The sequence below is a fragment of the Leifsonia sp. NPDC058248 genome (assembly GCF_042881905.1).
In the GTDB taxonomy this organism is placed as follows: Bacteria; Actinomycetota; Actinomycetes; order Actinomycetales; family Microbacteriaceae; genus Leifsonia.
Map to the genome: position 1 here is coordinate 4,661 of NZ_JBHVXB010000003.1, position 84,449 is coordinate 89,109.

Sequence of the window (84,449 nt, forward strand, 5' to 3'; positions counted from 1 at the left end):
TTTTGCGTCGTTCGCGTCATTTTTTTTTAACATCCACGCAAGTTTGCTTTTGTTCTTCTCGCCTGGGTGGCCGCCCCGGCCGGGGGCGGGCCCGCCACCTCGGCGTGCCCGACGCGTGACCGGCCTCGCCGCTCCGCGCCGCACCAAGACGGCGTACCTGTTCCTGGCGCCGTTCCTGATCCTCTTCATCGTGTTCGTCGCCGCGCCCGCGGTGTTCGGACTGTGGATCAGCCTCACCAACTGGAGCCCCTTCCGGGCATCGCAGTCGTTCGTCGGCCTGAAGAACTACATCGACCTGTTCACCCCGGGCTCCGCGACCTCGGGCGATTTCTGGCAGTCGATGGGCGCCACCGGCATCTTCACCATAGCCAGCGTGCCGTTCCTGCTGGTCGTCCCGTTGCTCATCGCCGTGCTGCTCAACCGGGCGATCCGCGGCGGCACCGTCTTCCGCGCCGTCTTCTTCGCACCGTACGTGCTCGGCGTCGCCGTCATCGGCGTCATCTGGAAATACCTCCTCGACACCCAGTCGGGCATCGTCAACCACGTGCTCGGGATGCTCGGCCTGCCGTCGGACATCCCGTGGACCGTGAACGTCCCGTGGGTCTGGGTGTCGCTCGTCGGCGTGACCGTGTGGTGGACCCTCGGCTTCAACACGGTGATCATCCTTGCCGGGCTCAAGGGCATCAATACCGACCTCTACGAGGCGGCAGCGCTCGACGGCGCCGGCGCGATACGCCAGTTCTTCAGCGTGACGCTGCCCGGCCTGCGTCAGGTGATGACGTTCGTGGTGACGGTCACGATCCTCGCCTCAGCCAACATGTTCGGCCAGTCGTATCTGCTCACCAAGGGCGGCCCGGGCAATCAGACCCGCACGGCGATCATGTACATCTCCGATCAGGGCCTGTCGCAGAACAACATGGCCGCGGCGTCCGCGATGAGCTATGTACTGTTCGTGTTCCTCGCGATCATCAGCATCGTCAACTTCCGTCTCCAGCGCGAACGGTCGGAAAGGGCATCCCGATGACGATTCTCAACACCTCTCAGGTTCCGGATGCTCCGCGGGTCGACGTGCCCGGTGAGGAGCCCGCCCGCCGAGAGCCCGCCCGCCGTCGTGCACCGCGCCGCACGGCGAACCGCATCCTGCTCTACGTCGTGCTCTCGCTCGTCGCGCTGCTGATCGTTCTCCCTTTGCTTTGGATCGTGCTCACCTCGTTCAAGACCGACGATGACGCCATCCGCAACCCGTTCTCCGTGTTCCCCGACCCCTGGTCGATCGATGCGTACGTCACGCTCGCGAGCGGCCAGCAGCCGATCTTCCGCTGGTTCCTCAACAGCCTGCTCGCGGCGACGCTGCAGACGGCGATCATCCTGGTGACCGCGTCCGGAGCCGCCTACGCGCTAGCCCGGCTCGAGTTCTGGGGCAAGAGGATCGTGTTCGGCGCGATCATCGCGACCCTCCTCGTACCGCCGGTGATCTTCCTGATCCCGAACTACTTGATCGTGCAGAACCTCGGCTGGCTCGACACTATCTGGGCCATCTCGATCCCTGGGGCCGCAAGTGCGTTCGGAGTGTTCTTCCTACGACAGTTCTTCATCGGTCTCCCCGTGGAGATCGAGGAGGCCGCGCGAATCGACGGCGCCGGCGACCTGCGGATCTTCCTGCAGATCGTCATCCCGCTCGCGCGGCCGGCGCTCGCGACCCTCGCCGTGCTGAGCTTCCTGGCGAACTGGAACGACTTCCTCTGGCCGGTCTACGTGCTGCTCAGCCCGGAGAACCTGACGCTCCAGCCCGGGCTCGCTCAGCTGCAGGGCGCCTACTCGACGCACTTCGCGATCGTCATGGCCGGCGCGGTCATCGCTTCGATCCCGGTGCTGATCCTGTTCTCGATCGCGCAGCGGCACATCGTCGACAGCGTGGCGAGCTCCGGAGTCAAGGGATGAGACGGGGGCGGCTCGCCGGGGCTGTCGCTCTCGCAGCCGCCCTCGGTGTCGTCGTCGCGGGGCTCATCGGATGCTCGGGCCGCAGCGGTGGCAGCGCCGGCTCGTCCGTGTCCTCTGCGCTCGGCCCCGGCTTCGCGATCGACCAGGACTTCGCCGACCCGAGCGTTCTCGTCGACGGGGGGACGGCCTACGCCTTCGCCACGAACACGCCCGGTTTCACGGTGCGTGCAGCGACCTCCCGCGATCTGAAGACGTGGAAGGTCGGCGACACGGACGCGCTGCCCGAGCTCCCCGGCTGGGCTGTTGCCGGCCGGACGTGGGCCCCCGAGGTCGCACGTATGGGTGCGGGCCGTTACATCATGTACGTGACGGCGACGGATGCCCGGAGCGGACGCCAGTGCATCGGAACCGCCTCCAGCGCAACGCCCGCCGGCCCGTTCGCACCTGTCGGCTCGGAGCCGCTGGTCTGCCCGCGCTCGGAGGGCGGCGCCATCGATGCGAGCACCTTCCGCGACGACGACGGCAGGTTCTACCTGCTCTGGAAGACCGACGGGAACTGCTGCGGACTCGACACGTGGATCGAGCTCGCCCCGCTCAGCGCCGACGGGCTGGCGCTCGCCGGACCCTCGAAACGGCTCCTGAAGCAAAGTGAGCCGTGGCAGGGCGCTCTCGTCGAGGCGCCCGATCTGGTGAAGCGCGGACGGCGGTACGTCCTCTTCTATTCGGCGAACGACTATTCGACCGACGCCTACGCAGTGGGGGTGGCCGAGTCGCCAGCCCTGATCGGCCCGTATACGGCATCCGGAAGCCCGTTCCTCTCGACGGCCTCGGGCGCTGGCAGGTATCTCGGACCCGGGGGCGAGGACGTCGTGACGTTCGGCGGTCGCGACTGGCTTGTGTTCCACAGTTGGGACGATTCGTACGCCTACCGTGGCATGGTCGTGCGGCCGCTCGGGTGGACGGGCGCCATTCCGACGCTCGGGTGAGCGCTGAGGCGCTCGGATGCGTTCGGGAGCATTCGGGTGCGCTGACCGGGTGGTCACCGGTTCTCCACACTCCGAGTTGTCCCCAGATGCCGGGCGATCGGACGGCGTTGCCGGTGGTCTCTGAAACGATGGCTCCATGAGCACCACCAGAGAGCAGGCCCTCGACACTCTTCGCGCGCTGGTCGGCCGCGATGACGCCGACTTCCACGACGGGCAGTTCGAGGCCATCTCCGCCCTCGTCGACGATCACCGCCGCGCACTGGTGGTGCAGCGCACCGGCTGGGGCAAATCGGCCGTCTACTTCGTGGCGACGATGCTGCTGCGGGCGCGCGGGTCCGGCCCGACCATTCTCGTCTCACCGCTGCTGGCGCTCATGCGCGACCAGGTGGCCGCAGCCGAACGGGCGGGCGTGCGGGCGGTCACGCTCAACTCGTCCAACCGTCACGAGTGGGACGACGTGATGCAGCGCCTCCGCGACGACTCGGTGGATGCGCTCCTCGTCTCGCCGGAGCGGCTCAACAACCCCGAGTTCCGCGACCAGTACCTTCCGTCGCTCATCGAGCGCAGCGGGCTGCTCGTGATCGACGAGGCCCACTGCATCTCCGACTGGGGGCACGACTTCCGTCCCGACTACCGGCGGCTGCGCGACCTCATCGCGACCATGCCCGACGGCGTCCCCGTGCTCGCCACCACCGCCACCGCCAACGAACGCGTCGTGGCCGACGTCGCCGAACAGATGGGGGCGGGGTCGGGTCACGCCGACGTGCTCACCATCCGCGGGCCTCTCGCGCGCAAGTCCCTGCGGCTCGGGGTTCTGACGCTTCCGGATGCCGGCGCCCGCCTCGCCTGGCTGGTCAGCAACCTCGCCGCCCTGCCCGGCAGCGGAATCGTCTACGCCCTCACGGTGTCGGCCGCCGAAGACACGGCGCGGCTGCTCCGCGAGGCAGGACACGAGACCTACGCCTACACCGGGCAGACCGACACAGCCGAACGCGAAGACCTCGAGGGCCGGCTGAAGCGCAACGAGGTCAAGGCCCTCGTCGCCACCAGCGCGCTCGGCATGGGCTTCGACAAGCCCGACCTGGGCTTCGTCGTGCATCTGGGGGCGCCCTCGTCTCCGGTCGCCTACTACCAGCAGGTCGGCCGTGCCGGGCGGGCCACTGAGAATGCCGATGTGCTGCTGCTCCCCGGCCCAGAAGACCGCGCGATCTGGGAGTACTTCGCGACCGCCTCCATGCCGTCCCAGCCCAAGGCGGCCGCCGTGCTCTCCGCCCTCGGCGCGGAGCCGCAGTCCACCCGCGTGCTCGAGAGCCAGGTCGACCTCAAGCCGTCCACGCTGGAGCTGCTGCTCAAAGTGCTCGACGTCGACGGGGCGGTCCGCCGGGTTCCCAAGGGCTGGGTATCCACCGGCGAGCCCTGGGTCTACGACGAGGATCGGTACACCCGCATCGCTGCAGCGCGCACGGCCGAGCAGCAGTCGATGCTCGACTACGAGACCACCACCGAGTGCCGCATGACCTTCCTGCAGAGCGCGCTCGACGACCCCACCGCCGAACCCTGCGGGCGCTGCGACCGCTGCGCCGGCGCGTGGTACCCGAGCGAGGTGGCATCGGGTGTGGCCGCCTCTGTCGCCACCGCACTCGACCGGGTCGGGGTGGAGCTCGAGCCCCGCAAGCTCTGGCCCACGGGCGCCGACCGGCTCGGCGTGCCGGTGCGCGGCAAGATCGCGCCGGAGGAACTGCTCTCACCCGGGCGTGCGCTCGCCCGCCTCACCGACCTCGGCTGGGGAGGGCCGCTCCGCGAACTGCTGGCGGCCGATGCGCCCGACCAGGCGTGCCCGCCTGCGGTGCTGACCGCGTGCATCCGGGTGCTGGCCGATTGGAGTTGGGCCGAGCGGCCCGTCGCGGTCGTCGCGATGCCGTCGCGACGTCGGCCGGTGTTCGTCGAGTCGCTCGCGCGCGGCTTCGCAGAGGTGGGGCGGCTGCCGTTCCTCGGGTCGCTCGAACTCGTCGGCGGCGGGCCGACGGGGGAGCCCGGCGGCAACAGCGCGTTCCGGCTGGCGTCGGTCTGGGAGAAGTTCGGTGTCGGGTCGATCGATGTGCCGGCCGGGCAGCCGGTACTCCTCGTCGACGACCTCGTCGACAGCCGCTGGAGCATCACGGTCGCCGGGCGAACGCTGCGGCAGGCCGGCGCCTCGGCGGTGCTCCCGTTCGCGGCCGCGCTTCGCAGCTGAGGGGACGGCCCGGGTCGGTGTCCGCTACGGCGGTCCCGTCTCGGCGCCCCCGGCCTCCGCCGCCGACCGTGGCGACCCGCCCTCAGCGGTCCTTGCGGATCCAGCGGAACGTGAGCCGGCACGCGACGATGCCGACGACCAGCCAGAGCGACAGCACGAGCGCCATCAGTCCGTACTGCCAGCTCCCGCTCGGCTCGATGGCCTCGAAGCTCGCGGGAAGGAACACGCTCCGCATCCCTTGGGCGATCCACTTCAGCGGAAAGATGCTCGCGATGTTCTGCAGCCAGGTCGGCAGGAGGTTGAACGCCAGGTATACGCCCGAGATGAACTGCAGTACGAGCACGATCGGGATGATCACGGCCGTCGCGCTCTTGCCGCTGCGCGGGACGGACGACAATGCGATGCCCAGCACAGCCGAGGTCACGATCCCCAGCGCGTAGATCCACGCGAACCGCAGCCACGCATCCGGCTCGGTGGGCAGCGCGACACCGAACACGAACCGGGCCACCGCCAGCAGCAGGGCGATCTGCAGAATGCTCGTGACGATGACCTGCCCCATCTTGCCGATGAAGTAGGAGACCACCGGGAGTGGAGTGCCGCCGAGGCGCTTCAGAGTTCCGTCGCTCTTCTCGCCGGCGATGTCGATCGCGAGGTTCTGCACGCCGCTCAGCAGGATGCCCGCGGCGATCATCGCCGGCAGATAGTAGGCGGCCTGCGTGATGCCGCCGGACCCGTCCGGTGCGGTGCCCACATTGCCCAGACCCTGGAACGCGACGGAGAAGATCCCGAGCATGACCACGGGGAACAGGAACGTGAAGAAGATCGTGTCGGACTGCCGGAAGTACATCAGCACCTCGTAGCGGGTCCGCACCAGGCCCAGCGTGAGCGTCCTCATGCGCGGCCCTCCTCGGCGACCGCGTCCGCCTCGGCCTCCCGCACCAGGCCGAGATAGATGTCCTCGAGACTGGGCCGGATCACCTCCAGGTCACGCGGCTCGCCGCCGGTCTGCTCGGTGAGGCGCGCGACCAGCGCGGCCGGCGCATCCGACCGCTCCGAGTGCGGCTGACCGGACTCGTCGCGCCAGCGGACGATCGGCACGCGGGCACTCGCGTCGCCGATGGAGTCGACCGCGCCCATGTCGACGAGACCGCCCCGGGCGATCACCGCCACCCGGTCGCTCAACTGGGCGGCCTCGTCCAGATAGTGCGTGGTCAGCAGGATCGTGGTGCCTTCGCGCTTGAGGCCCCGGATGAGCTCCCAGAAGTCGCGGCGCGCCTCCGGGTCGAACCCCGTCGTCGGCTCGTCGAGGAACAGCAGTTCGGGCCGGCCGACCACGCCGAGCGCGACATCCAGCCGTCGGCGCTGGCCGCCCGACAGGTTCCGGATGCGCGTCTTGGCCTTGTCGGTGAGCCCGACCGCCGCGATGATCTCGTCCACGTCGTGCGGCCGCGGATAGAGCCGGGCGAAATGCGAGACCTGCTCCTTCACCGTTACGTCGGCCGCTTCGGCGCCCGACTGCAGCACGATGCCGAGTCGTGCCTTCCAGTGGACGCCGCCGCGATGCGGGTCGATCCCCAGCACACTCGCGGAGCCCCCGCTGCGGTCGCGGTAGCCCTCGAGGATCTCGATCGTGGTGCTCTTGCCCGCGCCGTTCGGGCCCAGCAGGGCGAACGTCTCGCCGGACGCGATGTCGAAGGTCACCCCTCGCAGCGCCTCGAACGCGCCGTACGACTTGCGCAGCTCACGGACCGAGACGGCCGCGTCCGTCGGAGCGTGCCGCGGCGGATGCGAGGTCATCCACCCATCATGCCCGTCGCCTGCGCTGAGCGCTCCGCACCACAGCAAGCAGAGCCAGAATCAGGATGATCGTCCCGGCCGCGACCAACGCGAGCGTCCACGCACTGGACGGTGACAGCGTGCGCAGCCACACCTCTGCGGCGAGCACCCGCGAGCGCGCCGAGACCACCCACAGCATCGTCGCCGCGAACACCACGAGGATCGCCCCCCACACCACACCACCCCATCGGATGCTCGGACGCGGCGCCCGCTCGGCTGCGTACGCATCCGGGCGATAGGCGCTCGGCCACGCAGCGGCGGGCGTGGCTGGTGCGGCGGGTGCGGTGGGCATGGCGGCCGTGGCGGCCGTTGCGGCCGTTGCGGGCTCGGCCGCCGCGGGCTCTGCTGCCGGCTCGGCCGCCGCAGGCTCGTCGAGAATCGGTTTCGTCGTGGCCTGCTCCTCGTTGCTCGGCTCGGCCGCCGTCTGGTCGATGATCGGCTCTGTCGCGTCGTCTTTCTCGTCTGCGCTCATCGTCAGCCCTTCTGGTTCTGGTCTTGCTGGATACTCAGCTCGCCGGTCTGGTGCACGCGCACGACGGCATCCGGTGCACTGCCCGGCCCGACGGTCACGTCGAGGGTGCAATCGCCGCCGGTGTCCGCGGCGCAGTGGTGGGACTTCGTGTTCCCGTCGGTGCCGAGGACGAAGATGCTTCCGCCGCGGAGGGTGCCGACGACACGCACGGTCAGGTCTTCGGGGAGCTCGACCGTCGTCGTTCCCGTCCCCTTGTCGAGAACGACCATCGGGGTCCCCGGAGTCGATGCGACGTCGCCGCCGAGGTAGATCGTGGTCGAGCCGTACGGCTGGGCGTAGTTCGTGTCCGCGACCGGCGTCAGGTAGGCGCCATCGAGCACGAGCTGGCGGTCGCGCGGCACGAACGCGGACGCGAGGGTGATGACGGCCAGCAGAAGCCCGAGGAACGTCAGGAACCCGCTGCGCCGTTTCGAGAGCCCCGCGATCAGGGAGGTGAGCCCGAACACCAGGGTGGCGACCGCGAACGCCGCGGTGAGCTCGTAACCGGGCAAGCCGGTCAGGGGTGTCCAGAGCGCGGAGGTGAGCGCAGCACCGATGAGCGCGACGCCGATGGCGAGCCACCCGATGGCGGCTCCGACCCGAGGATTGGCGGCGCGATACGCGCGGCGCCTGGCTGTCGCCTCCGCCTGCATCGCCGCGCTCTGCACACGCAGTTCCGCCGAGCGTTGAGCCTTGACCGCGCGCATGTCCGCGTTCAGCCGTTGCTTCCACTGGGCGTGCTCGGCGCGCCAGGCGGCTTGCCGTGCCTGCCAGTCGGCGACGTCCTGGGACGATGCGCCCTGCGTCGGCGCGGGCGGCTCGGTCGGCTCAGCCGACGTGTCGAGTACCGGGGCCTCGGGCGAGGGCGATACCAGGACCGTGCCGGTCGAAGCGGCTCCGGATGCCGGCCCGCCGTCGTCCGGTGCGGCCCCGGCCGTGTCGTCTGCCGCATCCTCGACCACGGTGCCGCTCGGGGCTGCGGCACCGGTGGGAGCGCCCGAAGCCGAGGGAGCAGAGGAGGCGGCGGCCGTGAAGGCGGCGGTCGCGCCGGGCGAGGCGTTGGGGGAGCCGGCCGCCGCGGAGGCCGGGTTGCCCCAGTTGTTGCGCGCAGCGAGCACGATCAAGCCGACGACGAGCGCGACGACGATCAGCGTCCAGATCACGCGGCCGACGACATCCCCCCACGACGGGTCGCCCCACGGGTGGACGCCGAACCACCACACGCCTTGCGGCAGGGGGAGCAGCGACAGCAGGGCCAGCACGCCGATGCCGACGATGGCCGGCTCGAAGTCCCCGTCGAACAGGCGCTGCAGGTGGATGCGGTTCTCGCGGTCGGGGAGCAGAGCCCACGCCGCCGCGTACAGCAGTAGAACGGGGGCGCCGAGGATGGCTGCGACCACAACGATCCCGCGAACGATCAGCGGGTCTATCCCGAGACGGTTGGCGAGTCCGGCGCAGACGCCGCCCAGCCAGCCGTCGGTGCGAACGATGCCGAGGCTTCGCATCCAGTCGAAGAAGCGGGTGCCGCGGCCGGCGAACCCGGACTGCGGGCCGCCGTAGGGCGATGACGGCGTGCCCGCGCCGGAGCGAGGTGGCGGTGGTGGCGGTGGTGGCGTCGATTCGTGCTGTGACATGGTTCGATCGTGGCGCACCTGGATGCCCGCTTCCATCGGGTATCCCCCTGAGCCGTCCCTGATTCCTGCGGGGTCAGGGTGTCGGGGACCGTCCCGGTCTGCTTGGATGCTCACGTGACCAGGACCGCCGCACAGCACCCGCCGAGGGCCTCGCGCCCTCAGCGCGTTCCGCTCGCGCGCCCGCGGGTCTGCGTGCTGGGCGGCGTGAGCGTCGCCGTCGCCGACCACCTGAGCTGGCCCGTGGTCGCGGTCCGGTGGCTGTTCGTGGCGCTGTCGCTTGCGGGCGGCGCGGGGGTGCTGCTCTATCTCTGGCTGTGGGCGCTCACACCGCTGCGAGAGCCCGCGGCCGACAGCCCTGCCGAGGATGTTCAGCGCCGGGTCCCTGTCTCCTGGCTGCTGGCCGCGCTCGCGGCGGCAGCGGGGGTCGGCTCGATCGTGCTGGTGGTCGGGAGCGCGTCGCCGTTCTCGGTCCTGTCTGCGGTCGCGCTGATGATCGCGCTCGCCGTCGGTGCTGTGGCCTGGGACCAGTTCGTCGACATCGGAGACTCGGCCCGAGGTCCCGCCTCCTCGACCGCACTGCGGATCGCGACCGGAGCTTTCCTGCTGTTCATGGCCGCCGCGCTCGCGTGGAGTTCGAACCGCGTCGAATCCGGATGGCTGTGGCTGTGCGTCGTCGCTGTCACGTTCGCGGGTGCCGCAGTGCTGCTGGCGCCGTGGGCACTCCGGCTCTGGCGGGAGCTCATCGCCGAGCGCACTGCGCGTATCAAAGAGGAGCAGCGGGCGGAGATCGCGGCCCACCTGCACGATTCGGTGCTGCAGACCCTCGCCCTCATCCAGAACCGAGCCGGGGCGTCCAGCGAGGTCGCCCGCATCGCCCGCGCTCAGGAGCGCGAGCTGCGGGAGTGGCTCTACGCGGGCTCCGAAGCGCCGGCGAGCGACCTGGCCACCGACCTGCGCGACTTCGCGGCGGCACTCGAGGTCGACCATCCGGTGCACATCGACGTGGTCGCCGTGGGCGAGCCGGTTCAGCGCGGGACGGCCGAGCTGGCCGCTGCCGCCCGGGAGGCGATGCTGAACGCGGCACGCCATGCCGGCGGAGAGATCTCGGTGTACGTGGAGAGCCGTGCGGGGGCCGTCGACGTGTTCGTGCGCGACCGCGGACCCGGATTCGACGTCGACGCCCTCCCCGAGGGCCGCTTCGGTGTGCGAGAGTCGATCATCGGCCGGATGAAGCGGGCCGGCGGTCATGCAGCCGTCACCCCGCGCGACACCGGCACCGAGATCCACCTGAGCATCGAGTTCGCGAGCGAGACACCATGACCGACACCCCCAGCACCCCGGGCGCCCCCAGCACCCCGACCAACCCCACCGGAGCCATCAGCGTGGTCATCGTCGACGATCACTCGATCTTCCGGTCGGGACTCCGCGCCGACCTCGACGAACGGTTGACCGTGGTCGCCGAGGCCGCAGACGTGGACGGTGCCGTCGCGGCCATCCTCGCCTCCCGCCCGGGCGTCGTGCTCCTCGACGTGCACCTGCCGGGCGGAGCCGGTGGTGGGGGCGCGGAGGTGGTGCGCCGCACGGCGCCGGAGTGCCCGGACACCCGTTTCCTCGCCCTGAGCGTGTCGGACGCCGCCGAGGATGTCGTCGGGGTCATCCGGGCCGGCGCGCGCGGCTACCTGACGAAGGGCAGCTCGGGCAGCCAGGTGAGCGATGCGGTGGTGGCCGTGGCCGGCGGCGACGCCGTCTTCTCGCCCCGCCTGGCCGGCTTCGTGCTTGACGCTTTCGGCGCGGCCGCCGGCGAGCAGGCGGAGACCACCGACGAACTCGACCGCCTCTCCGCCCGCGAGCGCGAGGTCATGCGCCTGATCGCCCGCGGATTCTCCTACAAAGAGGTCGCCGCGGACCTCTTCATCTCGATCAAGACCGTCGAGACCCACGTCTCGGCCGTGCTGCGCAAGCTCCAGCTCTCCTCCCGCCACGAGCTCACAGCCTGGGCGCTCGAACGCAAGCTCCTCTAGCCCGATCCCGCTCACCTCGTCCAACGTCCCCTCACCCGATCGCGCTCGCGGCCCGCGAGCTCCTCTCGCCCGATCGGGTCCGCGGCGACCGGGCGGGGTGCAGTGCCAGAATGGCGCGCACCCGGGTCGTGAGCCCCTCGGCCCGGATGTCGTCGGGTCCCAGGTAGGCCACCGTCCAGCCGTCCGCCTGGAGATCGAGAAGTCTGGTCACGTCGGCGCGATATTGGGGCAGTTCGCGGTGGTGGTCGCCCTGATACTCGAGGATCACGCGGTGCTCCGGGAAGGCGAGGTCGGCCCGGTAAACCGGACCCGTCGTCGTGGGGATCCGCAGGTTCACCGTCAGGCCGGTTATCCCGGCTCGGATCAATCGCACCCGGAGCCGCGACTCCTGAGGCGACTCGGCTCGCTCGTCGATGAGTTCGAGCGCCTCGGCCAGGCGGCGTCTCCCTCGTCGCCCGGGGTAGGAGCCGACGGCGGCCCGGAGGTGCTCGGCTGTGGCACCGGATGCTCGTCGATGAGCGATCGCGTCCGCGACGACCACGAGTTCCTCGACCGAGAGGAGCGTGGCGAGCTCGCACCAGGCGCGCGCGGGGGAGCTTGTGGGAAGACCGGCGAGGGTCACGACGTCGCCGAGCTGCAGCCGGACCGAGTGCCCGATGACGCCTCGTCCGCGTGGTGCCTCCACGGGAGCGGGCACCGACACATGTAACGGTGCATCCTCGCGTTCGTGGCGCGACGGGAGGGGCAGCCCGTGCAGCAGCGCAGCGGTCGGACCGCTGAAGAACCCTCCCCGAGGAAGTCGCTGCGCGTAGGCGCGGCAGCGCTCGGCGAAGGTCAGCGGGCGTGCCGCGACGACGCCGTGGAAGGGCCGGTGCAGGTCGGTGCTCCGAAGCCTTCTCGCAGTGAGACCCAGGTCTCTCGCGTCGCCGACGGCGAGCGGTTGCCGCAGAGCGCGGGGCAGTGGGTGTGACGTTCGCATGGCATCCAGCCTGACCCGGATGCGCGCGGTTCGGGAGTTTTCCACAGGCCCGGGGCCCGCGACAGCCGTGAATGGTTCCAAAGTGTCGTTATGAGCCCCGAAACGGCCCGCATAACGACAATTTGCCACAACTCAGCGCCCGGGCGGGTGGGGAGGTGGGCGCGGGAGGGGTGGCGCGGGGGCGCGCAGCGCAAGGGCGCGCAGCGCAAGGGCGCGCAGCGCGGGGCGCGCAGCGCAAGGGCGCGCAGCGCGGGGCGCGCAGCGCAAGGCCGCGCAGCGCCCTACGCGAACAGGCGCTGCAGGCGCCGCACGCCCTCGAGCAGCTCGTCGTCGCCGAGGGCGTACGAGAGCCGCAGGTAGCCCGACGGCCCGAACGCCTCGCCCGGCACGGTCGCCACCTCGGCCTGGTCGAGCATCAGGTCGGCGAGCTCCAGGGAGGTCGTCGGCGTCACTCCGCCCCATGTGCGCCCGAGCAGCCCCGAGACGTCGGGGTACACGTAGAACGCCCCGAGCGGCGTCGGGGTCCGGATGCCTGGGATCGCGTTCAGCTCGGCGACGATCGTGCGCCGGCGGCGGTCGAACGCCAGGCGCATCTGCTCCTCGGGCTCCTGCGGGCCGGTGAGGGCTTCGAGCGCAGCCCGCTGCGAGATGTTGGACACATTCGACGAGAGGTGGGACTGCAGGTTGGCCGCAGCGGCCATCGCGTCGGCCGGGCCGGTCATCCAGCCCACCCGCCAGCCGGTCATCGCGTAGGTCTTGGCCACGCCGTTGACCAGGATGGTGCGGTCGGTCAGCGAGGGCACCGCATCCACGATCGACACGGCCTTCACATCGTCGTAGGTGAGGTTCTGGTAGATCTCGTCGGCGATCACCCAGAGGCCGTGCTCGTCGGCCCAGCGGCCGATCTCCTCGACCTGCGCGGGGGAGTAGACGGCGCCGGTCGGGTTCGACGGCGAGACGAAGAGGAGCACCTTGGTGCGCTCGGTGCGGGCCGCCTCGAGCTGGTCGACCGTGACGACGTAGTCCTGGTCGGCGCCGGCGAAGACGTCCACCTGGACACCGCCGGCGAGCTTGATCACCTCGGGATAGGTGGTCCAGTACGGGGTGGGCACCAGAACCTCGTCGCCCGGGTCGAGCAGCGTGGCGAAGGCCTGGTAGACGGCCTGCTTGCCGCCGTTGGTCACCACGACCTGCGAGGGGGCGACCTCAAGACCGGAGTCGCGGAGCGTCTTGGCGGCGACCGCCTCCCGGAGCTCGGGCAGACCGGCCGCTGGGGTGTACCGGTAGTTGCGCGGATCGCGAACAGCCTGCAGGGCGGCTTCGACGATGTTGTCAGGGGTGACGAAGTCGGGCTCGCCCGCGGCATAGCTGATCACCGGCCGGCCCTGGGCTTTGAGGGCCTTGGCCTTGGCGTCGACCTTGAGGGTCGCGGACTCGGCGATGGACGCGATTCTGCGGGAGATACGCTGCTGTGCGGTCACGTTGGTCAACTTTACAGTCCGTCATCCGTCCCATACACTTGTTCGCGGTAGTTGAAATCTGCCATGCTTTTTTGCGCCCATTTTTCTGGCAGACTCACTGCCGGCAGAGTGACTGCCCTGGCCCGTGAGCAATCTCGGAGTCTGATCGGTTAGCCTTGAGGAGAACGTGCGCGATCCAGCATCGCGATCTCACTTTCCTAGGGCGGTGGCTCAATTGGTAGAGCAGCGGTCTCCAAAACCGCAGGTTGCAGGTTCGAGTCCTGTCCGCCCTGCAAGTCGGCACCCTGGTGCCGACCCACGAAAGGTGTAACGAGGTGGCCCGAAAAGTTATCGACGAGCCGAGCGAAGAAGTCGTCGCCAACGCGAAGAAAGAGCGCGCGGCAAAGCGTGGACCCTTCGCACGGATCGCGTTGTTCATCCGCCAGGTCATCGGCGAACTCAAGAAGGTCGTCACACCGACCCGTAAAGAACTGCTGAGCTATACCGGCGTCGTGCTCGTCTTCGTGGTGATCATGATGGCGCTGGTGTCCCTGCTCGACTGGATCTTCGGGTTGACCGTCTTCTGGGTGTTCGGCAATCCGGCCTGACGACCGGCGCACCGACCAACAAGGCGCACCGACCAACAACAGGAATGGAATGAATTCAGTGTCTGACACAAATCGCGACGACGTGGACTGGGCGACCGCAGCCGAGCAGTCCTCCGAAGACGATGAGGCGCAGACCGGTAACGTTCTGGCCGCCGACGAAGACTCCGTCGACGCCGCTGAGCACGAGGCCCTGCACGTCGTCGCCGAAGATGGAACCGAGATCGATCTCGACGCCGTGCTCGACGCGATGGCCGAGGCCGTCGACCCCGAGGCCGACCGCGCCGTCGACGAGGCCCTCGAGGTCGACGACGACAACGAGGCCGAGGCGGCCATCGAAGCCGTCGAAGACGAAGACGAGACGGCCACCGACCCCTACGAGGAGTTCCGCGCCGAGCTCCGCAGCAAGATCGGCAAGTGGTACGTCATCCACTCCTACGCCGGATTCGAGCGCCGGGTGAAGTCGAACATCGAGAACCGCATGGTCTCGATGTCGATGGAAGACTTCATCTTCGAGGTTCAGGTCCCGATGGAGGATGTCGTCGAGATCAAGAACGGCCAGCGCAAGATGGTCAACCGCGTGCGCATCCCGGGCTATGTGCTCGTGCGCATGGACCTCAACGAGGACAGCTGGTCGGTCGTGCGTCACACCCCCGGCGTGACCGGCTTCGTCGGCAACGCGCACAACCCCACTCCGCTTCGATTCGAAGAGGCCTTCTCGATGCTCAAGAGCCTCGTGCAGATCCAGGAGGCTCCCGCCAAGGGCGGCGCCGCCAAGGGCTCGAAGACCACGGCTCGCGTCATTCCGGCCGAGGTCGACTTCGAGATCGGCGAGACGATCACCATCAAGGAAGGCTCGTTCGCGGGCCTGCCGGGTTCGATCAGCGAGATCAAGCCGGAGAGCGGCAAGCTCACCGTGCTCGTCTCCCTCTTCGAGCGTGAGACCCCGGTCGAGCTCAGCTTCGACCAGGTCACCAAGCTCTAGAGCCCCACCACCCCCAGATTTTCCAGAACACCGGGTCTCGGAAAGGCCGAGACACCGGGAGAGCCGTTCGGGTTGCATCCCGAACGTTCGAATACACAAAGAAGGAAGAAACATGGCACCGAAGAAAAAGGTCACAGGTCTGATCAAGCTTCAGATCAAGGCCGGCGCCGCCAACCCCGCCCCGCCCATCGGCCCGGCGCTCGGTCAGCACGGCGTCAACATCATGGAGTTCTGCAAGGCGTACAACGCGGCTACCGAAGCGCAGCGCGGCAACGTCATCCCGGTGGAGATCACCGTCTACGAGGACCGTTCGTTCACGTTCATCCTCAAGACCCCGCCGGCCGCCGAGCTCATCAAGAAGGCCGCAGGCGTCCCCAAGGGCTCCGGCGTCCCCCACACCACCAAGGTCGGCAAGCTGACCCAGGCACAGGTTCGCGAGATCGCCGAGCAGAAGATGGTCGACCTCAACGCGAACGACCTCGACGCCGCGTCGAAGATCATCGCCGGCACCGCCCGCTCCATGGGCATCACGGTCGAGGCCTAAGCAGTCCGACCACCCCCGCACGTAGCCGAACAGGCATTCGTGGCAGAGCCGGCCAGGCTCGCACCACATTCTCGATAGGAGAAACAAATGGCACAGAAATCAAAGGCCTACCGGGCCGCGGCCGAGAAGATCGAGGCCGGAAAGTTCTACACCCCCGACGAGGCTGTCGCCCTCGCCAAGCAGACCGGCTCCGCCAAGTTCGACTCGACCGTCGAGGTCGCGCTGAAGCTCGGCGTCGACCCGCGCAAGGCGGACCAGATGGTCCGCGGTACCGTCATCCTTCCTCACGGTACCGGCAAGACCGCGCGTGTCATCGTGTTCGCGACCGGTCCGGCCGCCGAGGCGGCCATCGCTGCCGGCGCTGACGAGGTCGGCGGCGCCGAGCTCATCGAGAAGGTCTCCGGCGGATACACCGCGTTCGACGCGGCCGTCTCCACCCCGGAGCTCATGGGCCAGGTCGGCCGTCTCGGCAAGGTGCTCGGCCCGCGTGGCCTCATGCCCAACCCGAAGACCGGCACCGTGACGCCGGACGTCGCCAAGGCCGTGTCCGACATCAAGGGCGGAAAGATCGAGTTCCGCGTCGACAAGCACTCCAACGTGCACTTCGTCGTGGGCAAGGCCGGTTTCACCACCGAGCAGCTCGAGGACAACATCCGGACCGCTCTCGAAGAGGTCGTTCGTCTCAAGCCGTCCGCCTCGAAGGGCCGCTACATCCAGAAGGGCGCCGTGTCGACCACGTTCGGCCCGGGCATCCCGCTGGACGTCAACGCCATCTAGTCTCGCGAGTTCGACAGAGCCCGCTCCCACTCCGGTGGGGGCGGGCTTTTTCGCGCCCAGAACAAGTGAGGATAGTTCACTGACGTCAAATAGTGCGACAGAACCGTCTACCCCCTCTTGTGGTGGTAGAAGGACCGGGTCTACTGTCGCGATTGGCGCGCGCCGCTCGCCACTCACAGTCGAGTAAGGATGACATTCATGAGAACTCGCATCACCGACCGTGCCCTCCACAAGAGGGCCGCAGGAATCTTAGCCACCACCGCTGCCGTGGTGGCTTTGTCGATGACAGGTGTCGGAGCAGCCAACGCGGCCGATCGCGTCACATACACCGACTCGGTGCCCACGTGGGCGTCCTCCGCCAACGATGCCGGAGCCGCCCCGTCGGACGAGACCTTCGAGGGTGAGATCTACCTCCCGCTGCGCAACGCCGCCGGCGCCGAGGCCCTCGCGAAGGCCGTGTCGACACCGACGAACCACGGCTACCGCAAGGCGATGAGCCCGAACCAGTGGATCAAGAGCTTCGCACCGACCAAGGCCGACTCGGACGCTGTCGTCCGGTTCCTCACGACGGCCGGTCTCACCATCAGCGCCGTGCCCGACAGCCGCCAGTACGTCGTGTTCCGCGGAACCGCCGAGCAGCTCGGCTCGGTCTTCGGCACGTCGCTCCACTCGTACGACTACGCGGGTCGCCAGCTCGTCGCACCCTCGTCGGCGCCGTCGCTGCCCACCGCGGTCGGCTCCAAGGTGTCCGGCGTCAGCATCGAGCAGTCCCGGATGCTCACCCAGCCCGACTCCATCCAGCAAGGTGACCTCGGTGCATCCGGAACGCCCCAGCTGAGCCGCAAGCTCGCGGCGGCGGCACCGGTGGTCGACACCCCCTGCTCGCACTACATCGGCGAGCACGTCGTGACCGTTCCGCCCAGCTACAACGGCCAGACGCAGTACAGCACCTACAACTGCGGGTACACGCCCGCGCAGCTGCGCTCGGCGTACGGCCTCAGCGACCTGAGCAAGAAGGGACTGAACGGCAGCGGACAAACGGTGGCGATCATCGACGCCTACGCCTCGCCGAGCATCCTCAAAGACGCCAACACCTACTCGGCTGCGAACGGCGAGCCCGGCCTGACCAACTCCAGCTACCAGCAGCTGGTCCCGAAGCCGAGTGAGTTCGTGGACCAGGCGGCGTGCCAGTTCCCCAGCGGATGGCAGGGCGAGCAGACCCTCGACGTCGAGTCGGTGCACGGCATCGCACCCGGGGCGCGCATCCTGTACGTCGGCGGTTTCAACTGCGGCGGCGGTCTGGATGTGGCCATGTCGAAGATCCTCGACAACAAGCTGGCGAACATCGTGAGCAACAGCTACGGCAACGTGGGTGAAGCGGTCCCGGCCGACGTCATCCAGGGTGAGGTCAACCTGCAGCTCCAGGCAGCCGGCGAAGGCATCGGGCTCTACTTCTCGAGCGGCGACAACGGTGACGAGGCCGCGCGCCTCGGTGTCCCGTCGCCGGACTTCCCGGCGTCCTCGCCGTGGGTCACCTCGGTCGGCGGTACCAGCATGGGCATCGACAAGAACGGCAAGATGTCGTTCGAGACCGGCTGGGGCAACAAGGTCGACCAGATCGCGAAGGACGCCTCCGGCAACCTCTCGTACCTGGAGCCGCTGCCCGGCACCCGTTTCGTCGGCGGCGCCGGCGGTGGCACGAGTGCCGTCTTCTCGGAGCCGGACTACCAGAAGGGCGCGGTCCCGGCCTCGCTGTCGAACGGGTTCCGCGTGTCGCCTGACGTCGCCGCCCTGGCCGACCCGTACACCGGGTTCCAGATCGGCATCCGTCCGATCATCGACGACGACACCCTCGAGACGGGCGCCTTCGTGAACGAGACGTACGGCGGCACGTCGCTCGCCTCGCCGATCGTCGCGGCCCAGATCGCGATCGTGCAGCAGGCGACGCACACCTCGATCGGATTCGCGAACCCGACCCTGTACGGCGTGCAGAAGGCCGTCCCGGCCAGTTTCCGCGACGTGCTCCCGCAGAACCCGACCCAGGCGGTGGCCTACACGAGCAAGACGAGCGGCAACAGCTATCTCGTCTCGTTCGACCAGGACACCTCGCTCAAGACGGCGAAGGGGTATGACGCCGTGACCGGCCTCGGAGGAGTCTCGTTCACCCTCCTGTCGCTCGTGGCGGCGGGCCGGCACTAGCCGGGCACTGTCGAACGGCCGGCCGTCCCGCGCGGGGCGGCCGGCCGTTCTGCGCCCGGCGCCCGCTCGGTACAGTGGAGCGATGACCGTTCGGATCCGCCCGGCCGACGCCGGGGACGCCCAGCCGCTCGCCGCCGTCGCAGCCGCGACCTTCGCCCTGGCCTGTCCGCCGCACACCACCGAGGAGGCCAAAGACCGGTTCATCGCCGAGGTGCTGTCGGTGGAGCGCTTCGGCGAATACCTGGCCGACGACGACCGCGTCGTGCTGATCGCCGAAGACGGCGACGGCGACGCGCTCGGCTACACGATGGTCAACTTCGGGGAGCCGGCCGACGACGACGTGCGGGCGGCCATCCGCATCCACCCCACGAGCGAGTTGAGCAAGTGCTACGTGCTCCCCGGTCTCCACGGCGCGGGGGTCGCGGGCGGCCTGATGGCGGCCAGCCTCGACGCGGCGATCGCGCGCGGTTCGGCCGGGATGTGGCTCGGAGTCAACGAGGAGAACGCGCGAGCGCAGCGCTTCTACGGAAAGCACGGCTTCGAGCGCGTCGGCTCCAAGCGGTTCCTCGTGGGCGACCGTCTCGAGGACGACTGGGTGATGGAGCGCGCGCTTCCCTGACGTCGGCACCGGATGCGGAGCGCAGGATGCGTGACGTCAGGCACCCGATGCGGGGCGCCGGTGCTGCTCAGCCCTCCGCGACCTTGAGCACGATCTTGCCGCGGGAGTGCCCGCTCTCCATGGCGCGGTGCGCCGCCGCGACCTGCTCCAGGGCGAAGATCTGGTCGACGTGCACGCGGACGTTGCCGGACTCGAGGAGCCGGGCGATCACGGCCAGCGTGTTGCCGTCCGGGGCGACTTTGAAGTCGGTGCCGCGGACACCCGCCTGAGCGGCCTCCTCCTGGAAGCCGGGCCAGCTGCCGGTCGGGGCGTTCACGATGAGACCGCCGCGGCGCAGAACCGTGAGCGACCTCGAGCCGGTGTCGTCGTGCACGTTGCCGACGAGGTCGATCACCACATCGACATCGCCGACGACATCTTCGAATCGCGTGGTGGTGTAGTCGACGACCTCGGCCGCGCCGAGGGAACGCAACCACGAGACGTTCGCTCCGGAGGCGGTGGCGATCACGTGGGCGCCGAAGTAGGAGGCGAACTGCACGGCGAAATGGCCGACGCCTCCGCTGCCGGCGTGGATGAGCATCCGCTGCCCCTCGTGCGCCTTCGCCACTTCGACCACGATGCCCCACGCGGTGAGCGCCGCCAGCGGGGCCCCGGCCGCCTCGATGTGCGACAGCGTGCTCGGCTTGCGCACGACGCTCAGGCTCGGGACCGACACGTACTCGGCGTAGCTTCCGCTGAAGCGGGGCACCATGACCATGCCGAAGACCTCGTCGCCCGGCTTGATCGGATGCGCGTGGAACGGCGACTGCACGACCACTCCGCTGAAGTCGTGGCCCAGCACGGCGGGGAAGCGGTGGATCGCGCCGAACACTCCGCGGCCGGCCCGGGTCTTCGCGTCGACGGGGTTCACTCCGGCGGCGACGACCTTGATCAGGAACTCCGCGTTGACCCGGTCGGGCACCTCGGTCTCGCCGACGACGAGCTGATCGGCGTCCCCCTGCTCGTGAAGAAGTGCGGCCCGCATCGTCTTCTGCATTCGTCGTCCCCTCGTCGGTCGCGCGGTCGTGGCAGCGGTTCGGGCCGTGCCGGCCTGGTGGAACCAGTCAATCCCGCCAATGATTCGCCGGTGTTTCGGGGGCGTCACCGCTTGTGAACAATCCGTTTCGGATACCCCCAGGCCGTTCTCGGGCTGGGCTGGTTAGGATGCTTGTCGGCGCCACGGCCATCGCGGCGACCCACCCCACCCCGACCGACCCGAACGTGAGGAGCGCAGGTGACCCGACTGTCCGGCCCCCGTGCGCCGCGCCTGCTGCGGATCGTGCGGCAGCCGTTCGCGGCTCCACTGCTCGTCGGCGGTTGGCAGCGTGCCGTGCCCGTTCTGCTCGGGATCGGCACTGCCGCGGTGCTCGGCGGTCTCACGATCATCTGGGCGGCCAGGCTCACGGTGCCGTATCCGGTGTACGTCAGCGAGCTCGGCGCGAAGGGCGCGCCGACAGCTGCACCGTTCACGATCGCCCTGCTCTGCATCGCGCTGGGCGGGTTCGCCATCGCTCTGGCTTCTGGGCACATCCGGTCGTCGGCCCCGGTGCTCAACCGCTGGACGCCCGCGTTGACGCTCGGGTTCGCCGGGCTGTGCTTCGTGGCCGCCTCGCAGATCACCTGCACCGCATACTGTCCCGTGCCGCTCGTCGACCCGCGCTCGACCGTCCAGGACCTGGTGCACACGCTGAGCGCCGTCCTGGGCTTCGGGGCGGCCTGCTACGCGATGCTGCAGGTGGCGTTCGCGACGACTGTGCCGCGGGTGGCGCGCTTCTCCATGATCAGCAGTGTGGCGGTGGCGGCGATCACGATCGTCGGCGGTCTGCTCGCGATCGTGCACGTGGCGACGGATGTGGGGTCGTGGCTCGAGCTCGTCGGCACGACGGTGGCGATCGCGTGGCTGGCGGCTTACGGTCTCTCACTCACGCGCACGCCTGCCCGCTGAGCCGCGCATCCGGAGCGGTCAGGAGGCGGCGGCAGCGGCGGCGCGGCTACGGCGCTGCAGCACCGCGATGAGGTCTCCGGCGAGGGCGACGAGCTTCGCGATCTCCGCGTCGTCGCGGTCGACCCAGAGGCATTCCGGCTCCTCGTACACGGGCACGAAGTTCACGTGCTGCTCCCAGACGAAGAGGGTGCGCTCGGCCCCGAGCACGTACTGCTGCCACCAGATCTGCCGGAGGTAGTTGCGGGGGACGCTGCGAAGCGCCTTGTTCGTGGTCTTGATCTCGGCCAGCTCGATCACGCCGGTCGCCCGCACCGACAGCCCGTCGGGCGTCGCCAGGTGCCGGCGGTCGGCCTCCGCGTGGTAGAGGGCGTCGCTCGGGTGGATGCCGTGGGTCGCCGCCACCCACGACGCGATCTCGGGCTCGCGGGTGCGGCCATGCTGCGTGAACACGTTGCCGCCGAACCCGCTGCCGTGGAGCTTGTCGTATGCGGCGGACTCGACCGATCGCGGTGTGGACAGTTTCGCGACGTCGGTGGCCGTGATGCCGCGGCTGCGCGCACGTAGCCAGGCGACGCGGTCGCTGGACCGGGCGACCAGGCGCACCAGGTGCGGACCCTCCTGAGCCGGGTCGGCGCGGAGTGGACGCGAGGCGCCGAACTGCGAGGCGCCGAGCTCCGGAGCCAGCTCCGCCAGGGGGAGTGGGCGGGTCAGCGCTGGGTCGAGCATTACTCCATTGTGCCCCGTGTCACCGACCTTCGCTCGACCCCACGCCCAGGTCGGCGACCCCGACCTGGCGGCGCGCCTCGTCGAGGGTGGCGAGGGTGGCGATCGCCTCGTCGAGCGGCTGCAGAGGTGAGTCGGTGAGGCCCTCGGTCACGTAGCGGGCGAGAGCGGCCGCCTCGTACGACATCCCCTCGCGGTGGGGGCGTCCGTACGGGTCGACCCAGTGCGCGGCCAGGCGGCCGTCTCCGTCGTAGAACCGCACACCGCTCGCCGACCAGAACGGGCTGTCGGTCTCGACGCGTCCCGTGGACCCGCTGATGGTGGCGAGGGACGGCGTGCCCGCGCGCAGTCCCGTGCTGAGCAGTGCTTGCGCGCCGGTGGCGGACGACAGGATGAGTGCCACCTGCTCGTCGACGCCGGTGGGGGCGAGCGAGCCCGTGGCGATCACGCTCGCGGGGGAGCCGAGGGCGAAGGACGCCCACGACACGACGTATACGCCGAGGTCCAGCAGGGCGCCTCCGGCCAGCGCCGGGTCGAACAGTCGGCTGGCGGGGTCGAAGCGGGCCGAGCCACCGAAGTCGGCCGTCACGACGCGCACGTCGCCGAAGGCGCCGTCGTCGAGCAGCTGCCGCACGATGTCGGTCTGCGGGAGGTAGCGGGTCCACATCGCCTCCATGGCGAAGACGCCTGCCGCCCGCGCCGCGTCGGCGATGAGCTGCGCATCGGCGGCGGTGACCGCCATCGGCTTCTCGATCAGGACGTGTTTGCCCGCGGCGATGGCCAGCAGCGCGTGCTCGGTGTGCTGCGTGTGGGGTGAGGCGACGTAGACGACGTCCACGTCTGCGTCGGAGACGAGTTGCTCGTACGAGCCGTACGACCGGTCGACCCCGTGAGCTGCGGCGAAGGCGGCGGCGCGCTCGGCGGTGCGGGAGCCGGCGGCGACGACCCGCTGACGGGTGTGCTTGTGGAGAGCATCGGTGAAGTCGGCCGCGATCCCGCCGGGGGCGATCACGCCCCATCGCAGCGCCGGGGCGTCGGAGGGGTCGGGGTACCGGGGTTCGGGGAGGCTCGTGAAGGCGCTGGTCATGATCTCAGTCTGCCGCACCCGGCGGCGCCGCGGTACGATCACAACGGGACTTGACCATTCGACGTAAAAAATATAAGGTGTTAAAACCTGAGGTGTTAAAACCTCAGGAGAGGCGCGTGGTCACCCCCCGCATGGACCGCGCGCCTCGACCCGACTCTTCCGCTACCGCGGCCACGTCCCCGCTGCGGGGTTCGACACCTCGGGCGCCGTGCGCGGCCCGGGCACCGGAGCGGCCCAGCGCACCCCGTTGGCGAGCACGCGTCGCACCTGGGGGTGGAAGTACACGGGATACTCCTGGTCGCCCGGGCTGAAGTAGAAGATCTTGCCGCGACCGCGCGTGAACGTCACGCCCGACCGGAACACCTCGCCGCCGGTGAACGAACTGATGAACACCAGGTCGTCGGGGGTCGGGATGTCGAAGAACTCGCCGTACATCTCCTGCGCCTCGATCACGATCGGCTGCTCGACGCCCTCGGCGATCGGATGCGTCGGGTTGACGTTCCAGACCAGCTCGCGCTCGCCGCCTTCCGGGTTGCGCCAGGCGAGTGAGCAGGTGGTCCCGAGCATCCGGATGAAGATCTTGGAGAAGTGCCCCGAGTGCAGGACGATGAGCCCCATGCCGGCGAGGACGTGCGCCCGCACGCGTTCGACGACCTCGTCGGAGACCTGGTCGTGGGCGATGTGCCCCCACCAGAGCAGCACATCGGTCTCGGCGAGCACCTCCTCGCTGAGGCCGTGCTCGGGGTCGGCGAGCGTGGCGGTCCGGATGCTCGCATCCGGGCCGAGCAACTCGGTGAGGCCCTCGGCGATCGCGCCGTGGATCCCGTTCGGGTAGACCGCGGCGATGTTCGGCTGGGTCGTCTCATGGACCCCTTCGTTCCAGACGGTGACGCGCAGTGCGGACATGGTTCAGACTCCCTTCGAAGCGGCGGCGATGGTCGCCGCGGCGGCGGTGCTGTCGGCGCCCTCCGGCGCCGGCTGGGCGGCGGCGGACGCGGCAGAAGCGGCTGCCGCGGGCGCGCCGGGCTCGAGGACGACCTCTGCCCCACGCGCGGCCGACTCGTAGGCCGCGTCGATGATGCGGGCGCGGTCGAGTGCGAGGGAGCCGTCGTAGCGCGTCCAGTTCGCCGGGTCGGCGACATGCTCGAGGAATGTCTCGACGACCGCGGTGTGACCACGTCCGGGGTCGGCCTCGACGCTGATGTCGGCCGTCGCTTCGCCGTCGCCCGTGAAGATCGTCAGCTCGCCCGCCGGCGCGTAGTCGACGACGCGCAGGTCGGCGCCGCCTTCGGTGCCGTAGATCGTGATGCCGAACTCGTCGCCGGCGGGGCGGTAGGCGGCCCAGCTGGTCTCGAGCACGAGCGAGCCGCCGCCCTCCAGGCGCAGCAGCAGACTCGCGAGGTCTTCGACCTCGTACGCTGAGCCGACATCCTGCTTGTTGGCGACCGCCCCGCCGCGTCCGCGGCTGCCGAGCTCGGAGTGGGTGACGGCGGACACGGCGGTGACGCGCGGCTCGCCGAACAGGAACAGCGCGTAGTCGAGGACGTGCACGCCGATGTCGATGAGCGGGCCCCCGCCTGCCATCTCGCGGTTCGTGAACCAGCTGCCGAGCGCCGGGATGCCCGCACGGCGCAGCCAGGTGGCACGCCCGTGGTACGGGCGGCCGATCCGGCCCTCGTCGATGGCGGCCTTCAGAGCCTCGATGTCGCCTCGGCGTCGGTGGTTGAACGCCACTTCGAGGACGCGTCCGCTGGCGTGCGCGGCGTCGACCATGGCCTGCGCCTCGGCGGCGGTGCGCGCGATCGGCTTCTCGCTGAGCACGTGGATGCCCGCCTCCAGCGCGCCGACCGTGATCGGAGCGTGCAGGAAGGTCGGGACGGCGACGCTGACCACGTCGAGGTCGCCGTCGGCCACGAGCTCCTTCCAATCGCGGTAGAGGCGGGTGAGACCGTACTTCTCGCCGAGGGCTGCGCGCGGCCCGTCCTCCATCCCGGCGATCGCCACCAGCTCGACGCCGGGGAGGGTGGAGTACGCCTCCATGTGCTGCTGTCCGGCCCAGCCGAGCCCGATGACGCCCGCGCGGAGCGTCTTGCCTGTGTCAGTCGCGGTGGTGTTCACGACGGTCCTTCCGGTTCTGGTGTTGTGGGTGGGTGTTGGGCGCCCGGTCGAATCGATTCGATTATCGTCGGATGCGCCCGGTTCGGGAAGTGGCGGGCTCAGCGGCCCAGGGATCTGGATGGTGCGCGGGAGTGCCGGTCGGCGTCGGGATCGAGGGCGTGCTGGATGACCATGATCGCCGCCCCGAGCACACCGCCGGTCTCACCGGCCCGCGAGTGGGTGATGGTGAGGTATTGCGTGGCGAGCGGCGTGGAGCGCTGGTAGACCACTTCGCGCACGCCGGCCAGGAGCTGCTCGCCCACGCGTGACAGGCTGCCGCCCACCACGACGACCGACGGGTTGAGCAGGTTGACGCAGGTTGCGACCACCTCGCCGAGATCGCGGCCCGCCTGCCGGATGGCGCGCAGCACCACCGGGTTGCCGGTTCGGGCGAGGGCGACGACGTCGTCGCTCGTCGCAGCGGGGATGCCCTCGGCGGTGAGCGCCCTGGCGATGGCGGGCCCGCTCGCGAGGGCCTCCAAGTCGGCATCCTGAGCGCCATGGCTGGGCGTCTCGGCGCCGAACGGGACGCGTACGTGGCCGAGATCGCCGGCCGAGCCCTGGGCTCCCCGCTGCAGTCTCCCGCCGTTGATGATGCCGGCGCCGATTCCGGTCGCGACCTTCACGAAGAGCAGATCGGACTGGTCGGGCCAGCTGGTCGCGTGCTCGCCGAGGGCCAGAAGGTTGACGTCGTTGTCGACCAGCACGGGCACGTCGAAGGTGCGGTGCACGTAGGCGGGGATGTCGAAGCGGTCCCAGCCGGGCATGATGGGCGGGTTGACCGGCGTTCCCGTGGAGTGCTCGACCGGGCCGGGCACCCCGATCCCAATGCCGATCAGGTCGGCATCCGGTCGCCCCGACTCGGCGAAGAGCGCGGCCGCCGTGGTGAGCACCCAGTCGAGCACCGCCTCGGGCCCGTCGGAGATGAGGACGCGGCGGGACTCGCTGTGCAGGATGTTGCCGGCCAGGTCGGCGACGGCCACCACGCCGTGGGTGGCGCCCAGGTCGACCGCGATGACGACCCGCGAACTCGGGTTGAAGGCGATGCGGGCGGGCGGCCGTCCTCCGCTGGAGACGTCGTCGCCGGCGGGTGCGACGAGCCCGGTGGCGGTGAGGCTGTCGATGCGCACCGCGATGGTGGAGCGCGCGAGGCCGGTCAGTTCGGCCAGCTGGGAACGGGTGCGCGGGATGCCGTCGCGCAGGATCGTCAGCAGGGGGGCCGCTTCGGGCGCGACAAGTGTCGGCTCGTGCGCGCTCTCGGTCATGAGGACATTGAAGCACACGGCTGCGCGGCACTTCAAAGTATGACTGTCTTTCGGCAGCTTTTGTTTGACAACCGACATAAGTCTGGTTGAATGGACGAGCGCCAGGTGCGCCATCCCACATGCAAACTCGACGAGGAGAACCAGTGTCGACGTCCAAAACCTCCGTGCAGCTCTACACCGTTCGTGAGCTCCTTACCGAAGACACGGTAGGCACGCTCAAGCGCATCGCCGATCTGGGGTTCACCCAGGTCGAGCCGTTCGCCTTCCTGTCCTTCGGCGACGACCTCCGTCGTGGTCTCAGCGAGGCCGGCCTCACGGCGCCGACCACCCACCAGAGCTTCATCGGGGGCGACCTGGAGCCGGTCTTCGAGGCGGCCAAGGAGCTCGGCATCGGCACCGTGATCGACCCGTTCGTCGCGCCAGACCGCTGGCAGACGGCGGAGAGCGTCGGCGAGATCGCGGCGCAGCTGAACGCCGCCGCCGAGGTCGCCGCCCGCTACGGCGTGCGTGTCGGCTACCACAACCACGCCCACGAGATCGAGAGCACCATCGACGGCGTCACCGCCCTGGAGTACTTCGCGGGCAAGCTCGCCCCCGAGGTCGTTCTCGAGGTCGACACCTACTGGGTCGCCGTCGGCGGTCAGGACCCGGCCGCGCTCGTCACGAAGCTCGGCGACCGCGTCGTCGCCCTGCACATCAAAGACGGCCCCGCCACCGCCGAGACGAAAGACCAGGTCGCCGTCGGCCAGGGTTCGCTGCCGGTCGAGGAGATCATCGCGGCGGCGCCGAACGCGCTGCGCGTCATCGAGCTCGACGACTCGCGCGGCGACCGGTTCCAGGCCGTCGCCGACAGCCTCGCCTTCCTCACCTCCAAGGGTCTCGCATGAGCGGCGGAACGGGACGCGTCGGCGTCGGTGTGATCGGCGCCGGCGTCATCAGCAAGGAGTACCTGTCCAACCTCACGTCCTTCCCCGACCTCGACGTGCGGTTCGTGGCCGACATCGACCTCGACCGCGCCAAGGCTCAGGCCGAGGCGTTCGGAGTGCCCGGCTACGGAACGGTCGACGAGCTCCTCGCCGACGACGAGATCGAGATCGTGGTGAACCTCACCCTTCCCAAGGTGCACGTCGAGGTCGCGCTCCAGGTGCTCGCCGCCGGCAAGAACGTGTGGAGCGAGAAGCCGTTCTCGCTCGACCGCGCCAGCGGCCGCAAGCTGCTCGACGTCGCCCACGAGAAGGGGCTGCGCGTCGCCACGGCGCCCGACACGTTCCTCGGCGCGGGCATCCAGTCGGCTCGCCGTCTCGTGGAGCAGGGAACGATCGGTGCGCCGCTGACCGCCCTGACCCTGATGCAGTCGCCCGGCCCCGAGTCGTGGCACCCCAACCCCGACTTCCTGTTCCAGGAAGGAGCGGGTCCGCTGTTTGACATCGGACCGTACTACCTCACCGCGCTGGTGCAGCTGTTCGGACCGGTCGCCCGCGTGAGTGCGGTCGCTTCGAAGGCCAGGGAGTCCCGCGTGATCGGGTCGGGTCCGCGCGCCGGCGAAGAGTTCGCCGTCACGGTGCCGACCCACGTGAGCGCCCTCTACCAGTTCGAGAACGGGCAGACCGCGCAGAGCGTCTTCAGCTTCGACTCGAAGCTCGGCCGCACGCAGTTCGAAGTGACCGGCTCCGACGCGACTCTCGTCGTGCCCGACCCGAACACCTTCCAGGGCGAGCTCCTCCTGCACGGCTCCGACGGCATCCAGACCATCGCGGCCACCGGCTCCACGACCAGTCGCGGAACGGGTGTCGTCGAGCTGGCCCGCGCCATCCGGGCCGGTGTGGCGGAACGCGCCTCCGGCGAGCAGGCCTACCACGTGGTCGACATCATGGTGTCGACCATCGAGGCCGGACTGTCGGGTCAGCCCGTCGAGGTGGAGAGCACCGTCACGGTCGCGCCGGCCCTCCCCGAGGACTGGGATCCGCGGGCCGCGACCATCGGGGCGTGACGATGAGCGCAGAGAACGGCGGCCGCGTGAGAGCCGCGATCGTCGGCGGCGGCTTCATGGCCGAAGTGCACTCGCGCGCGGCCCGTTCCGCACGTGCGGAGCTGGCCGGCGTGGTCTCCTCCACACCCGAGAAGTCGGCGCGCGTCGCCGACGCCCTCGGGTTCGAGAAGGCGTACGGCTCGCTCGACGAGCTGCTGGCCGACGACAGCGTGGATGTCGTGCACGTGTGCACCCCGAACGCTCAGCACGCCGAGCAGGCCGCTGCGGTCCTCGCGGCCGGCAAGCACGTGGTGTGCGAGAAGCCGCTGACGACCACAGTCGCCGACGGCGAAGCGCTCGTCGCGGCGGTCGGCACGCTCACCGCCACGGTGCCGTTCGCGTACCGCTTCCACCCGATGGTGAGAGAGGCTCGCGCCCGGTTCCGTTCGGGCGAGGCCGGACACGTGCTCACCGTCAACGCCTCCTACTTGCAAGACTGGCTGCTCGGCGTCGACGACGACAACTGGCGCGTCGACTCCGCCCTGGGCGGTCGCTCGCGGGCGTTCGCCGACATCGGATCGCACCTCGTCGACCTGGTCGAGTTCGTCAGCGGCGACAGGGTCTCCCGGGTCGCCGCCACGAAGAAGACGGTGTTCACCGAGCGGGCGTCCCACAGCGGCATCAGCACCGAGGATGCCGTGGCCGTCGTCATCGAGACGCGCTCCGGCGCGCTCGGCACACTGCTGGTCTCGCAGGTCGCGCCCGGGCGCAAGAACCGGCTCCTGCTGGAGATCGCGGGCAGCGCCGAGAGCGTCGTCTTCGATCAGGAGCAGCCCGAGACCCTCTGGGTCGGCAAGCGCAAGGGCAGCCTGCTGATCCCGCGCGACGCCGACCAGCTCGACGCGGACGCCGCCCGGCTGTGCGTCGTTCCGTCCGGGCATCCCCAGGGATATCAAGACGCGTTCAACGCGTTCGTCGCCGACACCTACGCGGCGGTCGGCGGGGCGGAGCCCGAGGGGCTGCCTCGGTTCGCCGACGGTCTGCGGGCCGTCCGGGTGACGGAAGCCGTGCTCGACTCCGCGGAGGCGGGCACCTGGATCGAGATGGGAACACACGATGACTGACACCGCGAACGGCTCGGGCGCAGAGCTCGCCAGCACGCATCCGGTCACGCTCTTCACGGGGCAGTGGGCCGACCTGACGCTCGAAGAGGTCGCTCGGCATGCGAGCGAATGGGGCTACGACGGTCTCGAGATCGCCTGCTCGGGGGAGCACCTCGACGTGTGGCGGGCCGCCGAAGACGACGCCTACCTTCAAGGCCGGCTCGACATCCTGAACAAGTACGGCCTCAAGGTGTGGGCGATCTCCAACCACCTCAAAGGCCAGGCGGTCTGCGACGATCCGATCGACTTCCGTCACCAGGCGATCGTCGGCTCGAAGGTGTGGGGCGACGGGGAGCCGGAAGGCGTGCGGCAACGTGCGGCCGAGGAGCTGAAGCTCACAGCCAAGGTCGCCCGGCGTCTCGGCGTCGACACCGTCGTCGGCTTCACCGGGTCGAAGATCTGGCCGTACGTGGCGCAGTTCCCGCCGGTTCCCGCCGATGTGATCGATGCCGGCTACCAGGACTTCGCCGACCGCTGGAACCCCATCCTCGATGTGTTCGACGGCGAGGGCGTGCGATTCGCCCACGAAGTGCACCCGTCGGAGATCGCCTACGACTACTGGTCGAGCATCCGGTCGCTGGAGGCCATCGACCACCGCGAGGCGTTCGGCTTCAACTGGGACCCGAGCCACATGATGTGGCAGGACATCGACCCGGTCGGGTTCATCGTCGACTTCAAAGACCGCATCTACCACGTGGACTGCAAGGACACGCGGCTGCGTCCGAAGAACGGCCGGGCGGGCGTGCTCGGATCGCACCTGCCGTGGGGCGACCCGCGTCGCGGCTGGGACTTCGTCTCCACCGGACACGGCGACGTGCCGTGGGAGGACTCCTTCCGCGCCCTCACGTCCATCGGCTACGACGGACCGATCTCCATCGAGTGGGAGGATGCGGGGATGGACCGGCTGCACGGCGCCAAGGAGGCGATCGGGTACATCCGGTCGCTGCTGTGGAAGCTGCCGACCGCGTCGTTCGACGCGGCGTTCAGCAACCAGGACTGACGCAACCAGGGCTGACGCAACCAGGACTGACGCAACCAGGACTGACGCAACCGGGTGCCGGGGCTCTGTCCCGGCTGCGGTCCCGGTCGTCGGCGGGCGGTGCTTGGATGGGTCCATGGCCGATAGACGACACGGCGCCCAGGCGCCCGCGACGGAGACGACGATCCGCGGCGAAGACTGGTACGGTCGCGACCTCGACGCAGCGGAGTACACGAAGGTCGAGTTCATCGACGTCGACATGACCGAGCTCTCCAGCCGGGCGGCCGTGTTCACGGAGTGCACCTTCCGCAACGTGAAGTTCAATGTGAGCGTCCACACCGACAGCGCGTTCGTGAACTGCACCTTCACCCGCTGCAACTTCTTCGACGCGACCTTCGAGCGATGCAAGCTCACCGGCAGCATGTTCGACGGCTGCTCGTTCGGGCTGCTCACGGTCAAGGGCGGCAACTGGTCGTTCGTCGGGCTGCCGGGCGCCGACCTGGGCGGAGCGGACTTCGACGGGGTACGGCTGCGCGAAGCCGACCTGACCTACGCGCGGTGCCAGGGCGCGACGATCGTGGGCTGCGACCTCTCGGCGTCGTGGTTCCAGGGCGCCGATTTCAGCAAGGCGAATCTGCAGGGCAGCGACCTGGCCGGGATCGACCCGCAGACGGTCGTCCTGACCGGCGCGATGATCGACGAGCGCCAGGCGGTCACGATCGTCGAGGCGCTGGGAGTCATCGTCGTCGCGTGACCGCGGGTGTCGGCAACTCCGGAGTTCTCGGGCGACACGCCGGCCCGACGAGCGCAACTCCGGAGCATCGGGCCGATGTGGGCAGGAAGCTCCGGAGTTGCGAACGGGTCAGCGGTCAGCCGGGTCAGCGGGTCAGCGGGTCGCCGGGTCAGGCGACCTCTTTCACCTGGCCGTGCTTGATGTGCAGGCGCCGCTGGGCGCGCTTGGCCACGGCGGAGTCGTGCGTGACGATCACCAGGGTGAGGCCGCGGTCGCGCCAGAGTCCCTCGAGGAGGTCCATGATCTCGTCGCGGGTCTCCTCGTCGAGGTTTCCCGTCGGCTCGTCGGCGAGGAGCACATCCGGGTTCTTCACCAGCGCGCGAGCGATGGCCACGCGCTGCTGCTGACCGCCCGACAGCTCCGAGGGCAGGTGATTGCCGCGGTCGGCCAGGCCGACGGATGCGAGAGCCTCCGCGGCCCGGCGCTTGCGGTCGTCGCTGCTCACCTTCAGCGGGGCGAGTGCCGTCTCCACGTTCTCCTGCGCGGTGAGGGTCGGGATCAGGTTGAAGCCCTGGAAGACGAACCCGATCTCGTTGGCGCGGATCGTCGTCAGCTTGCCGTCGCCGAGGCCGGAGAGGCTCGCGTTCTCGAGCACGACAGAACCCGAGGTGGGCCGGTCGAGCGCGCCGAGCATCTGCAGCAGTGTCGACTTACCACCGCCGGTGGGCCCCTGGATGGCGACCAGCTGGCCGTCGGGGATCTCCAGGCTCACGTCGTTGAGCGCGGTGATGTTGCGCTTCGATTGGACGTACTTCTTGGTGACATTCGTGAGGGTGTACACGTTTCTTCTCCTTGCGAGGGTGTCGGCTAGGCGACGGAGCGGAGGGCGGCGGCCGGGCGGAGACGGGATGCCCGCCACCCGCCGATCGCTCCGGCGAGCAGCCCGCCGAGAACGGCCAGACCGACGGCGATGACGATGACCCAGACGGTCACCGGGGCGTGGAGCGCGATATCGGTCGTCGCCGTGGATGCGGCGCTCCGGATGCCTTGGAATCCGCCGCCGAAGCCGCCCCCGGCACCGCCGGTCGCCGCTCCGGTCCCACCGCTGACGGCGCGACCCGCTCCGCCGGCGGCAGTCGCGACGCCGCTGCCGACGCTGCCGGAGAGGGTCGGCGCGACCATGTTGAGGATCATCACGCCGATGAGGCCGACGGCGACCCCGATCACGCCGCCGATGGCGCCCTGCACCACGGACTCGCCGGCCACCTGCCCGACGATACGGCCGTTGCTCCAGCCGATCGCCTTGAGGGTGCCGAACTCACGCGTGCGCCGGGTGACACCGGAGATGGTGAAGAGTATGGCGATCAGGAACGCCGCGGCGAGCACGATGATCGAGAGCCAGGTCCCCAGGTTGGAGATGAGGGTTCCCGCGGTGCCGAGCGATCCGGAGACGCTGGAGGCCAGGTCGGCCTGTGTGCTCACGGTGGCGGTGGGGAGTGCCTTGGTCAGGTCGGACTTGATCTGGTCGATGTCGCTCGCCGAGGCGGCTGTGACGTAGACCGAGCTGATCTTGGCGGTCTGACCCGAGAGCTTCTGGGCGACATCCAGCGGGATGTACGCGTTGGCCGCGGTCGTCGAGTCGCTTCCGGTGGCCGCGACGATGCCGATGACCTTGAACGCGGTGCCGCCGATCGTGACGGTGTCGCCGACGGCTTTACTGCCGGTCCTGGCATAGGCGGCATCGAGCACGACGACATCCGCGCCCGCGTCGGCCTTGTCGAAGCTGCGGCCGCTGGTCAGGGTGACCGAGGCGAGCGGGCCGACGGACTTGCCGGCCGGGTCGAGACCCAGCACCGAGAACGAGTCGACGTTGAACGAGCTGCCGCCTGCCCCGTCGGAGCCTCCGGTCGGGGGAGCGGTGGGCTGTGTCGCCGTGCCGCCGGCCGCACCGTTCTGGCGCTCCTGGCGCAGCTGCTGGAAGTTCGGCAGCGTGCCGCTGAAGCTGGTGTTGGTGAGGGAGAGCACGGACGCAGCCGCGGAGACGTTGCCGACCTTCTGCACGGTGGTGAGCGTGGAGTCGGCCATCACCGTCGCGCCCCGTGTCGGCTCCAGTCGCGACGTGTTCACCTGACGGCCCGTCCCGGTGTCCGTGCCGGCGTTCGCGCCGAAGTCGAACCGCGGGCCTCCGCCCTGGCCCTGCTGCGCCGTGGCCGTCTGCGCGGTGGCCGGCTCGCTGACGGTGATGTCGGTGCCCACCCCGTAGACGGACTGGAGCACGCTGGCCTGGGCCTGTTTCACCCCGGCCGAGACCGAGTTGACGATGATGACGAGGGCGATCGCGAGGGCCATCCCCACCGCGATGATGATCGTCTGTTTGCGGCGATTGACGAGCTCGCGCCGCAGGTAAGTCCCGAACATATGGCTTCCGTTTTCTCTCGGGTTTCAAGTCGAACGGGTTGACGCTATTCACGACCGTTATGGGGGCACTGTGCCGAGGCTATGGATCCGCTGATGGCACAGGCATCAAGTTCACAGAGTTCACATAGGTTGCTCATGGTGCGCGCGGAGGCGCCTCGCGATAATGAGAAAGGTGACCATGAATTCCCGTGCTACCCCCAGCACCCCCACCCAGCCCCGCTCCGTCTTGCGCCGAGCGGACGGAAGCTCCATCCGCGTGCTCGTCGTCGACGACGAATCCACGCTCACCGATCTGCTCTCAATGGCCCTCCACTACGAGGACTGGGACGTGAAGACCGCGTCCAACGGTCAGCAGGCCCTCGCCATCTCCCGCGAGTTCAAGCCGGACGTCGTGGTGCTCGACATCATGCTCCCCGACATCGACGGCCTGCAGGTGCTGTCCCGGATGCGCGCCGACGGCAACGAGGCGCCCGTCCTCTTCCTCACCGCCAAGGACTCGCTCGACGACCGCATCGCCGGTCTGACCGCCGGCGGCGACGACTACGTCACCAAGCCGTTCAGCCTCGAGGAGCTTGTCGCCCGACTGCGCGGCCTGCTGCGCCGCTCGCGGGCCGCCGTCGCCGACCACAGCGACCCCGTGCTCATCGTGGGCGACCTGGAGCTCGACGAGGACAGCTACGAGGTGCACCGGGACGGCGACCCGATCCAGCTCACGGCGACCGAGTTCGAACTGCTGCGCTTCCTGATGCGCAACCCGAGGCGCGTGCTCAGCAAGACCCAGATCCTCGACCGGGTGTGGAGCTACGACTTCGGCGGCTCCTCCAGTGTCGTCGAGCTGTACATCTCCTACCTGCGCAAGAAGATCGACTCCGGTCGCACCCCGATGATCCACACCGTTCGCGGAGCCGGCTACATGGTCAAGGCGGCGACGTGACCACAGCCCGTGCGACGGGCGACCGTACGACCACCGGGCCGGCGCGTGAACGCCGGTTGCGCATCCGTCCCCTGCGCTCCTGGACGCTGCGCAGCCGGGTGGTGCTCGTCGTGGTGGCGATGCTCGCCGTGCTCGGAGCCGTGATCGGGACGATCAGCGTGTTCGCACTCCAGGGCTTCCTGGTGCAGCGCCTCGACAGCCAGCTCACCAGTGCGGTCGAGCGCGGTCAGCGCGCGGCCAACCAGATCTACGGCACGACCCCGACGGGCTCGGATGTCACGCGCATCGTCGCGACCCCGGGCCAGCCGGTGGGCACGTTCGGCATCGTCCGAAGCGGGACGACCCTGCTCTACCCGGTCATCCTGCCGCCGCGTCCGGACGCCACGTCGCCCAACGGGCCGGTGGCGCCGAAACAGGTGACGATCCAGACCGAGGCGCTCTACACGCTCCCCGCCGACGGCAAGCCGCGCACGGTGAACCTCGGCCCGTCCCTGGGCGACTACCGGGTGGCCGCCGCGGAGCTGGCCAACGGCGACAGCGTGATCATCGGCCTGCCGCTCGCCGAGGTGAACGCCACCGTCAACCAGTTGACTCTCGTGGTCGCCCTGGTGACCCTCGCCGGCCTCGTCTTCGCCTTCCTCATCGCGAGTTTCGTCGTGCGGCTCGCGATGCGTCCGCTCGAACGCGTCGCCGGCACGGCCCAGGAGGTGGCCGAGATGCCGCTCGACCGCGGAGACGTTGCGCTCTCGGTGCGCGTCCCGGAGGAGGACACCGACCCGCACACCGAGGTCGGCAAGGTGGGCGCGGCGCTCAACCGGATGCTCGGACACGTGGCGTCCGCGCTGACCGCCCGGCAGGCGAGCGAGCAGAAGGTGCGCCAGTTCGTCGCCGACGCGAGTCACGAGCTGCGAACGCCGCTCGCCTCGATCCGGGGCTACGCCGAGCTCACCAGACGATCGCCGCACGATCTTCCGCGCGACGTCACGCACTCGCTGCACCGGATCGAGTCGGAGGCGACCCGGATGACCTCCCTGGTCGAAGACCTCCTGCTGCTCGCCCGGCTCGACGAGGGCCGTGAGCTCGACCGCGACCCGGTCGACCTCTCGATGATGCTGGTGGATGCGATGAGTGACGCCCACGCGGCCGGCCGCGATCACGTCTGGTCGATGGTGCTGCCCGACGAGCCGGTGGAGGTCGTGGGGGACCGGGCCCGGCTGCAGCAGGTGGTGGTGAACCTGCTCGCCAATGCGCGTGTCCATACGCCGGACGGCACGAAAGTGGTCGCCGCGCTGGCCGAGGACCGGGAGGCGGGACGCGCGACGATCACCGTCACGGACAACGGCCCGGGTATCCCTCCGGAGCTGCAGTCGACGCTGTTCGAGCGGTTCGCCCGCGGAGACGGTTCGCGCGCCCGCACCACAGGCTCGACCGGGCTCGGGTTGGCGATCGTGCACGCCGTCGTCGAGGCGCACGGCGGTGAGGTGACCGTGACGAGCGAGCCGGGGGAGACCGTGTTCGCGGTGTCGCTCCCGCTGGGGCCCGTCGCCCCCGAAGCCGAGCCGGCGGAGAGCACAGCAGAGATCGGCGACCGCACTGCGTGATCACGGCGGCCGATTTGCGTCGGCGGCCGTGCATCCCGTAGCCTGTACGAAGCCAAAGACCGCCGGTCGTCGTGCGCGCAAGTGCACAACCGAAGTCTCACCCAGGTGAGGGCCCGCGCAGGTGTATGAAGTAAGTCTCGCAGGCTCTGTCTGCGTCGCCCGCTCCGTGCCTCTGCGCCGGAGCTTTTTTCTTGCCCGGTGGTCGAGGCGCACATCGCCTCCGCGGTGTGCGACGCAAACATAGAGGAGTAGGCCATGGCGAACAAGGAAGCCACGGTTGCCGAGCTTGAGGAACTTTTCAAGAGCTCGACTGCCGTTCTGCTGACCGAGTACCGCGGTCTCACTGTCGCTCAGCTCAAGCAGCTGCGCACATCCATCAGTGAGCACGCGACCTACGCCGTGGTGAAGAACACGCTGACCAAGATCGCGGCCAACAAGGCCGGCATCTCGTCGTTCGATGAGGAGCTCGTCGGTCCGTCGGCCATCGCATTCGTGAGCGGCGACCCCGTCGCCGTCGCGAAGGCACTGCGTGACTTCACCAAGGCAAACCCTCTCCTGGTGGTCAAGGGCGGTTACTTCGACGGTAACCCGCTGACCGCAGAAGAGGTAGGCAAGCTCGCCGACCTCGAGTCCCGTGAGGTTCTGCTGGCCAAGCTGGCCGGCGCCTTCAAGGCCTCGCTGTTCGGAGCCGCATATCTGTTCAACGCACCGCTGTCGAAGGCCGTTCGCACGGTCGACGCGCTGCGTGAGAAGCAGGAGTCCGCTGCGTAGTCCATCCCCCGGGATGCCTGCCAAGCGGTTGAGTACACGAAAACACTAAGGAGAAAATCATGGCAAAGCTGTCGACTGACGAGCTGCTCGAAGCGTTCAAGGAGCTCACGCTCATCGAACTGAGCGAGTTCGTGAAGAAGTTCGAGGAGACCTTCGAGGTCACCGCCGCCGCCCCCGTCGCCGTTGCTGCGGCCGGCGCCGGCGCTGCCGCCCCGGTTGAAGAGGTCGAGGAGAAGGATTCCTTCGACGTCGTCCTCGAGGCCGCCGGTGAGAAGAAGATCCAGGTCATCAAGGAGGTGCGCGCCCTCACCAGCCTCGGCCTCGGTGAGGCGAAGGCTCTCGTTGACGGCGCTCCGAGCACCGTGCTCGAAGGCGCCAACAAGGAGACCGCCGACAAGGCGAAGGCTCAGCTCGAAGAGGCTGGCGCCAGCGTCACCCTCAAGTAGTCAGTGCCCCATCGGGGCTCTTTCTGCCGCAGGTGACATCGCCTGACGCTTAGCGCGACGCGGACTCCTTCTTTACCGAAGCATCCGTGTTGTGAGGGCGTCGCCCCCGCAACGGGGCGACGCCCTCTGTGCGTTAACGAGAGGCGTGCCACCAGAGGCGTCGCACGACGCGGATGCCCGGTCCCTCCGTCCACCGACCGGTGGGCGGACACCCAGCGTCCGATCGCGCCTGCTTGCGTGCATCCGGTGTGCAAGGACGCACATCTCAGAGAGAATCACGATGAATACGAACACCTGGCGCAACCGCGCCGCATACTGGCGACAGCTCGCTGTCGCCGTCTTCACCGGTGAGTGCAGAGAACGCGCGGCCCACCCACCGGATCTGTGCCGCAGCGCAGTCCACTTCGGACTGTACCTGCGGTAGCCTCCATCCCTTCGACAGTGCCCCCGGTCGGTGACCGGGGGCACCTGCGCGTCCGGGGCGTGTCGGAGGGGGTCCGTACAGTCGTCGTCATGACCGAACGAGCCGATGTCGCCGCCACCCGCCTCGCCTACGACACGGTGGCCGGCGACTACGCCGAACTGCTGGCCGACGAGCTGGCGACGAAGCCGCTCGACCGGGCGATACTCGCGGCGTTCGCCGAGGAGGTGACTGCTGCCGGCGGGGGAGCGGTGGCCGACCTCGGGTGCGGTCCGGGAAGGGTCACGCAGCATCTGGCCGGCGTCGGGCTGCGCGCATTCGGTGTCGATCTGTCTCCAGGAATGGTGGAGGTCGCCCGCAGACGGCATCCGACGCTGCGCTTCGAGGTGGGCACGATGGCCGCGCTCGACATCGCCGACGCCTCGCTGGCGGGCGCTGTGGCCTGGTACTCGATCATCCACACGCCGATCGAACGGCAGAACGAACTCTTCGCGGAGTTCGCGCGGGTGGTGCGGCCGGGAGGATGGCTGCTGCTGGCGTTCCAGGTGGGCGATGAGGTCGTGAAGCTGCGGCACGCCTACGGTCACGACATCGAGCTGGACGCGTACCGGCAGTCGCCTGAGCGCATCCGGGGGCTGCTGCAGGGTGCGGGCTTCGCCGAGTTCGCGCGCCTCGAGCGCGAGCCGGTCGTGCCGGAGAAGTCGCGGCAGGCCTACGTCCTGGCGGTGCGATCGCAGTAGGCCGACGCGCCGGTGAGCGCGGCCACTTGATTTATATAGTTCAGCTATATATAATAGTCGTATGCCTGAAACGGACGACACCGACCTCCGCCACACGCTCGGCGACCTCGTGGTCGCGAGCAACCGCCTCGGCCGGCTCGCCGCCCGCGTCACGGGCAACACCGAGTCGCCCGCCTCCTGGCGCACACTCAGTGTGCTGCAGGGCGCCGGCGCCATGCGCCTGGGCGAGCTCGCTGCGAACAGCCGGGTGTCGCAGCCGACCATGACCAAGATCGTGCGCAACCTCGTCGAGTCGGAATGGGTCAAGCGCATCGCAGACACCGACGACGCCCGCGCGTGGCAGATCGCGATCACGCCCAAGGGCGCCGCGGCACTCCTGGCCTGGCGCGATGAGCTCAGCGCAGCCCTCGTGCCCATGTTCGCCGACCTCACCGACGACGAGATCGAGGCCCTTCGCAAGACGGTGACCATCATCGGGTCGCGGGTCGACCTCTCGGCGGCCACGTCCGAAGCACTGGCCGGCGCCCGCTAGCAGCACGCGTGCGCACGCCCCACGCGTCCGCCTGACCGCGCAGCCCGCATCCGCGCTCTGCGCCCCCACCATCACTCGTCGATCGGAGCCGTTCCACCTCTATGAGCCACGACAAGCCCAACAACATCCTCAAGCAGCCGACCGCCGTCTGGGCGGTCGCTTTCGCATCCGTCATCGCCTTCATGGGCATCGGGCTCGTCGACCCGATCCTCCCGGCCATCGCCCACAGTCTCAAGGCCACACCGACCCAGACGGAGATGCTCTTCACGAGCTACCTGCTCATCACCGGTGTCGCGATGTTCTTCAGCAGCTGGATCTCCAGCCGCATCGGCGCCAAGAAGACCCTCCTCATCGGCCTCGCCCTGATCGTCGTCTTCGCGCTCGCCGCGGGGCTCTCGCAGAACGTCGAATCGATCATCGGCTTCCGCGCCGGCTGGGGCCTCGGCAACGCGCTCTTCATCTCCACGGCGCTCGCGACCATCGTGGGTGCCGCATCCGGTGGCACGTCGTCGGCCATCATCCTGTACGAGGCCGCCCTGGGCCTCGGGATCGCGATCGGCCCGCTTCTCGGCGGCCTGCTCGGCAGCTGGAGCTGGCGCGGACCGTTCTTCGGAACCGCCACTCTGATGGCCATCGGCTTCGTCGCCATCGCTACGATGCTCAAGACCAGTCCCGAGCGGCCGACTCCGACTCCGCTGTCCGCACCGTTCCGCGCGCTCGCCCGACCGGCGCTCGGCTTCCTCGCTGCGGCCGCTCTGTTCTACAACATCGGGTTCTTCGTCCTCCTCGCCTACACGCCGTTCGCCCTGGTGCCCCTCGGGATGGGCGATGCGATCACGCTCGGGCTGATCTTCTTCGGTTGGGGCCTCGCCGTAGCGGTCTCATCGGTCTGGGGCGCACCACTGCTCACCAACCGGCTCCCGCGCACCCGTGTGCTCTGGATCGTGATGCCGCTGCTCGCGCTCGACCTGGTGGCTGCCGGGATCTTCATCGGCTCCATCGTCGGACTCATCGTCTTCGTCGTCGTCGGCGGCCTGCTGCTGGGCATCCTGAACACCGTGCTCACCGAATGCGTGATGGAGGCCACCGACCTTCCCCGGTCCGTCGCCTCGAGCGCGTACTCCGGCGTCCGGTTCCTCGGTGGCGCGATCGCACCGCCCGCGGCCACACTGCTCGCGGCCACGTTCACACCCGCCACGCCGTTCTACGCCGGGGCGATCTCGGTGCTCGTCGCCACCGCGCTGATCATCATCGGCAACCGGCACCTCAAGCGTGTCGACGGCGTCGAGGAGTCGACGGTCGAAGAGGCCGAGGCGATCGCGGTCGGCGACTCGAACTAGCATCCGCCGTTCGGGGACGTTCCCGGAGAGGACGAGAGGCCGCCCCTACCCTAATGGGGGCGGCCCCTCCCGTACGGGCCAGAGGCCGCTACGGGCAGACGCGCCGTGGGCCGGCGACGATCTTTCGATCGACCGCTCGCAACCCAGTGGAAAGGGATCGTGACTACCCGAAAGTCGCGATCCCGCATCGCCTGCACATCCATCCTCTCAGGCGAACGGCCCAACCGGTCGTCGACGGGCCGGTCGGCAGGCACGAACGCTCGGATGCGCGTTCAGCGGACGGTCGCGGGCGCGGCGGTCGACGAGCGCACGATGAGCGTGGCGGCTGTGCGCACCGAGCGCGACCGGGGGTCGGCGCCCGCCAACTCGTCGAGCAGGATGCGCGTGGCGATCGCCCCCTGATCGAACGGGTCCTGGGCCATCGTCGTCAGCCCGAAGGACTCGGAGAAGTCGTGATCGTCGATACCGATCACCGAGAGGTCGCGCGGCACGCTGAGGCCGTGGTCCTGGGCCGCGAGCATGGCGCCCATCGCCATCTCGTCCGACCCGGCGAAGATCGCCGTCGGGCGAGGGCCGGGGCGATCGAGCAGGGCGTTCATCGACGCCCGGCTCTGCGGGAGCGAGAAGCCGCCCGGGATGATCCACTCCGGTCGCACGGGGAGACCAGCGTCGCGCATCGCCTTCTGAAAGCCGTGCAGTCGCCCGATCGGCACCTGCTTGTTGAGGCCCTCTTCGTCTTCGCCCCCCAGGTGGGCGATGTCGGTGTGCCCGAGGGAGATCAGATGGTTCGTGGCGGTGCCGGCGGTGCTCTTCTCGTCGATGCCGACGCTGCGGAGCCCCTTGACCGGTCCGCCGATCACGATCGTCGGGTGGCCGAGCGACGCGAGCTGATGGCGTTCGTCGGGCGTGAAGTCGAGGCAGAGGGCGAGCAGGGCATCCGTTCTCTTCCTCAGGATGGAGCGGTGGAAAACCCGCTCACGATCGCCGCGGTGACCGCCCAGATTGAACAGGATCATGTCGTAGCTCGCGGAGCGCAGTTCGGCGTCGACGCCCTCGAGCACGCTCGTGTAGAACCAGCGGCTCACCGACGGGACGACGACTCCCATGGCCAGGGTGCGGCCGCTCGCGAGACCGGACGCGCTCGACGACGCCACGTAGCCCAGCTCGTCGGCCGCCCTCCGCACCGCGGCACGAGTCTTGTCCGACACGTTCGGCAGCCCGCGCAGCGCTCGGGAGACCGTAGCGGTCGAGACGCCCGTCGCACGCGCGACCTCGTCGATCCCTGTCATGCTCGTCATTCCGCGTTCAGGAGCCCTGGCGCGGGGGGTGCGCATCCGTCTCCTCCGCCGGCCGGCGCGACGCCACGATACGGCGGCGCGCCTGCCAGAGGAGCACGAGGATGAGCACCAGGGCGAGCAGAGTCAGCGCCCAGCCGATGGCGTCGGCGCCCATGACCTCTGTCACGATCGTGACGATCAGGAACGCGAACGCGAAGAAGCCGACGATGCCGATGCCGACGTCGACGATCTCGAGCGAATCGTTCCAGCGCACGATCAGCCCTTCACGCCACCGGCGGTGAGCCCGGCGACGATCCGGCGCTGGAAGATCAGCACCAGGATCACCAGCGGAACCGTCACGATCGTGCCCGCCGCCATGACCGCGGTGTACGGCTCCTGGTGCGGCTGGCTGCCGGCGAAGGAGGCGATGGCCACGGTGACCGGCTGCGTCGCGTCGCTCGACAGCTGGCTGGAGATCAGATACTCGTTCCACGAGGAGATGAACGCCAGGATCGCGGTGGTGAACACGGCGGGCGCGGCCAGGGGCAGGATGATCCTCCGGAACGCCTGCGCACGGGTGCAGCCGTCGATGCGGGCCGCCTCTTCGAGGTCCCACGGCATCTCGCGGAAGAACGACGTGAGCGTGTACACCGCGAGCGGCAGCACGAACGAGATCTCCGGGATGATCAGCGCCTGGTACGTGCCCATCCACCCGATGTTCGTGAACAGCTGGAACAGCGGGGTGATGAGGGCGACGCCCGGGAACATCGAGGCCCCGAGGATGATGCCGAGCACGATGGCCTTGAACTTGAAGTCGAGGCGGGCGAGCGCGTACGAGGCGAACGTGCCGACCGCGAGGGCGATGATCGTGACGCAGACGCCGATGAACAGCGAGTTCAGCAGTGCCTGGGCGAGGTGATTGCCCAGCTCGGTCGAGAACGCGGTGATGTAGTTGTCCCAGGTGAAGTGCGTGGGCACCGCCGTCGTCTCGAAGGTGTACCCGACGTCGCGGAACGACGTGACCACCATCCAGTAGAACGGGAGAAGGCACCAGACGACGATCACCAGAGCGCTGACGCCGGTGCGGATCGCCTGGTTGCGGTTGCGGCTCTTTGTCCGGGTCCGGGTCTTCGTGCGGGGGAGGGCGTTGGCCTCAGTGGTTGCGGAGGCGGGGCCGGCTACGGTGGTCATCACTTCGCTCCCTTCTGCTGTGCTTCCTGCGTTCGCACCACGTTCGTCCCGAGGAACCGGACGAAGATCAGTGCGACCAGGAAGATGATGATGAAGGTGATCGTCGACAGGGCGGAGGCGCTGTTGAAGCCTTGCCTGATCTGATCGACCACCAGGATCGAGAGCGTGGTCGTGGCATTACCGGTGCCACCACCTCCGCCGGTGAGGATCTGAGGCAGGTCGTAGATGCGCAGCGCGTCGAGCACGCGGAACAGAACCGCGACGAGCAGGGCCGGCTTCAGCAGGGGCAGGGTGACCCGCCAGAATCGCTGCCAGGTGGTGGCGCCGTCGACCTTGGCGGCCTCGTACACCTCTTCGGGGATGATCTGGAGGCCGGCCAGGATGAGGAGCGCCATGAACGGCGTCGTCTTCCAGGTGTCCGCGATGATCACGGCGAACCGGGATGCCCACTCGTCGCTGGTCCACAGGATGTGCGCACCCAGGACGGCGTTGGCGACACCCGCGACCGAGAAGATGAAGAACCAGAGCTTCGCGGTGACGGCGGTGGGGATGGCCCACGGCACCAGGATCGCGGCGCGGACGAAGCCGCGGCCGCGGAACGCGCGGTTCATGATGAGCGCGAACCAGAGACCGAGGAGGGTCTCGAACACGACGGTCGTCACGGTGAAGAAGAACGTGACGAAGACGGCGTTCCAGAACTGCGACCCCAGGTTGCCGGGCGGGCAGGAGATGGTCTCGCCGTTCGGTCCGGAGCACTGCTGGAACAGCCAGTGCGCGTAGTTCTGGAAGCCGGCGAACCCGCCCTGCGCGAACAGGCCGGTCGCGGGATCGAGTCCGGCGTCCTTCTGGAAGGACATGATGATCGCGCTGACCACCGGATAGCCGATGACGATGGCCAGAAGAATGATTGTCGGGATGATGAGGTAGAAGGCCCAGCGACTCTCCTGCTGGCGGTTCTTCTTGACCCCGGCGCGCTTCTCGGGCGACTTGGGGTTGCTGGTTCCTGGTGGGGCGACGACGTTCGACGTTGACATGTGAGGCCTCCGAGAAGTTCTGTTTCGGGTAGAAGGGGACCGGGCGGCGGGATGGTTCCCGCCGCCCGGTGGCCGCATCTCTGGTTAGCCGGCGCTCGCCGTCTTGATGGCCGCAGCCATGTCTTTGAGCGACTGGTCAACCGTCTTGTCGCCCTTCAGGGCGGCGTAGGCGTTGTCCTGAACGGCCTTCGTGATGGCCGGGTAGAACGGCGAGACGGGACGCGGGACCGCGTTCTCGATCGACGTCTTCAGGGTGGACAGGTACGGCAGCTGAGTGTTCAGGCTGGCGTCGTCGTACAGGGACGAGAGCACCGGCGCGAGCGAGCCCTGGGTCACGAAGAACTTCTGAGTCTCTTCGCTCTGCAGGAACTTCAGGAACGCGAAGGCGGTCGCCTTGTGCTTGGAGTAGACACTGATCGCGGCGTTGTGGCCGCCCAGGCTGGAGACACCCGGCTTGCTGGGGTCGACGCCCGGGAGCGGAGCGACACCGAAGGTGTTCTTGACGACCGAGCTTCCGTCGGTCTTGGCCAGGTTGTAGACGTACGGCCAGTTGCGCAGGAACATCAACTTGCCGGCCTCGAACGCGGTACGGCCCTGCTCCTCCTGGTAGGTGATGGCTTCAGCCGGGATCTGCCCGTTCTTGAAGCCGTCGACCAGACGGGTCAGGCCCTTGTTCGCCTCGGCGCTGTCGACCGTGACGGTCTTGCCGTCGTCGCCGACGATGGTGCCTCCGTCGGTGTTGATGGCCTCAGCCACGTTCACCGTCAGACCTTCGTACTTGGCGAACTGGCCGGCGTAGCATCCGATGCCCTTGGCCTTTGCGATGTCGCAGTCCTTGAGCATCTCGTCCCACGTCTTCGGCGGGGTCGGGACCAGGTCCTTGCGGTAGTACAGGATGCCGCCGTCGGACGTCTGCGGCGCCGCGTACTGCGTGCCGTTGTACGTGCCCGACTTGACCGTCGGAGCCAGGAGCGCCGAGTTGTCCATCTTCAGGTCGCCGGTGAGCGGCTGAAGCCAGCCCTTCGCGGCGAACTCGCCGGTCCACACGACGTCGACGTCGACGACGTCGTAGTTCGCGTCCTTCGCCTGGAAGTGCTGGACGAGGTCGTCATGCTGTTGATCGGCCTGGTCGGACTGTTCCTTGAAGGTGACCTTCTCGTCCGGGTGCGCCGCGTTCCACTTGTCGAGGAGCGGGCGGACGACGTTGGAGTTGTCCTTGCCCTGAACATAGGTGATGGGGCCTTTGCCCGTGAGGTTCGCGCCGGCGTCTCCGCCTGAGCTGCCTCCGGATCCTGAACCGCCGCCGGTACATCCTGCCAGGGCGATGCCGATGACGGCGACTCCGGCAATCACGGAGAGACGTGCTGCTTTCATTTCACTCCTCGTTGAGCGTGAGCTTCTTGGTGCAGGCGCGCGGTCGGCGCCCGACTGGGACGCTACCCTCCCACAGGGGGCAATGCAAGCGTTTGCGTCAAGCGCTTGCATCACAGTTGGGTCACGCACGGACGCTCCCCGGCTGAGTCGATCGCGTCACCGCCCGGGGCTACCCTGAACACATGAGCGGGATGCGTGGAGGAGGCGGCGGTCGCGGCCGCGTCAGCGGAGGAGACGTCGCGGCGCAGAAGGCGCTGAACGCGACGGCGCCCAAGATCCCGCATCTGCTACGGCGGATCGGGGGCCTTTTCGCCCCGCACAAGACGGCGATCATCATGACGATGGTCCTGGTGCTCATCGGGGCGGCGCTGTCGGTCGTGCCGCCGCTGCTCACCCAGCGGGCGTTCGACGAGGGGCTCTTCCCCCCGAGCGGCGAGCCCGACATGCCGGTGCTGATCACGATCGTCGTGGTCATGATCGTCGTGTACGTGGGGTCGGCGCTGCTCGGCGTGTGGCAGACGTATCTGACCGCATCCGTCGGCAACAAGGTGATGGGCGCGCTGCGCGTGCGGCTGTTCTCCCACCTGCAGTCGATGGAGCTGAGCTTCTTCACCAAGACGAAGACGGGCATCATCCAGTCGCGCCTGCAGAACGATGTGGGCGGCGTGGCCAACGTGCTGACCAACACCATCTCCAGCATCCTCGGCAACACGGTGACGGTGATCGCCGCGTTCGTGGCGATGCTGCTGCTCAACTGGCAGCTGACGATCGTGGCCGTCGTGCTGATGCCGATCCTGGTCATCGCGCAACGCCGGGTCGGCCAGGTGCGCGCCCGCATCGCGACCAAGACGCAGGAGTCGCTGTCGGACATGACCGCGATCACCCAGGAGACCCTGAGCGTCTCGGGCATCCTGCTGTCGAAGAGCTTCAACCGCCAGGCCACGGAGGTCGGCCGTTACTCCGACGAGAATCAGAACCAGATCCGGCTGCAGGTGTCGCAGTCGATGAGCGGCCAGTGGTTCTTCGCGATGGTCAACATCTTCCTCTCGTCGATCCCGGCGATCGTGTATCTGGTCTCGGGGTGGCTGGTGCTCGGCGGCGCGGCAGACATCACCGCAGGAACGATCGTGGCGTTCACCACCGTGCAGGCCCGCCTGCTCTTCCCGCTGCTCGGGCTCATGCGGGTGGCCCTCGACCTGCAGACCTCCGGCGCGCTGTTCGCCCGCATCTTCGAGTACCTCGACTTGAAGCCCGCCATCGCCGATCGGCCGGACGCGGTTCCGGTCGACCCGAGCCGCGAGCTCGGCCGAATCGAGTTCGATCACGTCGTGTTCCGCTATCCGGATGCTCGCGCAGGGGAGCGCAACACGCTCGACGACGTGTCGTTCGTGATCGAGCCCGGTGAGTTCGCCGCGTTCGTCGGGCCGTCGGGAGCCGGCAAGACGACGGTCTCGTACCTCATCCCGCGGTTCTACGACGCGACGAGCGGGCGCATCCTGTTCGGAGAGAACGAGCTCCGCGACCTGCAGCAGGAGTCGCTGGTGTCGCACATCGGCGTCGTCAGCCAGGAGACGTACCTCTTCCACGCGAGCATCGGCGAGAACCTCCGGTACGCGAGACCGGATGCGACGCAGGAGGAGATCGAGACGGCCGCCCGGCTCGCGAACATCCACGAGACCATCGCCGGCTTCCCCGACGGCTACGAGACGATCGTGGGCGAGCGCGGCTACCGGCTCTCCGGCGGCGAGAAGCAGCGCATCGCCATCGCGCGTGTCCTGCTGAAGGACCCCGAGGTGCTGATCCTCGACGAGGCGACCAGCGCGCTCGACTCGATCTCGGAGCGTGTGGTGCAGCAGGCGCTGGACACCGCGTCCCGCGGACGCACCACGATCGCGATCGCGCACCGGCTCTCGACCATCATCTCCGCCGACGTGATCTTCGTGATCGACCACGGCCAGGTCGTCGAGCGGGGAACCCATCGCGACCTGCTCGCCCTCGACGGCGTCTATTCACGCCTCTACCGCGAGCAGACTCAGGGCGCGGAGCCGGCGCTCGACAACTGAGCGCGCATCCGCCCCGCACGCGATCCCGTGGAATGTTAGGCTAGTCTAACTTCTGAGTTAGAGGGTCTGATGGCGGTCGCGGTCGAGCACCACAAAGCGGGCACCCGTGCTCGCCTGCTCTTGCTCCTCGGCCCCGCCTTCGTCGCTGCGATCGCGTACGTCGATCCCGGAAACGTCGCCGCCAACCTGACTGCCGGCGCACGGTACGGGTACCTCCTCGTATGGGTGCTCGTCGCCGCCAACGCCATCGCCGTCTTCATCCAGTACCAGTCCGCGAAGCTCGGCATCGTGACCGGATCCAGCCTTCCGGAACTGCTCGGCTCGCGACTCGGCACGGGAACGCGCCGCGCGTTCTGGGTGCAGGCGGAGCTGGTCGCCGCCGCCACCGATCTCGCCGAAGTCATCGGCGGGGCGATCGCGCTCAACCTCCTCTTCGGTCTGCCCCTCCCGGTCGGCGGCCTCATCGTCGGACTGGTGGCCATCGGCATCCTCGCCATCCAGTCGCGCCGCGGCCAGCGGCCCTTCGAGATGGTGATCCTCGGACTCCTCGGCGTCATCTCGATCGGCTTCCTCGCCGGCCTCTTCGTGAGCCCGGTCGACTGGCGCGCGGCGGTCGGTGGTCTGGTGCCGCGGTTCGACGGCGCCCCGACTGTGCTGCTCGCGGCCAGCATGCTCGGCGCCACCGTGATGCCGCACGCCATCTACCTGCACTCGGCGCTCTCCCGGGACCGCCACGGCAAGGCGGCGACGACCCCGACCGGGATCAACCGCCTCCTCCGGGCCACGAAGATCGACGTGCTGGCGGCGCTCGCCCTCGCCGGAGCGGTCAACATCGCGATGCTGCTGCTGGCGGCGGCCTCGCTCGGCGGAGCATCCGGAACCGACACCATCGCCGGGGCGCACGCGGCGATCAGCGAGGCACTCGGCCCTGTCATCGGGGTCGTGTTCGCCGTGGGGCTGCTCGCATCGGGGCTGGCGTCGACCTCGGTCGGCAGCTACGCCGGGGCGACGATCATGGCAGGGCTGCTGAAGATGCGCATCCCGCTGCTCACCCGCCGTGTCGTGACGCTGATCCCGGCGCTCGTGATCCTCGCCGTCGGCGTCGAGCCCACCTGGGCGCTCGTCATCAGCCAGGTGTTCCTCAGCCTGGGCATCCCGTTCGCGATGATCCCGCTGCTGCGGCTCACCGGTTCGCGCGCGGTCATGGGGGACAGGGTGGACGGGCGATGGATGCGCGTGCTCGGCTTCGTGATCGCGACTCTCGTCGTCGTGCTGAACGTGGCGCTCGTGGTGCTCACCGTCTCCGGCTGGGCCGGAGGGTAGCTGCGCCGGCGGCTCGCACGGCCGTGCCGGCCCTCAGGCGCCGGTGACCCACACCGCAGCGGCCGCGGTGGCGCCCAGCACGATCTCGCCGTCGCCGACACGCACGGTCACGTCGCCGGCGAACTCCCGATGCTCGTCGACACTCAGCGTGGTGTCGAGCCGGATGCCCCGCTCGGCGAGGTAGCGGAGCACGGCGGGGTCGGCATCCGAGATGCGCGAGACGAGCAGCGGGACGCCCGTGTCGGCCTCGACCAGCCGGGTCGCGTCCGGCCGGTGCGGAGTGCCGTCGGCGCTGGGAATGGGGTCGCCGTGAGGGTCGCGCGACGGAAAGCCCAGCCGGCGGTCGATCCGCTCGATCATCCTGTCGGAGACGGCGTGCTCGAGCACCTCCGCCTCGTCGTGCACCTCGTCCCAGCCGTAGCCGAGCTCCTCGACCAGGAAGGTCTCGAGCAGGCGGTGGCGGCGCACCATCGCGACGGCGTGCAGCCGGCCGGTCTCGGTCAGCTCGATGCCGCCGTACGGCTCGTGCACGAGCATGCCCTGGTCGGCGAGGCGCCGGATGCCGTCGGAGACCGTCGCCGCGCGCACGCCGAGACGCTCGGCCAGCTGCTTCACCGTGACGGGGGCCTCCGACCATTCGGTGGCCGACCAGATGACCTTCAGGTAGTCCTGGGCGACAGTCGAGAGCTCGGACACCGGCATGAGCAGATTCTACGGGCACGCATTCCAGGCGCCGTCGGAGGTCTCTGTAACGGACTGAGAGAATCGCGGGAGCGCTGTTACGGTTGGTCGCGTGGAATACGCAGAGACCATCATCGATTTGGTCGGCAACACTCCCCTCGTCAAGCTCAACAAGGTTGTCGACGGGATCGCGGCGACGGTGCTCGTCAAGCTCGAGTACCTGAACCCCGGAGGTTCATCGAAAGACCGGATCGCGACCCGCATCATCGATGCGGCCGAACGCGACGGTCTGCTGAAGCCCGGTGGGACGATCGTCGAGCCGACGAGCGGGAACACCGGAGTCGGACTGGCGCTCGTCGCACAGCAGCGTGGCTACCGCTGTGTCTTCGTCCTGCCCGACAAGGTCGGCGAGGACAAGCGCAACGTTCTCACGGCGTATGGCGCCGAGATCGTGGTGACCCCCACATCCGTGGCGCCCGACCACCCCGACTCCTACTACAGCGTGTCCGACCGGCTGGTGACGGAGATCCCGGGCGCCTTCAAGCCCAACCAGTACTTCAACCCGAACGGGCCGCTCAGCCACTACGAGACCACCGGTCCCGAGATCTGGCGCGACACCGACCAGCGGGTCACCCACGTGGTCATCGGCGTCGGCACCGGCGGCACCATCAGCGGAACCGGGCGTTTCCTGAAGGAGGCGTCGGAGGGGCGCGTCCGCGTGATCGGCGCCGACCCCGAGGGCTCCGTCTACTCGGGCGGAACCGGTCGCCCGTACCTGGTCGAAGGCGTCGGCGAGGACTTCTGGCCGGGGGCGTACGACCCGAGCGTCGTCGACGAGGTGATCGCCGTCTCCGACGCCGACTCCTTCGCGATGACCCGCCGGCTGGCCCGCGAGGAGGGCATCCTCGTCGGCGGGTCGAGCGGAATGGCCGTCGTCGCGGCCCTGCGCGCGGCGCAGGAACTCACGGCCGACGACATCGTCGTCGTCATCCTCCCCGACGGTGGGCGCGGCTACCTGAGCAAGATCTTCAACGACAAGTGGATGCGCTCCTACGGTTTCAGCGATGTGCCCGACGAGTCGACGGTGCACGACATCGTGCGCACCAAGCGCGGCGACCTGCCCGACCTGGTGCACGCGCATCCGTCGGACACCGTGCGGGACGCGATCCAGATCATGAACAAATACGGAGTCTCCCAGCTGCCCGTGCTCACGGCCGAACCACCTGTCGTGATGGGCGAGGTCGCCGGAGCGCTCGACGAGACCTCGCTGGTCGACGCCGTCTTCAGCGGCCGGGCCCAGATGACGGACAACGTGGGGGCGTTCCTCGGGGAGCCGCTCGAACTGATCGGCACGAACGAGCCGGTGAGCGCGGCCCGAGCGGCCCTCGCCACCGCGAACGCCCTGCTGGTGACCGAAGACGGCAAACCCGTCGCCGTGCTCACCCGCCAGGACCTCCTCAACTTCCTCAGCGAATGACGCTCGACGCCGCGGGCGCAGGCGCAGGCGCAGCGGTGACGCAACCAGAAAGCAGACGATGAACGACAGCACGCACGGCTTCTCGACCAGGGCGATCCATGTCGGGCAGGAATTCGACCCGACCACGGGCGCGATCATCCCGCCGATCTACCAGAGCTCGACGTTCGTGCAAGACGGCGTCGGCGGCCTACGCGGCGGCTACGAGTACGGGCGTTCCGGCAACCCGACGCGCACGTCGCTCGAGAAGCAACTCGCCGCTCTCGAAGGCGGCAACCGCGCGCTGTCGTTCGCGTCGGGACTGGCGGCCGAAGATGCTCTGCTGCGTGCCGTGCTCCAGCCGGGCGACCACGTCGTGCTCGGCAACGATGTTTACGGCGGAACGCACCGCCTGATCAGCCGGATCCACGGCGCGTGGGGCATCCGGAACACCGCCGTCGACCTGACCGATCTCGACGCCGTGCGCGCTGCGCTCACCACGGAGCGCACGCGCATCCTGTGGATCGAGACACCCAGCAACCCGCTCATGAAGATCAGCGACGTCACGGCGCTGGCCGCACTCGGACACGAGGCCGGCGCGCTCGTCGTCGTCGACAACACGTTCGCGTCGCCCGCCCTGCAGCAGCCGCTGTCGCTGGGCGCCGACGTCGTCGTGCACTCGACGACGAAATACCTCGGCGGCCACTCCGACGTGATCGGCGGCGCGCTCGTGATCGAGGACGACGAGCTCGCCGACAAGGCGCAGTTCATCCAGTTCGCGGCGGGCGCGGTGTCGTCCCCGATGGATGCGTGGCTCACGACCCGGGGAATCAAGACGCTGGCGGTCCGGATGCAACGGCACACCGAGAACGCGCAGGCCATCGCAGAGAGCCTGGTCGGGCATCCGGGAATCGACGCGGTGTACTACCCCGGACTGCCCACGCACCCGGGGCACGAGCTGGCCGCACGCCAGATGAGCGGGTTCGGCGGGATGCTCTCGGTGGCGCTCGCCGGGGGTGCGGCGGCCGCACGGAGGTTCGCCGAGTCGACGGAGGTGTTCCAGCTGGCCGAGTCGCTCGGCGGCGTCGAGTCGCTGATCGGCTACCCCTCGGAGATGACGCATGCGTCGGTGCGCGGGACCGAGCTGGAGGTGCCGGACAACGTGATCCGCCTGTCCGTCGGACTCGAGGACGTGGCCGACCTGCTCGCCGATGTCGAGCAGGCGCTCGGGCGCTGATTCCGGTTCGCATGTATTGCGCTGTAGGTGATTTGTCTTAATATTTCTGACTCGTTAGAGTAGAAAGCGCGCGCCGGGGGGCGCTTCGCTTTCGCTAGGGGGAGTCAGTATGTGCATCGCCGTCGTCGGTCTGTTGGCGCGGGTGTTCTGATGGGTGAGATCGTGGCCGATCCGGGGGTCGGTGAGCCGGCGGGGATTCGTGCGCTGGCGCGGGAGCGGTCGGCGAAGGCGGTCGAGCTGCGTGCAGTGCATGCGGATGTGGTCGCGGCTGAGAAGACGGTGACGGGGTCGGCGTGGACGGGGAAGGCGCAGGCCGCCTTTACGACGGCGATGGACGCGGTCGCCCCCGATCTGCTCCTGTTGTCTCGTGGCCTGGAGGCGCAGGCGAGCGCGTTGCACGACTATGCCGGTCAGGTCCAGCAGATCAAAGACCAGCAGAAGGCCCTGGAGGCCCGGCGCCGGTCGGCGACCGACGCGCTGACCAGCGCACGGGCCTTGCTGGCGGCGTCGCATCGGGCCGACGATCGGGTCCTCGCCCAGGAGCGGGCTCTCGACCGGGACGTGCGCACCAGCAGCATCCTGGCCAGCCGCGCCGGCTACACCGAGACCATCGCCGAGAACACGTCGCTGCTGACCCAGGTCGACACCCAGTGGGAGCACCTGGTCACCTGGCGCCGGCACGCCGACCAAGCGTGCATGTCCGGCCTGTCCGGTCCGGAGGTGCTCGGCAGAACGGCACCCTTCACCCCGGCGGTGATCCGCACTAGCGCACCGGATGCCCTGCTCCGGATGCTCACCGGCCTGTCCGCCACCGACCTCATCGTCCTCCTCCAGACCCACCCCGACCTCGCCGACAAACTCACCACCGCCGACCCGCCCGCCGTCGCCGCCTGGTGGACCGCCATGAACGGACCCACCCCCGGCACCCCATCCGCCGAACAACTCGCCCTGATCACCGCAATCCCCACCATCATCGGCAACCTCAACGGTTTGCCTGCCCTTGTTCGTGTCGCTGCGAACAAGTTGAATGCCGAAGGACGAATCGCGCACAATGAGGCGCTGATCGCGCGACTGCGCGCCGCAGGAAATCAGTTGTCGCTCGCGGCAGGAGCGCACGTGGATGGGTACGCGGGGACCGTCGAACAACTCGAAAAGGAACTCAAATATCTGCGCGACGCGGTGGGTGACAATCCCACGGTCCAGCTCTATCTGTTCCAACCCGAGAAATCACGCATCATCGAGATGCTCGGCACACCGTCGGCCGACACGGCGCGCGCGATTACCTATGTTCCGGGCACCTTCACCAACCTCAATGCGTTCTATTCCAAGAGAGTGCAACAATTTGCCGCCTATCTTGTCGCAGCCCACCCGAGAGAGGCGGTGGCATTCGTCTACAAAGACGGTGTATTTCCCGGCGCTTCCGATGCATCTAGCGCTGCCGACTTTTCTCGAATCGGGGAGGCTAACGACCTGCGCCGAACGGCCGCAGCTGGTGCACAACTTGCAGATTTCAGCCACGGGATCAGCCTGGATCCCCTGCTGACAGCGTCTCGAACCACCGCAATCGGCCACAGTTGGGGTCTCGCCAATATCGCGGCATCCGAAGTAGCTGGTTCAGGGTACAGCCAGGTCGTTTCACTGTCTGGCGCTGGAATGCCTGCTCGGTGGCGGCCATCTCCGACGACAAGGTACACAGACCACTCCTATTACGACCTGTTGCAGGAGGCGCAACAAACTGGCGTCGTCTGGGCAGGAAATACCCCGAATGCGAATTCAGCGTTTGAGAAGTTCCACTACGAGGGACCGGTCGACCCGGTGGTCTCCGGACCGTTCGGTCTCCCCGTTTGGGTTGACCAAGGCGCCTTGCTGGCTAACCACAACCTGGTTGCGACGGACAGTAAGGCCAATCGACAAGTTCAGGCGGACGTGGAAGCGAGCATTTTCGGTTGATCCTACTTAGGAGGCCAGCGGCTACGGCTTTGGCCATTGTCATTCTGATAAGCCTCGGAGGCTGTTCCATGGAACATGGTGTGAGTCGACTCACGGTTGGCGATGCCAAGCGTGTGGCGCTATCCATCGAGGACCAAATCTCCGCACTCGTACCGCTCGAGTTCGTTGCGTCAATCCAACAAGCAGAAACTGGCATTCTGCTCTCGTGCACGACGGACTCTTATCAGTGGACCGGACACACACGCGTGGCTTTGAAAGGCGCTCCAGATGCTTCGCGTCTATTGAACTTAGTGGCGGTTCACTGGAAGGACAGCCCTGAATTCATTGTTGCGGAACGGACGACCGCGAACGGGCAGCCAGAGCTGAGTCTCGAGGGATCTGACGGAGCCCTCTATCTAATTGGGCCGCGGTCCTCAAACACGCGACTCGAAATTGCATCCTTCTCACCCTGTTTCCGGCTGCCGGCCGATGCGGACCCCGGGGCCAACTATTGAGCGAGTGCACACAGGAAAAGGCGGCACCGACCATACGCAAGCCAACGTCAACGATCGAGTGCTCGACATTGTCGGGACGAGCCCAATGAATGTCAGACCAGGACTTGGAGTTGTCGTTCTCGGCCTCATCTCGGTGTCGCTGACAGGGTGCATTCGCATTCAGCCCGTCGATCCGGACCTGACCGTGGAGAAGGCCAAGGCCGAGGTGCTCGCCGAGGGAAAGCGAATGGTCTCACTGATCTCGGAAGGGCTGGTCGAGGAGTATCAGCAGCTTGACACTACGCATTTGTTGTCGTGTACGAGCGACAGTGACGCTGATCTCCGAGGACTACCGCAGTAGATCTGGCTTCTCCGTCAAGAACATAAAGAGGTGGGATGGCGGCGACAGGGTCGTCATTTCAAGCGACGATGGTGCCAACTACTACTTGACAGTTTGGTCCGACGGTGTGCTCCACGTCGACTCGTTCTCGGCGTGCTTCACGCTGGATGAAGATCAGTGGCCCGGCGATGCATATTGAAGGGCGCGAAGGGCCGAGGAGCACTTGTCCGGTGGTGGCGTCTCACGTGATGAACGACTCATCGAACGGTCGCCGGCGGAAGATTCGCAGATCAGGACTTGGCATTGCCTGTCTCGGTCTCATCGGCGTGCTACTCGCAGGGTGCATGCGCGTTCAGCGTGTGGATCCGGATCTGACCGTAGATAGGGCCAAGACCGACGTGCTTGCGGAGGGGAAGCGCGTGGTGTCGGTGATACCGGAGAAGTATGTCGAGGAGTACCGACAGCTCGACACCGCATATCTGCTCGCATGCACCAGCGACAGCTATTCGTGGCCCGATCAGGGCGAGGTCACGTTCAAGGGTGATCCGGACATCCGCGGATTGATGACGGAAATTGCAGAACACTACCGGAACAAACCGGGCTTCGACGTCCGGATCGAGAAGGCGTGGGATGGCGATGACATGGTCGTCCTCAAAGCGGACGACGGTGCTAACTACTACTTGACGGTCTGGTCCGACGGTGTGCTCCACGTCGACTCGTTTTCCGCGTGCTTCACCCTGGACGAGGATCAGTGGCCGGGCGACGCTTACTGAGGTGAGGCGAACTGAGGTGAGGCGCTCGGCGTAGCCGAGTGTCGCCGGCGGGCAGTATCGTCGCGGCATGGAACAGCGGATCACACTCATCACGCTCGGCGTCGCAGACCTCGCGCGAGCGCGGGACTTCTACGAGAACGGCCTCGGCTGGACGCCGGCCAGCGCGCCCGAAGGCGTCTGCTTCTACCAGTTGCCCGGCATGGGGCTCGCGCTGTTCGGCCGAGACGACCTCGCCGACGATGCGCGGCACCCGATCGACGGCACCTTCAGCGGGGTCACGATCGCCATCAACGAACGGTCCGTCGAAGACGTCGACGCCGTCTTCGCGCAAGCCGAAGCGGCAGGCGCCCGCATCCTGAAACCCGCCGAACACGTGTTCTGGGGCGGGTACTCGGGCTACTTCGCCGACCTCGACGGACACGTGTGGGAGGTCGCCTACAACCCGAGCTGGGCCATCGCCGACGACGGCACCGTCACCATCTCATGACCCACCTGATGCTGCCCGGCGCGGGAGGAGCAGGCTGGATCTGGCATCTCGTCGTGAACGAGCTCCAACAGCGCGGTCACGAGGCGATCGCCGTCGACTTCGAAGTCGGTGGAGACAACGGGCTCACCGAATACACAGAAGCCGTGATCGCCGCGGCAGGAGACCGCAGCGACATCGTGCTCGTCGCACAATCGATGGGCGCATTCACGGTGGCGCTCGCCGCCCCACGGCTACCCGTCACAGGACTCGTGTTCCTGAACGCGATGATCCCCGAACCCGGCGAAACCGCAGGCGAGTGGTGGGAAGCGACCGGGCACGCAGACGCCATCCGCGAAAGCGACCACGCCGCAGGGCGCGACCCCGACGCCGAGTTCGACCTCGACACCTACTTCACCCACGACCTGACGCCGGAGATCCGCGAAGGACTCCTGCACGTCGGAGGCTCCGAGTCGGAAGCCGCCTTCGCGACGCCGTGCGCCTTCGACGCGTGGCCGGACGTGCCGACGCGGGTGATCGCGGGGCGCGACGACCGGTTCTTCCCGCTCGGCTTCCAGCGACGCGTGGCCGCAGAGCGGCTGGGGCTGCCGGTCGACGAGGTCGACGGCGGCCATCTCGCGGCGCTCTCGCATCCGGAGCAGGTGGCCGAGCTCGTGCTCGCCCCCGGACGGCGAAGGGATCCCGCGCAGGCCATACTCGAACGGTGACCGAACTCGCCCCCGTCGACGTCCCAGCCGCCCACGAGATCTGGAATGAGTACGCCGCGGCTCACCCGCGCGCGACCGCAGGGGAAGGGCCGCCCAGCGTCGAACGGTTCGGCGACAACCCTGCGCTGTGCGAGCAACTCCTCGGCCTGGTGCTCGACGGCACGAAGACGGCGACTTCGTCCCTGGTCGCGGAGTACGAGCACGAAGGTGCCCCGCTGCCGCGCATCGGGAGCCACTGGATCGCCTGCGACTCGCGCGGTCGGCCACGGGCGATCTTGCGGAGCACCGAACTCCGGCTCGGAACGATCGACAGCGTGGACGCGGACTTCGCCTCCGACGAGGGCGAAGACGACCGCAGCCGCGACTCGTGGCTGGTCGAGCACGAGAAGTTCTGGCGTCGCTCGTGCGCGGCCATCGGCATCGCCTGGGAGCGCGAACTGCCCATCGTCTTCGAGCGGTTCGACGTCGTCTGGACGGCACCCGCCGACGAGCATCCGGAGACCGACTAAGAGCATTCTCACCGGCGAGGCGGGCCCAGCGGGCACGATGCCGTCGATAATGAGCAGATGTCCGACTCGACGCCCGAGCCCGCAGAGGTGCGCTCGGGCGGCGCGCGCCCGCGAAGCCGCGTGCGCCCGGTTCGGCTGTCGGTGCGCGTGCGCATCCTCGCCACCCTCCTCCTCGTCGCCGGACTCGGGATGGTCGTCGCCGGCACGACCGCGTACCTGGTTCAGCGCGAGCGTGTGCTGATGACGGTGGACGATCGTCTCTCCTCCCTCGTCAGCGACGCGAAACTCGTGGCGACGGACTCCGGCGCGACCACCCTGGACGACGTCATGACCGCGATCATCCAGCGCCTGCGCCCCGGGGCGAACGAGTCCAGTCTGGCGATCATCGGGGGCGCGGCCGCACTCTCGCCCGGCGGCAGTGTCGACTTCCGGATCGACGCCGACCGGGCACTGGTGACGAGGGTCGCCGCCGAGACGGCAGCGGGCGACGTCGTCCGGGGAACGATCACGACCCCCGGCGACCGCACGCTCCGCTACATCGCGACACCGGTGAAGGTGACGACGGATGCCCGCACGGGCATATTCGTGGCGGCGGTCGACCTGCGGGCCGAACTGCGGCCGCTCACCGAGGCGTTCCGCACCTACGCGATCGTCGCCGCGATCGCCCTCGTGGTGGTGGGGATCGTGGGCTGGTTCGTCGCAGGACGACTGCTGCGGCCCATCCGGGCCCTGACCGAAGCCACGAACCGGATCAACGCCTCCGATCTGACCGAGCGCATCCCGGTGGTCGGCGACGACGACATCTCGCAGCTGACCACCACCGTCAACGGGATGCTCGACCGCCTCGAAGGCGCTCTCACCGCACAGCGGCAGCTCCTCGACGACGTCGGGCACGAGCTGAAGACCCCGCTGACGATCGTACGAGGCCACCTCGAGCTCGTCGACGTCGACGACCCTTCCGACGTCGCGGCGTCACGGGATCTCGCCATCGACGAGCTCGACCGGATGAGCGGCCTGGTCGCCGACATCACCCGACTTGCCGGCGCCGGGCGTGCGGGAGACCTCAGGATCGAGACCGTCGACGTCGCCGACCTGACCGAGCGCATCCGGGCGAAAGCGGCGGCGATCGCCGATCGCGAGTGGGTGGTCACCCAGCACGCTGACGGCACCGCCGAGCTGGACGCCGACCGGATCACCCAAGCCATGCTGCAGCTCGCAGCGAACGCCGTGGCGCACGGTCAGGCGGGCGGCGGGCGGATCGAGCTCGGCAGCATGCGAAGCGGAACGGACCGCCTCCGGTTCTGGGTGCGCGACTTCGGGCCGGGCATCCCGGTCGACGCCCAAGCGCGCATCTTCGAACGCTTCCAGCGGGGCTCGTCGGAGCATGGTCGCGGCCCCGGGGGCTCCGGTCTCGGGCTGGCCATCGTCGCGAGCATCGCCGCCGCGCACGGAGGTTTCGTCACCGTCGACTCGGAGCCCGGCCAGGGTGCGACCTTCACCATCGAGCTCCCCTTCGCGCACCCGGCGGCGCGCCCCTTGGCGGGCCCAGCGAAAGGCACCACATGACCGGCATTCTCATCGCCGAAGACGAGGACCGCATCGCCTCCTTCATCGAGAAAGGGCTCAAGGCTGCCGGTTTCCAGGCGACGGTGGTGCGCACGGGTCCGGATGCTCTGAGCAGCGCGTCCACCGGAGACTTCGACCTGCTCGTGCTCGACATCGGCCTCCCGGGGCTCGACGGCCACGAGGTGATGCGGAGACTGCGTGCGGCGGGGTCGAGACTGCCGGTGATCGTACTCACGGCGCGCTCGTCGACGGAGGACGTGCTCGCGAGCCTGGAAGGCGGCGCCAACGACTACATGCCCAAACCGTTCCGGTTCGACGAACTGCTGGCGCGCATCCGGTTGCGGCTGAGTGACGCGTCGAAGGCGGTGGAGACGGTGCTCGAAGCCGACGGTCTGCAGCTCGACACACGGACCAGGCGTGCGACGGCCAAGGGACGGCAGGTCGACCTGTCGGCGCGGGAGTTCGCGCTCGCGGAGGAGTTCCTGCGGCATCCCGGTCAGGTGCTGAGCCGTGAGCAGCTTCTGAGCCGGGTGTGGGGGTTCGACTTCGATCCGGGCTCGAACGTCGTGGATGTCTACGTGGGGTACCTGCGACAGAAGTTCGGTGCCGAGCGGATCGAGACGGTACGCGGAATGGGCTACCGGCTCGTGTGAGCCGATAGCCCACCCGGGCCGGCGCTGTTACTGGTGGTTCGGGCCGTCGTCGTGACCGCCGTGGCCGCTGCTGCCGGAGTCGCCGCTGCCGCCGGAGTCGTCGCTGCCGGGACCGCTGTTGTCGTGGCTGCCCGTGTCGTCGCCACGGTCGCCGCCGTGATCGTCCCCGGGCTCGACCTCGCCGCCGTGATCGTCGCCGGGCTCGATCTCGCCGCGCACGTCGCCCCCGGTGTGCGGGTTGTCGTCCGGGTGCGGGTTGTCGTCGACCCGCGGTGAGGGAGCGGGGGAGGGGACGGCCGGCACGATCGGCGCCGGCACGACCGGCGGAATCGGGCGCGGAGTCGGGGTTGTGGTCGGAGCCGGGATCGAGGTGGGCGCCGACGTCGGGTCGTCGCTGGCGGTGCGGTTGCCGCCGTGGTCGTCGACGACCGTCGGCTGGGTCGCAGTGGCGGCGACGGCGACTCCGGCGCCCCCGGCCGTGAGCGCTGCCGCGACGATCGCGGAGGCGATGAGCTTCGAACGCTTGCTGGTGAGAACGGACATCGTTCGTCCTTTCGTCTGCGCCGCGTCGGCGGCGGGTGGTGACTGGCGGATTGCCATATCCCCACCTTCGCGGCCGACTCTAAGGTGACGGAAAGCTGGCGATGAGAGGTCTCTTAGCCGCGGCACAGGATGCGGCGCGCGAGCTTCGACTCAGCCGTCGTCGCTGCCGTGACCGCCGCTGCCGCCTTTGCCGCTGTTCCCGTTGTCTCCGCCGTGGTCGTCCGCGGGGACGGGCGTCGGATCCGGCACGGTGACCGCACCGGTCGGGGCAGGTGTCGGCGTCACAGCGGGTGTCCCACTCGGCGTGGGCGTCGGAGTCGCGCCGGTCACGTTCCCCACGGTCACCCCGCTGACTCCGACGGATTCGCCGGGCTGATCGGGCAGGCCCGTGGAGACGGCGACGAACACAGCGGCGGCTGCGAGAAGGATCACGGACGCGGCGGCACCGAGCGCGAACGCCCAGCGGCGCGGTCGCCTCTGCTGCTCCATCGTGTCTTCCGATCCCGCCCGAGTCCGATCCCGCCGGGTCCGGTCCCGCCGATTCCGTGCCCGTCTGTGGCTGTCCCGTCCATTGTCCCCTTCGGAGCGCCGGCGATCACCGCCCGGGGATGAGAATGTTCTTATCGCCCAGCCGAACAGACGCCCATCGCCGACGCCACGAGAGGACGACCATGACCGAAGCCGTGACCGACCGGACCACGAGCATCCGCCGCGCAACCCCCGCCGACGCCGAGGCGGTCCTCCAGCTCTTCGACGACGCCATCGCCTGGTTCGTCCGGATCGGCAACGACGGCCAGTGGGGGCGGGAGCCCTTCTCGTCGCAGCAACGGCAGGTCGACCGGGTGACCGGATGGTGCGGCGAGCCGGGCGCGTGGGTAGCTGAGCATCCGGAAGCCGGGGTGTGCGGTGCCCTGGTGCTCGGGGAGGCCACCGACTATGTTCCGCCGGCGACGGAGCCCGAGCTCTACGTGAAGGTGCTCATCGGGTCGCGCGACCCTCGTGCGAAGGGGACCGGCCGCGGACTGCTGGCGTTCGCGGATGATCAGGCGCTGGCCGCGGGCGTCGACCTGCTTCGGGTGGACTGCTACGCCGGCGGCACCGGCGACCTGGTGCGGTTCTACGAGGCGTGCGGCTACACGCGCACCGACAGCTTCACGGTCGGGGCGTGGCCGGGCCAGGTGCTGGCGCGCCGGCTGGATCGCTGAGGCGCCAGCATCCGGATGCTCAGCCGCGCAGCTCGGCGACCCGCGCGTTCGCCCAGCGGAGCTTGCGCTCCTCCTGCAGGGCGAGGCCGCCCTCGTGCCCGTTGAACGGGTACACGACGATCTCCTTCGCGGCCGGATAGGCGTTGTAGGCGGCGAACACCGTCGACGGCGGCACGATCTGGTCCATCAGCGCCACCGAGAACAGGGCGGGCGCGTCGGCCGATTCGACCAGATTGACGCCGTCGAAGTTGGAGAGCGTGTCGAGCACCGTCTCGACGGCGTCTCGATGCACCCGCAGGTAGCTCGCGATCTCGGCGAACGGGTTGTCGTCCGTGATGGTGATGGCCCGCTCGAAGTGGCACAGGAACGGCACGTCGGCCATCACTCCGGCCAGTCCCGGCACGAGACCCGCGACGGCCAGGCCGATCCCGCCGCCCTGGCTGCCTCCGGTGGCGAACACCAGACCGGGGTCGACGAGGTCGAGTCCGCGCACCGCCTCGATCGCGCGCACCGCATCCGTGAAGAGGCGCCGGTAGTAGTAGGTGTCACGATGGCGGATGCCGCGGGTCATGAACCCCGGATGCTCGGGCTCGGCCGCGCCGTGCAGCGCGTCCGCGGTGTCCCCGGCACTCCAGCCCGAACCCTGACCGCGGGTGTCCATCACGAAGTGCGCGTAGCCGGCCTGCGCCCAGCCGGACGGCTCGCCGGCGAGTCCGCGTCCGCCGCCGTAGCCCACGAACTGCACCACGGCCGGCAGGGTGCCCGGCTCGCTCCCGCGCGGCACGCGCAGCCAGCCCCGGATGCGGTCGCCGGCGAATCCGCTGAACTCGACGTCGAACGTGTCGACGAGCACGTACCCGGTGTCCACAGGCGTCAGGCGCACGTCGAGCGGATGCGCGGCGGCCTCGTCGAGGGTGCCGCGCCAGAACGCGTCGAGATCGGACGCACGCCGGACGGCCGGCGAGTAGGTGCGGAGTTGTTCCAGGGGCAGGTCGTAGAAGGCCAAGGCGGTATCCCATCGCGGTGGTCGGGGACGCGGTCGAGGACGCGGTCGTGAACGGAGGAGTCTGCGCCGAGCCTAGCCGCGCGGAGCCCAGCCGCGCCGCAGCATGCCGTCGAGGTGTCGGTCGTCGGAGAACTCCTCGACGCGCCACGGTCCGTTGGAGTCCTGCGACACCCGGGTCACCGACGCGTTTCCCACCACCCGCGTCACGAGGAACTCGTGCAGCTCCACCTCCGTGAAGCCCAGGAGAATGTAGAGGAAGAGGCTGACGACGGCGTCGTGCGTGAAGACGACGATCGGGCGTTCGTCGTCCCAGTCGACGTCGCTCATGAACGAGCGCAGACGCAGCGCCACATCCGTCCACGCCTCCCCGCCCGGCGGACGGTAGTAGAACTTGCCGAGCCGCCGGCGCCGTGCCGCCTCCTCCGGCAGCCGGACGTCGACGCCGAGGACGGTGAGAGTGTCGAGTATGCCGATCTCGCGGTCGCGCAGGCGTTCGTCGATCGTGAACGGAGCCGTGTCTCCGAGGGCGAGGCGCGCCGTGTCCTGCGCTCTCCGATACGGCGAGCTCCAGACCCGTGCATCCGCGGGCCGTCCGTCCAGCTCGGCGCTCAGCCGTTCGCCCAGCGCCGTCGCCTGCCGCTCGCCCAGCGCCGACAGAGGCACGTCGGCGTCGCGGGTCCCGACCGCGATGACCTCGAGGCCTGCCGCCTCCGCAGCAGTCGCCGCCACGTTGGCGGTGCTCTCTCCATGCCGGACCAGGATCACCGTTCGCGCCGTCATGCGCCGGAGTGTACGCCGAGAAGAGTTGAGGAACTCTTGGTCTTTTTCGCCGGGGTCGTCATACTGCGCTTATGAGGACTTTCGGGGTGGAAGAGGAACTCCTCCTGGTCGATGTGCACACCGGCCTGCCGCTCGCTCTCGCGCCGCAGGCGCTCGCGAACGCGCAGGAGTCCGGAGACGGTCCCGAGCTCGACTCGGAGATCCACCAGGAGATGATCGAGGCGCAGAGCCGGCCGCAGCTGACGACCACGGCCATCCTCTCCGACGTGGTCACCGGACGGACGCGCGCCGACTCGCTCGTAAGGCCGTTCGGGGCACGGGCGGCGGCCCTCGCGATGTCGCCGATGCATGTGCGCCCCCATCCGACCGTCAACAGCCGCTACGGCACGATGCTGGAGCATTACGGGATCACCGCACGGGGGACCCTCGTCTGCGGCTGTCACGTGCACGTGTCGATCGAATCGCGCGAAGAAGGCGTCGCGATCCTCGACCGCATCCGCAACTGGCTGCATGTGCTCCTCGCGCTCAGCGCCAACTCGCCGTTCGCCAACGGTGTGGACACCGGCTACGCGAGTTTCCGTTTCGCTGCCTGGCACCAGTGGCAGGTGGCCGGCCCCACGGACGTCTTCGGCTCGGTCGACGCATACGACACCTACGAGCAGGTGCTGGTCGACACAGAAGTCATCCTCGACCCCGGGATGCTCTACCTCGACGCCCGGCTCTCGCGCAAGCAGCCGACCGTGGAGGTGCGGGTCGCCGACGTCTGCCTCGACGCCCGCGACACCGCGATCCTCGCCGCCCTCGTGCGAGCCCTCGTCGACACGGCCGCCGAGGAGTGGCGTGCCGGGATCCCTCCGGTCTCCATCCCGTCAGCGGCTCTGCGCCTGGCCGGCTGGCAGGCGGCGCTCACCGGCGTGGCCGGCCGGCTGCCGCATCCGGAGCATGGACGCGGGGGTGACGCGCGGGAGGCCGTGGCGGCCCTGGTCGCCCACGTCGACCGCGCGCTGGTCGCGAACGGCGATGAGGTCGAAGTCCGCGAAGGACTGAAGCGGATGCTCACGACCGGCGGCGGAGCGGGCCGGCAGCGCGAGGCGTTCGGGCGTCGCGGGCACCTGCGCGACGTCGTCGAAGAGGCGGTGGCGGTGACGCACGCCTCGGGCGGTGCGGCGGCCGGGGCCGGATTGTCGGTGGCCTGAGGCGTCGCCGCTGGTCGTCGGGCGTCATTCTGCGTCCCGAGCCTTCCTGCACGCCCGGAACACGCCTATCCTTACGGCCATGTCGGGGAAGGAATTGGCGCATCAGCATGCGGTGTACAGCTACGGCGCACTGCCTCTGACGCTCATGTACAGTCCCACCGCCGCGGCCGCCTGGGAGGTCTACTACGGCGGCGAATATCTCGGGCTGGTCGAAGAGGTGCGCGTGCCCGGCGAGTTGTGGCCGACCTTCCGCGCCCAGCTGCCCGGCGAGGAGGAGCTCGGCGACGGCTCCACTGTGCGCGACTGGCGGATCGCCGTGGAGATGCTGGCTGCTCAGGCGGGGTTGTGATCGGCGCGAGCGCTGTGTCGGTCAGTTGGTCGGCGCGACGAGAGTCGAGCGGAGTTTCGCGATCGTCTCGGCGTCGATGCCGAGCCCGTCGGTGAAATAGGTCTCGACGTCGCCGTAGGTGCGTCTCATCTCGTCCATGGCGGCTTCGAGGTACTCGCGCTGCACACCGAGAACCGGCATCAGCAGTGCGGGGTCCCCGCCTGCCGCGGCGAATCGATCGAGGATGGTCTGCAAAGACGGCAGCAACTGCTCGTTCGTCAGCAGGTAGTCCTCCATGACGTCGTCGTACCCGACGCCGAGGAGAAGGAGAAGGGCGGCCGCGCCCCAGCCTGTGCGGTCCTTGCCGGTGGTGCAGTGGAAGACGGCCGGCACCATCGACGGGTCCGCCAGGTCGGTGAAGAACTCGCGATAGCCGTTCACGGCGCTCGGCAATGCGATGAGCTCGCGGTACGCCCCTTCGAACAGGGCGACTGCCTTACCGCCGCCGAGGAGCGCCTCGGCAGCGGCCGGGTCGCCCAGCACGGCGAGGAGTTGCGCGGGGGCGGCGCCGGTCCGGTCGGCGAAGATGTCGACGATGACGTAGCCCGTGCCCTCGGGCACCGTGTTCGGCTGCTGGTCGCGTTCGTCCTCGGTGCGCATGTCGAAGACCGTGCGGATCCCGAGGTCGGCGAACGCTTTCGCATCCGGCCCCTCGAGATCGGAGAACTCCGCCGACCGATACACCTGACCGCGACGCACTGTTCCGTTCGACGTGCTCCAGCCGCCGAGGTCTCGCAGATTGGGCACCGTGGCGATCGCAATGCTCGCGCCGGCCGCCGGTGTCGTGTTCCCGGATGACTCATTCGTCATGATCCCGCCTTCTTCTCTGTCACCGGTGTCCCGGCGCGGGGCCGAGAGGCACGAGCGCGACGCTAATTCGGCCGCCGCGCGTTCACATCACCCCTTTCGGATGAAGAACGCGCCCGCAGCGAAGACCGCGGGACGTGTGACGTTCTCCCCGGTCGCGGGATGACCCGGCATCCGGTGGCCGCTCGTTGGCAGGATGTCGGTGGCACGTTGTCGGTGGCCCGACCCATCATGGACACATGACGAAGACCGGGCCATCGATGCGGCATGCCCAGGGGAGGGCCGGCAGCGCCGCCGTCGCGGCGCTCGTCCCGTCCTCGTCGCCGGCGCCCGCAGCGCAACCGGCAGTCGCGCACGGCCACCTCGGCCTGGCCGGCGGCACCGCACTGTACGTCGCTGCGGTCCTCGGCACCGGGGTCCTGGTGCTGCCGGCGCTCGCCGCTGCCGCGGCCGGTCCCGGCGCCATCCTCGCCGTCGCCGCACTCGCCATCATCTCCATCCCGCTGGCGTCCACGTTCGCCGCGCTGTCGAGACGGCATCCGGATGCCGGCGGCGTCGCTACGTTCGCGCGACGCGCCTTCGGTCCGACCTCCGCGCGGGTGATCAGCTACTGGTTCTTCTTCGGAACACCGATCGGGGCGCCGATCGCCGCGCTCATGACGGCGCGCTACGTCGTCGCGGTGGTCGGCGGCGACGCTCTCACCACGACGCTCATCGCGATCGGACTGATGGTCATCCCCGTGATCGTGACGGCCTTCGGCGTTCGATTCGCGGGCTGGCTGCAGCTGGTGCTGTCGGCCGCCCTCGTGGCGGTGCTGGTGTTCGTGCTCGCCGCCGCCGTCCCGCACGGGGAGCCGGCCAACCTGCAGCCGCTGCTCCCGCACGGCTGGGAGGGCGTCGGCCTCGCGATGAGCCTCTACATCTGGGCGTTCGCGGGCTGGGAGGCAGTGGCGGGCATCGGCGGCGAGTTCCGCAACCCCCACCGCGACATCCCGCGGGCGACCGCCCTGGCGCTGGTCATCGTGTCGGTCGCGTACCTCGCGATCCAGACCGTGACGGTGCTCGTGCTCGGCGCAAGCGCCTCGACGAGTCAGGTGCCACTGCTCGACCTCGTGGTCGTGTCCACCGGCCGCGGCGGCGGCATCATCGTCGCGGTCATCGCCGCCATCGTGGTGACCGGCGTCTTCAACGCATACCTGGCTGCGTTCAGCAAGCTCGGCGCCGCGATGGGACGCGACGGCGACCTGCCCCGCTGGTTCGGCCGGGGCGCGGAGAACGGGGGAGTGGCCCGCCGCGGCCTGCTGCTCTCCGCCCTGGTCATGGCCGCGTACTCGGTGGTCGTGCTGGCCAGTGGCGATCTCCAGCCGTTCATCCTCGTCCACACGAGCATCGCTGCTGCGGTGTACGCGGTCGGCGTCGCGTCGGCGCTCGTGCTGCTGCCCCGCTGGTCGTTCGGCTGGTGGATGGCCCTGCTGTCCTGCGTGTTCGCCGCCGGGCTCCTGGTCCTCGCCGGCTGGCATCTGGTGTTCCCGGTGGGCCTCGCGGCGATCGCCGTGCTGGTCGGACTGGTCATGCGCTCGCGGCGCCGCCCGGTGGTCGGCTCGGAAGCGTCTGCCGTGGTCTCCGCCGGAACTCCCTGACGACGCACTGCCGCCGCGCGGGCCGTCCCCCTGCATCATGGCGTCCCCATGCATAATGGGGGAATCAACCGCCGCTGGGGAGCGTGCGACCGATCGAACGGGTTTTCGTGACACACGAACAGCCGCAGGGCAGAGCAGCGAGCATGCGGGATGTCGCGCGCCTCGCCGGGGTGTCGCACCAGACCGTCTCCCGGGTGATCAACGGTCATGCGAGCATCCGGGACTCGACGCGTGACCGCGTGCTTCACGCCATGGACGAGCTGCGCTACCGGCCGAACCGTGCCGCCCGCGCCCTCGTCACGGCGCGGTCGAACACGATCGGCGTGCTCGCCTCGTCCGCCGCCTCGCTCTACGGGCCGGTGTCGAGCATGGGGGCGATCCAGGATGCGGGGCGCGAAGCCGGCTACAACGTGACCGTCGCGCACCTCGGCGACCTGACACGCGAAGGCATCGCCGCCGGGCTCGAACACCTGATCGCGCAGGCCGTCGAGGGCATCATCGTCATCGCGCCGCAAGACCGCGTGCTCGACGAGATCGGCGCGATCGACGTCGGCGTGCCGTACGTGACATTGCAGGCCGGGCACGAGTATGCGGACAGCGAGCTCTCCGTCGACCAGACGGCCGGCGCCCGAGCGGCCACGCGGCACCTCATCGACCTCGGCCACGAGCGCATCGTCCACCTGACCGGGCCGATCGAATGGATCGAGGCGCTGGCCCGGCTGCGCGGCTACGAGCAGGAGATGGCCGCGGCCGGCCTCACGGTGCCGCCGCCCGTCACAGGCGATTGGACGAGCGAGCGCGGTTACACGGCCGGCCTCGAACTGCTCGCCGACCGGGCGGTCACGGCGGTCTTCGCCTCCAACGACCAGATGGCGCTCGGCCTCTACCATGCGGCGCACGAGCTGGGACGGGATGTTCCGGGAGACGTCAGCGTGGTCGGGTTCGACGACATCCCGGAGGCGGCCCACTTCTGGCCGCCCCTCACGACGGTGCGGCAGGACTTCACCGAGCTCGGGCGGCGCTGCGTCGCCCGCCTGCTGGCCGAGATCGAGGGGCACGCCGAGCCGACGCCGGGGAACATCCAGCCGGAGCTGATCGTGCGGTCGTCGACGCGAGCGCTGTAGGGGTCAGGCGTCGGGCGGTCGGCGGTCAGGCGTCGGGCGGTCGGCGGTCGGGCGTCGCGGTCGGCGGTCAGGCGTCGGGCGGTGGGGCTGCGAGCGGTGGCCGGTGCGCTGCGGCTGCGTCGGCGTCCGCATCGATCCAGCGCCGCGGGCCGGGCCCTTCGGCACCCAACTCATCCGACGGATTCTGCAGCGCGCAGGTGCGCAGACTGAGGCAGCCGCATCCGATGCAGCCGGTCAGGTCGTTGCGCAGGTGCTCCAGACTCCGGATGCGCTCGTCGAGTTCATCGCGCCACAGCCGCGACAGCCGCGCCCAGTCCTTCTTGGTGGGGGTGCGTCCTTCTGGCAGCGAGTCCAGGGCCGTGCGGATGTCGGCCAGCGGCACCCCGACACGCTGTGAGACCCGGATGAACGCGACCCGCCGAAGCACGTCGCGCCGGTAGCGGCGCTGGTTTCCTGCGGTGCGTTCGCTCCCGATCAGCCCCTGCCGCTCGTAGAAGTGCAAAGCTGAGACGGCGACGCCGCTCCGGGCGGAGAGGTCGCCGACGCTGAGAACCGGTTCCTTCGTCGTCATTGACCTCAACCATAGTTGAGGTTCTAAGCTCGCACCATGAGCACGGAGAATGTCGATATGACCACATCCCCCAAGCAGAGCGGCCCGGCATCCGCCGACCTCCCGCCGCCCGGCGGCGTGCTCAGCGCCCCCTACCGCTGGGTGAGCATCGGGATGTGCGCCCTCATCATGCTCTCGGCCTTCGAAGCGCTGGCCGTCACGACGATCATGCCGACGATCAGCCGCGAACTCGACGGCGCCGGACTCTACGCGTTCGCGTTCGCCGGTCCTCTCGCCGTGAGCGTGGTCGGCATGGTGCTCGCGGGGGCGTGGTCCGACCGGGGCAGCCCGCGCAACGCGCTCTTCGCATCCGTCGGCCTGTTCGTCGTCGGGCTGGTGATCGCCGGAACGGCCACGAGCATGGGCGTCTTCGTCGCAGGTCGCCTCGTCCACGGGCTCGGGGGCGGCGCGCTGACCGTGGCGCTCTACGTGATCGTGGCGCGCGTCTACCCTCCCGTGCTGCATCCGCGGATCTTCGCAGGATTCGCAGCCGCCTGGGTCATCCCGTCGCTGATCGGTCCGGTGATCGCCGGCCTGCTGGCCGACACTGTCGGCTGGCGGTGGGTGTTCCTGGGCGTGGTGGCCCTGGTGGCGCTCGCCATGCTGATGGTCGTCCCTGCGATGCGCGGGGTGCACGCACCGGATGCCAGCCAGGAGCGCGCCCCGTGGAACGTCCGCCGCATCGGCTGGGCCCTCCTCGTCGCCGGATCGGTGCTCGTGCTGAACCTCGCCGCCGAGGCCCGCGGTCCCGTGCAATGGATCGCGCCGTTCGTCGGGGTGCTGGTCGCATTGTTCGCATTGCGGCCCCTGATGCCTGCCGGGATGCTCCGCGCCGGTCGTGGCCTGCCGAGCGTCATCCTGTTGCGCGCGATCGTCGCGGGAACCTTTTTCGCGTCCGAGGTCTATGTGCCGTACCTGCTGGTCAGTCAGCACGGACTGTCGCCGACGATCGCCGGTCTGGCGCTGACGGCCGCCGGGCTGAGCTGGGCCGCCGCGTCGTGGGTGCAGGGACGGTTCCCGGCTATCACGCATCGCACGGCGGCGTACCTCGGTGCGGTCGGGCTGTCCCTCGCGGTCGCGTCACTCCTCGTGACGGCGGTCTTCGGGCTGTCTCCGGCGGTCGTCATCGTCGGCTGGGCGTTCGCGGGCGCGGGCATGGGACTGCTCTACCCGAGGCTCGGCGTGCTCACCCTCGAGTACTCGACGATCGAGAACCAGGGCTTCAACAGTTCGGCGCTGTCGATCGCGGACTCGATCGGGTCGGCGATCGCCCTCGCCGTGACCGCGATCGTCTTCTCGGCGCTCGCACCGCTCGGCGGCGGCTGGCCGTTCGCCGGGGCGTTCGCCTGCACGGCGCTGCTGTGCGTCGCCGCCTTCGCCGCCGGGCCGCGCATCCTGCGCCGCTGAGCGGCTGCGCCGGCGCCAGCCCAACCGGGCCGTCGTTTGGCACCAGATGTCGTCGACGCGCCCGGGATGACGACATCTACTGGCAAACGACGGCCGACCGCGGGTGATCGCCGGCCCCCAGACTCCCCGCGCCGGCGCAGGACGGCTCCCGATTCCCGGGATCCGAGCGACAGCCGGCCACCGGCGCGGGGACACCGCGGAATACGACTCCGGATGCTCGTGCACGAAGCCCCTCGTCTTCGGCGCCCGACTCCGCTGGATGCTCGCGATCCGACCGCCGTGCGTCACGTCGGGACACGGTGGGCATCCGCATTCCCAGGGCTGCGGGGGTTCGGTAGGCTGGGGCGGTGAGCGATACTCAGAGCGACGCAGGGCCGCGTCGGCCCGTCACGCTCGACGACGTCGCCCGCCACGCCGGGGTGTCGCAGCCCACGGCGTCGCGCGTCCTGAACGGCAGCGACCGCAAGGTCGCCGAGAGCTACCGCAAACGTGTGACCGACGCCGCCCGCGAGCTCGGCTACACGCCCAACCTCGCCGCGCAGGTCATCGCGCGCGGCAGCTCCCGCACCGTCGCTCTCATCATCAGCGGGATCTCCGACCCCTACTTCTCTGCGATGGCCGCCGCCATCATGCGGCAGGCCGAAGCATCCGACCTGCGGGTCTCCATCGCCGTCACCGACCGGAGGGTCGACCGCGAACTCGACCTCGTCCGCGAACTGCGCGGCCAGCAGCCGCAGGCCATCATTCTGGCCGGAACAGGCTATGTGGACCCGCCCTCCGGCGACCAGCTCGTCGCCGAGCTGCACCGCTTCGAGGAGACCGGCGGCCGGGTCGTGCTCATCAGCCGCAGCGACCTGCCATTCGAGACCGTCGCCTTCGACAACCACGAGGGGGCGCGTCAGCTCGCCGCCGAGCTCGCGACGCTCGGCTACCGGCGCACCCTGGTGCTGGGCAGTGCGACGCCCCTGCTGTCGATGCAGCAGCGCGTCGAAGGCTTCGTCGCCGGCATGGCGGAGTCGGGCGCCGACGGGATCGACACCGTCGTGCGGCATCCGGAGTTCAGCTGGGAGGGCGCGCGCGACCACATCCTCGGCATGGACGACGACGAGCTCCAGCGCCTGCAGCTCGTCTTCGCGATCACGGACGACATGGCGCTCGGAGCGATCGCCGGGCTGCGCGCCCGCGGGCGACGCATCCCCGACGACATCGCGGTGGCCGGCTTCGACGACATCACGACGCTACGGGATGTGGTCCCGCCGCTGACCACCGTGCACGTCGCCCTCGACGCGGTCGCCAAGGAGGCGATCAAGCGGGCGCTCACACCCGACGGCCACGTGAGCACGGTCCCCGCCTACCCGATCATCCGCGCCAGCACCCCCGCCGTCAGCACGCGCCAGGTCGTCGGGTGACCGAGGGCGCCCCCACGCTGTCGCAGGTCGCCGCGCACGCCGGCGTCTCGCTCGCCACCGCATCCCGAGCCCTCAACGGCAGCGCGCGCACGGTGAACGCCGACCTCCAGGCTCGGGTGCTCGCCTCCGCGGCGGCACTCGGCTACAGCGCCAACGTGCAGGCCCAGGCGATGGCGCGCGGCACCAGCAACACCGTGGCCGTCGTGGTCGGCGACATCGCCGACCCCTACTTCTCGTCGATCGCGTCGGGCGTGATCCGGGTGGCGGATGCCCGCGGACTGATCGTCACCCTCACGGCCACCGGGGCGGACGCCTCCCGCGAAGCGGCGATCCTGGGCGCGCTGAAAGGGCAGCGGCCGCGGGCGGTCATCCTGGCGGGCAGCCGGATGCTCGACGCCGACACCGCCGAGCTGGACGCGGTCGAGCGCGGCGGAGCACGGGTTGCATTGATCGGCTCGGAGCTGCCGGGAGTGCGCTCGGTGGGCATCCGGAATCGCGAGGGCGCCGCCGACCTCGCCCGCGCGCTGGTCGGCCGCGGCTACACGGACTTCGCGGTGCTCGCCGGCCCGCAGAACCTGCTGACGGCGCGGGACCGCACGGCCGGCTTCCTCGACGTGGTTCCGGATGCGCGGGTGGTGACGGGCTCGTTCTCGCGCGACGGCGGCTACCGGACGATGGCCGCGCTGCTCGCCGACGGCGTCCGACCCGGATGCGTGTTCGCTGTCACCGACGTGATGGCGGTCGGTGCGATGGCCGCGCTCCGCGATGCCGGCCTCGCCCCCGGAGCGGACGTCGCGGTGGCCGGCTTCGATGACATCCCGCTGGTGCAGGATGTGACGCCGTCGCTCAGCACCGTCGCGCTGCCGCTCGCCGAGATCGGCGCCCGTGCTCTCGAGCTCGCCCTCGCCGACGAGCCGGATGCAGCGCTCGCCGCACCGTTCGCCGGCACGGTCGTCCTGCGCGCATCCACGCCGGAGTGCGTGCGCGGCTGACTCCGGAGATCTGAGCGGATCGGCTGCTCGCCGGACTGCTGCTCCGGACATCCGGAAGCTTTCCGCATCCCGGTTCCGGAGTTGCCGACGCCAGTCTCTGCCCTGGCGGGCGGCGCGAGCAATTCCGGAGGACCCAGCCGAAATGGTCCCTCAACTCCGGATGAACGCTCCGACACGCCACCGACCGCGCGAATCCTCCGGAGTTGCCGACCTGAATTCAGGAGCCGCCGGCCTAGATCTTGACGCCGCCCGAGATCAGGTCGATCTTCCAGTAGCGCTGCAGCGAGAGGAACAGGATCGCCAGCGGCACGATCGACACCAGGACGCCCGCGATCACGATCGAATACTGCGCCGCCTGCCCACCGGTGATGATCATCAGTCCGTACAGGCCGAGCGTCAGCGGGTAGAGCTGGTCGTTGTTGATCATCACGAACGGCAGCAGGAAGTTGTTCCAGATGCCGATGAACTGCAGCAGGAACACCGTCACCAGTGCCGGCATCATCAGCCGCGATCCGACCGACCAGAAGATCCGCCACTCGCTGCCGCCGTCGATGCGCGCCGCCTCCATGATCTCGTCCGGCACCGAGGCCTCCGCGTAGATCTTGCAGAGGTAGATCGCGAACGGCGAGACCAGCTGGGGCAGGATGACCGACGCATAGTTGTTGGTCATCCCGAACTTCGCGAGCAGCAGGAACTGCGGGATCGCCAGCATGATCTGCGGCAGCAGCACGGCCGCCACGATCAGCCGGAACGTCCACCGGGACCCGCGGAACGTGTACTTGCCGAGCGCGTAACCGGCCGCCCCGGCGATCACCGTCGACAGCACCCCTCCGCCGACGGCGTAGATCACCGAGTTGAGCGCCCAGCGGCCGAAGATTCCGTTGTTATAGGTGAACAGCGCCTGCATGTTGGTCCAGAAGCCGCCGTTGAACACGGGCAGGAAGGCCGGCGTCGAGAACAGCTCGTCGTTGGTCTTGGTCGACGCGATGACGATCCAGAGCACCGGGAGGACGCAGTACAGGGCACCGATGATCAGGATGACCGTCGGGATGATGTGCAGCCCGGTGCGGGTGCGGAGCGGGCGGGCATCCGGAGCCGTCGTGCGGCCGCCGGCCGTGGTGGTGAGCGTGGTCATTTGGTCTCCCTCCGCGAGAAGCGCCGTCCGACGACGTTCACGAGCACCGTCGCGGTGACGGTCATGATGATGAGGATGAACGACGTCGCCGCACCCTCGTAGATGCTGTTGTTGACGAACGCGTCGGTGTACACGCGCATCAGCGGCACCCAGGTGGACGAGATCGCGTTGGCGAGCGGCTTCAGGGTGGTCGGCTCGTTGAACAGCTGCAGCGCGCCGATCACTGAGAACAGGGCGACCATCGTGATGGCCGGGGCGATGAGGGGGAGCTTCACACGCAAGGCGATCTGCAACTCGGATGCCCCGTCGAGCTCCGCCGCCTCGAACAGGTCCTTCGGCAGGCTGCGCACGGCGGTGTACAGGATCACCATGTTGAACCCGACGACACCCCAGACGGCCACGTTGGCCACGGAGAAGTAGATGCCGGTCGTGCCGAAGTAGTCGATGATCTGGCCGCCGATCGGGCTGGTGGCCGGCAGGTACATGAAGCCCCAGAGCAGCGAGGCGACGACTCCGGGAACCGCGTACGGCAGGAAGATCGCGAGCCGGGAGAAGCCGACCAGCCGCGTCCGCTTGGCGTCCAGGCACAGCGCGAAGAGGGTGGCGAAGAAGATGGTGAGCGGCACGCCGATGACGGCCACGATGAGCATCCGGCCGAGGCTCGCCCAGAACTCCGGGTCGGCGAGCGTGGTGATGTAGTTGGCGAAGCCGGCGAACACCTCGGTGGTCCCGCCGGCGCCGAGCAGGCCGCCTCCGACCTTGACCTGCAGGAAGCTGAGGACGATCGCGTAGACGGCCGGTGCGATCGTGAACAGCACCAGCAGGATCACGGCCGGGGCCACGAGCACGATCGGCAGGATGCTCTTGCGGCGGCGCGGGCGCGGCTGCCCGCCCGTGTCGCGCGCGCCGGATGCGGTGTCACGGGATCGTGGGCGGGATGCGCCCGCGCGCGGCGGCCCCGACGCGGTGCTGTCTCCGATGACGGCCATTCTGTTTCTCCTCAGGGGTGGGAGGTGGAGCGTGGTGCGACGCCGGCGGCCGAGTCGTGCTCTGGCCGCCGGCGCCGGTTCGTGGCGATCGGTCGGGTCGGCGGGGTCAGCCCGTGACCTTGAATCCGATCTTCTTCATGTCGGTCACCGTGTCGGTCTGCATCTTGTCGAGCGCGGCGGAGAGCTGCGTCTTATTCTGCAGGGCGGCGGCGAACGAGTTCGAGTACGAGTCGAACGTCACGTTCGCGTTCGGTCCCCAGATGTCGAAGGTGCGGACACCCTTGGCCGCGGTGGCCATCAGCGCGTTGTAGTCGGGCTGGTTGGACATGAACGGCGGCGGGGTCTGCAGCTGCGGCAGCGACTGGTTCGGGATGCTCGCGGGGAAGACCTGCACGTTCGTGATCAGCGAGCTGACGCCGTCCTTGGACGAGTTCATCCACTTCACGAACTTGGCCGCTTCGGCGGGGTGCTTCGAGTTGGTGGTCACCGACTCGGTCTCGCCGCCCCAGATGCCGACCGTGTCGTCACCTGCGGTCCAGGCGGGAAGCGCGGCGGCCACCCACTTTCCGGCGGTGTCCTTCGCGATCGACGGGAGCTGGTTGGGTCCCCACTGCGCGCCCACCCAGCCGACGAGCGTGCCGTTGTTCATGTCGGTGTTCCACTGCGCCGACCAGTTCGGCTCGGGGCTGACGACTCCCTTGCTGATCAGTCCGCCCCAGAAGTCGGCGACCTTCTTGCTCGGGGCGTCGTTGATCGCGACGGTCCACTTGTCGCTGCCCGAGGTCGTCCACCAGTTGGCCCCCGCCTGCTGCGCGAGACCGGCGAACCAGCCCGGGTCGGCCGCGGTGAAGTTGCCGATGTACTTCTTCGGGTCGGCCGCGTGGATCTTCGCGGCGTCGGCGGCGTACTCGTCCCAGGTGGTGGGCGCCTTCAGGCCGAGGGAGTCCCAGATGTCCTTGCGGTAGAAGAACACCATTGGGCAGACGTTCTGCGGGACGCCGTACGTCTTGCCCTCGAACTGCACCTGCGAGAGGTCCGACTTCGAGAAGTCGCCGGACAGGTCGCCGACGTACTTGTCGATCGGGATGACGACGTTGTTCGCGATCAGGGCGGGGAGCGCCTGGTACTCGACCTCGGTCACATCCGGGTTCGTGCCGGCCTTGTTGTTGGTGATGAGCTTGTTGTAGAGCGTGTAGCCGGTTCCGGACGGCTTGGTCAGCTTCACCTGGATGTTCGGGTTCGCCTTGTTCCACTCGTCGACGACGGCCTGCATGCCGCCGTCCCAGTTGACGAAGCTCAGGGTGACCTTGCCGCCGGAGCCGGCACTGGCGTTGTCGCCGGAGCCCGTGCTCGAGCATCCGGTCAGGACCGTCGCCGCGGCGGCGAGGACGCCGACCGTTGCGCCGAGAGTCCTCAGCGTTGACTTTCTCACTGTGTACATCTCCTTTGATGGGGTTGTGCGTGCGTGGTGCGGGACAGGATCGGTGGTCGTCAGCGCGACTCGGCCCAGGCCGGGTAGCTCGTCGGTGTGGTCTGGAGGCCGATCCATTGCCGATGGGTGAATCCGGCGAGCTGTCCCTCGCCACCGTGCCGGGCGTAGCCGTCGTTCACGTGCACCTCGTTGCTCTTGACCTGTTCGGCGAACGCGAGACCCCGCATCGGGTCTCCCGTGAACACCGAGTTCATGAGCGTGCGGTGCCGGTTGACGAGGGCGAGCGCCTCGGCTTCGGAGTCGACCACGGTGATCGGCATCACCGGGCCGAAGATCTCTTCGGTGAAGACCGGCATCTCGGGGGTGACCCCGGTGAGCACGGTCGGCTGGTAGAAGAGGCCGTCGTGGCCGCCGCCGACGGCCACTGCGGCCCCGGCGGAGATCGAGGGCCGGACGAGTCCGTCGTGGAACCGGCGCAGCTGCGTCTCGCTGATGATCGGGCCGAGGTCGACGTCGTCATCGAGGGGGTTGCCGACGCGCAGCTTCCTGACGCGTTCGACGACTGCCTCGGTGAAGGCGTCGGCGGCCTCCCGCATCACGATGTGGCGTCCGGCGGTGATGCAGGTCTGGCCCTGATACCAGAGCGCGGACCACACCGCGCAGCTGGCGGCCTGGTCGATGTCTGCGTCGTCGAGCACGACGAAGGCGTTGTCGCCGCCGAGTTCGGTGGCGACCGGCTTGAACGAGCGGGCGGCGAAGTTCGCGATCTGGTGTCCGACCTCGAACGATCCGGTGAAGTGCACCAGGTCGAGCTCCGGATGCTCGGAGAGCGTGCGACCGGTCGTGGGCCCGTCGCCGGGCACGACGTTGAACACGCCGTCCGGCACTCCGGCGGCCTGCGCCGCCTCCGCCAGGATCTGCCCTCCCGCGATCGGCGTGAGCTCGGCCGGTTTGAGCACGACGGCGTTGCCGTAGGCGAGGCCGGGCGCGAGGGCGCGCATCGCGAGGCTCATCGGGTAGTTCCACGGCACGATCAGGCCGATCACGCCGAGCGGCACGGCCCGGGAGAGCGAGATCTTGCCGTCTTTGTACGGCGGCAGGATCGATCCGGCGTTCTCGGTGAGCTGCGTCGCCGAGTTGAGCAGCTGGGTGATCGCCTGGCCGAGTTCCTCCTCGGCCTTCTCGGCGGTGCCGCCGGTCTCGCGGATGATCAGCGTGATGAGCTCGTCGTGTCGCGACTGGAGCTGGTGGGCGAACTCCCGGATGATCTCGCTGCGGCTGTTCGCGTTGACCGCGCCCCAGCCGGGTTGAGCCGCCTTGGCCACCCGGACCGCGCGGTCGACCTGCGCCTGCGAGGCGTTGCCGTAGGTGCCGAGCGGCGTGCCCGACGCTTTGTCGAGCACGGGGAGGCCGTCGCCGGCCTCAGGGCGCTCCCAGCGGCCGTCGATGAAGACCTGGGCGTGGTATTCGCGGATTTCGTGCATTCGTGCCTCCGGGCGCGTAGGAAGTGTGGCTGTCTCATCGAGAATCTCAGGCAACGGCGATCAGAGCTTCTTTCGTCACAGGATGTTCGGCGGGTTCCCCGGCCACGAACAGCTCCACCTCATGCCGGGCGCATTCGCCCAGGCGGCGGAGCTCGGTGCCGAGCGCCCCGGCCACATGTGGGGTGAGGATCACGCCGTCGAGGCGGCGAAGGGGATGGTCGGCGGGGAGGGGCTCGGGGTCGGTGACGTCGAGGACGGCGCGCAGGCCGCGCTCGCGGACGGCGGACTCCAGGGCATCCTGGTCGACGATCGGCGCCCGCGCGGTGTTGATCACGGTGGCGCCGTCGGGCAGCAGGGCGAGCTGGTCGCGTCCGACCATCCCGACCGTCTCGGGCAGCAGGGGAGCGTGGACGCTGACGATCGTGGACTGGGCGAAGAGCTCGTCGAGGCCCACGCGGCGCGACTGGGCGAGCACGGGATCGCCGTCGGCGAGGTACGGATCGTAGAGCAGCACTTCGAGGTCGAACGGCTGGAGGAGTTCGATCACCCGGCGGCCCACGCGGGAGGCGCCGACGATGCCGACGGTGCGGTTGTAGTTGCCGACAGCCGGGTCGGCCGCCGCGTCGTAGACGGCGGGATCGGCGGCGTAGCCGCGGATGGAGTCGGGGACGCGCTTGCCGGCGAGGAGGATCATCGCGAGCGTGTACTCGGCGACGGGGTAGGCGTTGGCGCTGGCGGCGCTGGTGACCCGGATGCCGCGGTCCCAGGCCAGGTCGTCGAGGTGGCCCTTGACCGTTCCGGCCGCGTGGACGACCGCAGTCAGCCGGGGCATCGCCGCGAGTTCGGCCGGCCCGATCTGCGGGCTGCCCCAGCCGGTGATGAGCACGTCGATCTCCGCCAGGCGTTCGGCCGGGACGGCGGTGAAGTCGTCGAGGGTGTGCGCGGTGTCGAGGTCGAGGAGGCCGGCGAGGGCGACGAGGTCGTCGTCGGAGAAGAGGAGCGCGGGCAGGTCGGCGCGCATGGCGAAGGCGGCGACGGGCTTGCGTCGTTCTGTCATCGTCGACTCCTCAGGGGCTGCCACCGGGGGAGTTCCGGTGACGGGATTGCGCATTCCCAGAATGCGCATTCCCCATCTTGAGTCCTCGCCGGGCATTCGTCAAGCCTGACTTTCTGAGAGTCGCGCGACGCCCTCTGAGAGTCCCGGAAGCTGCGGGGCGGGGCGGCCGCCGCGCCGGCCGGTCAGCGAGCGGGGCGACCGGCGGTCAGCCAGCGGGCGGCACGCTCGACGATGGCGCGATGAGACGCCGAATGGTACGAAGCGCTGTCGTGCCCGAGCGCGTCGTAGACCACACGGGCGTCGCCGTAGGTGCGCGCCCAGAGCAGCGGATGCTCGGCGCCGTCGTGCTCGTGCGTCGCCAGCGGCACCAGGTCGGGCTGCGTGCGCAGATACGTGTAGCGCTCGTCCTGGAGCTCGAAGTCGTCGAGTCCGGCGACGATCGGGTGGGCATCCGGATGCACGTGGATGCGCGCCGTGCCGTAGTCCGGGTGCATGCTCGTGCCGCGCACCCACACGCCGCCCAGGATTCCCTCCCACTCCGGGACCCCGTGCAGGGACGTCGATGTCACGTGCATCGCCAGCAGCGGCCGGCCGTTCGCGAGGTACGCGAGCAGGCCGTCGCGACCCTTCCGCTCAGCGACCGGCTCCGGATGCTCGGGAGCGGTGTTTTCGGGGTCGCCGATGTTGAGCACCAGGAGGTCGGGCGCATCCGGGCCGCCCAGTGCGGCCATCCGGGCGTCGACCTCGTCGGAGACTTCGACGTCGAAGCCCGCGTCGCGGAGGATCCCCGCGAGCTGTGCCGAGGTGTCGGCGAACGGATGCCAGGGGTCGGCGTATCGTCCGGCGCCGCTGAGGATGAGGGCTCGCTGGGTCATGGACCGATGGTAAGCGCTTTCTCGCCAGCCGTGTCCGCGAGAGATGGGAGACGTGCCGCTCGCGGCGGGAACGGGGGCCGTTCGGCACCTCTCATTGACGCGCCGAAGAGCGCGCGCTACTCTCGGGTGGGCGCTCGGTAAGCGCTTTCCATCAGCGGATAGGAAGGAGTTCCAGTGTCAGAGTCGACCATCGGCATCATCATGAACGGCGTCTCGGGGCGCATGGGGTACCGCCAGCACCTGCTGCGCTCGATCCTCGCGATCCGAGAGCAGGGCGGGGTCGTCAGTGCCGACGGAAGCCGGGTGCAGGTCGAGCCGATCCTCGTCGGGCGCAGCGAGGCCAAACTCGCCGAACTCGCCGCCCGGCACGGCGTCGAGCACTACACGACCGACCTGGATGCTGCGCTCGCCGACGACCGCTGGCAGATCTACGCCGACTTCCTGGTGACGACGGCCCGAGCATCCGCGATCAAAAAGGCGATCGCCGCGGGCAAGGCGGTCTACACCGAGAAGCCCACCGCCGCGAGCTTCGAGGAAGCGCTCGAGCTGGCGCGCCTCGCCAGGGACGCCGGAATCAAGAACGGCGTCGTCCACGACAAGCTCTACCTGCCCGGCTTCCGCACCCTCAAGCGGCTCATCGACTCCGGATTCTTCGGCCGGATCCTGTCGGTGCGGGGCGAGTTCGGCTACTGGGTGTTCGAGGGCGACTGGCAGGCCGCCCAGCGACCCAGCTGGAACTACCGCGCCGAGGACGGCGGAGGCATCGTCGTCGACATGTTCCCGCACTGGAGCTACGTGCTCGAGAACCTGTTCGGCCGCGTCGAGTCGGTCTACGCCAGAGCAGTGACCGAGATCCCCGAGCGTGTCGACGAGAGCGGCGCGAGCTATGAAGCCACGGCGGATGACGCCGCGTACGCGATCTTCGAACTGGAGGGCGGGATCACGGCGCAGCTCAACTCCAGCTGGACCACCCGCGTCAACCGGGACGAGCTCGTCGAGTTCCAGGTCGACGGCACCCACGGCAGCGCTGTGGTCGGGCTTTTCGGCTGCAAGATCCAGCCCCGGAACGCCACGCCCAAACCGGTGTGGAACCCCGACATCGCCGACGGGCACGACTACGACGCCGACTGGATCGAGTCGCCGGCGAACGAGACGTTCGAGAACGGGTTCAAGACGCAGTGGGAGGAGTTCATCCGCCACGTCGTCGACGACGGACCCAACCCGTACGACTTCCTCGCGGGCGCGCGGGGCGTGCTGCTCGCCGAACAGAGCCTGATCTCCTCGCGCGAAGGCCGCCGCATCGACCTCCCCGAGGTGACCCTATGAGCGACCTGACCCTGCTGAACGGGGACGGCGGCACCGCATCCGTCGCCCTCGCGGACGCCCCCGCGTTCACGAAGCCGGCCGCTTCGCTCACCTCGCGCACCGCGTACGCCGCCGCCCACGTGGTTCCGAAGCCGTGGGCCGAGAACGTGCCGGGCGCCCCCGCCGACATCGACTGGGATGCGACGCTCGCGTTCCGGCGCCATGTCTGGTCGTGGGGGCTGGGCGTGGCCGACGCGATGGACACCGCACAACGCAACATGGGGTTGGATGCCCGCGCGACGCGCGAGCTCATCACCCGCAGCGCCGCCGAGGCCCGCTCCGTGGGAGGCGCCCTCGTGGTCGGCGTCAACACCGACCACGTCGACGACGAGGTCATCTCGCTCGACGCCGTGATCGACGCCTACACCGAGCAGCTGCAGTTCACCGAGGACGCGGGCGCCGGAGTCGTCCTGATGGCCAGTCGCCACCTCGCCCGCGTCGCCACCTCGGCCGCCGACTACGAACGGGTGTACCGGGCGGTGCTGCAGGCAGCCTCGACCCCGGTCATCCTGCACTGGCTTGGGGTCGCGTTCGATCCGGCGCTCGCCGGATATTTCGGGTCGCCGGATCCGACGGTGGCGAGCGAGACGGTTCTGCGCATCATCGGCGACAACGCCGACCGGGTGAGCGGCATCAAGCTGAGCCTGCTCGATGCGGACGCCGAGATCGCCCTGCGCTCCCGCCTCCCCGAGACGGCCGCGATGTTCACCGGCGACGACTTCAACTACGTGCGGCTGATCGAAGGCGACGAGTCGACGCGCTCGGATGCTCTGCTCGGCGCCTTCGCGGCCCTCGCCCCCAGCGCATCCGCGGCCATTCAGGCGCTCGACGCCGGCGATCGCGCCCGGTATCGCGCGGTGCTCGCCCCGACCGAGGCGCTCTCGCGGCAGGTCTTCGCCGCGCCGACGTTCTATTACAAAACGGGTGTCGCCTTCGTGTCCTGGCTGAACGGGCACCAGGAGTCGTTCACGATGATCGGCGGCCTGCACGCGGCCCGGAGCCTGCCGCACCTCTCCGAGATCGTGCGCCTCGCGAACGGATGCGGCGCCCTCGAGCATCCGGAGCTCGCCGCCGACCGCTGGCATAGCCTCCTGCGCCTGAACGGGCTCCCCGCATGACCGCCGCCGCACCCGGAGCCGACCCGCAATCGAGTCCTGACTTGATGGGTCGAACGGGCGCCGCAAAGGCCAGCAAGTCCGGACTCGACGAGGTGGGCGGCGCGGAGGTGGGCGCGCGCAGTGCGGCGCATCGGCGGTTGTCGATCAACCAGGCAACGATCAAGTACGCGTCGCTGGAGGACGCGCTGCGGGTCACCGCGGCGGCCGGCGTGCAGAGCATCGGCTTGTGGCGCGAGTCGGTCGCAGAGGTCGGCCTCTCGGAGGCCGTCGCCCGCGTGTCCGACTCGGGGCTGCGCGTTTCGAGCCTCTGCCGCGGCGGCTTCTTCACCGCGGTCGAAGGCGCCGCCCGCCGGGCCTCCATCGACGAGAACCGCCGCGCCATCGACGAGACCGCGACGCTTGCGGCCGCCGGTGCTGACGGCTCCGCCGCCGTCCTCGTCCTGGTTGCAGGCGGACTGCCCGCCGGATCGACCGACCTGCCGGGCGCCCGTCAGCGGGTCCGCGACGCGGTCGCCGAGCTCGAACCCGAGGCACGGGCATCCGGTGTCACCCTCGCCCTCGAGCCACTGCACCCGATGTACGCCGCCGACCGCGCCGTGCTCTCGACGCTTGGTCAGGCCCTCGACGTCGCCGCAGAGTTCCCGGCGGAGTCGGTGGGCGTCGTGGTCGACACGTTTCATGTCTGGTGGGATCCGCAGGTGATCGAGCAGATCGCCCGGGCCGGGGCAGAGGGACGGATCGCGAGCTTCCAGGTGTGCGACTGGGTCACGCCGCTCCCTCAGGATGTGCTGCTGGCGCGCGGGATGATGGGAGACGGCCACATCGATTTCGGCCCGCTCAGCCGGGCCGTCACGGCCGCCGGATACATCGGCGACATCGAGGTCGAGATCTTCAATCAGGCGATCTGGGACGCCGATCCGGCCGCCGTCGTCGCGCGAACTGTTCGAGCCTTCGCCGAATCCGTGACACTGTAGAGGAATGCCATACACCGTCGTCATCGCGCCCGACTCGTTCAAGGGTTCGGCGTCGGCCCCTGCAATTGCTTCGGCACTGGGGGAGGGATGGTCCTCGGTCCGCCCCGACGACCGTGTCGTGCTCGCTCCCATGGCCGACGGAGGCGAGGGCACGCTCGACGCGTTCGAGCAAGCGGTGCCCGGATCCCAGCGACGGCGACTGACCGTGCTCGGCCCGACCGGGGTCGACGTCGAGGCGTCGTGGCTCATGCTCCCCGACCGCACAGCCGTGGTCGAGCTCGCCGAGACGAGCGGCCTTGCGCATCTGAGCGAGTTCGCCCCGCTCGACGCCCACACATTCGGCTTCGGCCAGGCGATCGCCGCAGCCCTCGACGCGGGGGCGATGGGACTGCTGCTCGCCCTGGGCGGGAGCTCGTCCACCGACGGCGGGGTGGGAGCCCTCGTGGCGCTCGGCGCGCGGTTCTCCGACGATGACGGGCAGCCCATCCGGCTCGGCAATCGCGGTCTCGGCACCCTCGCCCACGCCGACCTCTCGGGTCTGCCTGCGCTGCCGCCTGGCGGGGTGCGCATCCTCAGCGATGTCACCAACCCGCTGCTCGGATCGCTCGGCGCCGCGGCGGTGTTCGGTCCGCAGAAGGGGGCGACCCCCGAACAGATCGTCGAGATGGAGGCGGGACTCGAGCGTTTGGCGCGACTGCTCGGCCGTCGTCCGCACGAAGCGGGAACCGGGGCGGCCGGCGGCACCGGCTACGGACTGCTCGCCTGGGGCGCGACGCTCGCTCCCGGGGCAGCCGCGGTCGGGGAGGCGCTCGGCCTTCCGGAGCTGGTGAGGTCGGCGGATGCGGTGATCACCGGTGAGGGACGCTTCGACTCGCAGTCGCTCGCGGGAAAGGTGCCGGCGTACGTCGCCCGGCTCGCGAAGACGTCCGGCGTTCCGGTGCTGCTCGCCGCCGGTGCGATCGAGGCGCCGACGACCGCCTTCGCGGCCTCCGCCTCGCTCAGCGAGCTCGCCGGCGACCCGGCTTCTGCCCTCTCGGACGCACCGCACTGGGCCCACGCGGCGGGCGCCGCCCTCGCCCGGGCCTGATCACGCCGCGGCGCTGGCGCTGCCGTCACCGCTCCGTCATCCCACACCCACCCCACCGCTGAGTTGTTCCAAAGTGTAGGTGTTTTGGGGCGGTGAGTGGGACGATGAAGAAGATAGTGAAACAAAAACCCCACCCGTAGCCCCG

The 84,449-nt window shown here is 69.1% G+C and carries 82 protein-coding genes and 1 tRNA gene; 51 read left to right on the forward strand and 32 right to left on the reverse strand.

Features of this window, described 5'->3' with window-relative positions:
- Positions 1-115 precede the first annotated feature (115 nt).
- The 4 genes from ACFVV5_RS05430 (at position 116) to ACFVV5_RS05445 (ending at position 5,160) form a co-directional block, all read left to right on the forward strand.
- Positions 116-1,024, forward strand: a complete 909-nt coding sequence (locus ACFVV5_RS05430) for a carbohydrate ABC transporter permease (RefSeq protein ID WP_387240144.1) — start codon at positions 116-118, stop codon at positions 1,022-1,024.
- Positions 1,021-1,941: a carbohydrate ABC transporter permease gene (locus ACFVV5_RS05435; RefSeq protein WP_387240147.1), complete on the forward strand. Its 921-nt coding sequence runs from the start codon at positions 1,021-1,023 to the stop codon at positions 1,939-1,941. The genes ACFVV5_RS05430 and ACFVV5_RS05435 overlap by 4 nt, the downstream gene beginning before the upstream one ends.
- Entirely contained in the window at positions 1,938-2,927 is a 990-nt protein-coding gene (locus ACFVV5_RS05440; RefSeq protein ID WP_387240150.1) for a glycoside hydrolase family 43 protein, read from the forward strand. The genes ACFVV5_RS05435 and ACFVV5_RS05440 overlap by 4 nt, the downstream gene beginning before the upstream one ends.
- Before the next feature lie 136 nt (positions 2,928-3,063).
- Positions 3,064-5,160 (forward strand): RecQ family ATP-dependent DNA helicase, encoded by a 2,097-nt coding sequence (locus ACFVV5_RS05445; RefSeq protein WP_387240153.1) that lies wholly within the window; start codon positions 3,064-3,066, stop codon positions 5,158-5,160.
- Between the two features lie 82 nt (positions 5,161-5,242).
- Here ACFVV5_RS05445 and ACFVV5_RS05450 read toward each other — a convergent pair whose 3' ends face one another.
- Genes ACFVV5_RS05450 through ACFVV5_RS05465 form a run of 4 tightly spaced genes read right to left on the reverse strand, consistent with a single transcriptional unit; the run spans position 5,243 to position 9,141 of the window.
- Entirely contained in the window at positions 5,243-6,055 is an 813-nt protein-coding gene (locus tag ACFVV5_RS05450; protein WP_387240156.1) for an ABC transporter permease, read from the reverse strand.
- On the reverse strand, positions 6,052-6,957 hold the full coding sequence (locus ACFVV5_RS05455; RefSeq protein ID WP_387240159.1) for an ABC transporter ATP-binding protein: 906 nt from the start codon (positions 6,955-6,957) through the stop codon (positions 6,052-6,054). Before ACFVV5_RS05455 ends, ACFVV5_RS05450 begins: the two co-directional genes overlap by 4 nt.
- A gap of 7 nt (positions 6,958-6,964) precedes the next feature.
- Positions 6,965-7,468, reverse strand: coding sequence for a hypothetical protein (locus ACFVV5_RS05460; protein ID WP_387240162.1), 504 nt, complete (start codon positions 7,466-7,468; stop codon positions 6,965-6,967).
- A 2-nt stretch (positions 7,469-7,470) separates the two neighbouring features.
- Positions 7,471-9,141 carry a PspC domain-containing protein gene (locus tag ACFVV5_RS05465; protein ID WP_387240165.1) on the reverse strand — a complete coding sequence of 557 codons (1,671 nt, stop codon included), beginning with the start codon at positions 9,139-9,141 and terminating at the stop codon, positions 7,471-7,473.
- Positions 9,142-9,255: 114 nt separating this feature from the next.
- Here ACFVV5_RS05465 and ACFVV5_RS05470 point away from each other — a divergent pair, with 114 nt between their 5' ends.
- Together ACFVV5_RS05470 and ACFVV5_RS05475 are read left to right on the forward strand one after the other, a co-directional pair.
- Positions 9,256-10,461, forward strand: coding sequence for a PspC domain-containing protein (locus ACFVV5_RS05470; protein ID WP_387240168.1), 1,206 nt, complete (start codon positions 9,256-9,258; stop codon positions 10,459-10,461).
- Entirely contained in the window at positions 10,458-11,162 is a 705-nt protein-coding gene (locus tag ACFVV5_RS05475; protein WP_387240171.1) for a LuxR C-terminal-related transcriptional regulator, read from the forward strand. The genes ACFVV5_RS05470 and ACFVV5_RS05475 overlap by 4 nt, the downstream gene beginning before the upstream one ends.
- 31 nt (positions 11,163-11,193) lie before the next feature.
- On the opposite strand, the gene ACFVV5_RS05480 is transcribed toward ACFVV5_RS05475, so the two are convergent.
- Positions 11,194-12,141 (reverse strand): hypothetical protein, encoded by a 948-nt coding sequence (locus ACFVV5_RS05480; protein WP_387240174.1) that lies wholly within the window; start codon positions 12,139-12,141, stop codon positions 11,194-11,196.
- A 281-nt stretch (positions 12,142-12,422) separates the two neighbouring features.
- Complete coding sequence (locus ACFVV5_RS05485; RefSeq protein WP_387240177.1) at positions 12,423-13,622, reverse strand: pyridoxal phosphate-dependent aminotransferase; 1,200 nt, start codon at positions 13,620-13,622, stop codon at positions 12,423-12,425.
- 199 nt (positions 13,623-13,821) lie between these two features.
- On the opposite strand from ACFVV5_RS05485, the gene ACFVV5_RS05490 reads away from it, so the two are divergent.
- The 7 genes from ACFVV5_RS05490 (at position 13,822) to ACFVV5_RS05520 (ending at position 19,330) form a co-directional block, all read left to right on the forward strand.
- Positions 13,822-13,894, forward strand: a tRNA-Trp gene (locus ACFVV5_RS05490).
- Positions 13,895-13,936: 42 nt separating this feature from the next.
- Complete coding sequence (gene secE / locus ACFVV5_RS05495; protein ID WP_387240180.1) at positions 13,937-14,209, forward strand: preprotein translocase subunit SecE; 273 nt, start codon at positions 13,937-13,939, stop codon at positions 14,207-14,209.
- Positions 14,210-14,267: 58 nt separating this feature from the next.
- Complete coding sequence (gene nusG / locus ACFVV5_RS05500; protein WP_387240183.1) at positions 14,268-15,191, forward strand: transcription termination/antitermination protein NusG; 924 nt, start codon at positions 14,268-14,270, stop codon at positions 15,189-15,191.
- Between the two features lie 112 nt (positions 15,192-15,303).
- Entirely contained in the window at positions 15,304-15,735 is a 432-nt protein-coding gene (rplK, locus tag ACFVV5_RS05505; protein ID WP_370056278.1) for a 50S ribosomal protein L11, read from the forward strand.
- Between the two features lie 87 nt (positions 15,736-15,822).
- Positions 15,823-16,512 carry a 50S ribosomal protein L1 gene (rplA, locus tag ACFVV5_RS05510; RefSeq protein ID WP_387240187.1) on the forward strand — a complete coding sequence of 230 codons (690 nt, stop codon included), beginning with the start codon at positions 15,823-15,825 and terminating at the stop codon, positions 16,510-16,512.
- A gap of 198 nt (positions 16,513-16,710) precedes the next feature.
- Positions 16,711-18,711 carry a protease pro-enzyme activation domain-containing protein gene (locus ACFVV5_RS05515; protein ID WP_387240190.1) on the forward strand — a complete coding sequence of 667 codons (2,001 nt, stop codon included), beginning with the start codon at positions 16,711-16,713 and terminating at the stop codon, positions 18,709-18,711.
- An 82-nt stretch (positions 18,712-18,793) separates the two neighbouring features.
- Positions 18,794-19,330, forward strand: coding sequence for a GNAT family N-acetyltransferase (locus ACFVV5_RS05520; protein ID WP_387240193.1), 537 nt, complete (start codon positions 18,794-18,796; stop codon positions 19,328-19,330).
- Between the two features lie 67 nt (positions 19,331-19,397).
- Here ACFVV5_RS05520 and ACFVV5_RS05525 read toward each other — a convergent pair whose 3' ends face one another.
- Complete coding sequence (locus tag ACFVV5_RS05525; RefSeq protein ID WP_387240196.1) at positions 19,398-20,366, reverse strand: NADP-dependent oxidoreductase; 969 nt, start codon at positions 20,364-20,366, stop codon at positions 19,398-19,400.
- A gap of 237 nt (positions 20,367-20,603) precedes the next feature.
- Between ACFVV5_RS05525 and ACFVV5_RS05530 the strand changes: the two genes are divergently transcribed.
- Positions 20,604-21,314: a DUF998 domain-containing protein gene (locus tag ACFVV5_RS05530; protein ID WP_387240199.1), complete on the forward strand. Its 711-nt coding sequence runs from the start codon at positions 20,604-20,606 to the stop codon at positions 21,312-21,314.
- Between the two features lie 18 nt (positions 21,315-21,332).
- Here the strand turns inward: ACFVV5_RS05530 and ACFVV5_RS05535 are convergent, their stop codons facing one another.
- The 5 genes from ACFVV5_RS05535 to ACFVV5_RS05555 all read right to left on the reverse strand — a co-directional run bounded on the left by ACFVV5_RS05535 (position 21,333) and on the right by ACFVV5_RS05555 (position 26,546).
- Entirely contained in the window at positions 21,333-22,040 is a 708-nt protein-coding gene (locus ACFVV5_RS05535; RefSeq protein WP_387240202.1) for a YqaJ viral recombinase family protein, read from the reverse strand.
- Between the two features lie 19 nt (positions 22,041-22,059).
- Positions 22,060-23,124, reverse strand: a complete 1,065-nt coding sequence (locus tag ACFVV5_RS05540) for a Gfo/Idh/MocA family protein (RefSeq protein ID WP_387240205.1) — start codon at positions 23,122-23,124, stop codon at positions 22,060-22,062.
- 162 nt (positions 23,125-23,286) lie between these two features.
- Positions 23,287-24,030 (reverse strand): ThuA domain-containing protein, encoded by a 744-nt coding sequence (locus ACFVV5_RS05545; RefSeq protein WP_387240208.1) that lies wholly within the window; start codon positions 24,028-24,030, stop codon positions 23,287-23,289.
- Between the two features lie 3 nt (positions 24,031-24,033).
- Positions 24,034-25,242, reverse strand: coding sequence for a Gfo/Idh/MocA family protein (locus ACFVV5_RS05550; RefSeq protein WP_387240211.1), 1,209 nt, complete (start codon positions 25,240-25,242; stop codon positions 24,034-24,036).
- Positions 25,243-25,340: 98 nt separating this feature from the next.
- On the reverse strand, positions 25,341-26,546 hold the full coding sequence (locus ACFVV5_RS05555) for an ROK family protein (RefSeq protein ID WP_387240214.1): 1,206 nt from the start codon (positions 26,544-26,546) through the stop codon (positions 25,341-25,343).
- 119 nt (positions 26,547-26,665) lie between these two features.
- Here ACFVV5_RS05555 and ACFVV5_RS05560 point away from each other — a divergent pair, with 119 nt between their 5' ends.
- The 5 genes from ACFVV5_RS05560 to ACFVV5_RS05580 all read left to right on the forward strand — a co-directional run bounded on the left by ACFVV5_RS05560 (position 26,666) and on the right by ACFVV5_RS05580 (position 31,411).
- Positions 26,666-27,433, forward strand: coding sequence for a sugar phosphate isomerase/epimerase family protein (locus ACFVV5_RS05560; protein WP_387240217.1), 768 nt, complete (start codon positions 26,666-26,668; stop codon positions 27,431-27,433).
- Positions 27,430-28,536: a Gfo/Idh/MocA family protein gene (locus tag ACFVV5_RS05565; protein WP_387240219.1), complete on the forward strand. Its 1,107-nt coding sequence runs from the start codon at positions 27,430-27,432 to the stop codon at positions 28,534-28,536. The genes ACFVV5_RS05560 and ACFVV5_RS05565 overlap by 4 nt, the downstream gene beginning before the upstream one ends.
- A gap of 2 nt (positions 28,537-28,538) precedes the next feature.
- Positions 28,539-29,639: a Gfo/Idh/MocA family protein gene (locus ACFVV5_RS05570; protein ID WP_387241293.1), complete on the forward strand. Its 1,101-nt coding sequence runs from the start codon at positions 28,539-28,541 to the stop codon at positions 29,637-29,639.
- Positions 29,632-30,678: a sugar phosphate isomerase/epimerase family protein gene (locus ACFVV5_RS05575; RefSeq protein ID WP_387240222.1), complete on the forward strand. Its 1,047-nt coding sequence runs from the start codon at positions 29,632-29,634 to the stop codon at positions 30,676-30,678. The genes ACFVV5_RS05570 and ACFVV5_RS05575 overlap by 8 nt, the downstream gene beginning before the upstream one ends.
- Positions 30,679-30,793: 115 nt before the next feature.
- On the forward strand, positions 30,794-31,411 hold the full coding sequence (locus ACFVV5_RS05580) for a pentapeptide repeat-containing protein (RefSeq protein WP_387240225.1): 618 nt from the start codon (positions 30,794-30,796) through the stop codon (positions 31,409-31,411).
- Positions 31,412-31,559: 148 nt separating this feature from the next.
- On the opposite strand, the gene ACFVV5_RS05585 is transcribed toward ACFVV5_RS05580, so the two are convergent.
- Together ACFVV5_RS05585 and ACFVV5_RS05590 are read right to left on the reverse strand one after the other, a co-directional pair.
- The gene (locus tag ACFVV5_RS05585) at positions 31,560-32,231 is read right to left on the reverse strand and encodes an ABC transporter ATP-binding protein (protein WP_387240228.1); all 672 of its coding nucleotides are present in this window, start codon (positions 32,229-32,231) and stop codon (positions 31,560-31,562) included.
- A gap of 26 nt (positions 32,232-32,257) precedes the next feature.
- Positions 32,258-33,808 carry an ABC transporter permease gene (locus tag ACFVV5_RS05590; RefSeq protein ID WP_387240231.1) on the reverse strand — a complete coding sequence of 517 codons (1,551 nt, stop codon included), beginning with the start codon at positions 33,806-33,808 and terminating at the stop codon, positions 32,258-32,260.
- A 178-nt stretch (positions 33,809-33,986) separates the two neighbouring features.
- Between ACFVV5_RS05590 and ACFVV5_RS05595 the strand changes: the two genes are divergently transcribed.
- The 7 genes from ACFVV5_RS05595 (at position 33,987) to ACFVV5_RS05625 (ending at position 40,593) form a co-directional block, all read left to right on the forward strand.
- On the forward strand, positions 33,987-34,742 hold the full coding sequence (locus ACFVV5_RS05595; protein ID WP_387241296.1) for a response regulator transcription factor: 756 nt from the start codon (positions 33,987-33,989) through the stop codon (positions 34,740-34,742).
- The gene (locus tag ACFVV5_RS05600; RefSeq protein WP_387240234.1) at positions 34,739-36,343 is read left to right on the forward strand and encodes a sensor histidine kinase; all 1,605 of its coding nucleotides are present in this window, start codon (positions 34,739-34,741) and stop codon (positions 36,341-36,343) included. The genes ACFVV5_RS05595 and ACFVV5_RS05600 overlap by 4 nt, the downstream gene beginning before the upstream one ends.
- A gap of 255 nt (positions 36,344-36,598) precedes the next feature.
- Positions 36,599-37,114, forward strand: a complete 516-nt coding sequence (gene rplJ, locus ACFVV5_RS05605; RefSeq protein ID WP_387240237.1) for a 50S ribosomal protein L10 — start codon at positions 36,599-36,601, stop codon at positions 37,112-37,114.
- Positions 37,115-37,173: 59 nt separating this feature from the next.
- Entirely contained in the window at positions 37,174-37,560 is a 387-nt protein-coding gene (gene rplL / locus ACFVV5_RS05610) for a 50S ribosomal protein L7/L12 (protein ID WP_387240241.1), read from the forward strand.
- 513 nt (positions 37,561-38,073) lie between these two features.
- Positions 38,074-38,721, forward strand: coding sequence for a class I SAM-dependent DNA methyltransferase (locus tag ACFVV5_RS05615; protein ID WP_387240244.1), 648 nt, complete (start codon positions 38,074-38,076; stop codon positions 38,719-38,721).
- Between the two features lie 61 nt (positions 38,722-38,782).
- Positions 38,783-39,253: a MarR family winged helix-turn-helix transcriptional regulator gene (locus ACFVV5_RS05620; protein WP_387240248.1), complete on the forward strand. Its 471-nt coding sequence runs from the start codon at positions 38,783-38,785 to the stop codon at positions 39,251-39,253.
- A gap of 101 nt (positions 39,254-39,354) precedes the next feature.
- The gene (locus ACFVV5_RS05625) at positions 39,355-40,593 is read left to right on the forward strand and encodes an MFS transporter (protein WP_387240251.1); all 1,239 of its coding nucleotides are present in this window, start codon (positions 39,355-39,357) and stop codon (positions 40,591-40,593) included.
- A gap of 272 nt (positions 40,594-40,865) precedes the next feature.
- On the opposite strand, the gene ACFVV5_RS05630 is transcribed toward ACFVV5_RS05625, so the two are convergent.
- From ACFVV5_RS05630 to ACFVV5_RS05650, 5 genes are all read right to left on the reverse strand, one after another.
- Entirely contained in the window at positions 40,866-41,882 is a 1,017-nt protein-coding gene (locus ACFVV5_RS05630; protein WP_387240254.1) for a LacI family DNA-binding transcriptional regulator, read from the reverse strand.
- 16 nt (positions 41,883-41,898) lie between these two features.
- Positions 41,899-42,144, reverse strand: coding sequence for a hypothetical protein (locus tag ACFVV5_RS05635; RefSeq protein WP_387240257.1), 246 nt, complete (start codon positions 42,142-42,144; stop codon positions 41,899-41,901).
- 2 nt (positions 42,145-42,146) lie between these two features.
- The gene (locus ACFVV5_RS05640; protein ID WP_387240261.1) at positions 42,147-43,061 is read right to left on the reverse strand and encodes a carbohydrate ABC transporter permease; all 915 of its coding nucleotides are present in this window, start codon (positions 43,059-43,061) and stop codon (positions 42,147-42,149) included.
- Positions 43,061-44,095, reverse strand: a complete 1,035-nt coding sequence (locus ACFVV5_RS05645) for a carbohydrate ABC transporter permease (protein ID WP_387240264.1) — start codon at positions 44,093-44,095, stop codon at positions 43,061-43,063. The genes ACFVV5_RS05640 and ACFVV5_RS05645 overlap by 1 nt, the downstream gene beginning before the upstream one ends.
- A gap of 84 nt (positions 44,096-44,179) precedes the next feature.
- Positions 44,180-45,469: an ABC transporter substrate-binding protein gene (locus tag ACFVV5_RS05650; RefSeq protein ID WP_387240267.1), complete on the reverse strand. Its 1,290-nt coding sequence runs from the start codon at positions 45,467-45,469 to the stop codon at positions 44,180-44,182.
- 182 nt (positions 45,470-45,651) lie between these two features.
- Between ACFVV5_RS05650 and ACFVV5_RS05655 the strand changes: the two genes are divergently transcribed.
- Together ACFVV5_RS05655 and ACFVV5_RS05660 are read left to right on the forward strand one after the other, a co-directional pair.
- The gene (locus tag ACFVV5_RS05655) at positions 45,652-47,532 is read left to right on the forward strand and encodes an ABC transporter ATP-binding protein (RefSeq protein WP_387240270.1); all 1,881 of its coding nucleotides are present in this window, start codon (positions 45,652-45,654) and stop codon (positions 47,530-47,532) included.
- 69 nt (positions 47,533-47,601) lie between these two features.
- On the forward strand, positions 47,602-48,855 hold the full coding sequence (locus ACFVV5_RS05660; RefSeq protein WP_387240273.1) for an Nramp family divalent metal transporter: 1,254 nt from the start codon (positions 47,602-47,604) through the stop codon (positions 48,853-48,855).
- A gap of 33 nt (positions 48,856-48,888) precedes the next feature.
- Here ACFVV5_RS05660 and ACFVV5_RS05665 read toward each other — a convergent pair whose 3' ends face one another.
- The gene (locus tag ACFVV5_RS05665; protein WP_387240276.1) at positions 48,889-49,557 is read right to left on the reverse strand and encodes a metal-dependent transcriptional regulator; all 669 of its coding nucleotides are present in this window, start codon (positions 49,555-49,557) and stop codon (positions 48,889-48,891) included.
- 91 nt (positions 49,558-49,648) lie between these two features.
- Between ACFVV5_RS05665 and ACFVV5_RS05670 the strand changes: the two genes are divergently transcribed.
- The 11 genes from ACFVV5_RS05670 to ACFVV5_RS05720 all read left to right on the forward strand — a co-directional run bounded on the left by ACFVV5_RS05670 (position 49,649) and on the right by ACFVV5_RS05720 (position 59,681).
- The gene (locus tag ACFVV5_RS05670) at positions 49,649-51,013 is read left to right on the forward strand and encodes a cystathionine beta-synthase (RefSeq protein WP_387240279.1); all 1,365 of its coding nucleotides are present in this window, start codon (positions 49,649-49,651) and stop codon (positions 51,011-51,013) included.
- Between the two features lie 58 nt (positions 51,014-51,071).
- The gene (locus tag ACFVV5_RS05675; protein WP_387240282.1) at positions 51,072-52,226 is read left to right on the forward strand and encodes a cystathionine gamma-synthase; all 1,155 of its coding nucleotides are present in this window, start codon (positions 51,072-51,074) and stop codon (positions 52,224-52,226) included.
- A gap of 150 nt (positions 52,227-52,376) precedes the next feature.
- Complete coding sequence (locus tag ACFVV5_RS05680; RefSeq protein WP_387240285.1) at positions 52,377-54,176, forward strand: WXG100 family type VII secretion target; 1,800 nt, start codon at positions 52,377-52,379, stop codon at positions 54,174-54,176.
- Between the two features lie 498 nt (positions 54,177-54,674).
- Positions 54,675-55,010 (forward strand): hypothetical protein, encoded by a 336-nt coding sequence (locus ACFVV5_RS05685; RefSeq protein WP_387240288.1) that lies wholly within the window; start codon positions 54,675-54,677, stop codon positions 55,008-55,010.
- Positions 54,979-55,188 carry a hypothetical protein gene (locus ACFVV5_RS05690; protein ID WP_387240290.1) on the forward strand — a complete coding sequence of 70 codons (210 nt, stop codon included), beginning with the start codon at positions 54,979-54,981 and terminating at the stop codon, positions 55,186-55,188. The genes ACFVV5_RS05685 and ACFVV5_RS05690 overlap by 32 nt, the downstream gene beginning before the upstream one ends.
- A 46-nt stretch (positions 55,189-55,234) precedes the next feature.
- On the forward strand, positions 55,235-55,762 hold the full coding sequence (locus tag ACFVV5_RS05695) for a hypothetical protein (RefSeq protein ID WP_387240292.1): 528 nt from the start codon (positions 55,235-55,237) through the stop codon (positions 55,760-55,762).
- A 67-nt stretch (positions 55,763-55,829) separates the two neighbouring features.
- The gene (locus ACFVV5_RS05700) at positions 55,830-56,249 is read left to right on the forward strand and encodes a VOC family protein (RefSeq protein WP_387240295.1); all 420 of its coding nucleotides are present in this window, start codon (positions 55,830-55,832) and stop codon (positions 56,247-56,249) included.
- A complete protein-coding gene (locus ACFVV5_RS05705; protein WP_387240297.1) occupies positions 56,246-56,953 on the forward strand; it encodes an alpha/beta fold hydrolase in 708 nt (235 codons plus the stop codon). The genes ACFVV5_RS05700 and ACFVV5_RS05705 overlap by 4 nt, the downstream gene beginning before the upstream one ends.
- Positions 56,950-57,462 (forward strand): ASCH domain-containing protein, encoded by a 513-nt coding sequence (locus ACFVV5_RS05710; RefSeq protein WP_387240300.1) that lies wholly within the window; start codon positions 56,950-56,952, stop codon positions 57,460-57,462. Before ACFVV5_RS05705 ends, ACFVV5_RS05710 begins: the two co-directional genes overlap by 4 nt.
- Positions 57,463-57,519: 57 nt before the next feature.
- Positions 57,520-59,028: an ATP-binding protein gene (locus ACFVV5_RS05715; RefSeq protein ID WP_387240303.1), complete on the forward strand. Its 1,509-nt coding sequence runs from the start codon at positions 57,520-57,522 to the stop codon at positions 59,026-59,028.
- Positions 59,025-59,681, forward strand: coding sequence for a response regulator transcription factor (locus ACFVV5_RS05720; protein WP_387240306.1), 657 nt, complete (start codon positions 59,025-59,027; stop codon positions 59,679-59,681). Before ACFVV5_RS05715 ends, ACFVV5_RS05720 begins: the two co-directional genes overlap by 4 nt.
- Before the next feature lie 27 nt (positions 59,682-59,708).
- On the opposite strand, the gene ACFVV5_RS05725 is transcribed toward ACFVV5_RS05720, so the two are convergent.
- Together ACFVV5_RS05725 and ACFVV5_RS05730 are read right to left on the reverse strand one after the other, a co-directional pair.
- Positions 59,709-60,224 (reverse strand): hypothetical protein, encoded by a 516-nt coding sequence (locus ACFVV5_RS05725; RefSeq protein ID WP_387240309.1) that lies wholly within the window; start codon positions 60,222-60,224, stop codon positions 59,709-59,711.
- 150 nt (positions 60,225-60,374) lie between these two features.
- Complete coding sequence (locus ACFVV5_RS05730; RefSeq protein ID WP_387240312.1) at positions 60,375-60,713, reverse strand: hypothetical protein; 339 nt, start codon at positions 60,711-60,713, stop codon at positions 60,375-60,377.
- 182 nt (positions 60,714-60,895) lie between these two features.
- Here ACFVV5_RS05730 and ACFVV5_RS05735 point away from each other — a divergent pair, with 182 nt between their 5' ends.
- The gene (locus ACFVV5_RS05735; protein WP_387240315.1) at positions 60,896-61,429 is read left to right on the forward strand and encodes a GNAT family N-acetyltransferase; all 534 of its coding nucleotides are present in this window, start codon (positions 60,896-60,898) and stop codon (positions 61,427-61,429) included.
- Positions 61,430-61,448: 19 nt separating this feature from the next.
- On the opposite strand, the gene ACFVV5_RS05740 is transcribed toward ACFVV5_RS05735, so the two are convergent.
- Together ACFVV5_RS05740 and ACFVV5_RS05745 are read right to left on the reverse strand one after the other, a co-directional pair.
- Complete coding sequence (locus tag ACFVV5_RS05740) at positions 61,449-62,435, reverse strand: acetylxylan esterase (RefSeq protein ID WP_387240318.1); 987 nt, start codon at positions 62,433-62,435, stop codon at positions 61,449-61,451.
- A 72-nt stretch (positions 62,436-62,507) separates the two neighbouring features.
- The gene (locus ACFVV5_RS05745) at positions 62,508-63,215 is read right to left on the reverse strand and encodes a histidine phosphatase family protein (RefSeq protein WP_387240320.1); all 708 of its coding nucleotides are present in this window, start codon (positions 63,213-63,215) and stop codon (positions 62,508-62,510) included.
- 71 nt (positions 63,216-63,286) lie between these two features.
- On the opposite strand from ACFVV5_RS05745, the gene ACFVV5_RS05750 reads away from it, so the two are divergent.
- Both ACFVV5_RS05750 and ACFVV5_RS05755 read left to right on the forward strand, forming a co-directional pair.
- Positions 63,287-64,411 (forward strand): glutamate--cysteine ligase, encoded by a 1,125-nt coding sequence (locus ACFVV5_RS05750; RefSeq protein ID WP_387240323.1) that lies wholly within the window; start codon positions 63,287-63,289, stop codon positions 64,409-64,411.
- A gap of 79 nt (positions 64,412-64,490) precedes the next feature.
- Positions 64,491-64,760: a hypothetical protein gene (locus ACFVV5_RS05755; RefSeq protein WP_387240326.1), complete on the forward strand. Its 270-nt coding sequence runs from the start codon at positions 64,491-64,493 to the stop codon at positions 64,758-64,760.
- Between the two features lie 21 nt (positions 64,761-64,781).
- Here ACFVV5_RS05755 and ACFVV5_RS05760 read toward each other — a convergent pair whose 3' ends face one another.
- Positions 64,782-65,609 carry a tyrosine-protein phosphatase gene (locus ACFVV5_RS05760; RefSeq protein ID WP_387240329.1) on the reverse strand — a complete coding sequence of 276 codons (828 nt, stop codon included), beginning with the start codon at positions 65,607-65,609 and terminating at the stop codon, positions 64,782-64,784.
- Between the two features lie 236 nt (positions 65,610-65,845).
- On the opposite strand from ACFVV5_RS05760, the gene ACFVV5_RS05765 reads away from it, so the two are divergent.
- Positions 65,846-67,246, forward strand: coding sequence for an APC family permease (locus ACFVV5_RS05765; RefSeq protein ID WP_387240332.1), 1,401 nt, complete (start codon positions 65,846-65,848; stop codon positions 67,244-67,246).
- A 143-nt stretch (positions 67,247-67,389) separates the two neighbouring features.
- A complete protein-coding gene (locus ACFVV5_RS05770; RefSeq protein ID WP_387241299.1) occupies positions 67,390-68,370 on the forward strand; it encodes a LacI family DNA-binding transcriptional regulator in 981 nt (326 codons plus the stop codon).
- 67 nt (positions 68,371-68,437) lie between these two features.
- Here the strand turns inward: ACFVV5_RS05770 and soxR are convergent, their stop codons facing one another.
- A complete protein-coding gene (soxR, locus tag ACFVV5_RS05775) occupies positions 68,438-68,941 on the reverse strand; it encodes a redox-sensitive transcriptional activator SoxR (protein WP_387240335.1) in 504 nt (167 codons plus the stop codon).
- Between the two features lie 57 nt (positions 68,942-68,998).
- Here soxR and ACFVV5_RS05780 point away from each other — a divergent pair, with 57 nt between their 5' ends.
- The 3 genes from ACFVV5_RS05780 (at position 68,999) to ACFVV5_RS05790 (ending at position 72,788) form a co-directional block, all read left to right on the forward strand.
- A complete protein-coding gene (locus tag ACFVV5_RS05780) occupies positions 68,999-70,387 on the forward strand; it encodes an MFS transporter (protein ID WP_387240338.1) in 1,389 nt (462 codons plus the stop codon).
- Positions 70,388-70,734: 347 nt separating this feature from the next.
- Positions 70,735-71,796 carry a LacI family DNA-binding transcriptional regulator gene (locus ACFVV5_RS05785; protein ID WP_387240341.1) on the forward strand — a complete coding sequence of 354 codons (1,062 nt, stop codon included), beginning with the start codon at positions 70,735-70,737 and terminating at the stop codon, positions 71,794-71,796.
- Positions 71,793-72,788, forward strand: coding sequence for a LacI family DNA-binding transcriptional regulator (locus ACFVV5_RS05790; protein ID WP_387240344.1), 996 nt, complete (start codon positions 71,793-71,795; stop codon positions 72,786-72,788). The genes ACFVV5_RS05785 and ACFVV5_RS05790 overlap by 4 nt, the downstream gene beginning before the upstream one ends.
- Before the next feature lie 232 nt (positions 72,789-73,020).
- Here ACFVV5_RS05790 and ACFVV5_RS05795 read toward each other — a convergent pair whose 3' ends face one another.
- The 6 genes from ACFVV5_RS05795 to ACFVV5_RS05820 all read right to left on the reverse strand — a co-directional run bounded on the left by ACFVV5_RS05795 (position 73,021) and on the right by ACFVV5_RS05820 (position 79,760).
- On the reverse strand, positions 73,021-73,923 hold the full coding sequence (locus ACFVV5_RS05795) for a carbohydrate ABC transporter permease (RefSeq protein ID WP_387240347.1): 903 nt from the start codon (positions 73,921-73,923) through the stop codon (positions 73,021-73,023).
- Positions 73,920-74,912, reverse strand: a complete 993-nt coding sequence (locus tag ACFVV5_RS05800; RefSeq protein ID WP_387240350.1) for a carbohydrate ABC transporter permease — start codon at positions 74,910-74,912, stop codon at positions 73,920-73,922. Before ACFVV5_RS05800 ends, ACFVV5_RS05795 begins: the two co-directional genes overlap by 4 nt.
- 106 nt (positions 74,913-75,018) lie before the next feature.
- On the reverse strand, positions 75,019-76,344 hold the full coding sequence (locus ACFVV5_RS05805; RefSeq protein ID WP_387240353.1) for an ABC transporter substrate-binding protein: 1,326 nt from the start codon (positions 76,342-76,344) through the stop codon (positions 75,019-75,021).
- Between the two features lie 59 nt (positions 76,345-76,403).
- Positions 76,404-77,828 (reverse strand): aldehyde dehydrogenase family protein, encoded by a 1,425-nt coding sequence (locus ACFVV5_RS05810; protein WP_387240356.1) that lies wholly within the window; start codon positions 77,826-77,828, stop codon positions 76,404-76,406.
- Between the two features lie 46 nt (positions 77,829-77,874).
- Positions 77,875-78,885 carry a hydroxyacid dehydrogenase gene (locus ACFVV5_RS05815; protein ID WP_387240359.1) on the reverse strand — a complete coding sequence of 337 codons (1,011 nt, stop codon included), beginning with the start codon at positions 78,883-78,885 and terminating at the stop codon, positions 77,875-77,877.
- Between the two features lie 182 nt (positions 78,886-79,067).
- A complete protein-coding gene (locus tag ACFVV5_RS05820; RefSeq protein ID WP_387240362.1) occupies positions 79,068-79,760 on the reverse strand; it encodes a ThuA domain-containing protein in 693 nt (230 codons plus the stop codon).
- Positions 79,761-79,961: 201 nt separating this feature from the next.
- Here ACFVV5_RS05820 and ACFVV5_RS05825 point away from each other — a divergent pair, with 201 nt between their 5' ends.
- From ACFVV5_RS05825 to ACFVV5_RS05840, 4 genes are read left to right on the forward strand one after another with little or no spacing between them, the layout of a single operon-like run.
- Positions 79,962-81,086 (forward strand): Gfo/Idh/MocA family protein, encoded by a 1,125-nt coding sequence (locus ACFVV5_RS05825; protein ID WP_387241302.1) that lies wholly within the window; start codon positions 79,962-79,964, stop codon positions 81,084-81,086.
- Positions 81,083-82,243, forward strand: coding sequence for a dihydrodipicolinate synthase family protein (locus ACFVV5_RS05830; protein WP_387240365.1), 1,161 nt, complete (start codon positions 81,083-81,085; stop codon positions 82,241-82,243). Before ACFVV5_RS05825 ends, ACFVV5_RS05830 begins: the two co-directional genes overlap by 4 nt.
- 41 nt (positions 82,244-82,284) lie before the next feature.
- Positions 82,285-83,217 (forward strand): sugar phosphate isomerase/epimerase family protein, encoded by a 933-nt coding sequence (locus ACFVV5_RS05835; protein ID WP_387240368.1) that lies wholly within the window; start codon positions 82,285-82,287, stop codon positions 83,215-83,217.
- Between the two features lie 4 nt (positions 83,218-83,221).
- Positions 83,222-84,304, forward strand: a complete 1,083-nt coding sequence (locus ACFVV5_RS05840) for a glycerate kinase (RefSeq protein WP_387240371.1) — start codon at positions 83,222-83,224, stop codon at positions 84,302-84,304.
- Positions 84,305-84,449 lie beyond the last annotated feature (145 nt).

Bases quoted from the DNA above. Each gene is read 5' to 3' on its own strand.
- ACFVV5_RS05435 (WP_387240147.1), top strand. From the start codon at position 1,021: ATGACGATTCTCAACACCTCTCAGGTTCCGGATGCTCCGCGGGTCGAC.
- ACFVV5_RS05440 (WP_387240150.1), top strand. From the start codon at position 1,938: ATGAGACGGGGGCGGCTCGCCGGGGCTGTCGCTCTCGCAGCCGCCCTC.
- ACFVV5_RS05445 (WP_387240153.1), top strand. From the start codon at position 3,064: ATGAGCACCACCAGAGAGCAGGCCCTCGACACTCTTCGCGCGCTGGTC.
- ACFVV5_RS05450 (WP_387240156.1), bottom strand. From the start codon at position 6,055: ATGAGGACGCTCACGCTGGGCCTGGTGCGGACCCGCTACGAGGTGCTG.
- ACFVV5_RS05455 (WP_387240159.1), bottom strand. From the start codon at position 6,957: ATGACCTCGCATCCGCCGCGGCACGCTCCGACGGACGCGGCCGTCTCG.
- ACFVV5_RS05460 (WP_387240162.1), bottom strand. From the start codon at position 7,468: ATGAGCGCAGACGAGAAAGACGACGCGACAGAGCCGATCATCGACCAG.
- ACFVV5_RS05465 (WP_387240165.1), bottom strand. From the start codon at position 9,141: ATGTCACAGCACGAATCGACGCCACCACCGCCACCACCGCCACCTCGC.
- ACFVV5_RS05475 (WP_387240171.1), top strand. From the start codon at position 10,458: ATGACCGACACCCCCAGCACCCCGGGCGCCCCCAGCACCCCGACCAAC.
- ACFVV5_RS05480 (WP_387240174.1), bottom strand. From the start codon at position 12,141: ATGCGAACGTCACACCCACTGCCCCGCGCTCTGCGGCAACCGCTCGCC.
- rplK (WP_370056278.1), top strand. From the start codon at position 15,304: ATGGCACCGAAGAAAAAGGTCACAGGTCTGATCAAGCTTCAGATCAAG.
- rplA (WP_387240187.1), top strand. From the start codon at position 15,823: ATGGCACAGAAATCAAAGGCCTACCGGGCCGCGGCCGAGAAGATCGAG.
- ACFVV5_RS05515 (WP_387240190.1), top strand. From the start codon at position 16,711: ATGAGAACTCGCATCACCGACCGTGCCCTCCACAAGAGGGCCGCAGGA.
- ACFVV5_RS05520 (WP_387240193.1), top strand. From the start codon at position 18,794: ATGACCGTTCGGATCCGCCCGGCCGACGCCGGGGACGCCCAGCCGCTC.
- ACFVV5_RS05525 (WP_387240196.1), bottom strand. From the start codon at position 20,366: ATGCAGAAGACGATGCGGGCCGCACTTCTTCACGAGCAGGGGGACGCC.
- ACFVV5_RS05535 (WP_387240202.1), bottom strand. From the start codon at position 22,040: ATGCTCGACCCAGCGCTGACCCGCCCACTCCCCCTGGCGGAGCTGGCT.
- ACFVV5_RS05540 (WP_387240205.1), bottom strand. From the start codon at position 23,124: ATGACCAGCGCCTTCACGAGCCTCCCCGAACCCCGGTACCCCGACCCC.
- ACFVV5_RS05545 (WP_387240208.1), bottom strand. From the start codon at position 24,030: ATGTCCGCACTGCGCGTCACCGTCTGGAACGAAGGGGTCCATGAGACG.
- ACFVV5_RS05555 (WP_387240214.1), bottom strand. From the start codon at position 26,546: ATGACCGAGAGCGCGCACGAGCCGACACTTGTCGCGCCCGAAGCGGCC.
- ACFVV5_RS05560 (WP_387240217.1), top strand. From the start codon at position 26,666: ATGCAAACTCGACGAGGAGAACCAGTGTCGACGTCCAAAACCTCCGTG.
- ACFVV5_RS05565 (WP_387240219.1), top strand. From the start codon at position 27,430: ATGAGCGGCGGAACGGGACGCGTCGGCGTCGGTGTGATCGGCGCCGGC.
- ACFVV5_RS05570 (WP_387241293.1), top strand. From the start codon at position 28,539: ATGAGCGCAGAGAACGGCGGCCGCGTGAGAGCCGCGATCGTCGGCGGC.
- ACFVV5_RS05575 (WP_387240222.1), top strand. From the start codon at position 29,632: ATGACTGACACCGCGAACGGCTCGGGCGCAGAGCTCGCCAGCACGCAT.
- ACFVV5_RS05580 (WP_387240225.1), top strand. From the start codon at position 30,794: ATGGCCGATAGACGACACGGCGCCCAGGCGCCCGCGACGGAGACGACG.
- ACFVV5_RS05590 (WP_387240231.1), bottom strand. From the start codon at position 33,808: ATGTTCGGGACTTACCTGCGGCGCGAGCTCGTCAATCGCCGCAAACAG.
- ACFVV5_RS05595 (WP_387241296.1), top strand. From the start codon at position 33,987: ATGAATTCCCGTGCTACCCCCAGCACCCCCACCCAGCCCCGCTCCGTC.
- rplJ (WP_387240237.1), top strand. From the start codon at position 36,599: ATGGCGAACAAGGAAGCCACGGTTGCCGAGCTTGAGGAACTTTTCAAG.
- rplL (WP_387240241.1), top strand. From the start codon at position 37,174: ATGGCAAAGCTGTCGACTGACGAGCTGCTCGAAGCGTTCAAGGAGCTC.
- ACFVV5_RS05615 (WP_387240244.1), top strand. From the start codon at position 38,074: ATGACCGAACGAGCCGATGTCGCCGCCACCCGCCTCGCCTACGACACG.
- ACFVV5_RS05620 (WP_387240248.1), top strand. From the start codon at position 38,783: ATGCCTGAAACGGACGACACCGACCTCCGCCACACGCTCGGCGACCTC.
- ACFVV5_RS05625 (WP_387240251.1), top strand. From the start codon at position 39,355: ATGAGCCACGACAAGCCCAACAACATCCTCAAGCAGCCGACCGCCGTC.
- ACFVV5_RS05630 (WP_387240254.1), bottom strand. From the start codon at position 41,882: ATGACAGGGATCGACGAGGTCGCGCGTGCGACGGGCGTCTCGACCGCT.
- ACFVV5_RS05640 (WP_387240261.1), bottom strand. From the start codon at position 43,061: ATGACCACCGTAGCCGGCCCCGCCTCCGCAACCACTGAGGCCAACGCC.
- ACFVV5_RS05645 (WP_387240264.1), bottom strand. From the start codon at position 44,095: ATGTCAACGTCGAACGTCGTCGCCCCACCAGGAACCAGCAACCCCAAG.
- ACFVV5_RS05650 (WP_387240267.1), bottom strand. From the start codon at position 45,469: ATGAAAGCAGCACGTCTCTCCGTGATTGCCGGAGTCGCCGTCATCGGC.
- ACFVV5_RS05655 (WP_387240270.1), top strand. From the start codon at position 45,652: ATGAGCGGGATGCGTGGAGGAGGCGGCGGTCGCGGCCGCGTCAGCGGA.
- ACFVV5_RS05660 (WP_387240273.1), top strand. From the start codon at position 47,602: ATGGCGGTCGCGGTCGAGCACCACAAAGCGGGCACCCGTGCTCGCCTG.
- ACFVV5_RS05665 (WP_387240276.1), bottom strand. From the start codon at position 49,557: ATGCCGGTGTCCGAGCTCTCGACTGTCGCCCAGGACTACCTGAAGGTC.
- ACFVV5_RS05675 (WP_387240282.1), top strand. From the start codon at position 51,072: ATGAACGACAGCACGCACGGCTTCTCGACCAGGGCGATCCATGTCGGG.
- ACFVV5_RS05680 (WP_387240285.1), top strand. From the start codon at position 52,377: ATGGGTGAGATCGTGGCCGATCCGGGGGTCGGTGAGCCGGCGGGGATT.
- ACFVV5_RS05700 (WP_387240295.1), top strand. From the start codon at position 55,830: ATGGAACAGCGGATCACACTCATCACGCTCGGCGTCGCAGACCTCGCG.
- ACFVV5_RS05705 (WP_387240297.1), top strand. From the start codon at position 56,246: ATGACCCACCTGATGCTGCCCGGCGCGGGAGGAGCAGGCTGGATCTGG.
- ACFVV5_RS05715 (WP_387240303.1), top strand. From the start codon at position 57,520: ATGTCCGACTCGACGCCCGAGCCCGCAGAGGTGCGCTCGGGCGGCGCG.
- ACFVV5_RS05720 (WP_387240306.1), top strand. From the start codon at position 59,025: ATGACCGGCATTCTCATCGCCGAAGACGAGGACCGCATCGCCTCCTTC.
- ACFVV5_RS05725 (WP_387240309.1), bottom strand. From the start codon at position 60,224: ATGTCCGTTCTCACCAGCAAGCGTTCGAAGCTCATCGCCTCCGCGATC.
- ACFVV5_RS05730 (WP_387240312.1), bottom strand. From the start codon at position 60,713: ATGGAGCAGCAGAGGCGACCGCGCCGCTGGGCGTTCGCGCTCGGTGCC.
- ACFVV5_RS05735 (WP_387240315.1), top strand. From the start codon at position 60,896: ATGACCGAAGCCGTGACCGACCGGACCACGAGCATCCGCCGCGCAACC.
- ACFVV5_RS05745 (WP_387240320.1), bottom strand. From the start codon at position 63,215: ATGACGGCGCGAACGGTGATCCTGGTCCGGCATGGAGAGAGCACCGCC.
- ACFVV5_RS05750 (WP_387240323.1), top strand. From the start codon at position 63,287: ATGAGGACTTTCGGGGTGGAAGAGGAACTCCTCCTGGTCGATGTGCAC.
- ACFVV5_RS05755 (WP_387240326.1), top strand. From the start codon at position 64,491: ATGTCGGGGAAGGAATTGGCGCATCAGCATGCGGTGTACAGCTACGGC.
- ACFVV5_RS05760 (WP_387240329.1), bottom strand. From the start codon at position 65,609: ATGACGAATGAGTCATCCGGGAACACGACACCGGCGGCCGGCGCGAGC.
- ACFVV5_RS05765 (WP_387240332.1), top strand. From the start codon at position 65,846: ATGACGAAGACCGGGCCATCGATGCGGCATGCCCAGGGGAGGGCCGGC.
- ACFVV5_RS05770 (WP_387241299.1), top strand. From the start codon at position 67,390: ATGCGGGATGTCGCGCGCCTCGCCGGGGTGTCGCACCAGACCGTCTCC.
- soxR (WP_387240335.1), bottom strand. From the start codon at position 68,941: ATGACGACGAAGGAACCGGTTCTCAGCGTCGGCGACCTCTCCGCCCGG.
- ACFVV5_RS05780 (WP_387240338.1), top strand. From the start codon at position 68,999: ATGACCACATCCCCCAAGCAGAGCGGCCCGGCATCCGCCGACCTCCCG.
- ACFVV5_RS05795 (WP_387240347.1), bottom strand. From the start codon at position 73,923: ATGACCACGCTCACCACCACGGCCGGCGGCCGCACGACGGCTCCGGAT.
- ACFVV5_RS05800 (WP_387240350.1), bottom strand. From the start codon at position 74,912: ATGGCCGTCATCGGAGACAGCACCGCGTCGGGGCCGCCGCGCGCGGGC.
- ACFVV5_RS05810 (WP_387240356.1), bottom strand. From the start codon at position 77,828: ATGCACGAAATCCGCGAATACCACGCCCAGGTCTTCATCGACGGCCGC.
- ACFVV5_RS05815 (WP_387240359.1), bottom strand. From the start codon at position 78,885: ATGACAGAACGACGCAAGCCCGTCGCCGCCTTCGCCATGCGCGCCGAC.
- ACFVV5_RS05820 (WP_387240362.1), bottom strand. From the start codon at position 79,760: ATGACCCAGCGAGCCCTCATCCTCAGCGGCGCCGGACGATACGCCGAC.
- ACFVV5_RS05825 (WP_387241302.1), top strand. From the start codon at position 79,962: ATGAACGGCGTCTCGGGGCGCATGGGGTACCGCCAGCACCTGCTGCGC.
- ACFVV5_RS05830 (WP_387240365.1), top strand. From the start codon at position 81,083: ATGAGCGACCTGACCCTGCTGAACGGGGACGGCGGCACCGCATCCGTC.
- ACFVV5_RS05840 (WP_387240371.1), top strand. From the start codon at position 83,222: ATGCCATACACCGTCGTCATCGCGCCCGACTCGTTCAAGGGTTCGGCG.